Origin of the sequence: Candidatus Brachybacter algidus, from assembly GCF_016707225.1 — a bacterium.
GTDB lineage: Bacteria > Bacteroidota > Bacteroidia > Chitinophagales > Saprospiraceae > Parvibacillus > Parvibacillus algidus.
Genome location: NZ_JADJID010000002.1, coordinates 57,672 through 173,014 on the forward strand (window position 1 = coordinate 57,672; position 115,343 = coordinate 173,014).

The following is a 115,343-nucleotide window of genomic DNA, read 5'->3' on the forward strand; positions in this document are numbered from 1 at the left end:
CTTTAGAGAAGGCTTAACTGCCATCGTTTCTGTGAAAGTTCAGGAACCACAGTTCAAAGGTCAAACCAAAGGAGAACTAGGTAACTCTGAAGTGACAAGTATCGTCAGCCAGATCGTCGGAGAAAAATTAAAACATTTCCTCGAAGAAAACCCGAATGAAGCGCGTAAGATACTTGATAAGGTTGTCGTAGCAGCATCCGCAAGGGAAGCAGCTCGTAAAGCCCGTGAAATGGTGCAGCGTAAAAATATCCTTACAGGAGGTGGCCTTCCGGGTAAGTTGGCGGATTGCAGTAACAAACATCCTGCAGAAAGTGAGATCTTCCTTGTCGAAGGAGACTCGGCGGGTGGAACTGCAAAGCAAGGCCGCGACAGACATTTTCAGGCTATTCTGCCGCTCAGAGGTAAGATCCTGAATGTGGAAAAAGCCATGGAACACAAGATCTACGAGAACGAAGAGATCAAAAACATGTTCATCGCACTTGGTGTAAGCATCGAAGAAAAAGATGGCGAGAAGATCCTGAACATCGAAAAACTTAGATATCACAAGGTAGTCATCATGTGCGACGCGGACGTCGATGGTTCACATATCACTACATTGATCCTTACTTTCTTCTTCCGCTTCATGCGTCCGCTGATCGATAATGGATATATCTATATCGCAGCACCACCGCTTTATTTAGTAAAACGGGGTAAAGATTTCAAGTATGCATGGAACGAGGCAGACAGAAAAGAAGCTGTCTTGGCAATGTCTAAAAAGGAAAATGACGATGGCGTTAAGATCCAGCGATACAAGGGTCTTGGAGAGATGAATGCGGAGCAACTTTGGGATACCACAATGGATCCTACTACAAGAACATTGCGCCAGGTAACGATTGAAGATGCTGTGGAGTGTGACAGAGTATTCTCCATGTTGATGGGAGAGGAAGTGCCGCCAAGAAGACATTTCATCGAGACTCATGCCAAATATGCGAGAATAGACGCGTAGCAGAAGTCAGAAATTAGAATTTAGAAAGGCTTTTAAAGGACATATAATAAAGAAAAGAGAGTACCTTGTGGTATTCTCTTTTTTTTTAACCACAAATTTTTGAAGGATGAATATTGCAGCTCAAATCGTTGTCGGCCTTGTAGCATTTATACATTTGTATATTCTATGGCTCGAAATGTTTGCCTGGACTACGAGGGCACCTAAGGTTTTTAAAGGATATCCTGCAGAATACTTTCCAAAGACTGTAACACTGGCCGCCAACCAGGGCTTGTATAATGGTTTTCTTGCGGCAGGATTGATCTGGTCGTTTTTTATTTCAGATCCAATTTGGTCGGCGAATGTAGCCTATTTCTTTCTCGGTTGTGTGGCGGTAGCCGGATTGTATGGCGCTGCAACAGCACAGAAAAAGATACTTTTCGTGCAGACGATTCCTGCTATTGTGGGGATATTGTTTGTGTATTTTGGAAGGTGAGGAATGGGTAATGGGTAATGGGTAATAACGCAAAATATTCAATTTAATTCCAAATCCATATTTGCTATTTATAAAATCAGTGTAATCATTTAATCCGTGTAATCCGTGATTCAGACAAATAGGTAATCGGGACAATCTTTAATCTTCTAGCGTCTAGTTTCTAGAATCTGATATCTAGAATCTGTCTTATTTCGCGCCACCATAGATTCCTGAAGAAGGAACTCCTAACAACCAGTATTGGCCAACTCTTTCGTACCTTTCACCATATCCTTTGTAATAGACAATAATTTGATAATTATTCGATGTCTGGTAGTCATTACCTTCGATGTTAGTATGGTCAAATGAGCCGTTTTTTAACTTTTCTGCATAGAAATAATCGTAATAACCTTGTTTCATAAGGATCGTGGTAGTATAATATTTCTTTTCAGGAACATAGGTCATTGGTTCGGAAGAAACGTTATTGCCCCATTCATTGAACTGGCCCATGACATATACCGGGTTTGGTAATGGGGCTTCAGCTTTAAGATAAAAATGGACCTGACAATAATCACTTTCCATTAGATCATTAGTATTGTCCAGAGATTCAATTATAAATGAACCATTGAGATCGGGATATGCTATGTTTCCACTTCGAGAAGTGATATCATCATTTCGTAAAAAAACTTCTGTTCGATCGTCATATCGCTCCAGGTTTTCAACTTTAAAACTCGGCCTTCTCATGCTTCTAAGGTCTAAATACCGAAATTCTTTACCTGCGGGAAAGGAAGTTTCATTGATATAGTCATAAAGCAACTTATCGTTTCGAACAAATTTTGGGGCAATCAAAGGCTTATTTTCCCAAATACCGTTTTTTAAAATTGCAACCCTAACCTGTGTAAGTGGATCTATGATCTTAATCTTTGGAGAAATAGTAAGGTCAATTCTCTGATTTTCAGAAACGCTTCCTGCCCGCAGGTCACCAACTATTTCTGCACTGATGCCAAACATCTGATCACTTACTACAAATCTTCTTGTAATGACCGGACTATTATCTTCCTCTTTATATACATGAATCAGGTAGTTGCCCGACTTTGTAACTCCCACTAAATCATTAGGAAAACTAAAAACATATTGTGTGTAGACGACCCTGGTATTAACAGAGTAGGCGTAATCTCTAATCTCTTGATCATTGAATCCTTCAAGATATTCTAATTCGTTTAACGAGCTTGGATTCCAATTCGCATCACATTGAACGATCCGGTATTTATAGTAAGTGAAATCTCCATTAAGATCATCAAAAATCATCTCCAATGGTTGCCCACTATTCAAAAAAGTAATCGGAAAACCATTATTGAAGCCTAGTGGCCGCAAAATGACAGTTTTTATTTCATCACTATAATTGTAATCATAATTAACCAGTTCCTTCGGTTGGGCAAATAGAATGAAGGGCAATAAAAATGCGATGAATCCTGTAAAAAAACCTTTGATCATAGAGGTAAATCTTAGTATAATGGCCCAAAAGTAAGGTTATCCTTTGAATATCAGGAATATTCCTGTAAGTAAAACAATTGGAAAGTATTGAAACGCAATAAAGGACGGATTTATTAAAGGGTTGTGTGTTAAAATTAAAATGTCTGAATCGCGCTTGCCGGCCAAGATAGGAAAGGATTAGGGGGATTAAGGAATTTCATAGTTTGGTATTCTGATGATTTGTGTCTAAACCATTTAAAGACATCTTAGAAATATTACTACAAAAAATTCTCATTATAGCATTTCCTAAAAATATATCTTTACCAAAGTAAAAGAAAATCTAGCGAGTGTCTATATCACAAGGTAATATTCTGTCCTTTGCGAAACAATTGTTTTTGGCACTCATCGTCTATTGTTTTTTAATTCTCTGTTTAGGTTACGAGTTTGGAAGTGGAGATCAAACAGAATTCATTCCATTGCTCCGCGACAATATTGTAAATGGATATTTCAAGAAGGATTTTTTTGTACAAAACTACTTGCTTTCTGGTCATGATGTCAGACATGGAGTAATTGCCACTTGTGACATTGGGAATAGGTTTCTGGAGTTGAATTGGTGGTTATTCATCTTGCATTTTTTATCCGGCATGGTCATGATTCTTGGAGGAATGGCGGTTCTGGGACATTTTACTAAAAACAAAGCACTACTTGTTGCAGCCCTTTGTATTATTTGGGGCATCTTATATGGGATCAATTTAGGATCAAATGAGATCTATTACGCTCAATTGCTCCCTTCTCTTCTTGCAAAATCCTGCCTTATATGGGCTATATATTTTTACATAAAGAATAAAATTACTATCTGGCCTGCCTTCGTTATCCTTGGGAGTTACTGGCAGGACATGGCAGCAATTCAAGTCTTTTTGCTATTGACCGGTTCGAACTTTATCGTTTTTTTTCTGCCTTGGTTACGCCGTAAAGTTTCTTTTAAGAATTTATTTAAACAAATCAATCTTTTACCCAACTTCGTTTTTCTCGGATATGTAATCATATTTATTTTTCTGAAAGCAGGGTTATTAACATCCAATAATACAACTGACAGCAAGCCTTTGATTGATATTCTAATGTGGAGAGTGGGGCACCATTTTGATCCTGCCCTATATTCATTGCGCAATTATTTGACATTTGGATTCGTAGTCATCCCTTCTCTTTTCTTAATTTACAAGAGAAATATGAGGATTTTCGTATTCTGTATTTTAGCCTTGACGGGATGTCTTATCTATGCTTTATTATATCAAGTATTTCCCCAAATCATCATGACACAATGGTTTAAGACGACGATTTGGGTTAAACTATTATGTTTTGGTGCGCTCTTTATTTACACGATGGAGTTTATCTTTTTGATGTTTGGAAAACAAAGAAAACTTAATGTCCAGGCTGCTTTATTAACCGGACTTTTAGCACTTGGTATCTATAAAGGTCCATTGCATGACGTGCCATATCAACTTCCGTTTACCAAAGCACAGACAGACGATGAGGTAAGCATAGCTTTATTGGCCAGGCAAAAAACAGCCAAAGATGCACTCTTCCTGATACCTCCTGACAATAGTACTTTTAAGATCTGGTCAAAGCGCAGTTGTTTTGTAGATTACAAGTCGACCGTTTTCGATTCAAGGGTGCTCGAAGATTGGTTGTCAAGGATCACTCTTGTTTATGGTATTTCACTGTCGGATCAAGGCGGGCTTCTTGCTTATCCTAAAATGAGGGCACGATATAAAGATTTTCTTCAAAGTCCCACGAACCTTAACAAAATAGTGGTCACCCATTTTATTACAGAAGAAGTCCTGCCACAATATACATTGCTCGGTGAGGCAGGCAGATGGCGTCTATATAAGGTGAAATGATAGCACTGTTGGATTACACATTAAAAGGATTTAGGGATTGACCAACAGCTTACCTTTTACTCTCTGAAATTTGAATAGAAAACTTTGATAAATTGGTAAATGAAGTTGAGGAAAGTGTATTTTAACACTTAGTCATTTGTGAAAATAGACCACTTTTCGAAAGACTTCATTTGATATAATTGTCAGATATTTTGATTTACTTTGGTAAAAATTTAAAACATCATGGGTTCATTTATAAAAAGTCTGGGTTATTACGTCCCTAAGAATGTTGTCAAAAATGAAGATCTCATCAAACACATGGATACTACGGACGAATGGATCCAGGAGCGTACCGGTATTCAGGAACGCAGATATGCTACCCGTCATGAAGAATCGACAGTTTCCCTGGCAGCCAATGCAAGCCGTATGGCCATCGAGCGGGCTGGAATAGAGGCATCAGAAATAGATTTTATTATTTTTGCCACACTCAGTCCCGACTATTTTTTCCCGGGTTGTGGCGTTTTACTCCAAAGAGAGTTGGGTATCACCGGCACTGAATGTGGTGCGCTTGACGTGAGAAACCAATGCTCCGGATTTATATATGCATTGAGTGTCGCCCATCAATTTGCTTCAGGTGGCGTCTACAAAAATATTCTTGTGGTCGGTGCAGAGGTCCATTCGATGGGTCTCGACTACACGACTCGTGGCAGAAATGTTTCTGTAATCTTTGGCGATGGTGCCGGTGCCGCTATCGTTCAACCAACAGATCAAAAAGATACAGGTATTCTTGCCACATGTATGCACAGTGACGGTACACATGCCGAGGCCTTGGCATTTATCAATCCTGGTTGTCATGGAGGAAGATATGGAGATGTTGAGAAATACGGCTATGATGAATCTCTCGACTTTGGAGGTACTTTTCTGACTCAAAAAATGATCGACGACTCTTTAATCTATCCCGAGATGAATGGCCAGTTTGTATTCAAAAATGCAGTTCAGAAAATGCCGGAATCCATCATGGAAGTACTGAATAAAACCGGCTACAAACCATCAGATCTCAAAATGCTTATCCCCCATCAGGCCAATCTTCGTATCGCATCCTTTGTCCAACATAAACTTCAACTCCGCGATGATCAAGTCTATAACAACATCCAGAAATACGGCAATACGACCGCCGCGTCAATTCCTATCGCTTTGACAGAAGCTCATGATCTGGGGTTATTCTCTTCCGGTGATCTCGTTTGTCTGACTGCTTTTGGTAGTGGATTTACATGGGGAGCGGTGCTGATGCGTTGGGTTTAGGCAATTAATAATGATTAGTGAATAATGAATAATAAGAGTGGACGGTAGTATCTCTTGATCTGAATTGCAGGCGATCATTGGATTGACAAAACAGAGAATTGGGGATCGTAATCCCCAAAAAGAGGGTTATTTGGGGATTACGATCGCCAAAAGTGGATAAAATAGTTTGTTTTTTTATAAAATTGATGGCTTCTGGTCGTTGGAGGCACGAGTTAAAAACTCGCGCCAGCGTGCAATTAGGCAGTTTTTAAACTTGTCTGTTTGGCCCCTTTAGGGGTCTCCTATTTGTAATAACGTAGATATAGGTTGACTCTTGCCCCGCTAGGAGTTACCTTTTTCATAATACGTATAATAACAATTATCGACTTAACCTTCAATCAGAGCCACACTGCTTGCTCTAATTGTCAAATGCCCATTATCCATTGTTAATTACGCGTCTAGGGCCTGTAGTAAATCATTCAAGATATCCTCCCGATGTTCCAACCCAATTGATATCCTCACTAATCCATCAGAGATGCCGACAGTGGCCCTTTCTTCAGGTGTCAGTTTGCAATGTGTTGAGGAAGCCGGATGCGTAGCAATACTTCGGGCGTCACCCAGATTGGGAGATATCTTGATCATCTTTAGTCCATCCAGGAATTTTGAAGCTGCAGCTTGTCCTCCTTTTAGAGTAATTGTTATGATACCTCCGCCGGCTTTCATTTGTTTCCGTGCAATATCGACTTGCGGATGAGAATCCAAAAAAGGATAAGAGACATTTTCAAGCGCAGAATGCCCTTCCAGCTTTTGAGCTACAAAAAGTGCATTTTCACAATGTCGTTCCATCCTTAGCGCGAGCGTCTCCAGGCTTTTACTCAATACCCAGGAATTAAAAGGGCTCAAAGATGGACCTGTTAATCTGCCGAAAAGATAAATATCTTTGACAAGATCAGCTCTGCCGGCTACGATACCGCCCAACACTCTTCCCTGACCATCCATGTATTTCGTAGCGGAATGAATGACGAGATCCGCTCCGTATTTAATGGGTTGTTGAAGATATGGCGTCGCAAAACAATTATCCACGATCAAAAGCAGGTTGTGTTTTTTGGCGATGGCGTTAACGAGTGCCAGATCGATCAGTTCGATTGCAGGATTGGTTGGTGTCTCAAGGTATATAAATTTTGTCGTAGGACGAATGAGGCTTTCAATGGCATCGACATCATTCGTATGAAAATAACTGTAGGAAATATTCCACTTAGGAAAATATTTGTTGAAAATGGCATGCGTCGCCCCGAAGACGGACGAACAGGAGATGACATGGTCCCCTGAACTCAACTGAGACATAAAAGTGGTGAATATCGCCGCCATTCCGGATGCCGTCGCAAATCCTGCTTCCGCACCTTCCATCAGGCAGACCTTATTTATAAACTCGTTGTTATTCGGATTGATGTAGCGGGAATAAATAAAGGCATCCGACTCGTCGTTGAATGCTGCGCGCATATCTTCCGCTTCATCGAAGACAAAACTACTGGTAAGATATAGGGGCACGGAGTGTTCATTATTCTCCGATCTTTCAAATTGTGCCCTGATGGCGTTGGTTTCAAAATGTTTTTCTTCCATTTAAAATAAGTAATTGGTAATGAGTAATAGGTAATTTTGACATAGTGAAAAAATCAAAAGGCTTAGCTATTTTTTTTAATTTATTTCACAAAGTTTCTCAAAGACCAAAAGTAATATTAAAGGGTCATTCTGACTTCTGATTTCTAACTTCTAATTTTATTAAATCCACCCCCTAACCCCCTCCAAAGGGGGACATCTTTCCCTTCAAAGCCTTAGTTCACCGATACCGTATAGGTTATATTTGCGGTAGGATTCATGATCATAGAGACGGAGCAATACTTATCCATAGATAACTGAACAGCGTTCAATGCTTTTTTCTCATCAACCTTTCCGGCTATTTTGAAGTGCAGATTGATGTCTTTCCAGATCTTGTGTTCTTCTACTTTTTCGTTTTCTCCATCCACCTCAACTTCAAAAGAAGTGATGGTTTGCCTCTGTTTTTTGAGGATCATGATGACATCAATGGCGCTGCAACCACCAACGGCAGCAAGTAATAATTGCATTGGTCTCATGCCGAGATTGTGACCTCCGATCTCTGGCGAACCGTCCATTTCTAGACTATTTCCATTGTCATTGACGGCTTCCATGTGGTAGTCGTCGTTCAGTCGTTTGATATTGATTTTCATTTATATAGTTTTTGATTCGTTCTTTAAACAGTAAAAGTGGGGATAGTTTTGGAGAAATGTGTAAAAACGGCGGATATTAAAAATCAATAACCTTTATTTAGATGTTCATAGCTCAAAAAATTTATCGGATTTAAAAAGTAGGTGTTCATTTTGCTGCACATAGGCCAGCTGATTCGTAACAAGCTGCGTATTTCCAATTGTGAAATCCGGTGTGTTGTTGTGGTGATGGCCATATCCCCAATACGCGATGTTTGATGTTTCAATCATGTCAAACAGCTCAACTGCGAATGCTTCATTGAGTAGATCGCCTCTGTATTGCTCAGGATAGTTCAAAAATGTGGGACAATGGTGGGTGAATACTGCAACTTTTTCCTCATTCAATGTTTCCAATTCGTTCTGAATAAAAGCCAAACATTCTTCGTGCAATTGATTGTATATTTCTCCTGAAAATCGAAACCCTTTGTATTTTATTTGATAAAAATCGTTCATACTCCTTTCTATCTGCCATTGATGGCTGGGATTGATTTTACTCCATAACGTCGAGAAGATTAGTTTTGTATTTCCATGAAGTGCAGAAGTATTGTTTACCAAAAAAACATTGTCGCGTATTTGCTCATGTAGCACTCCACTTTTTTCTGATATATCAAAATGGTAATACTCATGATTGCCCGGCAGCCAATAGGTCATTTCAAAATGATCGCTCACATAATTGAAGAAATCCTTGTGTTTATCCATCTCAGAAAAGGGTATAATATCACCAGACAATACCAATACTTCACCGACAGGCTGCAATGGATGATTCATTAGGAATGCTCTATTTGCAGGAAATTCCAGGTGTAAGTCAGAGGCGTATTGAATTTTGAGTGGCATGATTTATTGTTTTAGTTTATATTTTGTACTTCGTCCATCGCTTGGTTCTTTTGACAAATACCTTTCTGTATTTTCAACAAAAAAGTTTGGGTTACAACACACATTTTTTTATCAAAGGAAGTTATAAATATAGATAATGTTGCGGAGATTATTAATTGTGATGAAAGGATTATATAAATGTTCCTCCCCCTACCCCCCTCGAAGAGGGGGAAATCCCCAGATCCAAACCCCACATTTTAATAGCTAGAAAAGCACTTTGGAGCTGGGAGTGAATTTCCCCCTTTGGAGGGGGGTAGGGGGAGGCTTTTCAAAAATTGATTCTTTTTTTTCAAAATTTTTCCTATTTTTATACCTCAAACACCCCACCAATGAATCACCATCACTACAACAAAGATTTACAATTCTTTGCCCGGGAAAATAGAAATAACGCTACCAGGTCTGAGGCTTGCCTCTGGAAATACGTCCTGAAGTCAAGTCAAATGATGGGCTATCCATTCAGGAGGCAACGACCAATTAGAAAATATATCGTTGATTTTGTTTGTTTACCTCTTGGTTTAATTATCGAAGTGGATGGATATTATCATGAGGATTTTGACGCGAAGGATATTATTAGAGATGAGAATTTAAAAGAATTTGGATTTACAACTTTACGATTTTCTTCATGGGAAGTGTTAAATAGAATTGATTCTGTCGCAGAGATTATTATGCGTTGGATCAAAGAAAATGGGAAGGTCCCACCCCCTGCCTCCCGCAAGCAGGGGAAATCGCATGATCCAAGCTCTCTATCAAATATTTAATAAATCACCTTAGATCAGGAAGTGACTTTCCCCCTCTCCGAGGGGGCCAGGGGGAGGCTTTCCAAAACTGACTTCTTTTTACTCCCCTTTCAACTAATCAACAACAATCTCCGCTCACCGCTTCTCTCCTTTGGTGCCCGATGAATACAAGGAAGTACTTTGCTTTCCGGATGATCGATGGCAAGCCGCCACATATGTCCGATGCCAAGGCTGACAGGTTGTGCGTCAGGAAGTAGCTGATAGTGCAGGTCAAAGAAGTTTTCAATTAAAAAGTCTTCAAAGCCCTCTTCCGGTCCGACATACAATTTTTTAAGTTCGGCGCGGATCTCCGGAATAAGTACTTTTTTTTTCTGCCTGATCATTTGGCAAAATATCGCTAGACTCTCCATAATACGTACATAAAAAAGTATCGAACGGCACCGGTGAACGATCTACATGAAACAAATACACATCAGTCGGAAAAAACGGATAATCTACATCCCGCTCATAAGTCGTGATCACATTCAAGATGGGTGAAGTGCCATGTTCTCTAACAACTTCAGATCATTCAACAAAACCTCGCGTGCAATTTGTCCTGCTTCGCTCAGCTGCATCGCACGTAACTCCTCTTCTTCAATTATCACGATATTTTCATCTGACTTCACCTGTTGGACGATCTCTTCAAAATCACCGGATAGTTTGCGATTCCAGCATATGGCGTTGATGGGGTTTTGGAAGGGGGTGGTGATGAGGGAGTGGAAGGAGGAGACGGGGAGGATTTGGGAAGTGTTGGAAGAAAGGTCATCCTTTCCGAATACTGTTTTCTTTGATATTTATATCTTTTAGAAATTTCCGTTTCTGAGGCCATCTCATAAAATAACTCTAGCGCTTCAATAAGATTGGTTTTTGCTTCCTCAGGAGTATCACCCTGGCTGGCAATATCCAATTCAGGACACAGTGAAATATACACATCGTCTTCCTTTTCGATTACAGCCGTTAATTCGATTTTTCTTTTCATTTAGCAAATTTAATGCATTTTTTGAAGTTTTCATTGGCGGGTTTGAGTGTTTCTTTTCTGATAAAAACCTAAACACTCAAGCCGATTTTATTAAAATTGTGCAATACAGAAATAATGGATGAACAAAATATCATTCTATAACTACTGCCGGAACATTTCTAGGTATTTCCTTCATAGTAGTGTATTCATAGGTCCCAATTTGCCTGGCACATTGTTTTGTTGGGATTTTAATTTTTTGATTGTCATAATAATGTTTCCCGTCGTAATTTATAATCAAAACTGTTACGTCATTGGGAAAGCTTCCTGATGATGCTAATGCCATATTTGAATGCTTAACTTGAAATACTTCAAACTGTTTGCCGGGAATACATTCGCCCTTTTCTGGAAAAAGGGTAAGTCCGATAAGACCATCTGTTGATTCATTGGAGGTTGCTAAAACCTTGCCTTCGCTATTCAAGAAGTAAAATGGACTTACTCTATTACGACAAAAGGAAAATAACTTACAATATTTTCCTCGTCGACAATCTGTGCATGATTTTGGAATTCAAAACCTAACGGTGCCAATATTTCGAAATTTTTTGAATTAACATCAAAATCCCCTTTAAATGCTACGTCACTAACTCCATTAATATCTAATAAATTATCGTAGCCTGAAAATAAAAAATAGTTGCCTGGTTTATTTAGAATATATTTTAATTCTACTTCAAATGGATATGATTTTGAAAATTCTCCATTCATTCCTTTTGTCTGAATTCTCAATTCTGGAAAGCTGAAGTCGAGTGAAATCGCCTTTATTAATTCTTTATCTATCAAATTTAAATTACAAGTTGAAGTGCTTTTTTTCAAAATATTTATTTTTTGTTTTGTTGTATCGCCTGTAAGTAAATTGATAACATCTAAACTATCTGGCAAGACGGCATAAACAATAAGTGTATCACCTACTTTCAAAGTATCATTCAAGGTAGACAATTTAAAAAGTGTACTAACCAAGTATGCTTTATCTTCGAAAGAATCTCTATTACAATCGGTTGACTGAAATACTATCCAACAAAGGAAATAAATAATAAAATATTTTACCTTTTTCAATACACAAGAGTTCACGCTTCAAATATAATCATTCTCTTGTACAAACAAAAAAGGGACGCCTCCCCTCCCGTCAGCATCCCTTTTCCCAAATTATCTTTTCCCCAACCTACAAGTTCGGCTGCGGCGTCATTCTCAAGTAAGGCTTGATTTCCGTATATCCCTTTGGAAACTTAGCCGGAATATCTTCTGTCTTGATAGCCGGAACGACGACTACATCCTCTCCTTGTTGCCAGTTGGCAGGGGTGGCGACGCTGTAGTCAGCGGTTAATTGCAGAGAGTCAATGACTCTTAATAACTCGTTGAAATTTCTTCCGGTAGATGCAGGATACGTGATCAGTAGTTTTACTTTTTTGTCAGGGCCGATGATGACGACTGAACGCACAGTGTGTTTTTCTGAGGCATTCGGGTGAACAAAATCGTACAGTTTCGAAACTACAAATTCAGGGTCAGCGATGATGGGGAAATTGACCGTCGTGTGCTGTGTCTCATTGATGTCCTTGATCCAGCTATGATGACTGTCCACATCGTCCACACTCAAAGCGATGACCTTAACTCCTCGTTTGTCAAATTCCGGCATGATCTTCGCCACAGTGCCCAATTCGGTAGTACACACAGGTGTATAATCCGCCGGATGACTGAATAGAATAGCCCACTTGTTGTCCAGCCACTCATAAAAATTAATGTTTCCTTCTGTCGACTTTGCATTAAAGTCTGGAACGACATCTCCTAATCTTATTGACATGTTTGATAAAATTTATAAGTTAAAAAAATTAAATATTTTTTTGGCGAGACACCCCGCCTTACTTCACTTCATATCTCTTTCTTCGATATTTCGTTGTGTTTCACTTCCTTGAAATGGTCTTTTGGAGACCATTTCTTCGTCGTTCACCCCTCAAGAGGGGAAGTTGCGACTTTATTTCGTCTTTTTGAAGGACACCTGTTAACAATATTGGATGATAACATCGGAGTTTCATTCTAATTTCTGACTTCTAATTTCTAATTTTTATTGAATAAGAATTTTCGACTTCTCCTCAACAACTCCCTTCTCCACAACAGGAGTCTTTACTATAAGCGTCAGCTTATTTGAAACAAGTGAAATGAAGAGCTTGTTGTCCAAAATGTATTTTCTCTTGGTACGTAATTCATTCAGATTGATCGTGCCGACGACATATGAGTATTTTTCCTCCGTATATTTTTGATTAATCTCCTTGAAATCAAACATTTCCAGGTCAGCTGGATTATTGTATCTTAGATAGATCTCGACCATAACCTCATTCGTAAATTCTACATGCTGCGACTGTGCATATTTCTTGAATTCATATCGATATCCATATGAGAGCGCTGAAACATCCGATAATACAGCTGCTCCAGTCGGCAAACTACCTGCGCCTCTGCCCTGCAAAAATTGCTCTCCTGAAAATTTTCCCTCCACGATGACGCCATTGAACTCACTATCTACATTGTATAATTGACTATTTTTTGAAACGAACCTCGGTGCTACAAATACACTGAACTTATCGTCGTCCAGTCGCTCGATGACGGGCATGAGCTTTATTTTGTAACCTTTCTCTGAAGCGTATTGAATGTCTTCATCCTGAAGCGTCGTGATACCCAGATTAAGTACTTTGTCTTCATCAATGATCTTGCCAAAGGCATGCAGTGCTAAGATTACCGCTTTGTATTTTGGGTCATATCCCTCTACATCATTCGTCGGATCACTCTCGGCAAATCCTTTTTCCTGAGATAACAACAAAGCATCCGGATACGAGATCCTTTCGTTTATTGTCTGGGTCAATATGAAATTGGTCGTGCCATTGAATATTCCGGTGACGCGCTTCAGGTCTTCATTGTCGAAATATTCTTCCAAAGTCCTGATGATAGGTATGCTTCCACATGCTGCAGCTTCGTACAACAAGGAAACCTTGAACTTATTCTGCAATGCATACAATTCGTTAAGATGCAAAGCCAACATCTTTTTATTCGCAGTGACCACATGTTTACCGCGGCGCATAGCTTCGCTGACTATTTCGAATGCTTCCTCTGCGTCATCAATGAGTTCGACGACAACACTGATATCTCCATTGTCCAGCACATCCCACTTGTTGTAGGAGATCAATTCTGAAGCAATTGGTCTTTTCTTAGTTTTATCTTTTACGACGATGCATTCCAGGCTGGCTTTGAATCCCGTACTGTTATTAAGCACATGATAAAGTCCCTGCCCCACGCAGCCGAAGCCAAATAAACCGATCTTTAATTTTTCTGCCACTATGCTTTGATTAAACTGATTAAATTTTTGTTAGATTGAGTTTTCGAATAGAATTCCCGGATAAGTTTACTTAGCTGCTCATATTCGATGAGAAATCCGTCATGCCCGTATAAGGAATCTATTGTGCCAAAATGCGCATGCTGAATAGAGTCTGCTATTCTTTTCTGTTCTGCAATCGGGAATAAAATATCTGATGTCACTCCGATGACCAGCGTATTGGCCTTGATCTTATGCAGCCCTGCTTCATGATTTTTGCATCTATTACGACACAGATCATGCGAATCCATTGCTTCAGAAAGTCGAACGTAGGAATATGCATTGAATCTCTTCACCAATTTTTCACCCTGATACTGTTGATAATCCGCAGCTGCTTTATACCCTGTTTTTTTACGTCTTTCTCTTTGGCTGACATCATAGGTCTTATAATTCCTGTAACTAAGGAGTGCGATACTTCTCGCCACCTGAAGACCAGCGGCTCCGCCATCCTCTGTATTTTCACCATAACTAGGATCCGCCTTAATGGCCATTCTCTGAGATTCATTGAAAGCAATGCCCCAGGAAGAATGCACACAATTCGTTGCGATAAGGATGAGGTTGTTAGTAATTCCCGGAAACATAATGGCCCATTCCTGAGCGATCTGCCCGCCTTGAGAACTTCCAATGACCGTATGAATCGTTTCTATGTTCAATTCCTTTTTTAACAACTCAAGAGTATTGGCCATATCCCTAATAGTAATGGTTGGAAAAGTGCCGTACCAAGGTTTGCCTGTCTCTGAATTAATACTCAACGGGCCTGTGGTGCCATAACAAGAACCAAGGTTATTGGCACAGATAATAAAATGGTCTTCCGGATTAAACAAGTCGTTATCTCCGAAGAGACCCGCCCACCAATCCAGCACATCGCTATTGGCAGTCAATGCATGGCAAACCCAAATGACATTGGATTTGTCAGCATTCAACCTGCCATAAGTATGATAAGCTATATCGATTTCCGGCAAGACCGCTCCATTTTCTAAGGTGAACGGTTGTTCGTATTTAAATGACTCTTTTCCCATGAATGGAAAGTTGGTTTGTGCTGATTATTTGTTAAGTTTCACATCTGAAACAGCCACGTCGTCATGTGTCAGTAATTGTTGAATCTCTTTATTGAACTTCAACTCGTCACTTTGTCTGATATTGTCTAACATGATCCTGGTCCTAATTCGCTGTTCATAGCTATTTACCATATTGATTGTAAGACCAGTCTGATGTTGGGCGACTCCAATGATCGATAATTCTGGACCTTTCGGTAAATTCTGTTCTTTGTTCATGTTGTTAAATTTTAAAAAGTGAGGGTTGCGGAAAGACGCAATTGATAAATAATTATTACCTTGATCTGGTAAAGGAAAGTTTAATCCGGCATGTATGAAAAGTGGAAAAAACTATTAGCCGAGAAGCCAACAGCAACAACAGCAGCACATCAGAAAAGCGATGTGTAATGCATGTAAAGATTCAGCATGATGTATGCTCAATGTGATAAGTCCAACCTTGTTTTTAAATAACTTTGTGTGTAACATTTTCTAAAAGTTTAATTTATTATCCTCCGTCTTACATCGGAGTAGGAATTGGCACCTGTTTTCCAACCCCGTATTTTCGGGACTTTTAGTTGGTTGCCAGTGGGTCGTAGAGCCTATTCTCTCGCCACTTCTTAATAAATTAATACACACGATGGTGGTAATAATTTGAATCAAAGGTAAATTAATTTTTGAAACCTGTATGACTAAGTATTGCCGCAACTCGTTTATTAAGAATAAATTAAGAGTTCGTACAATTCTTTAACTCTTATTAAGTTTGTGTCAAAAGCTTTATTTTATTGACATTTGCAATATCAAAAACCATTATAAACTGCGCCTATTTCCATTAAAAAAATTTTTAGAAAATTACTTTAACAAGATTATAAATCATTCAATACCATTAAAAAAGAAAAAATCATTGCTCAAAACTTTATGTTTGCATCCAATAACGGCATGATCGTAAACTCTATGTTTATTAAGGAAAATAGCACTTTTGATTTGAATCTCAGGAAAATCAACATTTCAGGAAGGTTGATTCATTCATGGCTGTTTTTTATACTGACACTCTGCTTTTCTACAGCACTTTTCTCCCAACCCGTCACTTCAGAAAAAGCCCGGGAAATCGCCGGTGATACACTTAACTTACCTGACACTGCAAAAAACGACCTTTACTGGACCTCTTCGACAATGACACGATAGAAGTTCAATTCGCATATTACAAAAATCTTCAGCTTATTCTTCCTTTTGATGACAGCCTTATTTCGCCCCAACTCCGCCAAATCGATGTAGCAAGACAATTTTCGCCAAACCTTTTTTCGCTTGGTAATACCGGTTCGCCGTCTATTTCCCCATTAATAAAACCTGAGCAGCGGGATGTGTTTGACATGGGCATTCATGCATTTGACGCATATAGTTTTACCTTTGATAATTTTAAGTTTTACAAACCCCAAACACCTTACACCCATGTGCGATACGGCACCTCAACAGGTATCCGGGATGACAATGTTTTCGCCGGAACGTTAAGCAGAACTTTTGCCAAAAATCTGACAGTCAATGTCGATTATAAACGTTTTAATCAGGTCGGAGAATTTAATCATGACCGCAGTAGAAACACAAACTTTGCAGTCGGTTTCGAAAAAAGCCATTGGAAAAACCGCTTTAAGACCCATCTTATCTATACATACAATCAATATCTTAGGGAAGAAAATGGCGGCATTCAATCCGACGCCAATTTATTACTGAATAATAATGTACAGTCAAGCCGTCTTTCTACGCCCATTTTTACAGAATTGGCAGGGTCAAAATTGAAGTCTTGGGGAGTCCTATTGAATAGCGATCTCGCCTTGTTCAAAGGTGGGGACAGCTTGTCCAGGCTTTCCTCTGACAAAGGGTTACACCTGGGTTATGAGATCAGCTATAAGAAAGATGACGGTCTATACTATGATACACAAATCAATTCCTCTATAGACAGTGCATATTACAGAAATCTGAATACTGATAGTCGTGGTATTCGCAATAGTTACTACCACAATAATTTTAAAAACACGGTATATCTTTCCGCCATAGGCAAAGAAAATAGTAGCAGTGGACAGGCAGACTACTTGAAAGCCGGCCTTTCTTATGAGCGGCACTTGCTGAAATATCAGCCTACGGACAGTTCGTTTTCTGTACTTAAGCTCATCGCAGATGGTCAGTGGGATCTTCCCGGAATCGCCGGCATCAGCGCTTCGGGATATTATGTACTTAATTCTCTGACTCCCATTTACAATATCGAAGGTCGGGCGAGTGGTAAAATAAATAAGATCCTCGATGCAGAAGTATGGTTAAATGTGCGGAACCTTCCTCCGGGATTCTTGTATCAGCACCTCAATCTCAATTCAGTCAAGGTCTATAACACCAATGGTGACAATATTTTTACCACTTATTTCGGCGGAAAAGTATTCATTCCTTTCATTAATCTTGGTGTTTCTTTGCATCAGAACATCATCACGAATTATACTTACTTTGACAATAATTATAAAATGCAACAGGTCGGCGGGGCTACTTCCATCACTGGTGTACAAGCAAAATATGACTTAAAACTTGGTGTTTTCCATCTCGACAATGATGTTTTGTGGCAGGCGACCACCACTACCCAAGTGCGCATTCCGACTTGGGCGACGACTCATGCCGTCTATCTCGAGGCGAAGTTTTTTAAGAAAAAGTTGCTCATAAATGCCGGTGTGGATGTACGATATCTTTCAGCATTTGATCGACAGGGATACAGTCCTGTGATATTAAATTTTTACAATGCAGATGGTGCCAATTCTTCTTCCATGTTCACTTACGACGCCTTCATTTCCTACAAAATCCGCTTGCTCAGGGGCTTCGTTCGAGTGGACAACATCAACAACATTTATGACAAAAAAGCGCAGTACCAGATCGATCGATATCCGATAGATAAGTTTGCGATTAAGTTTGGGTTTGATTGGATATTTAATAATTGAGGAGGGTAATGGGTAATGGGTAATGGGTAATGGGTAATGGGTAATGGGTAATTACAACAAAAATCATGACCAGATCATGACCATCTTATAAAATCTGCTTTCCATATACTCTTTAGCATAATGTCACCACCTTCGGGGTTTTTGTTATGACCTTTCAATCGATGCTATAATAATTTCACCCCTTCAGATTGTCGCTTACATCATATTTTACCAATACAGTTATAGCGTCCTCGGCGCTTCTTTGACTCTTTGCGTGAAATACTTTTTAGTTCTGAATGATCGGTGCAGCATTTGACATCTTGTCAAATCTCTCTGTGATCCTCAAAAAATGTATTATCAGAGTTTGATCTCAAAGTCAAGTCCTGAATTAGCTCAGTTATAAAATCAAAAACCTTTGTGAAACTCTGTGAAACAACCATTTTGGGTTCGCGCAAAGGTCGCAGAGGTAGATCCCGCAAAGGTCGCAAAGTTATAAAAATCATAACCCTATCTTGACATTCTTATTAAATCTGCGTTCAATTTCCTTTTAGCATAATGTCACCACCTTCGGGGTTTTGATTATTACTAATTAATCGATACTATAATAATTTCACCCTTTCAGGGTTTTCGTTTGCATCATATTTTTCCTATGGAAGGCTCGCTTTGAAAGCTGTGTAATTAGTTATTTCTTCAGAATTATTAATATTACCACCAGAACAACTTAGACTATTAGCCTCGTTTTTGATGGCCTCCACGCGGTTATCAGGATTGGGATGAGTACTTAAAAACTGTGGAGGATTACTACTACCCATTGCGATTATTTTTTCAAAAAAATCTGCTGCACCTGCTGCCCTAAACTTTGTAGGACATAGGTATATAGAACTATACTTGTCCGCCTCGGATTCATTGACCCTACTAAATTTAAGACTAATCAATGATGCTGAAATTTGTGCCAATAATCCTGGATTTTCGCCCAATAATACTGTTAATAATGTACTGATGCCATATTGTTTCGTCATGGCCTCTGTACTATGCCTTTTATCCGCATGAGCCATCTCATGACCCATCACACCTGCAAGAGAAGAGGCGTTGTCTAAATATTTGATCAAACCTGTGTAGATATAAATATACCCACCCGGAGTACAAAACGCATTCTGAGTAGTATCGTCTTTAATTATGTGAAGCTCCCAATTAAAATCATTCTTATGAGTAACCTGGCCGCTGGCTAGTATCTCATCCCTCATAGCATATAGATAATTATAGGCAGCAGCATTGGCGACTGGATCCAAAATCGGAAATTGTGCCGGATCAGCGGCTATCTGAGCTGCTGTCTGCATCCCCAAATCTTTATCGTCCTGTATCGAAAATATATTGATGCCCTCATCCTTATTGCAGCTAAAGAATAGCGTCGTAGATAGTATTGTGGCAAAAATGTAAAACGAAAATCTTTTCATATTAAAATTAATTGTGTGCATTTTGTAACATTGTTATTCAATTAAAAATGATGGGTAAAAATTACTATGGCTACCCCAATTTTCCAATTTGTTTTTAGATAAAACGAAATAAATATTGGCAAAAGTACACATTTTAGCTTATTTGGTTTTCGGCAGATGGATTGATCGGGAGATTGGGTGATCAGATGATAAAGTGATCGGGTGATAAGAGCAGGCTGAACTTCTAGTTTTAGATCAGAGGCGATTATTTTAACAAACAAATGCTACGGAGCGTCGTCTAATGGCTCCAAGACATCTGACGGTTTAGGATAGCTTCCAAAATAAAGCGCAAAACATCCATTACACAGCAAAAGATTGAATAATTTTTGAATTGTTGATAAGGTAGCCGCCTACGGGGCAAGTTTTCATAGCATGGCGTTTGATTACAAACAGGTAGGACCTATGGCCCAAAAATTCTCCTAGCATGGTAATTATTTTTTTGAAAATGGCACCTTTAATCCACAAATGATTGTGACGACAAAATCACACCGCTTCCACCACGCCTTTCTTATCCAAAAATGGATGCCTATTCTCCCACTCTTCTCCTTCCTGTCTCGGACTCATACTATTGAACCAACGTCTGATCCATGAGTTGCTGATACATAGAAAGGTAGAAAGATATTTTGGTTCACAACCGAGGCGAGCCTTCGCTTCCAGAGCAGTGCGGCCCATGATGAGCAACTTACATCTACTCTCAATAGCTGTCTCCACACCGAAGAATAACATATTAAAATACAGATTGTGCTGTTTATTACTCTCGTAATCAAATCCAATGTAATACATATCCAGTGTGCCATTATATTGCCAAGCTGAATAAAATGCAATTAACTCACCGTCTTTGAAGAAGCCCCAGATCCTAAATGCCTTTTCGAAAGATTTTTTAAGCATGGGCAGGTATGCCGCAGAAAGATAGCCAAGCCTTACTTGTTGATTATTGGCAACTTGATTGTATAATTTAAATATAGGGTCTTGGTGCTTTATCACCTCCTCCAGCGACATTTCACTTACAGACACCCCATTCATTTGGCTTCTGACTTTGCGATAGCGCTGGGCATATTTATGCTTTAATGCCTTTTCATAGTCTTTGATCGAAGTCCATTCCGGATCGACCTTCATTTCCATTGAAATATCGTTGGGCATACGGATGAAATCCGGCTTCAAGTTCTGAAAATGGGTTACTAAATTCTGGGGTAGATCCTTGATCAGAAGCGCCTTTGCACGGGTATATTGCACACAGGCATCCATCATAGCAGCATAGATGGTATATGATTCATAAGCCCCTTTGGTCCTGGAATGAAAGGTCGAGATCTCATGATGAAATAAATGCCCGGCGACAAGTAACCTTGGACATAATACTCCGCAAATAGTCCTCCAAGCAGTTTTAGTTATGAAAGGGAGATTTTCATCATTCAAGTGATATCTACAGACAGCTAACTGTTGAAAATAGGCAACAGCTATCAACTTTTCTCCATCAAAATATCCAACATAGAGATGAGTAATATCCGGCAGTGCAGCTTTTTCAGCGAGTAAAAGAGTATTAGTTCTTAGAAAATGCTTTAATGGCAATATCGTATTCCATGCTTCTGGAAGTTCGTCCACATTGCGATATATTCTGACAGCAGAAGATGTTGACTTTACTCCGCAATACGATTTTCGTACAGGGACTATCTGATGCTGTGAAGATTTGGCCATCTATAATTACTTTTTTTGCCTTAACAGCTTCTTGTCTACCATGTTCTGGTAGAAAGTATATTTGTCAAGGATGCCACCCGGAATTCCATCTCTGATCAAAAGACATAGATCAGTTTTTCCTTGTAGGAAAATATTATAACATTCCATCCATACAGCATTATGCGATATTGAAATAACAGCATTCAGCTCGAGGTTATCCAATGTCACATAAGGGTCAGGACTCGCCAGGATCTGCTCCCTGCTGATGCTTCCGAGGACATTTCCATCTTTATAAACCGGAAAAAATGGTTGCTGGGTATAATTCAATAATTCTCTGGCATTTGTGACTTTATCATCATGCTGAAAATATTGAAAGTCAGACAGCCCCAGCCCTTCAATCGTCGTGCTTTGGAGGATAGATTCCGCTTTCGTCTGACGATATTCCATGTAGGCTCCCTGAAATATAAAGATTCCAATCAGTGCTAAAATAAAGTTCCCGGAATATAATCCTAGTCCAATAAATGCCAAACTGCATACCTGGCCAATACGTGCTGCGATCAATGTGGCTGTAACTTTCTTCCATTTCATGGCAAGTAATGCCCTCAGCACCCTTCCTCCATCCATTGGAAAAACAGGAAGCAAATTAAATATGATCAATGTAACATTGACCACCATCAAAACACTGAAGAATTTTATTGGATTGCCATTGAAAAAATACAAGTTTTCATCAATATGAAATATAGGATTCACACCCATTCCAACATATAGCACAAGAAAGATGATAGTTGCAATGACGACATTTACTGCCGGTCCAGCCAGTGCTACCACAAGTTCCTGAATTGGTTTATCGGGCATTTTCATGAGTCGGGCTATTCCCCCAAGTGGTGTAAGTATAATATCCAGTGTTTTTACACCATATCTACGCGCCGCCAAAGCATGTCCGTATTCGTGCAAAACGACACACAAAAATAAACTGAGGATAAAAAGGCCGAACCACAAAGCTCCCGCCACACCCATATTATCTGTATAACCGGTGTAGATGACATAAAAGATAATATAACCGAACGACCAGTGGATTTTTACAGGGATATCAAAGTATCTACCGACGGATAAAGAACCTTTTTCAAATATGGCCAATGTGCTTGTTTTATTGTGAACTATACAACGTTGAGCGGTACATATAGTTCACCATTGATGATGCCGCGGGCGATGACAAGTTTCTGTATCTCACTAGTTCCTTCATAGATCTGTGTGATCTTGGCGTCGCGCATGAGTCTTTCCACATGATATTCTTTTACAAAACCATAGCCTCCATGAACCTGCACTGCTTCCACCGTATGTTTCATAGCAGCATCTGAGGCGAAGAGTTTCGCCATACTTGCAGAGATAGTATAATCCAGGCCATTGTCCTTCATCCATGCTGCGCGATGAACCATTAATCTGGCCGCTTCAATATCTGTAGCCATATCCGCCAATTTAAAGGCGATGACCTGATGCTGATATATTTCTTTACCGAATGATTTTCTTTCTTTGGAATATGCAGTAGCTAGTTCAAATGCTCCGGCAGCGATGCCCAATGCCTGTGATGCAATTCCTATCCTCCCTCCGGACAAGACTTTCATGGCAAATTTGAAACCAAACCCATCTTCTCCGATCCTATTTTCCTTAGGTACTTTGACATCGTTGTACATGATGGTGTGTGTATCTGATGACCTGATGCCGAGTTTGTCCTCTTTTGCACCGATCTCTACTCCTTCCCAATCCGTCTCAACGATGAATGCATTGATCCCTCTGTGTTTTTTTTCCACATCAGTCTGAGCGATGACTAAATGTATTTTTGATGAACCGCCACTTGTGATCCAGTTTTTGATACCATTCAACAGATAATGGTCACCCATATCAACAGCTGTAGTTCTCTGACTTGTCGCATCACTTCCGGCTTCGGGCTCACTGAGACAAAAAGACCCAATTATTTCTCCGGAGGCAAGTCTTGGTAAATATTTTCTTTTTTGCTCTTCTGTTCCATACTCTTCAAGACCCCAGCATACCAGGGAGTTATTGACAGACATGATGACACTGCAGCTGTTGTCAACTTTGGATATTTCTTCCATAGCGAGTACATAACTGATCGTATCCAGTCCGCTCCCGCCATATTCCGGAGAGACCATCATGCCCAGAAAGCCCATTTCGCCCATTTTCTGGACAAATTCTTTAGGAAATATCATTTTTGTGTCCCGCTCTATCACTCCGGGGAGGAGTTCTTTTTGAGCGAATTCTCTAGCAGCTTCTTTAACTGCCATATGTTCATCTGAAAGTGTAAAAATCATTGATTGTCGTATTGATAAATAAAAAAATTGGATGTCAAATATCTGACGTTATATGACAATAAGCTGCGCAAATGTATGATTTAAAAAGGATTGTTACAATAGTAAGGTCATTTTTCAATAATTTATAGAAATCTGTAAGAAGTAATGAATTATCCTAAAATCTATTAATTAATTCATAAAATCCTTTAAAAATAAAGCATTTCACTTGAATAATCATTTTCTTCCAAATTCCGAAGCCATCTTTTTCTATCTTTATGCGTTATAGTAGCAATATAAAATAAATTATTCGTGCGATGAGGTCTGGTATATTTTTTTTGATTTGCATTCTTCTTGCTTTCTTTTCGGAAAGTTCTTTAGCTCAGCGGGGCTATCATGGGCCTATACAATTAAGTGGTGTGGTCGTCACACAAGAGAATGGTCAACCAGTGAAAATGCCTTATGTTACCGTTGCGGTAGAAGGCACTAATAGGGGTACTTATTCCAACTGGGAAGGTTTCTTTTCACTAGTAGTAGAAAAAGGTGAAAAGGTTGTCTTTACTTATGTGGGTTACAAAACTGTAGAATATATCATCCCCGACACACTCACTACTAATAGATATTCTATCTTCCAAATCATGTCATTTGATAATATCTTATTGCCTGAGACAGTCATCTATCCTTGGCCTGACAGGGACAACTATCGTGCCGAATTCCTTGCCATGGATGTCAATAGTGATATTACCGATCGTATTCAGGAGAATCTTGATAAAAAAGTACTTGCTTCACTTTATGACAAAGTGCCTGTAGATGGCAAAGAGTCGACATCACAGTTTCTTCGTCAAAATGCAGCTTCCTATTATTATCAGGGACAAGTCAAGCCGATCAATCTATTGAATGTTTTCGCGTGGAAGCAATTCATGGACGCATGGAAGGCAGGTCAGTTTAAGAAGAAGAAGGAAAAATGATAAAGAGCAATGACTGTTGTAATTGATCAATCAAATTTAAAAGATACTTCAAAAATTCTTAGCAAAAAATTAAAGAAGACTCCCAAATCAGGTAACTTATCGAAGCATTTTGGTAAGCTTAAAAGAAATATCGATGGTTTAGATTATCAGATTTTGGTGAGAGAAAATGAAGATTGATTTTATTGCCAATACCAATTTCCTAATTTATCTTCACTAAGAAAATAAAATAATAGAGCCTTTTCTTGTTTATAATTTTGGTGTTTCGTTTGTTTCTGAAATAGAAATATTGGGATTTCATGGTATTACAAAATCTGATGAAACAAAGCTTAAATTGCTTTTGAACGATTGCTTTCAAATTGAGTGGAATACAAAAATCAAGGAGCAAACAATCCAATTGAAGAAAAAATATAGCATCAAACTTCCGGATGCAATTATTGCAGCAAGCTGTTTAGTTTATGACATTCCTCTGGTTACGGCAGATAAAGGTTTTTCTAAAATCAAAGAATTAGATTTGGTTCTGATTGAATTATAAAAACTGATCCTTTCATTCCTTATCCGCCGCCATTGTGGCAACAGGAATTGCTTTTCCTATCTCTATTAAGATCCGTTGGGTTTGAATTTCTTTCTATTTTCAAATCCGGTTTTTCTTTTATTATTAATGCGCAATCCACAAACTTGAGTTATAAATCTTTGCTTAGTGTAAATAAAACACTAATTTTGCACCTAAATTAATAATCTGTGAAAATCGTAGTTGACTGCGGAGGGACCAAAGGTGACTGGCGCTTCATAGCGCGCGATGGCTCCGTAACCAACTACGAAAGCAGAGGCTTTAGTCCGGTCACTCAAAGTATGTGGGACCTGGAGCAGATCATAAAGATCGATCTGCCGCTGATAGAAGACACTGTCGCAGAGGTGCATTATTATGGTACCGGAGTTCATAGCGATACGATCATTCATTCAATGACATCGACGCTCTCACATTTGCTGAAAGCCAATACTGTCAATGTCAACACAGATCTTTTTGCTGCATGTAGAGCTACGTGTCAAGACAATCATGGCATCGTAGCAATACTGGGAACAGGATCTGCTTCCTGTTTATATGACGGGAAAGAAATCGTGGATAAGATTCCATCTCTTGGGTTTATTGCCGGTGATGAAGGGGCTGGATCCATGATAGGAAAAAAGATCCTTCAATCTTATTTTTACAGAGAAATGCCTCAAAAGATACAGGCAGCTTTCGAAGAAAACTATACATTGACAAGGGAAGAAATGTTGGAAAATATTTACAAAAGACCGGGTGCCAATAGCTATCTTGCTTCTTTTGCCAATTTTGCATTAACTTTGAAAAAAGAACCATTTATTCACAATATCATCATTGAGGAATTCGATCGTTTTACGCTAAGACATCTTAGCAAGTATGAAAATGATGGAAGTGTAAAATGTCATTTTGTAGGGTCAATTGCATGGTTCTTGAAAGAAGAACTTGAAATTTCCCTAGCAAAATTTGGATTACAATTAGGAAACATCATCAGAAAGCCCATCGACCAATTAGTCGCGTATCACCATATCACCCACATTAATTAATTATTATTCTATTAAGCATATGATCAAAAGAGTAGGTATTTTAACTTCAGGCGGTGACGCACCAGGCATGAATGCCGCCATCAGAGCGGTGGTTAGAACTGCTATTTACCATGACTTGCATATCTATGGCATCATGAATGGTTATGAAGGACTAATCGAAGGAAAAATAAAGAGACTCGAGAAAGGCGATGTTGGTAACATCATCCAAAGAGGTGGTACCATTCTTAAAACATCCAGGAGCCAACGTTTTATGACCGTCGAAGGTCGTCAGCAAGCATATGAAACATTATTGGCAAATGACATTGACGCTCTTGTCGTCATTGGTGGAAATGGTACGCTGACAGGTGCAGCTATATTTTCAGAAGAATTCAACATTCCCATCATTGGTTTGCCTGGAACGATCGACAACGATCTTTCGGGTACGGATTATACCATTGGGTTTGATACTGCCATCAACACCGCCATAGAAGCTGTTGATAAGATTCGCGATACTGCAGATTCTCATAATAGATTATTTTTTGTCGAAGTTATGGGTCGTGATTCCGGTTACATCGCTATGTATACGGGTATCGGAAGCGGCGCCGGCAACGTGCTTGTTCCAGAGATCGACACTAATCTTGAAGATCTGGTAACAGCATTGAAACTTGCGGCCAAAAGGGATAAACTTTTCTCTATCATCATTGTGGCAGAAGGATGCAAAATGGGGGGAGCACAGGATATTGCCAAAAAAGTAATGGAACAATTCGCTGATGTAGAAGCTAAAGTTACTGTCATCGGACATTTGCAAAGAGGTGGCGCACCATCTTGTCAGGATAGGGTACTCAGCAGCCGATTGGGCTATGCTGCCATTTATGGTCTAATTAATGGTGAATCAGGTTGTATGGCCGGGGTTATCAATAATAAAGTCATCTTTACCCCAATCATGGATGCTATCGTTCAGCAAAAAGAATTGAATGATGACTTTATAAAATTGGCGAAGATATTGGCGATATAGATCATTATATTAACTCAAGTTTCGGCGTTAAATATAAGTCTTAAGAGTATTGCTACCGCTCAAAATAAGGTAGAAATTAGAAGTTAGAAGCTTGCCCGACTAAAGGAGTACCGGCGGGGAAACTTCGATGATTGAGTCCCGCAAATAAAATCATCTAAATAAATATAAGAAATTTATTAACCATACTAAATAATAGATTTACAGCAATTTAGTTATATATATTCACAAATTATTTTATATTTATATTATTGATAAACAATGCAATAAGCAACTTCTAAATTTTAGATATTAAAAAAATCAGCTGTAAATCCTTGGCCCAAACACTGCCGACCCGACCCTTACCATCGTCGCACCTTCTTCGATGGCTACTTCAAGGTCTCCACTCATTCCCATAGAGTATTCTTTGATATATTGTTCTCCTGGATATGTTGTATTGATCTCTTCTCCTATAGCCTTCAGTAATCTATATGACGGCCTAGCTTCTTCGGCAGTATCAGCAAATAGCCCTATTGTCATTAATCCAATGATGTTTAATGTTTTGACATTTATTATTTCCTCTACAAAAGCCAAAACGTCCTCCGGTGCAAGCCCAAACTTACTTTCCTCAAAGGAAGTATTGACCTGGATCATTATATCCAATTTCCTCCCCAATTCAGTAAGTCTTTTGTCAAGTTCTGATACCAAAGAAAGTGAATCAACTGTCTGAATCGCATGAGCATATTTTAATACTTCTTTGACTTTATTGGATTGTAGGTGACCAATGAAATGTCGTTCATAATCCAAATCTGAAAGTTCATCTGCCTTTGAGGCAAATTCCTGCACTTTGTTTTCACCGATGAGCTTATGACCACTCTCTATAGCGATTCGAATTCTTGAAGGGTCGACTGTTTTGGTTGCTAGTAAGAGTCTTACTGAACTAACTTCTCTACCTGCTTTTTCACACGCGTGTCTGATGCGCGATTGAATAACTTCAATGTTGTGGAGAATGTCTGATTGAATCTGGTTCAAGTTGATGGTTTTTCTTAGGGTAAAGTTATAGATTTGAGATCATTTTCCTATAAAAGGATTTTACTCTCGGTCAGGATGGACTTGAAAAACATGGAAAATGTGCTGGGAATCTCACCCCGCCTACTCCACATCATCTCTTCCCGAATCGGGTGCGGGACTTTCGATGCGCTTCAGCATTCTTCGAGATTTCGTTACGTTTCACTTCCTTTAAAAGGTCGCTAATGCACCTTTTATTCGTCGTTCACCCCTCCGACCGGAGGGGAAGTCACCTCATTGTTTTGTTTTTTATGTTATTACCACAACGCTTAATAATTAACGAAATGTAATGTCGCATCTTCCCCTCATGCTGAGGGGTGCCAAAGGCGGGGTGAGATATTTTGATGCCTGCGCTAATAGGCGGGGTGAGTTTTAATTCGATTTATTTTTTACCATTTTTTTACAGACCTTTGTCCACACATGAGCGAAACAAATAAAATAGCAGCCTTTTTTAAAGTACTTGAAGCCTCCATTGAAGAAAATGGTTTCATCTCTTTGACTCTAAGTAAGCCGAAGGACAAGCACAGTCTCGTCAAAAATATTTATCTGCGACCCATTTTGCTTCAAAGCGAAGAAATGATCCAGATGGTGATCAAATATCCCACAAGGGAAGAAACTAAAAATCTATCTGTTCCTGATTTTCTGGCCTTTTTAAGCCTGAGTTTGCAGAGCCACTTTGGATATGCACATGTTTTATTAAAAAACCAGGAAGGACACCTTTTAGTCTCAAATAGAGGTTTTGTAACTTTAAAATGGAAGAAAACTACGCTCGAAGCTTTTCAGCTGCCTATACACGACAAAGAAAAACAATACCTTGTATCAACAGAAGCACCATTTCTTCGGCCTCTCGGTATAGCTTCCGCCAGTGGCAACATCATCAAAGAACATTATAAAAAATACAAACAGATCTCCCGCTACATAGAACTTTTCGCTCCACTAACCGAATCTTTAGATAAAGCAAAAAAGACAACCATCGTCGACATGGGTTGCGGTAAAGGTTATTTGACTTTTGCTATGCATGACTGGATGCGCACTTCCGGTTTTACAGATGTAGAAACACTCGGCATTGATATTAAGTCTGATGTCATTGCATCTAATAACAAAATCGCTCAATCAATTGGTTACGATGGATTAGAATTTATCAATGGTACCATCGATACCACAGAAGATCTTCAACCGGATATTTTAGTTGCGCTTCATGCTTGCGACACTGCTACAGATGACGCTCTTTTTTATGCCATCCAACAGCAAACAAAGATTATCGTTGTCGCTCCTTGCTGCCACAAACAAGTCCGAAAATCTATCGGCACGAATGACCTCACCAATTCGTTATTGAAATATGGCATTATCAAAGAACGTTTTGCAACGGATCTTACAGACATGATCCGAGCCAATATTTTAAAATATCTTGGTTATCAGGTGAAAGTTATGGAGTTCGTCGGGCTGGAACATACACCAAAAAATATCATGATCACGGCAGTTTACAATGGTCAGAAAAATGAAATAGCTTTGGAAGAGATCCATTCCTGGATGACCCTTTTCAGCATAAGTAACCACTACCTTCTAGACCGGCTACAAATCAGTGTTGGGATATAAGCGCTGTTTTATGTAACATTGTAAAACGGTTTTATCAAATTCAATGTTAGTAAGACACAAGAGAAACATATACTTAAAAGATCGGAGGAAAAGCTGTTTTCTTACCAGGCTTTGCCTTATTTGTTTTTTTTGCTGCATCTTCCATTTTCAACAATCCTTAGCTTTTTCAGTCGACACTTCTGGTATTGATTCCATTAATCTCATTAATTCTTCAAAAAGTTTAGGTGGTATTATTGAAAGTGGAAGTAAAAAAGAAAGCCGTCAGGATTATTTTACCAGATTTGAAGGAAAGATCATTCGCGGAATCCGGGTTTCTACCCAACTTTCAAAATTTAGTGTTTCCAATAGCAAACCAGAATATGTTCAATGGAGTGCACGTGCAGGATTAAAAGCGGCTGAGGCACTTCATGCAGACACAAAAAGAAAAAGAATTTACGATTTTCTCTTAATCCATGAAGGAGAAGAAATAAAATCACAGAAAATGGTGGAGGCCGAACGTTTGCTGCGTTCGAATCGATTTATGGACGATGCTATCTTTATAATCCGTGAGGAGACAATGAGCAATGATTCTGTTGAAATACTTATTCTAACAAAGGATGTTTTTTCATTAAAGCCCGAATTAAATTATTTTTCTCCACAAAAATTTACTGTTGGTCTGGTGGAGGCTAATTTCCTTGGCCAAGCAAACACTTTTGGCATCAATATTCATAAGGATCCTGAGTCAATCAATAAAGTCAGGGCTTCTCTCAAATACACTTTTAATAGCCCTTTTGGCAATTACATCAATTTTTCTGGCGCATTTAGCGCCTTTGGAAGGAGCCTAACTTCATCACGAAGATCTGAAAACTCTTTTATTGTTTCTGCGGAACGTCCATATCTGACCAATTTATTTCGATGGCAGGGAGGTGTCGTCCTTGGGGTTTTTGCCAATTATGATTATTTCAATGACACGCTATTTTCTCAAAAAAACAAATATAAGTATACGCTGCTTGATTCCTGGATTGGGCTAAATAATTATAAACTAAATCTGTTCAACTTACTTAAGAAAGAGTGGTCTATTCTATATACAGCCCGGGTAACATCTAAATATTTTTCTCAAAAGCCAAAGTTTGTGGACCAGGATTATGTGTTCAATGTGGTGGATAATACGAGTTTCCTTTTACAGGCAAGTTTGTTTCGAAGGAGCTTTTATCGCTTTACACATCTTTTCGATCTGGGTCGACCGGAAGATATCGAAACTGGTCGACTTATTTCGTTGACTGGAGCGTATGCAGGCAGAAATCTCAACCCGGGGTTTTATACAAGTTCTGAATTCCAACTTACTGAGCACCTGGGTGAAGATAATTTTATAAATTTAAAATATTCTATTGGCGGATTCTACAATAACAACGCTTTTTATGATGGCACCGCTATATTATATGCCTTATTCATTCCCAGGAAAAAAGACCTCGGGGAATATTACTGGCGCAATTACTTTTCTTTGGCATACAGTCATCTTTTCAAGCAACGATATACTCCGCTAATACAGGGAGAAGGCCAATGGGGACTGATGGATTATGGCAATACAATTACCACAGGTAATAAGAGGTTGGCATTTAGATTCGAAAGTTTACTTTTCATAAAAGAAGAAGTGTGGGGCTTCAACGTCGCTCCACTTTTTACCAGCCAATGGTTATATATGCATCGGGATAAAGATGAAAGTGACGAAATATATTCAGCACTTGGTTTGGGGGCAAGGCTTAGAAACAGACGTTGGATCGCCAGTGCTGTGGAGGCCAAAATGTTCTTTTACCCGCGCCTTGTCGGAGAAGCCGGAACTATTGGTTTCTCTTTGCGTTCCACTTTTGACCTTACAAGCACATTGTCTTTACTGCACAGACCTGAATTTATTGTTCTTTAATTTCCTTTATGCATTTAATATGTTCCACGTGAAACATACTTTTTTAATATATGTTAATGTGAGATATAAATTATCTAATATTACATAAATTAAAAAATGTCTTTCATATACTTATTTTTACTCATATTTGAACTAATTTCAGCTAATTTCCTATGAAAGTTCTAAAGTTTGGAGGCTCTTCCCTTGCCACCGGCGAACGTATAAAAAACGTTGCTAAAATTATTATTGAGACAAAAAGTAGAAAACAAGGTCTTATAATTGTTGTTTCTGCTTTTGGTGGAATTACCGATAAATTAATTGAACTTGGAAATATCGCTTCATTGGGCGATGTTCAATATTTAGATATTATAGATGGTATAGTAAAACGCAATCAAGAAATATCAAATGTACTATTTCCAAAGAAAGTGGATCAAAACGCATTTATAAAGGAATTATCAGTTTTCCAGGAAGAATTGAAAGGACTAGTTAAGGGCATATTTTTGCTAAGGGAAATATCTCCAAGATCTTTAGATTATTTATTAAGTTTTGGTGAGAGAATTTCAGCATTCACCCTCTCCTATTACATTAATCTAAACGGGAAACCATCAGTATATACAGATGCCCGACAATTTATAAAAACTGACAAAAAATATAATAAAGCAACAGTTGATTTTCTTTCAACAAATCATCTTATCAAAGATTATTTCAAAACTGTCACAGCCATTCCAATTGTTACAGGATTCATAAGCACCGCATTTGACGGCACGACAACTGTATTAGGAAGGGGAGGATCAGATTATACTGCAGCAATAATCGGCGCAGCCCTTAATGCTTCTGTTATAGAAATTTGGACAGATGTCAATGGCGTACTTTCAGCAGACCCTCGCAAAGTTAATGATGCATACACAATACCTTATCTTAGTTATGATGAAGCTTCTGAAATAAGTCACTTTGGAGCAAAGGTAATTTATCCACCAACCATCATACCGGCTCGTAATCTAAATATTCCAATCATTATCAAAAACTCCTTTTTTCCGGATAATGCAGGAACAACTATTCAGCGCCAAAAAACCGTTTCAGAAAAAATACTTAAAGGGGTAACTTCGATCTCCAAGGTGAGCATGTTGACACTACAAGGTAGCGGTCTGGTTGGCGTCCCTGGAAGTGCTGCAAAACTATTCATGGCACTTTCTGAACAACAAATAAACATCATCCTCATCTCTCAAGGTTCTTCTGAAAACTCTATAAGTTATGTTATTTCAGCTGAACAGTCAGAAGTTGCGACATTAGCTCAGGAGAAAGCTTTTGAAAAAGAGATAGAAAATGGCCTTGTAGATAAGACAAAGGTGGAAAACGATCTTTCCATTGTTTCTATTGTAGGTGAAAATATGAGGAATACTCCCGGGATCGCAGGGAAAATGTTCAAAGCATTAGGATCAAATGGTATTAATGTCTTTGCTATAGCTCAAGGTTCTTCTGAGTTGAATATTTCAGCGGTCGTACATAAAGATAATGAAGTAAAAAGTTTGAAGGTACTTCATGAATTATTCTTTCTTTCCAATACCATTCAGGTAAATTTATTCTTGGCAGGCACAGGGTTAATTGGATCAACATTGTTATCACAGATAAATCAGCAGTATCGTTTTTTAAAAGAGAAAAACAATGTAGAGATTAAACTGATCGGTCTTACCAATTCAAGAAAAATGATTTTTGATCTCGATGGAATTAAGCTTAATTCGTGGGGAGAACAAATGGAGAAAACTACGGAAGAAGCTGATGCAGGATCTTTCGTTCAGAAATGTATAAATGCCAATCTTCCCTATTCAGTTTTTGTAGATTGTACAGCGACTGAACAGATTCCTTCACATTATAGCAAATTGTTGGAACACAGTATATCGATATCTACTCCTAATAAAGTTGCTATTTCCGGAAATTATAAGGAATATTCATCGCTAAAAGAAAAAGCAAATAAAAATAATGTATTTTTTCATCATGAAACTACAGTTGGAGCAGGTCTACCTGTATTAAGTACCTTAAAAAACCTCAAGGAAAGTGGAGATAAAATCCTCTCTATAGAAGGTGTTTTTTCGGGATCCGTTTCATACATTTTCAACACTTTTTCGGGAAAAGTTTCTTTTTCAGATACGGTGAAAAATGCAGCAAAAAAAGGATATACCGAGCCAGACCCACGCATTGATCTTAATGGTGTTGATGTAAAAAGAAAACTGGTCATATTGAGTAGGGAAGCTGGGTTTAATTTAAAAGAAGAAGATTTTAAAATAAAAATGTTCCTTCCAAAAGAAGTACAAAAAGCTAAAGATATTCCGGAATTTTGGGAAGCTATATCAGCTTCCGATTCATACTTTGATAAGTTAATACAGAAATCTAAAAAGGAGAAGGGCAAATTAAGATTTATCGGAAGAGTTACAGAGAAAGGAGCCACTTTAAGCCTCCAAACTGTAACTAAAGAAAACCCCTTTTATCATCTTGATGGTAGCGATAATATGATAGTGTTCACGACAGAAAGATACAAAGAAAGACCGCTGGTTATTCAGGGACCGGGAGCAGGAGCAGAAGTGACTGCTTCGGGTGTATTTGCTGAAATTCTTTCAATTATCTCAATGTTAAAAGATTAATATGGCGACAGGAATTAAAGTGTTCGCGCCGGCAAGTGTTGCAAATCTTGCCTGCGGATATGATATACTTGGATTGGCATTGGAGCGTCCGGGAGATGAAATAATAATCAGGAAAACTGATGGTAAGGGACTTAAAATAAATAAGATATTTGGTGCTGACCGAAAGTTACCAACAGATATTCACAAGAATACAGCCGGGTTAGCTGCTTATGCTTTACTTAAATCTGTTGATAGAATAGGTGAGGGAATTGAGATGGATATTTACAAAAAAATGCCCTCAGGCAGCGGACTAGGTTCCAGTGCAGCCAGCGCTGCTGCAGCGGTATGGGGTATTAATGCTTTGTTAGATCTTCGGCTTACTAAAAGAGAATTATTACATTTTGCAGTACTTGGTGAGCAGGCAGCAGATGGCAGTTATCATGCTGACAATGTTGCTCCATCATTGATGGGTGGCATTATATTCATTAGAGATAATGAAAGCCTGGATATTCATAAATTACCACCTATTCCTGGTTTATACCTGGCTATGGTACATCCTGCTATGACGATCATGACAAAGGATGCAAGGGATATCATTAAACCAAATGTTGCTTTAGAAGATCACATACATCAGTCAGGAAATGTTGGCGGATTAATCATCGGTTTTTATACTTCCGATATAGAACTTATCAAAAGATCACTAAATGACGTTATAATCGAACCTCAAAGAGCATCCTTAATAGATCATTTTTATGAAGTTAAAGAAGCAGCATTAAATGCCGGAGCATTAGGTTGTAGTATTAGTGGCGCAGGTCCATCTATGTTTGCTTTATGCTCAAACAGTATTATAGCTGAAGAAGTTAGCGAAGCGATGTCTGAAGTATTCAAGAGAAATAATATAAAATCTAATCCTTTCATATCTCGCATTAATCAGGAAGGAGCCATAATAATATAATAACACTATGAAATATATTAGTACCAGATCATCCGATGTCCAATATGATTTTGATGAGATTGTTCGAAAAGGAATACCAGATGATGGTGGATTATTTGTCCCTGAAAATATTATAAAATTTGATGAAGCATATTTCATAAACATTCAGGACAAGACTTTCCACGAAATTGCTTTTGATGTCTCCAGAACGTTTATCGGAACCGATATTATTCCTGATGAGGATTTAAAAATCATAATAGAAACTGCCTTTAATTTCGACTTACCACTAGTAAAAGTTCAAAAAGACTTATCTGTTTTAGAATTATTTCATGGGCCCACTTCTGCCTTTAAAGATTTTGGTGCAAGATTTATGGCAAATGTATTAGGATTCTTGCAAAAGAAAAATGATATAAAAACCACTATTGTCACAGCGACTTCAGGTGATACTGGGGGAGCTGTAGCATCTGCTTTTCATAATGTAAAAGATGTCAATGTATTTATCCTCTATCCTAAAGGAAGAGTAAGTGATTTTCAAGAAAAACAGATCGCAGGGCTTGGTGATAATATTAGGGCTATTGAGATAAATGGTTCATTTGATGACTGTCAGGCAATGGTAAAAGCTTGTTTTGAGGATAATAAGTTTAAAGAAGATTTTAATTTAACTTCTTCAAACAGTGTCAACTTTTCGAGGATTATACCGCAGATCATTTATTATTTTGAAGCATATAGGAACGCTATTGCTCAAGGTCATAAGAATGTATCATTTATAGTGCCAAGTGGAAATTTTGGAAATATCACAGGAGCAGTTTATGCTAAGAAAATGGGATTACCAATGGGTAAACTTATAGCAGCTACTAATGCAAATGATGCTTTTCCAAACTATCTACAAAGTGGAATTTATGAAACAAATAAAAGTAAGCGAACTATAAGTAATGCGATGGATGTGGGTAATCCTTCAAATCTCGAGAGAATTTTTTACATCTTTCGTTCCACGTGGAACAAAATTGTTCAAGAATTCAATAGCCATTCCATAGATGATCAAACAACCAAAACCATTATTGAAAATTATTATAATAAATACAATTATATAGTAGATCCACACACCGCTGTAGGAATAGCAAATTATTTATTAGAAACTATGTATCATTCAGACACCCATTATATAGTACTTGCTACTGCACATCCTTATAAATTCGAATCAGTGATGCATAGTGTACTACCTAAGTTGAACATACCAACCAATACTCATATTAATAATTATTTAAATATAACTATTGATAAAGTAAGTATGACTAAAGATCTGGAAGCTTTAAAATCTTATATAAATAAGGAAGTAAATAATTGAATTTTAAGTTGGCTTAGGCCCCTAATAAAAATCTTGACTTAATAGAATCGCTATCTTTTATAAACAATTACATAGTAAAAATAAAATTAGGCTTCACTAAGAAACTTCTTTAAAATAGCATTAAACTCTTCAGGTTTCTCCATCATAGGACTATGACCACATTCATCAAGGAAGAATAACTGAGAATTCTTAATTAATTCGTGAAACTTCTCAGCAACAAATGGAGGCGTAATTGAATCATTTTTACCCCAAATTAAACACGTTGGAGCCACAATTCCATGTAATACTCCCTCTAGATTATGTCTTACGGCTGACTTAGCAGTAGCCACAATTCTTATCCCTTTACTTCTGTCATTAACAATAGAGAAAACCTCATCGATCAATTCTTTTGTTGCTACTTCGGGACGAAAGAAAGTACTTTCTGTTTTCTTCTTTATAAAGTTGTAATCACCCCTACGAGGATAAGTAGAACCCATGGCACTCTCAAATAAACCGCTGCTGCCGGTCAAAGTTACAGAAGAAATTTTCTCAGGTCTTTTTAAAGCATAAAGGATAGCAATATGTCCACCTAGAGAATTTCCTAATACATGCACCTTGTCAATGCCCATATGATCAACAAAATCATCGATATAATCTACAAGACCCGATACAGAAACCTTTAGTAGTGGCAATTCATAAATAGGCAGCATCGGTATAATTACTCTATGACTATCCTTGAAGTATTCAAACAGATCAGTAAAATTACTCAACCCTCCAAACAGTCCATGAAGCAGCAATAGCACTTCACCATCCTCCTTTGATTGTATATACTTAAACTTATCTGATGTTAATATAGGATGCTCCATGTAACAAAGATTAAAAAATAAATTAACAACTTAAAATATTTTATTGAAAGGCTAAAATAATGCAATTTTAAATAATAATTATAATGTATTTACCCTGCTTTCTGAATATTGACAAACCTAAAATATAAATACAAAGTGGCACTTATTAAACATATTGCACCCATTTGATGCATCACACCAAGATCTACAGGTAAACTTCCTTTACAATTAATCACAGTCAAAATACCAAGGGTTACTTGAAGTAATAAACTAAAAATAAAAATATTCAAAGTGCTATTAAATAGCCTCAAGTGAACAAGTCTTTTTCTCAATTTTATAAACAATAATACACCCAAAATAAATAATACATAAGCAACATTCCTATGTAAAAATTGAAATAAAGCAGGAGCAAAGAGATGAGCATCATACTCCTTTATATTCGTCATTGTCCAATTATTGACATCCATTAAATCACCAGGAATATAGACACCATTCATCATAGGCCATGTAGGAAACCAAAGGCCTGCCTTCATACCTGACATGATACCACCAAGAATAAGTTGAATGATCAGTATGCCACCTATCCAATTGATGTATTTCTTTTCACGTGGAACATTTACTACTTTTCGATCGGGAAATGTAACCTTAATAGTTGTCCAAAATAAATAAGCGTAGACAATAAATGCAAGATTCAAATGTAGAGTAAGTTTATAAGCATTTACCCAAGGACGATTGATTAAACCACTTGCTACCATGATCCACCCAAATACACCTACCAATCCTCCCAGTATAACAATTATGATCAGATCCCGAAGTAACTTCTTCTTTATCATCTTTCGGTACAGAAACCAACCGAAAGGTATAATAAATACAAAACCCAGTGTTCTGGCCCACAGCCTATGAAAGTATTCCCAAAAATAAATAAATTTAAACTCGGACACTGACATACCTTTATTGATCTTGTGATACTGGGGTGTTTCCTTGTAAAGCTCAAAAGCTTCATTCCAAGCCACATCCCCCATAGGTGGAAAAGTACCAACCGCTATCTCCCACTTCGTGATGGATAGGCCTGAACCGGTAAGTCTGGTGATACCACCGATCATTACTTGAATTGCAATCATTAACACACCTAGCCACAACCAGTATTTGACGATATTTGAATGTGAATAGAGGGCTTTTTCTTGAAGTTCGACAACGTTTAATTCCACCTGACCAATTTGATTTTGATATTACAAAAGTAGAACATTCCCGCAGTTCAAACTCACAAAATTCCTCACATCCCTATTAATAATTAAAAAGAATATAAATTTATAAAAAGAAAACTATTGTTATTAGTAGTGTTGGTATGTTTGTAAGTAAATATTGAAAACTTGGTATTAACGAAATTAACATCTAAAGATAGTTACCAACAAATTATTAATATAATAACTAATTGATTATTATACTTAAACATAATTAATAAACATATAAGTGAATTATTTAAATATGATAAATGTGAATAATTTTATGCTCATTTAGATGTTTACTTGAAGCTGAAAAAATGAATTTTTCAGCTGTTTAATAACTTCATATTTTATAAAAATATATATGTTTTTGACGATTTCTATTTTCCAACATAAATAAAAAAGTTATAGACATTTTGATAAATAATATATATTATAAAATACATTTGTAATTGATACATTTGTAAGGTGTAACACAACACGTTTTATAAATATGTTAGTAACTCAAAAAAAGGGAAATTGAGAGCCGTCATCCAGAGAGTAAATTCAGCATCTGTGGTTGTAGACTTACAAACCATTGGCAGTATTCAACATGGCTTACTAATTCTTCTGGGGGTATCTGAAAGTGATGAAAAACAAGATGTAGAATATCTTGTACAGAAAATTTCTCAGCTGCGCATTTTTTCTGATTCTGAAGGGAAGATGAATTTATCAATAATTGATATAAAGGGCGCTGCATTGGTCATTAGTCAATTTACATTATTTGCCCAAACAAAAAAAGGGAATCGTCCCTCATACATTAAAGCTGCAAGGCCGGAGATAGCCATTCCATTATATGAATATTTTTGTGATAGCTTGAGATTGGCTATTGATAATCCTGTAGAAAAAGGTGTATTTGGAGCGGATATGAAGGTTTCGTTGCTGAATGACGGACCCGTAACTATCATCATAGACTCACAAAACAAAGACTTATGACACTGAAAGAATACCAGAATGAGGTGGATATATGGATCAAAGAACATGGAGTAAGGTATTTTGACGAAAAAACAAACACCTTATTATTAATGGAGGAAGTTGGAGAGTTCAGCCGATTGATCGCAAGAGTGTATGGAGAACAGTCTTTTAAAAGTTCGGAGCGAGAATCAGATCATGCAACCCAACTTGCAGATGAATGGTCTGATATATTTTTTGTGATGACCTGCTTGGCAAATCAACTCGGAATAGACACGGAAGCGGCACTTCAAAAAAACATGGAGAAAAAAACCAATCGAGACAAAGACAGACATAAGAGAAATGAAAAACTGAAATAGGTGCAAAAGTCAATAATAGAATTTATCAATATATTTGATCTATAAATAATAAAAACATGTTTGAATTTATCAGAGAATCACTCAAAAGAAGAAAGGCAAAAAAGATCACCAGTAAATACCCTACAACAATAGACATTTTTAATATTCCAGGATCAGGAGAAATAAAATTTGCCAATTGGGAAAATCCGCTGGTAGAAAGAAAAGAGATTTCCTTTAAGAATATTGATTTCTTTAAGAAATTCGTCAATGTCGGTGATTTTGCAATAGATATCGGGGGTAATATTGGCCATATGACCATTCCCTTATCATTAGCTGCAGGCAAGGAGGGAACAGTATTTTCCTTTGACCCAAATCCTTATGTCTATGAAATATTAGACCAAAATGCAAAGCTTAATCCATCAGTTACGAATATAAAGACCTTCAACTTTGCAATTTCTGAACAAGAAGAGGAATTTTACTATAACTCTTCTGAGGCCTCCTTTTGCAATGGTGGTATTTCAAAAGAGAAACAAAGTCGCCATGGAAAATTTGCATTAAGTGCAAAAATTCAAGGAATACATCTTGAAACATTTTTGGAAAAAAATTATCCTGAATTAATTTCGAAGATTAAATTAATTAAAATAGACACAGAGGGATATGACAAGGAAATAATCCGATCAATTGGTAATTTATTAATTAAATATAAGCCGGTCGTTATCACTGAATGTTTTAAGAAGACTACACCAGAGCAACGATACGAGCAGTTTAATTTACTTAAGAATAAAGGTTATTCATTGTATTATTTTTCTGACTTTGACGTAAATGCAACAGTAATTCCAATCAATAAAAAGGAGGAAATGAATAATTGGAAGCATTTCGATCTATATGCAATTCAGGAATAATTTTTCTTCCTTGATATCTTTAAGTTAAATGCAGGAATTCCGAATAGAGAGAAAACTCATGGGATCCCACTTTTCCCTGGGCATCGTGCATGAAAATGAAATAGTTGCAAATCAATTGTTGTCAGAAGGAATTGAGGAAATACACAGAATAGAAATGCTGCTTTCGGAGTTTCTAGCGGATTCTGATACATCTCGGATAAATAGTTATGCCTTTGAAAGCTCTGTGAAAATTAGCACGGAATGTTTCGACTTGATTTCCAGAAGTCTCGATATTTCTTCTTTAACTTGGGGAGCATTTGATATTACCGTTGGTCCATTGAAGCGCATTTATTCATTCAAAAATGAAGCATTCACTATGCCCGAAGCAGCTTTGATCAGAGAAACTAAAGAGAGGGTCGGATTTAAAAAAGTCAAGTTAAATATACCAGCACAAACAGTTTCGTTCATAAAGGAAGGTATGCGCATAAGTTTTGCGGCTATAGGTAAAGGTTATGCCTCAGACATGGTAAAGAAAATGTGGCTTAAAAAGGGTGTACATTCCGGATTTATCAATGCCAGTGGCGACCTCAATGCCTTTGGACGAAAAGCTGATGGCAGCTCTTGGTTGATAGGTATTTCAGATCCCGATGACACATCGAAAATCCTGTTGAAGATCCCACTCACCAACACTTCTGTTGCAACATCAGGAGATTACGAACAACATTTTACATATAATGGGGTTAGATATTCGCACAATATTGATCCATATAGCGGATATCCCATCACTGGAATAAAGAGTGTTTCAGTTTTTTCTCCTTCGGCAGAACTTTCTGACGCTTTGGCAACGGCAGTTTATGTAAAAGGGGTAAAGGGCGGAATTGACTTCATAGATCAATTACCTCAAACGCATGCAATAATAATTGATGACAGAAATAAGATCTATTTTTCGAAAGATTTACAATATGAGCAGGAGTAAGGTTTCAATCTTGCTATTTTTTGGCTTTTTACTTCAATCTTGTTCGTCCATGAACTCCGCAGAAATAAACTACACAAAGGATCCCGAAATGGAGATTGGAAATGATGCCGGTCGGAATTTTCAGAATTATGTTTATAGTATAAGGGAGGGAAGCACTCCGGCAGGGGCTTCTAAGGCAAGTGGAGGATGTGGGTGTAATTAAAGGAAGATTAGGATTAATTAAAATACTTTATAATTAAAGCTATTAATCAATTTAAGGTTGAAATTAGAAGTCAGAAGTCAGAAGTCAGAAGTCAGTTCACCGATAATGCTTTGCTTCCAAAATCAAAAATATAACTTGAGAAAAAGGGAACGAAGATGACGCAGATTATTATGATAAAAAATGATGCAAATTGTCGAATAGTAGATTTTCCCCCTCGTCTGATGGGGCCAAGGGGGAGTCAATGATAAATACACTTTCTTTTATTTATAATCAATCAATTAATAAGATATTGCTTTTAACTAAAACACTTAAATCCCAAAACGCTACTTTTCTAATATGATCAAAAGACATTTAATACTTGCAGCTTTAGTCCTCTCACAATTGTGTGTGAAGGCGCAGGTATTAATAGATTCTGTTGGAACGAAGGTCAGGAAAACAGAGATAGAACTCGTATATAACCATTATCTGCAAGATGGAAATAACTCAGCAGTGACAGGTGGTATTGGCACAGAAAAACTAACAGTATTCGGTCCATCAGTAAGTATCGTCAAAACGAATGGATCAAATGCATTCAAGATAAATCTCGGTGCAGACATCATTTCTTCGGCTTCAACGGACAAGATCGACTATGTCGTTTCCTCAGCATCCAGTAGAGATTCCAGATATTATACGGATATGAGTTATGAACGAAAAACACAAAGTGGCCTTGGGATAAATGGCGGCTTATCTTACTCGATCGAAAGTGATTATTTTTCACAAGGATATAAGTTGGGCATCAATAAAAGCAATAAGGAAAAGGAGCGATATTGGTTTGTAAATTTTCAATATTTTAATGACGATCTGAGATGGGGCCGCATTAATCCGGAACATTTTAAACCGGTCAAACTTATTTATCCCTCTGAACTCCGCGACAGAGAATGGTTTGACTCACCAAAGCGACATTCATTTAATTTAAAAACAGGATTTACACAGACAATTAACAAGCGTAATATATTGGGAATTTTTCCTGAATTAGCTTATCAGCAGGGGCTTTTGTCGACACCATTTCATAGGGTTTATTTCACAGATAATGGAGTGACAGTGGAACAATTACCATCGGTAAGACATAAAGCAGCACTAGCCATAAAATTGAATACGGCTATTAATTCCAAATACATTTTAAAAAATGGAATTCAAGTATACACAGATGATTTTGGCATAAGGGCGCTCTCATTTGAACATGAATCAATGATTAAAATTAACCCATTTTTCTCTATACTTCCAAACTTCAGGATCAATACTCAAAAGGCGTCGAAATATTTTGCACCATTTCAACAACATGCTAAAACAGAGGTATACTACACATCGGATTATGACTTGTCAGGATTTCAGAGTTATTTAATTGGAATGGGTTTCAAATATAATCCTTACATTTTTGCTACACGTAAAATACTCTTCAATACGCTAATTCTGCGCTATAGTTATATGTATAGGAGCAATGGCTTGCAAGCACATATCCTCTCACTTGTATTGCAAACAGCCGTGTTAAGAAAAAATAACAAATAATTGTGAGGGAAAATATCTCTTAACACTTCTAAAACATGGAAAGATTGAAGTAATGCTTTCCTTTGCATCAAATTAAAAAAAATTCCTTTGAGAAATATTCTTTTAATAACCGGTTTGCTGGTTTTATCTATAGTACTAAGAGCACAAAATATTCAACTGTCAGGTGTCGTAAAGGATAGATCAGATAGCAGTGCATTGATAGGCGCCAACGTGGCGATAAAATCATTACCGGATTCTATTACTATCGCAGTGGTAAGTACCAATGCGGATGGAGCATATAAAATAGGTGATATCAAGCCTGGTTCTTACCTAATTCAATCAACATTTGTCGGTTATAAAACATACAAACGGGTCGTCGAGCTGGGTATTAATCCTCAGACAAATATTACAATCCTCATGGCGGGTGATGGAATTACGCTGGAAGGTGTTGAAATAATTGGAAGAACACCTCCGGTGACACAAAAAGGCGACACCTCAGAAATCAGGGCTAATTCCTTCAAAGTTAACCCTGATGCCAATGCGGAAGATCTGGTGACGAAGATGCCGGGTATTACAAAGGTTGATGGCAAGTTGCAAGCGCAAGGAGAGGACGTAAAAAGAGTTTTGGTCGACGGCGCTGTGTTTTTTGGGAGTGATCCATCGGCAACGTTAAAAAACTTACCGGCAAATATGATTGATAAGATTCAGGTCTTTGACAAAGCAAGTGATCAAGCACAATTTACCGGAATATCAGATGGAAATGAAGAGAAAACAATTAACATCATCACCAAACCAGACTTTAGACAAGGAAAGTTCGGCAGGGTCTTTGGGGGCTATGCACCGGATGACAAATACAAAGCCGGTGGTGTTTATAACAGTTTCAATAAGTCACAAAGATTGACGATTATCGGTCAAACTAACAATATAAATGAACAGAATTTTGCGAATGATGATGTCGCAGCTATGCAAACTACCGGTGGTGGAGGAAGGGGTGGAAGCGGCGGAGGTCCAAGAGGCGGCAATAGTGGCAATCCGTTTCAAACCAGTAGTTCAGGAGGAATCGTTACAACACATGCATTAGGCATAAATTATTCTGATAAATGGGCGAATAAGGTCACATTTCAGGGAAGTGCTTTTGGCAGCATGAACGAAACAGATCTTGTACAATCCACTTTTAGACAATATACATTTGATCAGAAATACAATGAAGTATATAATGCTAACAAGAATGGTACCTCTTTAAAGTTAAATGCAAAGATTACCTATGACATAGATTCATTTCAATCCATCATTTATACACCTACTTATAATTATGGGTATAGTAAATCAAACTATTTGACCAATGGCCAGATATTCATATCGGAAGCATTGAAGAGTAGCAATGATACGAGGATCAATAGTGATGGGATGAATACAACATTCAATAATGAGTTGATGTATCGATTGCGATTGAATAGAAATGGCAGGTCATTTTCTGCAAGAATAAATCAGGCTTATTCAAGCAGTTTGCCGACTACTAATCAAATATTGATGACCACAACAATAGATTCTGCAACATTGATAATGTTGGATCAACAATTAGTAGAGAGCAATAATTATAATCGATCATATGTAGGTGAAGTGAACTTTATAGAGCCGCTTGACAAAGAAAACTCACTTGTGGTCAGTTACAATTACACCATCAAAAATAATGACATTGAAAAGAAGACATATGATGTAAGTAATGATCAAAGCCCAAATGAAGGCAATATTGAACAGAATTTGTCGAATGTTACAGACAATGATTACACAAGTCATAGACCGAAGTTGGACTACAGATTTAAAAGAAAAGAGTTTAACTTTTCTGCCAGCCTTGGATATCAATACAGCCTTCTTAAAAGTGATAGAACCTATCCTACAGAAGCAGCAGTGAGTAAGCATTTTGAAAATTTGCTTCCAGAGGCTTCAATTAGATGGAATATATCAAAATCAAAAAGCATGAGACTGTTCTACCGATCCGGAACACAAGAACCTTCTGTAAATCAACTTCAAAGTGTCGTAGATAACACGAATACTTTAAGTCTTACTTCCGGAAATCCAAATTTGGATCAAAGCACAAGCCATCGATTATTTATGAGATATTCTTTGATTGATAGTAAGACTGGTTCCAATTTCTTCATAGGTGGCGGTGGATCTGCCACTCAAAATTATATTGGAAACCAAGTCATTTATTCGAGAGTGGATACCACAATCTCAGGTTACGGTGTGCTTCCGGCGGGTGCACAATACTCTTATCCTATAAATTTAGATGGATATTATAATGGAAGAGGGTTTTTAAGTTACGGTCTACCTGTGTATGTGATCAAATCTAATGTCAACTTTAACCTAAATGCCTCTTATACAAGTGCGCCAAGTCGAATCAACCAGCAAATTAATAATTCTAAGACGGCCAACTATGGCGGTGGAGTTACTATCTCGAGTAATTTTAGTCAGAATCTTGACTTTACACTTTCTACACAGTTGAGTTATAGTGATGTGAAGAATGATATCAACTTCAATTCAGATAATTCTTATTTCAATCAAAACACTTCTGCCAAGATCAACTGGATCTTCTTCGAGCATTTTGTCTTGAATACGGACGCCACATATTACTACAACCGGGGATTATCGAGCGATGTCAATACCAGTTATGCGCTATGGAATGCTGGAATCGGCTATAAATTTTTGAAGAGAAATGCTGCTGAGGTAAGGCTTCAGGCGTTTGATCTTTTGAATAATAATACGGCCATCGTACGTAATTTTTCAGAGACATATTATGAGGATGTGAGTTCGAATGTGCTGAATCGGTATTTTATGTTGATGTTTAGTTATAAGTTTTAAAATTAGAAATTAGAAGTCAGAAATTAGAATGATTTGGTGGAAGGATGGGTGTTTTGTGTCAACAACTATACAGAGTAGTTATATCATGAATTGTTATACGAAACGCAAATATAAATAAGACTAATTATATAATTCCTTTTAGTATAAGCTATGCAATAAATTAAGATCAAGCCTTGATGACATAAAACTTTTATTTGGCAGATTCCTCCTTCCAGTCGGAATGACAAAACCTTTGTTTGGAGGGGGTAAAAAATGGGGCGGCGCAGCCGCCCATTTTTTACCCATATCCCATAAACTTTAGTGTCTTTCCGAGCGAAGCGAGGAATCTTTATTCATTAAGTCTTTTCTTTTTTCCTTGGTGCAATTTGTTATACAGCTTTAATAAACGACTTTCATACCGAATAGTATTTCCTAATTGTCCTACTATCGCATCCCAAAACGAAACCCAGCTCGGTATTGTAAAGCTCGGTATTATATGGCAAATTATTGGCCAATTATATAATTCCAATTCCTGTAAGATATTCCAAAACTAAATTGAGTCCGGTTTTTTCATGAAATAATTCCTTTTCACATATCAAACTTCCACATAAAAAAAGTGTCCGACCGCAAAATCGAACACTTGTATGATACTTATAAATTTAGTCTAATAAAATTGGAAAGAATTACTCTTTCGCAGCAGCACTTCTAAGCGCACGAGGGATCTCGATGCTAACTACAGGAATACTTGCATTTTGTTGGATATCAATGCCATCTACTGCGATGATATCTTTTATTCTAAGTGACTGACCTAGTTCAAGTCCGCTGATGTCTACGAATAGTTCATCAACCATCTTCTCAGGAGTTGTTTTAACCTTCACTTTACGAACAGATTGGATTAATTTACCACCTAATTTAACACCCGGGCTGCTGCCTCGTGGTTTAAGTGGAATCTCCAATTTAACTGCTTGTCCAGCTACCAATTCAAGGAAATCAACATGAACGATATTGTCCTTTACCGGATGGAATTGGATCGCTTTAAGAATTGATCTAACTTTTTTGCCTTCGATATCCAATTCAGCAACTTTAAAATCGCCAGTAAATACCAAATGACGCAATTCACTTTCTGTTGTTTGAAAGTGGATGACCTCTTTAGAACCGTAAAGTACGCATGGAATACCAGCAGAAGCGCGGACGGCTTTAGTTGCTTTTTTTCCAACGTCAGTTCGTGGAGTGCCTTTTATTGTCATTGAGTTCATGAGCTGTATGTTTTTATACCCTTTTTAATAATGGAGTGCAAAGGTACTTATTTTTCTGAAATCTCAAAATAAAAGAATAAATAATTATTAATTAAGTGTTGATTGTGAATATTTTACCACCATAAAAATACAATAGGGCTATAAAGAGAAAAAATAATATGTGTAATTGATTGAATCTGGTTGATAACAGAGATATACAAAGAGGAATAGCCGCTGGTCAATTATTTTATTGAAATAAGCATATTGCATATAATATATATGGTTAAAGGCAAACCATGGCTTTTCAGAACTTAACAACTTGGTATCATTTTGTTTCACGGACAAAGGCAAGCCATGTCCCTGCAATTCTATCTACTGTTATACTTTAAAACTTTCTTATCTTTCGACCTTCAATACAAGATTTCCTTTTCATGGTAGATTATAATAATCCAAATCTATTGGTTACCCCCAATAAGGTCCGTTCCGGCAAGATCGAATGGCGCAGCCCATCCAATATAGCCCTGATCAAATATTGGGGTAAGTATGGCCAGCAATTGCCTTGTAACCCTTCCATAAGCTTTACGCTGGATGCGGCTTATACGGAGACTACGCTGGAATACGGTCCTAAGATGACAGATAAACCTGGTGTTTCAGTTGATTTTTTATTTCACAATCAACATAATAAGCCATTTTCAGATAAAATAGAGCGATATCTGACCTCACTGCTACCTATCTATCCATTTCTTTCACAGATCGAATTGACGATATTTTCTTCCAATAGTTTTCCACATTCTGCAGGAATAGCTTCATCTGCAGCAGCGATGAGTGCACTGGCATTATGCCTTTGTTCATTAGAAGATGAATTGTTTGGTACGCTTTCTGATGATAAACAATTTGACCAAAAGGCATCATATCTCGCCAGACTTGGTTCTGGAAGTGCCTGCCGGTCCATTTATTCGAAAGCTGCCATCTGGGGTGAAACGCAGGAAGCACAGGAATCATCAGACCTTTATGCGGTTGGATGGGGACATCATTTACACCCGATTTTTGCGACATTTCATGATGACATCCTTATCATAAGCAAAGAAGAAAAAGGGGTCTCTTCCACTGCCGGACATAAACTCATGGACGACAATCCTTATAGTGAGACGCGTTATATGACAGTGCAAGGGAGAATGAAGCAAATGCTGGCAGCTTTAAAAGCCGGTGATATAGAACTCTTCGGAGACATACTTGAGAAAGAAGCATACAGTCTCCATGGTCTCATGATGCTTTCCAATCCACCCTATTTATTGCTCAGACCCGGGACCGTCTCCGTTATAGAAAAGGTGCATGAATTTAGGCGAACAAATAAAATACCGCTTTATTTTACACTGGATGCAGGACCTAATGTACATTTGTTATACCCGGATTTGCACAAAGAAGTAGTTCAGGCCTTCATAAAAAATGAATTGCTGCGTTATTGTTCAGAAGGTTCTTACATTCCGGACAAAGTAGGTAACGGACCAAAACAACTATAAAAGCACAGAAAGTGATCATAGATATCCTTTTAATTATTTTATTGACGCTTGGCTTTTATGCGGGCTATAGCAATGGTGTCTTTGGTGTAGCGCTTAAGATCCTATTGTTTTTAGGCTCGATATTACTTGCATTGAAACTCTTTCCCATCGTTTTTCTATTTATGGAAAACACCTTTACTGATATTACGCTTGTTTATTTTGTGTTTGGATTCATCCTTGTCCTCGGCATCGTATTTTTTTTATATCGCTTTCTTTCCCGTAAAATAGAATCCTGGGTTTCATCACACTCCATGAAACTGGCCACCAAGATCTCCGGCGGATTGATACTTTCTTTATTTGTATTGTTGTTGTGTAGTTTTGTTAGCGGCCGACTTGTAGGGTTAAAGGTTTTGAAAAGGGACAATTTGGATCAATCTTTAATATATCCACTTGTAGAGTCTATCGATAAAGGCGCAGGCACCCTGATGCGCAATACTAAAGCGACCATCGACAAGACTTTTGAGCAAAATGTAAAAACCATTAATCAGATCGATTCGAGACAGAAGGTGGATTCGGCGATGAAGAAGTCAGACGATAGACGATAGATACTAGAGGTCAGAGGTCAGAAATCAGAGACTAGATGTTAGAAAGTAATTCACCTGTAATGGATTTCTGCCAAAATCACAACGTTAACCTAGTGAGTATAATTTACAATGTAAAAAGTAAAATGTAGTTGCGGAGATTTACCTCTTTTGAGGGGACAGGGGTAGGGCCATTCGCTTCTTTTTTATCGTTATGTGTATAATGTTAAATATCAATGTTTTAAAAAGAAGATGAAAAAAGTCGCAACTTCCCCTCTGGCAGATGCTTGCCCGCGTGAATAGGCGGGGGTGGCGGCAGCCGGGGTGTTGATTGGCGTCATAATACCATGTTTATGAAAATAATTTAAGCAACACATATTTAATTTATCAACGAGTTACATATTAAAATTTTAGAGAACTGAATGACCTCCCTTTTGGGGGCAGGGGGGTCTTTGATTTATTCGTATTGCAATTGTTTGATTAACAAGCAATTGTATAGTTTATAGAAGAAATTAGATGTTAAAATTATTTTGTGATCAACTTCAACATCCCAACATGTTCCAAATACAACCTTGATATGGGTTGAACAATAATAGCTCGGGGTGAAACCCGGGGTTACGAATCAAATCTCTCCCAACCCCGGTAGGGGTTGAATAAAGAATGGTTGTTTTCAAAGATTAGATTAATTACTTGTATAAAAAAAGTTGAACTGCAAGGACAGGTCACGACCTATCCCTACAGTTCAACTTTTTTTATCAGCATATTCCTAGCTTTTAATTACCCACCCCACAAAGGTTTAGGACAGGAATAATTTCTATGGCACCACCCAACAAAAGATTTATGTCGTTTATTCAAAGTAGATTTACCTTCATTATTAAGAATACGCTGCATGAAAACGACAATCATTTTATTACTGTTTCTATTGGGCTATATCAATGCATTTGGCCAAAAAAACATCGCTTACTCGAAGAAAATCGAAGTTGGCTACGATCTTTTTATGTTTAGAACTTTAATAATCGATCCGGGACCGAATTGGATGGGATACAATTTGGATGAAGACCAGAATGGGTTCGAAGTAAACTTTATAAACGGCGTCACAGCCTACGACCATTTCTTCGCAGGAGCCGGCGCAGGATATTTAAACTTTGAAGGAATTCATGGAGTCTCTGTCTTTGGCAATCTGGAATACTGGCCTTTGAAGAAAAGGATCAGTCCAATAATGGTGCTAAAAATTGGTTATGACCATATTTGGAATCAGTATGCCGGCGGACATGGCAATGCCAGAGTCGAATTTGGCTTAGGGGTTAATTATAAAATAAATAATAAATTAAATATTTATATTCAAAGTGGTTTATTGGTGGCACTTCAATCAAATCTGTTTCCATTCAAACTTGGATTCAGATTTTAACATCACAAATTCACATGCTCAGCCTTTACCTTACTGCCAAAAAAGACTTCACCATGCGTTTCAAAATCATCCGCAACTCCTGTGGTGTAGAATCTTGTATTACCTGATTTGGTGATCTTTTCATCAAGCCAATGTTGTCTCGAAAGGTATTCAACAAGGCTGGCGGCAACAATTTCGCCTTGAGTAATTAGACGTATATTCTGTGGAAGATATTGACGGATCTTATCCTGAATCAGCGGATAATGTGTGCAGGCAAGCAGAATTGTATCAATGTCAGTTGATTGAGCAAATAAAGAATCAAGATCGTCCCTGATGAATTCATCCATTTCATGACCGTGATATTTGCCGTTTTCTATGAATGGGACCCACATCGGACATGCCTGCTGCACCACATTGATATCAGGAAAGAAATGACCGATCTCGATTGGATAAGACATAGATGTGGTAGTACCTTTGGTACCCAGGATGCCAATAGTTTTCGTATTAGTAAGATCGCCAATGATCTCCGCCGTAGGTCTAATGACACCAAGTACTCTTTTATCATGATATCTGGCCACCAGATCTCGCTGTTGAATAGACCTCAAAGCCTTTGCAGAGGCCGTATTGCAGGCGAGAATAACTAATGGGCATCCTTGGGCAAAGAACCACTCTACACATTGTAGCGTGTACTCATAGACGGTTTCAAATGAGCGATTGCCATAAGGCGCACGCGCATTATCTCCCAAGTAAATAAAATCGTAATTCGGAAGTAATTTCTTGATCTCTTTGAATACGGTCAATCCACCATATCCAGAGTCAAAAATTCCTATAGATTGACTATTTTTTGTCACCTGCCGGTGCTGGCTTCGTCGGAGTAGATGTAGACGGAGCTGTTGGCGTAGTAGCAAGTTTCGTTTTCACGTCAGCAGTGATGTCGTATTGTTCTTCAGCAAATAGTAAAACACCTGTGCTTGAATCAAAAACGAAGTCGTAACCTTTTGCTTTTGCTACTTCATTGATCAGTGTATTGATTCTGTCAAGAATAGGTTGATATAGAGCTTGTCTCTTATCAGAGATTTGTTTATTCATGTCCTGCTCAAACTGGCCAATCTTAGCTTCCTCTTCTTTTAATTTAGCAGATTCTTCTTCTAATTGTTTTGGAGCGATCTCGCCGGCTTGTTGTTTTTTCGCAACTTCCTGATATTTAGTCTGAAGGGCAGTAACCATTTGTTCGCCTTTTTTCTGCAATTGCGTTTGAAAAGCATTCAGGTTAGAATCAGCTACCTTTATTTCAGGTAAGTCCTGCATTAGCAAAGCAGAATTGATAAAGGCTACTTTTTGAGCCTGAGTATTAGTTGATGCAAGGCCTATGATTACAAGGCAAATAAAAAATATACGATTCATTTTTGATTATTAGTTTGGTAAATTTTGTGCAAAAGTAAGCAATCCCTTTTATATAGACAAATGGGTAAAATATTCTAGATTCTAGATGCTAGACAATAAAGACTAGATGCTAGAGGTCAGACATCAGAAGTCATAAGTAAGAGGTCGAAAAAAGAATTATTATTTGATAAAAGTAACAGCTATCTTTTTGATTATCAATGACATACAAATTAAAGATAAATCGAATAATATTTATACCATTGAATTGTCTAAAATTATTGTAATATTTTCATTTACAGGACATTACAATCGAAGTTTCATTCTAATTTCTAACTTCTAACTTCTAATTTTATATAGAATAGTAACCTTTCTTTTAAGCTCACTTCTAAGCCCGAAACTTTAGTTACTTGATCTTCTTGAAGACATCGTCAGTCTTGTCGATGGCATCACCTACGAAGAGAATGCCGGCAGCACTGCTTTTGTCTAAGACGAGGTCATAACCACGCTCTTTAGCATAATCATCGATAGCCTTATACACTTTATCCTGAATAGGTTTGACTAGTTCTTCTCTTTTTACAAACAAAGTACCTTCTGTTCCAAATCTTTCTTTTTGAAGATCCCGGACTTGTTTTTCTTTAGAAGTGATCTCCTCTTCTCGCTTTTTCTTCATCTCCTCATTCAAAAGTGGTAGTTCTGCCTGGTACTTATTATACATACCTTTGATCTTATCCATTTCAGAATTTACTTCTTGTCTCCAGGTGGCACTCAACTCATCTAGTTGCTTCTGTGCTGTTTTATATTCCGGCATGTTTTCCAATATCCTTGCTATATCTACGACAGCTACTCTTTGAGCCTGAACAGAAAATGTTGAGATCAAGGCAAATGCCAATGTAAACAACAGACTTTTAATCATCATTTCAATTTTGGTTTAATAAAAAATTTTTCAAAAATAAGTTTCATTGAGATATTAAACGATGTTTTTTAACATTTATACACGTATTTATTCAATGAATTATCAAATTTAACTTTTTTTGAAATAGTTTAGTTTCCTCAGATCCAATTATACATGAGTTTAACGGCTTTTTAACCAAATCGTTAAGTTTAATAAAAGAAGATTTATATTTGCGACAGTCCAAGTAGCGACTTAATCATTGAAGTATTAAAAATGAAAATATCCATAGATGCCTCCATTTCCGACTTAGAGGACCATCAAATTATAGACATACTCGATGGAAATTGTAACATATCCATCTCAGACAATAGCTGGGCTGCCATAGACAGCAGCTTCCAATACCTTCAACACAAAATTTCTTCCACAGATACCATTATGTATGGCATAAACACAGGCTTTGGAAGTCTCCGAAATGTCGGAATAAATGACGAAGATATTGAAGATCTTCAAGTCAATTTGATTCGATCTCATGCCTGTGGCGCCGGGGCCAAAGTACCTATATCTATTGCCAGACTTATATTATTCCTTAAAGTTAGAAGTCTGTCGTACGGTTATTCAGGTGTCAGCAAAGAACTGGTCCAACGACTGATCAATATGTTTAATGACGATGTGATACCGGTTATGTATGAACAAGGTTCACTCGGTGCTAGTGGAGATTTGGCTCCCCTGGCCCACCTTTCACTTCCGCTCATCGGAGAAGGTGCTGTATATTCAAATGATTCTATAATGGATTCAGCGGAATATTTAAGGCATAAAAACCTATCTCCATATGTACTTAAAGCGAAAGAAGGCCTTGCGCTGATCAATGGCACACAATTTTCTCTCGCATATCTTCAGGCATCTTATGTCAGGACAAGACAGCTTTTGCGTGCAGCAAATGTGACAGCAGCTATGTCTATAGAAGGATTTAATTGCAGATTGGAACCATTCCATGAGGCGATACATAGCGTCCGTCCCGGCAATGGTCAACCGGAGATCGCCACATTTATCAGAGAATTATTGCACGACAGTGCACACATGTCAGAACCAAAAGTAGATGTGCAGGATCCATATTCATTCCGATGTATTCCACAAGTGCACGGAGCCACGATGAATGCATTGAACCATATAGGCCAAGTGATCGCAAATGAGCGGAATAGCGTAACAGACAATCCCAATATTTTTGTAGAAGAGGATATGGTCATATCCGGCGGTAATTTTCATGCTCAACCTCTTGCTTTTGCAAGTGACTATCTCTGTCTTGCTGCTGCAGAATTGGGTAGCATTTCTGAAAGAAGATTGTATTTGTTGATATCAGGATTAAGAGGACTGGAACCTTTCTTGACAACAAAACCAGGTCTTCAATCAGGTTTTATGATCGCACAATACACTGCTGCTTCGATCGTCAGTATGAATAAACAATTGGCATCACCATCCAGTGTGGATAGCATCATATCCAGCAATGGTCAGGAAGATCACGTAAGTATGGCTGCCAATGCCGGAGTAAAAGTTTGGCAAATTGTAAATAATGTAGCAACAGTGTTGGCCATTGAGTGGCAAGCAGCAGCGCAAGCGGTGGAAATGAAAGATTACCCCATCAGTTCTAAGTTGAGAGCATATCTCAAGGCATATAGAAAACATGTTTCTTTTCTGGATCAGGATAGACCATTGCAACCTGATTTTGAGAAAACAAAGGCTTTTTTTAATGAAATAAACTGGTTTGCATAATTGACTCAAATTTCGTTAGTTAATTTCTTTTCTATGATTGAATAATTTGAATTTTAATAAAATTTTGATGGTGAAGGAAGATTTTAGTCCCATACGTGTGGGATCCATCAACCAAACGAAAATTTTGCCATTTAAACCAATAAAAGAAAAAATATGAATCAATTAACTAAGTACCATCTACCATCTACCATCAGCAATCTACCTTTGTTTCCTTACTACCTTAACCTAAGTAATTGATACTAATCGAGCAACATATTGAAGTCATTATTTTTACATCAGCAACACCGGTGAAGGTTGATTTTATAGCTGAGATGATCAGTCAGTTGCATGGGGAGAAAATAGATGAAGATACAATCCGGCATAGGGTCGCTATCCTCAACAAGCGGTACATGGAAGGAGGGTCAGTATTTACCATTCAGGAGATAGCCGGTGGATATCAAATGCTGACAAAAAAAGAGTTTGATCCCATCATCAGTCACATTCAGAGCAACCTCAGCAAGAAAAAATTGTCCACAGCTTCGTTAGAAACATTATCAGTTGTCGTGTATAAGCAACCGGTCACCAAGGCCGTCATAGAAAGTATCCGTGGTGTAAACAGTGATTATGCGCTGCAAAAGCTATTGGAAAAATCCCTCGTGAAGATCGTAGGAAGGAGCGAAGACGTAGGTCGTCCGTTACTTTATGCAGCAGGAGATACGTTCTTGGAGCACTTCGGACTCAATGATCTGAAAGACCTTCCTAAGCTTAAAGAGTTTGAAGCGCCAGCCGAAACCATTGGTCAGAGCGAAGAGGAGTAAACCAGAACTACTATTGAGTGTTATAACTTGAGTAAAAACTAAGTATGGAATCAGAATTAATCAATAAAATAGCAAATAGTCCACTCATCACTCTTGACATGGAACAATATGCCCCTGTGATGAATTTTGCAGCATTCGACCTTAAAGATTATTTATTTCATGGGCTTATTCTTAAAGAGAAAGATTTTCGGGAAGCGCTTAAAGCCTTTGACTGGTCTCAATTTGAAGGAAAGGATCTCATCGTTTATTGCTCTACAGACGCCATCATTCCGATGTGGGCATATATGCTTGTAGCGACCTATGCAACACCCATTGCGTTGAATGTACTCAACATGGATGAGCAGGAATATATCCGATATAAATGGAGTGAAGCCATCAACAATTTGGATATTTCTTCTTATAAAGACAAAAAGATGATCATAAAGGGCTGTAGTGACCACCCAATACCACCTGCAGCATATTCACTTATTACTTCTCGATTGGTCAATTTTGCGAATTCTATCATGTTTGGGGAACCATGTAGCACGGTTCCTGTTTATAAGCAAAAGGCTATCAAAGCTTAATTCATTTATTTGAAGTTTAGATCGCTTCAAATAATTACGGAAAAAACGATAAGATTGAGAGTAATAACTAGCAAAAAAGAATTAGCCGAATACATTCAATCACTTAGAGCAGAAGGCGCCACCATCGGTTTTGTGCCCACAATGGGTGCACTTCATCAAGGTCACATAGCCTTGATAAGCCATAGCCAACAAGAAAATGACTACACTGTTTGCAGCATTTTCGTCAATCCAACCCAATTCAATGATGTAGAAGATTTTAAAAAATATCCGCGCAATGTCGCTGTGGACACAGAGATGTTAGAGGAGTGTAAATGCGATATTTTATTTCTACCTGATGTAGAGGAAATGTATGGGGAGACGGAAGAAATCAATCCTGATCTGGAAGGTCTTGATGAAAAGCTTGAAGGCGAGTTTCGTCCCGGACATTTCAAAGGGGTGATGCAGATAGTTTATTTACTTTTGAAGGCAGTTAGTCCCGATAGAATTTATATGGGGCTAAAAGATTATCAACAACAATTGTTGGTAGGTAAAATGATTACTTCTCTCGGATTGCCAGTCACCTTAAGAGCTGTTCAAATCGATAGGGAAGATTCCGGCCTGGCCAGAAGTAGCAGGAACGTTAGGCTTACGACTTATCAGAGGAATGATGCCGCTGTTATTTATAAGACGTTATTTTTGGCGAAAGAAGCATTAAAAAATGGCATTGAAATATCTACTATCATATCTGATTCCTTAGAAGAACTTGAAAAATACGATACAAAACTAGAATACTTTAAAATCTGTGATGCTGAAACTTTAGAGGATCTGGATGAATATTCTGAACATATTCCTACCGTTATTCTTATAGCTATTTGGTGGGGTGGTGTTCGATTGATCGACAACATTATGCTTTGATCAACAAAAAACAAAAATAAATTTCTTATTAATAAGGTAAAGATCTAGTAAGGACTTTTATTTTATAAACTTTTAAAAACAAATGAAATGAAAAATTTAGTGATTTTATTTTTTATGGCAATGTCAACGATGGCTTTTGCTCAAGAAGAAAGCAGACATTCCCTTGGTCCAACAGTGGGTTATAATCATTCTTGGCTTTCCGGTGATGCCGAGGGTTTAAGTGCCAAACCCGGCTTTAATGTTGGACTAATTTACAATTATAGCCTTATGGAGCATTGGGGTTTGGGACTTGGACTACTATATTCTGTGGAAGGATACAAGATAGACGGTACAGATGCTGATGCTAATGTTGCTTACGTAAGAGTGCCTTTAAAGCTGCAGTATTTCTTTGGTGAATGGGGTCAAGCATTTAGACCTAAATTATTTGCAGGTCCATCTTTGGCTTTTTTAGCAGGTGCAAAAACAAAACAAGGCAGCAATACCATAGATTTTAAAGATCAGGTGGAAGGTTTTGACGTAGGTTTGCTTGTAGGTTTAGGATTTAATTATCGTCTTAAAGATAGGATGTGGTTGAATTTTGATCTAGGCTATACAAATGGCTTTTTGGATACCTATAAATCAGAAGCATTTGATAACAAAAACAGATTAATCAATGCTAATTTGGGCGTGGCATTTGGTTTCTAAAAATCAACAATAATCACAATTAACTGCCCTAGACTATTAAATTATTTAATAGTCTAGGGCAGTTTTATTTAATACAATTTATATGAAGATTCGACTTATATTATTTCTTACACCGCTGATCATACTTTCATGTAAAAATTCTTCACAAAATAAAGAACCAAAAGACCCAATGGCGGTCTCACTTCCTGGAACCGATCTCAGTGGAAAGGAAAGTTCACTTGCACAAGGTAGATATTGCTATCAGTATTCAAGTGGCAATGATACTTTTGACATCAATTTTATCGTGACTGGATCTAAGCAAGTTTCGGGGTCAATGGTTATTAAAAATAGCGGTAAAGAGCCAAATCTAGGAACCGTCAATGGAAATATTGAAGGAGATATCGTCACGTTGATTTACAGATTCCATACAGGAGATCAGTTTAGTATCAGAAATATGAACCTGAAGGTAAGGGGGAATTTGCTCATCACCGGCACCGGTAATGAAGAAGCAGTGGGTGATTCAGCTTTTATCAGTGACAAATCAAGTATTCAATATGATGGTTTGGTGTATCACAGCGTGGATTGTAAATAAATTATAATTGCTTCACGATTTGATTTTTGAATGAAAAATCTATTAATATTTCTATCCTATTTCCTGCCAATTTTATTGTTCTTAATAATTCTATTTTATGTGATAATTAAGGATAAAAAATGGAAGAAAAAACTCCTAATATCTATCTTCGGCATTTTGGCCATCTATATTTTAATGTGTGGGTTTTGTTACTATGCTCTTTTTTTTACGTACGATAAACCAATTAAATTTAATGCTGAATTGTGGAAATCTAAGCCAAATGAACGGTGGCTTATGAAGGATGATTTAAGAGAAAAGAAATTATTGGAAGGAAAAGACACGAATTACCTTAAATTAATTCTTGGACCACCAGATACTAAATTAGATTCTTTCGCAAAGTGGAACTATCATCTAGGAGAAGGAGGAAGTATTGGTTTCTTATTCCATGAATTAATAATCGAAATAAATGATGGCGAAATTGTAAAAGTTGATTTTACGACCTGGCACTAATTTCCCTCTTTTGAGCTAGGCTTAATACATAAATAATTTCTATAGACAAACTATTTGATTGTAAATAATATACCTAATAGGTTATTTGCTAATTATGTGCAAAATTAATTTTGCGGACATCAGAACGTAAATTAACCTACGCTCAGCGTTCATAGCAAATGAAGTATAATAATTTAAAGTTAAAACTATGATTGTGAAGGTTCGGCGTAGGTTAACCTACGTCGGGGTGTCATCAAAGTTTACTTTGAATTATACAAAAAAGATGTGTATAAACCTTAGCTTTTGAGGGAATAAAGGTGAGTGAATTATATTACTGTCGCAAACTCTTCAATCGTCTTCCTTGTTCTGATAGTTTTTTCTCTGCTTCGGAAAGGCTCTTCCAGTTTGTCTGCATCATCGAGATAACCAATTGCTATGGCGCAGATGGGCTTGATATCTTCTCCCAACCCTAGTTCAAGAATTGTTTTTTCCTTATCAAATCCTGCCATGGGATGTGCATAGATTCCCAATGCAGTAGCCTGCAAGAATAGTTGCATATTGGCTAGACCTAGGTCATGTTCTGCCCAGTTATTATTATCCCCTTTGACTTCATTGGTTTTTCTTATCGCTGCAATAAATAAAACGGAAGCATTTTTGGCCCACAGTTGATTTCCTCCTGCTAGCAACGATAGTATTTTGTCAAAACCGGGAGTTCCTTTAACTCCATAATAATATTTCCATGGTTGTTCATTGGCACAACTAGGCGCCCATCTGGCTGCTTCCAGCATTGAATCTATCTGTGCCTGATTGACCTGTTTGGCACTGAAAGATCGTGGACTCCAACGTTGCTTCATCAGGTCTGCGATAGGATGTTGAGTATTTGCGATTTTATTTAAGTCCATGTATGTTTAGTTTAATTGATTATTAATTCGTTAAATGCAAAATTAATTTTGCAGACACCAGAACCTAGGTTAACCTACGTCGTTGTGTCACCAAAGTTCACTTTGAATTATAAAAATGCCGGCCATCTCTCTATCACATATTTTATATGTACAGTATGAATGACCGGCAAAGATCGGGAATGCTACATGATGTCTTTTGACAAGCAGCTTACCCTTATATTATTAAGCTTGCTTTACAAGTTGAATTTCTCCAAGAATTCTCACATCTTCACTAACCATCACGCCACCTGTTTCCAAAGCGGCATTCCAGGTAAGACCGAAGTCGGATCTATGGATCTTACCACTGATAGCAAATCCGGCTTTGGTATTTCCATAAGGATCTTTAGTCACACCAGCGAATTCGATATTCAGTTTGATGCTCTTTGTTACATCTTTTATCGTTAGATCACCAACCAGATCATAGTTACCGTCTCTCTCAAGATTGACAGCATTCGTTGCTTCAAAAGAGATTTTTGGATAGCTTGCCACATCGAAGAAGTCAGCACTTTTCAAGTGCCCGTCTCTTTGCTCATTATTGGTAGAGATGCTGTCCACATCCGCGGAGAAGCTGATCTTAGCTTCTGTAAAATTATCGTCAATAGTCTCAGCTTCCACATTAAAGCTATTGAAACTTCCGGTCACATTTGTGATCATTAAGTGCTTAACCTTAAATTGGATCTCGCTATGTGTCGGGTCTAAAACCCATTTACTTTTACTCATAATTTTTTTGATTTTAATTTTTTTAAACTTTTAATTAATTGCTTTATAATTCAGATAGCCTCCCCCTACCCCCCTCCAAAGGGGGAAAAGATATCATCATAGCTTTTACACCGCCATCGGCACCTCCATCATCAGGAATTCTGCATCGCTTTCTGCTGTAATTGTGATCGAATCAGTGTCCCAGATGCCAAGACCGTCCCGGGTATTGATCAATTGTTCATTAACAATCAAATCCCCCTTTAAGTTAAAGATGTATAATCCGTTGCCTGATTTTTTAAACTGATAAGTCGTGCTTGTGCCTTTGTCAAAATCAGCCAAATGGAACCATGCATCCTGATGGATCCACACTCCTGCATCATCTACATTCGGAGAAAGTATTTGTTGTAATTTGTTCTTACGATCTTCCAGATTCAATGTGATCTGATCATAACGTGGCGTCACATTCTGTTTATTTGGAAAAACCCATATCTGTAGGAATTTCACTTCTGCTTCCTGATTTTTATTGTATTCGCTGTGCTTGATACCGGTGCCGGCACTCAAGACCTGGATGTCGCCATTGCGGATCACAGCTACATTGCCCATGCTGTCTTTGTGTTCAAGATCTCCTGATAGTGGAATGCTAATGATTTCCATATTGTCATGTGGATGTGTGCCGAAACCCATGCCACCGGATACCGTGTCATCATTGAGTACTCGAAGCACTCCAAAGTGCATTCTTTCAGGATTGTAGTAATTGGCAAAGCTGAAGGTATGTTTACTGTTCAACCAGCCGTGGTCAGCGACACCTCTGGTGTCTGCTTTGTGCAAAACTGTATTTGCCATAATTTTAGAATTAGTGTTTGGTAAATGATTAAAACCTAAATGATCTAAAAGCATTGGTTTAAGACCGGAGATGTCATCGATGTTGTTGGCCAAAGCACTGATGCCGGTAGCCGAGGTGGCGAAGATGCCAGTTCCGAATAATCCCAGTTTCAAAAAATCCTTTCTTTCCATTTTGATTATTTTTGTTGATACAAAGATACGATGGCCAAAGAGTCATCTCCAATATGGTACATTAAGAAAAGTAGATAAGGTAGGTTATGTTTATTAATGAAAAATGAAAAGTGAAGAATGAATAATAGACGAGATGAAAGTGCTGCCAGATCAAAGTTTTGAGCTATTTCCAGTCAGTTGAGACATGGTTAAAAGTTAAGTTTGACCTAAATTATAAAAAGTCTACTGTAGGGACAGGTCGCGACCTGTCCCTACAGTAGACTTTTTATAATTCTGCACACATTGCAGCGTGGACCTCTGACTTCTAGAATCTAGCGTCTAGGATCTATTATCTATTACCTATCTTCTAAGAAACTCACTCCGCATCTTACTAAGAAATTCAGGTGTGACACCAATGTATGCGGCGATTTGTTTCTGTGGAATGGAATTGATGATGGTCGGATAGGTATTGCAGAAAATGGCATATCGTTGAGATGCGCTAAGGCTCAAGTTTTCAATGATGCGCTGACGATTGGCCACAAGGGACTTTTCAGTGATGATGCGGAAGAATCTTTCGAACTTAGGGACTTCTATGTAAAGCCTTTCAAGGTTTTCTTTACTCAGTATGACCAGTTCACTGTCTTCCAATGCATCAATGTTGAGATAACCCGGCTTTTGAGTGATGAAGCTATACATATCTGCGATCCACCAATCACGCGGAGCAAATTGTAGAATATGTTCAAATCCATTGTTGTCGATGGTATAGGCGCGCATACAACCTGAGTTTACAAAGGCTGTTGCCGAAGATATATGACCTTCGTGGATCCAAAAGTGTTTCTTTTTAATCTTTCTTGACTCTAGACAAGATAGAAAAATATCCTTTTCAGAATCATTGAGATCGATATGTCTGTTTATATTTGCTAAGATCAGTTCAAATGGCATAGTGTAAAAATCGTAAAATTTATTAAAATTCAAGTTTAAAAATTCCCAATAATCTCTAATTCGTCTGCTTTTTGATTCATTTTGGCTAAATCTTAATGATAGTTTAATTAAAAGAATTCAATTTTGAACCAATAATTAAATGTTTAAAAAAAATGAGTCCAAAAGAACTGATCAAAAATTGGGTAGAAATATTCAATACAGCTGATGCAAAAAAGATGGCAGAATTCTATCATGACAAAGCTATCAATCATCAGATCAATTCAGATGCGGTGGTAGGAAAAGAAGCTATTTTTGAGATGTTCCAAGCCGAATTCAAACTCGCGGAAATGGTATGTATCATTGAAAATATTTTTGAAGATAAAGACTGGGCCATTCTTGAATGGAGGGATCCACTTGGTTTGCGTGGGTGTGGCTTTTTTCAGATCAAAGAGGATAAGATTATATTTCAAAGAGGGTATTGGGACAAATTGAGTTTTCTAAGGCAGCATGGCTTGCCTTTACCCACAGAATAATATGAATACATTTTATTTGAAATTACAAGTGCGCATGCTCGATAGGCAACTGCTTGCATTAGGAGTACATCCTATTCTGGGGTACTTGCTGGTAGGCTTAGTATTTGTTATATTTTCAATTATGTTATTTGAAAAGACAAACTACGCTGCTGTAATTTATATATTTTTTGCAATTAATTTAATTTCTAAATTCAGCAATATTTCAAGAAATAACTTTTTAGAAAGTTGCTTTGAAAGAAATAATTACTTAAAACTTCGAATCCTTGAAAACCTTATAATAACTGCACCTTTCGCAATATTTTTATTATTAAAATCAAGCTATCTTGCCACAATTGTTCTAATATTTTTATCAGGTATTTCTGCCAAAATTAAATTTAGAAATAATTTAAACATACGAATTCCCACACCATTTTATAAGAAGCCATTTGAATTTATTGTTGGATTCAGGTCCACTATACTTGTTTTTCCATTGATTCTTTTTTTGTTGTTTCAAGCACTTCAGGTACACAATTTTAATCTTGGTGTTTTCGCGTTAGGGCTAACGTTTATGGTTGTATTCAGTTATTACTTCAATGTCGAAGAGCGGTATTTTGTCTGGATTTTTAAAGAATCGCCGGCCCGGTTTTTAAGAAAGAAAATATTTATTGCATTATTCCAAGCGTCTATTCTGACCATACCAGTTTGTATTATTTGTGCAATAATTAATGTAAATTATTTACCAATAATTTTGGCTATTCAACTCATTGGATATATCTATCTAATCGTAATTATTTTGGCAAAGTATGCCTCCTTTCCCGATGCTGTCTCCTTACCACAGACTATTTTATTGGTAATTAGTCTTTTCATCCCGCTATTATTGTTATATACATTCCCCATATTTTACAAAAGATCCATCACTTGCCTTAATCAAATACTATTATGATGCACATTCAAAATCTTTCAAAATCTTTTGGATCCAAAACGGTTTTAAATGATATCAATATTTTATTTGAGGAAGGAAAAGTATATGGTATCGTTGGAGAGAATGGTGCAGGGAAGACGACACTTTTTAATTGTATCGCCGGATTAGAGGGTTATGATGGCAGGATTACCTCTGATCATGAAAAATTAAAAGAACATTTGGGTTATTTACAAACGAATCCTTATTTTTTCTCAAAGATCACCGGTCGGGAATACCTTCAGTTGTGCTGCATCGCCAGAGGAAAAGAAGATATTAATTTTGACTCAAAGAATATTTTTGAACTTCCGTTGGATGATTACGCATCCATTTATTCTACAGGAATGCAGAAAAAACTAGCATTTACCGCGATTCTCTTACAGGAGAATAGCATATTGATATTGGATGAACCATTTAACGGAGTTGACATACAATCCAACATGATCATTACCGGCATTATTCAGCAATTGAGATCATTAGGCAAGACCATATTAATTTCCTCCCACATCTTTTCTACACTTAGTGATACGTGCGATGAGATCCATTTGCTACGTTCAGGAGTATTTATTAAAAAGGCATTGAAATCGGAATTCAATCAATTGGATGCAGAAATGAAGTCCTTTATAATTGGAAACAAGTTGGAACTATTAGGGCTGAAATAAGCATTTAATTATATATTCTTTAATATTTCCGCTTTATTAGAAAAACATATTTAAATAAATAGACCCCTCTTTTTAAAAAGGATTAAAGAGCTAAACTACTTGACTACACTGAATAAACCAAGGAAAATGACTAAAAGATCGAAAATGAGAGGCTTCAACATCTTCGGAGGTTATAATAAAAGCAGGTCAACAAAGTCTCGAATTCATCCTTTAAAAAGGCGTCGTATCATAAACACTTTGTTAATAATCGTTTCTCTATTGGTCATCATTAGACTGATCCTACCCTATGTCGTATTGAAATATGTAAATAATAAACTCGCAGGGCTGGAATCTTATTACGGACATGTAGAAGATATCGACCTTTCATTATACCGTGGTGCATATGTCATAAAAGATCTGAAAATATTAAAAACCGAAAAAGTTGGGAAGAAGATAGATTCTATTCCGTTTTTTAAAACTCCGGTGATAGATCTCTCTGTTCAATGGAAGGCTCTTTTGAAGGGTAGAGTAGTGGGAGAGATATATGTAGAGTCGCCTGATTTGAACTTTGTCAATGGAAAACACAAAGGAGAAGACATCAAACAGGATACTGCAGATTTCAGACAATTGGTCAAAGACCTTATGCCACTTACTGTCAACCATTTTGAAATTAAAGATGGTAGGGTTCATTTCATAGATAAATATTCTACACCTAAAGTCGACGCCTCAATTAAGAATATCGACATGTTGGCCACGAACCTAAGTAACGTCAACAAAAGCGCTAAAGTATTACCTGCTCAATTGGTTAGCACAGCGGATGCATATGAAGGTAAACTGTATCTGACTGTGGATTTCGATGGGCTTAGCAAGGTGCCGACTTTCGATCTCAGTGCTAAATTTACAGATGTAAATCTGGCTCTGCTCAATGATGTGCTGCAAGCATATGGAAATTTCGATGTGAAAAAGGGGACTTTTAGTCTTTATACAGAATTTGCAGCTAAGAATGGTTCTTTTGGTGGTTATGTCAAACCTACTATTAAAGATCTTGATGTCGTGCAGTGGAACAAAGAGGAGGGAAATCTGGGGCAAATCATTTGGGAGACTCTGATAGGAAGTGGCCTTGAGATCGTGCAAAATCAAAAAACAGAGACTCTGGCGACGAAACTGCCTATAAATGGAAAATTTTCTGATCCAAATGTAAATACCTGGAGAGCGATAAGTTTTGTGCTGCGCAACGCATTTTTCAATGCTTTAAGACCTACCATTGATAATACGATCAACCTAAGTACGTTGAAAGAAGATGGTAAGAAAACCTTTTTGGAGAGGATCTTTGGGAGTAAGGAGAAGAAGGAGAAGCGAGAGGAGAAGTAAGGACAATAGATAACCTGAGTGTTAATATTTGAGGGTGACAGCATAGTTTAATAAATGCATAATTTCTATTTGTGTCAACACTTTATTATTCCCAGGAATAATGAAAAATTCAATTTAGGAAATTTCCAAATTATATTTTAGTTCTTCACATAATAACATATTGAATACAAACATATTAGTTAGACTTTTTGATTTGTTGGCTTAATAAGATAGCAGAAAACTACTATTCTTCATAACTTAACAATAAATTTTTGAGAAGTAAACAATTAGCTGTACTTTTGCGTGCTTTTACAACAAGTATTAGAAGCACAAAGCTTTCGGCGAATGAAGTTATTTAAATTTTTTACACAGGAATTGGCTATTGACTTAGGTACAGCCAATACCCTCATTATACAAAACGATCAAATCGTAGTAGACGAACCGTCTATTGTAGCCATCAACCGCAAGACGGGTGAGACAATAGCAGTGGGGACTAAGGCGATGCAGATGCATGAAAAGACACACGAAAATATAAAAACGATTCGTCCCTTAAAGGATGGTGTGATCGCTGATTTTCAAGCTGCTGAAAGTATGATCGAGGGGATGATCAGCATGATTGAAAACAGAAGAACCTTTTTTGGTCACCTGAAGATGGTCATCTGCATTCCTTCCGGAATTACCGAAGTGGAGAAAAGAGCAGTATTTGACTCTGCCGACCATGTCGATTCTAAAGAAACATACCTTATTCACGAACCAATGGCAGCAGCCTTGGGTATAGGTCTTGATGTACAGGAACCTGTCGGTAATATGATCATTGATATTGGGGGAGGTACTACAGAGATCGCCGTGATCGCACTTTCTGGCATTGTTTGTGATCAATCAATCCGTATCGCAGGAGACGAATTTACTTCGGACATCATGCAGTATATGAAGCGTCAACACAATATACTTATCGGTGAAAGAACAGCAGAACAAATCAAAATACACGTTGGATCTGCACTTCAGGTCCTGGATACACCACCGGATGATTATTTTGTAAACGGTAGAGATCTAATGACAGGTATTCCTAAACAGATCTCAGTTTCTTACCAGGAGATCGCACATGCTTTGGACAAATCTATTTCGAAAATAGAGGAAGCTGTAATAAAAGCATTGGAAACAACTCCTCCGGAACTGGCTTCAGATATTTTCCGAAGAGGGTTGTACTTGACAGGTGGAGGAGCCTTGTTGAGAGGTCTGGACAAACGTATTGCTCAAAAGACGAAGTTGAATGTACATGTAGCAGAAGATCCCTTAAGGGCTGTAGTAAAAGGAACCGGTATTGCATTGAAAAATACTGACAAGTTCTCCTTCCTTATAGATAGAAAAAGTATATAAATACCCGCCAAGTCGAAACACTGATGTATGCAGAATTTATTTCAGTTTTTTGCAAGGTTTGGAACTACCATACTCTTCGTATTCCTGGAAATGGTCTCTTTTTTTCTGATTATCAGGTATAATACTGGTCAGAAGGATATATTTATTAATTCGAGTGGATTTTATTCTGGAATTCTCCTTGAAAATTACAATAAACTTGGCCGCTATTACAGACTTTCGTCGGTAGCTGACAGTATAGCTAAAGACAATGCCAGACTGCGTGCCGAACTGCGTTTTGCTACTATTGACGCCTCTTTTAAAAGAGACTCCCTGGTGGATACAGTATATCAGCAGAGATATTCTTACATTTCAGCATTGGTCGTGGCCAATTCCATCAATCAGATAGACAATTACGTCACTATAAATAAAGGCTCTGCCCTGGGAGTACTACCCGGTATGGGTGTCATCAATGAAACAGGCATAGTGGGTGTGGTAAGACAGACTTCAAGAGACTATGCCAGTGTAGCATCAATACTAAGTTCTCAGACTAAAATAAGTGCTTCTATCAGAAGGAATGGCTATTTTGGATCGCTCGTTTGGGATAACGTCTCTACAGAGTACATGCACCTTAAAGACATACCGAAACACGCCGATATAATCAAAGGAGATAGCGTAATTACCAGCGGATTCAGTTCGATTTTTCCTAAAGGTATTTTTATTGGAACGGTAGAAAAAGTTGGATATGAATCCGGAAGTAGCTTTTATGATTTGAAAGTTAAGCTAGTTACAAACTTTAACAGGCTGGGGTATGTATATGTCATTCTTGATAAATCAAGACCTCAACTGGATTCGCTCACGAAAGCAATAGTGAATTGATATGGGCAGTTTGATCGTTAAGAATATAATACGTTTTCTGGTAGTATTCCTGCTCCAGGCTTTTGTCTTGGCCAGCTTTACTATAAACTATCCCATTCTGGACAATACGAATGTGATCATATACCCTATTATTATTCTTTTATTACCACTCAGGACGCCCAATGCGCTTATTCTTCTTTTTGGATTCACACTTGGGATATTACTTGATGTTTTTTACAATTCACCGGGAGTCCACGCTTCGGCGACAGTTTTGATCGCATTTCTGCGGCCTTATGTTTTGTCTTTGGTAGAGCCCAGAGGTGGCTATAGTGTGGAAGCATCACCTACTATGAGAGAGTATGGCAGCACGTGGTTCATCATGTATTCTTCAATATTGATGCTAGTCCACCTATTCTTTCTTTTTTCTGTCCAGGCATTCACATTTGTATTCATTGTAGAGATACTTCTTAAAACATTCCTCAGTTTTGTTGTTTCTATGGTATTCATACTTATCTATATGTACTTATTCAATCCAAAGGAATAAACGATGATCATTAAAGTAGATAGCAGAATTTTGACGATTCAGCTGGTTTTTGCTTTATCGGCCTTTGTCTTGCTGCTCAAAGCTGCTCAAATCCAACTGTTCGATCCATCCTTCAGGATTAGGGCAGATGCTACAGCTATTGAAAAACATGTAGTTTATCCTGCCCGCGGTCTCATTTATGATAGAAATGGCAAATTATTGGTGAATAATGATCCTATGTATGATCTTATGGTGACCTATAATTCCATTGACCCCAAGATGGATACGGCCAAGTTTTGCAATATTTTAGGCATTGATACTTCAACTTTTATCGCCAATCTTAAAAAAGATTGGGCGAGTAAAAGATTCTCAAGGTCAGTCCCTTTTCCTTTTATTAAAAAACTTTCTCCAGTTACCTATGCTCAGTTGCAGGAATCACTTTGGGAATTTCCCGGGTTCTTTCCTCAGTTGCGTATAGCTCGTGGTTATCCACATCATAGCGGAGCCAATGTGTTAGGTTACATCAGAGAGGTTGACCAAAAACAGATCGATAATTCGAAGGGACTTTATGGTCTTGGAGATTATGTAGGCATATCAGGACTAGAGGGCCAATATGAACGATTCCTAATGGGAAAAAAGGGCATACAATATGTCCTTAAAGACAATCTCGGTCGGCCGGTGGGTCCTTACAGAGATGGAACTCTTGACTCTATATCTATATCGGGTTTTGACATGATTTCTTCCATTGACTTAGACTTACAGGCTTATGCAGAAGATATCATGAAAGGAAAACGAGGCTCTGTAGTAGCCATCGAACCAAAGACAGGTGAGATTTTAGCTGCGGTCAGTTCACCATCATATGATCCTAATCTCCTTACTATTAATCAAAGCCGAGGCACAGCATTTGCTGCCATGCTCAAAGATTATGATAAACCACTTTATAACCGCATAGCTCAGGCTAAGTATCCTCCGGGTTCTATCTTTAAAACTGTCATAGGCCTGGCTGCAATGCAGATGGGCGTGCTGACTCCCAACAGATCCATCGCATGCGGAGGTGCATATTATTACCGAGGAGGCAGGATCAAGTGTCACCATCACCCTGCACCTATTAATGTCTCACATGCACTACAGTATTCCTGCAATACTTATTTTATCAATGTCCTCAGAGACGCAGTGGACAAATATGGATTTACAAAGCCTTCAATAGGGTTGAGAGAATTAGACGAACATCTTTTCGATTTTGGGTTAGGTCACAAGCTGGGTACCGACATGTTACATGAGACCCGAGGCAATATTCCTACAGCAGAATATTATGAAAAAATCTACGGAAAAGGATGGCGGTCTACTTATATGATGTTTATAGGCATCGGCCAGGGAGAGATTCAGATGTCCACATTGCAGATCGCTAACCTTGCCGCTATTATAGCCAATAAGGGATACTATTATATACCACATTTGATCAAAGGGTTTAAAAACAAGGAATATCTAATTCCTGAAACTTTCAGGGTCAAGCATCAGTCAGGTGTAGATGCTAAATATTTCACTCCAGTCATAGATGGAATGGAGATGGCGGTAGCCAGTAAATGGTGTGGATGGAGTACGCCGATTCCGGGAATCGTTTTGTGTGGAAAGACGGGTACATCACAGAATCCACCCTATGAAGACCATGCGGTATTCATGGCATTTGCTCCTAAGGAGAATCCTAAAATTGCTATTGCCATACTTATTGAAAACGCCGGCTTTGGTGCACAATCTTCTGCACCGATTGCCTCATTGATAGTAGAGAAATATCTCACCGGTAAAATCGAAGCACCTTTCCGGCTAGCACGTGAAAAAGAAATGAAAGCCAAGAATCTTCTTGGTCCACCTAAAATGGCAAAAAAATGATCATATCTTCTATAGTTGCAGTAGCTGAGAATGGCGTGATTGGCTTGGATGGAGATATTCCTTGGTATCTCTCATCTGACTTCAAATATTTTAAGAAAACCACGATGAACGCTCCCATCATCATGGGTAGAAATTGCTTTGAATCTATAGGTAGACCATTACCTAAGAGACTTAATATTATTATTTCAAGAGATCCATTTTATGTGGTGAGTGGCGCATTTGTAGTACATAGTATTAATGAAGCTTTGGAACTTGCTTCAGAAAATTCGCCTGAAGAATGTTTCATTATAGGTGGAGGAGAGATCTACAAGCAAACCATTCATCTTTGGGATAAGCTATACTATACTGAGGTCCATATGACACCTGAAGGAGATACTTTCTTTCCTGAGGTCAATTGGGAAGAGTGGTCGCTTATCTCCAGAACCTATCACGAAAAGGAGGAAAAAGATGATTGTGACTGCACATTCAAGGTTTTTATTAAACGAGAACTTCAAGATAGTAATATTCCATCAGGACATTAGATTGAATTGACATCACAATTGAATAAAGGCATGTCAGCAAAGCTTTATACGGCACAATGCTGGTCAATTAATTGATTTTTTTTAGTTAACTGGAATAAAAAAGGGGATTTACTGTAAGCAAATCCCCTTTTTACTTCAAACTAATATTTAATTACCAGAAGAGAATTTAACTAATCTGATTGTTTCATTAATCTGCTCTCCTTTTATTTTTACAATATAGACGCCATCTGTTAGATCACTTCCTCCTTCAAGAGCAATGTCATTTTTTCCTTTCACAGAAAAGACATCCTTATTAATTAATTTATTTCCCTGTAGGTCATATACCGCGATGTTTACATCTACAAAAGCAGAAGCTATAAATTGCACATTGACATTTTGATTAAAAGGATTTGGATATGCCTTAATTTCTTTAACACTATTAGTTGATTCGCTAATAAGACCATTAGGGTTGACAATAGTTATACCATAATCTTCTACTTCACCGAATTCAAATTCCTCACAAGAAGTAGCATAGCCGTTGCGTTTCATCTGAATTCTCATCCACGTCTTGCCATTCAATGCCGTATTAGGTACATAGAATTTAAGTTTAATTGGTTCAGTATCTATGGTTGTAAAATTCAGTATCTTTTCACTGGCTTCCTGAAAATAACCATCTTGATTGTAATCGATCCATACCGTCCAAAACTCTTTGTACGGGACAATCATTCCAGCTTGTACTATTAAGGTATAAAGTTCATTTGCATTAAGAGTAGTGCGCTTCTTGAGAAAGTCGCCATATCCACCATTTGAGCCACTTTCATTACTTATGGTATTCAAATTTACATAGTTGATCCATTCATTACTTGCATCATCTCCGCTTGAAGCACAGTATGGGTCATCACCACCGGAATTGCCTAAGGTTACAAATGTCACTGTTGAAGTAAAGTTGCTGGATATAGATCCACAGTTAGCCCTTACAGATACATCATAAGAAGTACTTTCCTGCAACCCTGAAAAATCAACAGAAGTCGCATTGATAGTAAAAGTATTCCAATTCGGATTAGAAGTTAATTTGTAACGCAAGCTATAAGAAGTAGCACCACTGACAGCCGTCCATTTTACGCGAGCTGAATTGGTAGTAATATTCTCCGCCAGCAAACCCTGTGGTATGTCACAAGCATTACCTGTAGTAAAGCTGATTATTGTACCATAATCAGAATTTTCATTAGTGCATATAGTTTTAACATGCACCTGATAGGTCGTCCCGGACACAAGGTTCGTTAATAGCTTTGATGTGGTTGGCTGAGGAGGCAGCGTGATCCACGTTCCTCCGGAAGGTTTATATTCCATTTGATAAGCAGTAGCAGTCAAGGCATTATTCCAGCTGATCAAAGCAGAATTATTAGTGATGTTACTCGCTGTTAGGTTTTGTGGAGCTTCACATGGGGTGCCACCACCGGTAGAACAAGTACCAAGGCAGGCAGCAGCGCTAACCTTGCTTCTTATAAGATTGCCCGGTAATGTACCGAACCCGTTGTTAAAATTAATTCCATAACTGGTCAAGTGACAATAGCTCATGATCGTTCCTCCTCCCGTCGGTGCAGGTCCTGCACTGCAACTACCTTCTACAGGATAGCAATTATCTATAGCCCCTCCAGGCCACGTGCAGCTATGGGTATGTGGCGAACCTAGATTATGGCCTATTTCATGTGTCATTACTTCTACTGTCCATGAATACGTAGGCACATTCTGATAGGTTGCCTGGATATTGCTATAAGCATACTTAAAAGAAGAGCAAAGTGAGTTTACCCAGGCGATACCTCCGATATTGTTACCACCCAAAGCAGCTAAATGCGCAAGATCACCAACAAATGTTGGTCTGTCGGTTCTGAATTTATTTAAGGCACTGTAACTACTGGTTGTGCTATATGGATCCTGTGATGTCCAAACAAACGTGCTGGATATCTGCGTTAGGATATTTTCATTGGAATACAAGGCAGCCACATTATTGTAGACTGCAGAGATATAATTATTTACATTCGCCACAGAACCTTTGTTAACAAAGAGTGCATAGTCACATTCTATATATAGCTTAACACACTTGTCATCTCTTTCTACGATATCGTTCAGATATTTTTCTACTTCCTCTTGATAGTTTTCTGGTTCTTCTGTATTACATATATTTGGATTATGAACCAAAAGGTCTTTATCAGAATAGATAAGATAGCGATCTGACTTTTCTTCTCTGTTTAAAGTAATATTACCCAAGGATTCAGATGATGCCATACCTATCACTTCGTCATTAAAAAAGCTCAATGCCACTAAAGAGTTATTGTCGCCATCTATGATACCCCTGTAGAAAACACCGGGACTGTAATTAACAGGTTGGTCACCAGACTCACTGGAATATGTAACAAACCCTTCTGCGAGAACATCAACCTTTAATAACAGAAGTTTAACCATTGTATTATTAAATGGTAAAGTCAACTCCAGAGCTTGATTCTTTTCGGAAACGATTTGTTTTAAAACATCCTTTTTTAAGGACACATTTGTATAATTGGAAATAACCGCCGGGTCAAGATTGCCCTTTGACTCTAGTTTTGAAAACAAACTAAAAGTCGAAAACACTGCACTTTCACCTTGTTTGTTCAAAACGGCTCTGGTGACAGGCTTTAAGGTCTTAATGTTAAATTCCTGACCATATGAGGAGGAATATAAAAGAGCGCATAATAAAAAAAGCGCCAAGGTTTTGAAAGTTTTTCCATTATGGAGAACAGACTTCATATACATACAATTTAAAAAATTAATAAGGTTGTTTTTGGATAATGAGTCTCCTCTGATATCCGATCTATTAAGAGATGAAATTGTAAGTGTGGAAAAATGACAGAATTATGAAAGTTAACAAAGCAATCAATTTTAAAGGTCGATTGAAATTTGTTAAATTCTAATCCTATTTAGTTAAGTGTTGCAAATTAAAGATATTTTTCTCCCTTTACAATAATTAAATTGTAATTATTTTAAAAAACATTTCTTTTTCTTTATTACACGTTTTAAAAAAATAAAATATGTCGCCTTTTTGTGCACACTTTGGCTGTACATATGATATTTTATTGAATATTAAGGCATGATTAAGTTTTTTGCCTTCCTCTTCAAATATAAAACCTGCAATCAAAAAATCAATAATAATTTACTACTCTTATCTAAATAACACATTGAATGGATTCTTCTATTGTAAAAAAGGTACAATAGATTTGCTCTATTCGCTTGTGTGATTGATGTGTTTCTATAGATTCAATAAGTGACCGCAATGAGGAAAAATCAAAAATGATATTAATAGTGTAAAAAGTGCATAGTGCGAATTGGTTATTGTAAGCAGCTAACTATCAACATGTTATATCCTTGTTTATAATTATTATATATATTAAAAATACTAAATGTTTTTTTATTCGTATTGAAATGGAATCTTATTTCTTTGAATAATATTACTTCAGAGGTGTTTAAATTATAGATTTGCTTGGCTTATTTCTATAATAATCAATCTTATATTGAAACATTTCAGCCATTTTTTCTGCCCGCCATTTAGCCTCAATAACTTTTTCTCCAGTAAAATGAACGTCAATATTTTCATAAAAAAGGGCCAGCCACCGCTCAAAATGCTCCTTTTCTAACGGGAGATCTGCATGAGGTGCAAAAGGCGACCCTTGGTATGTATGTTCATTGAGTAGGACTGTTTGCCAAAAACGCACCATCTTTTCCAAGTGCTCCGGCCATCGACCTTCTATCCGTGAATTAAATATTGGACCTATCAACTCATCCGATTGTACCTTTTCGTAAAATGTATGAACAAGTGTCCTAACGTCCTCTACTGATATTATTTCCATGACTTTATAGTGATTTAAATATTGGATTTGTTATAAAAGTATGATCTGATAATGAAACTAGGAAGGCCTTAAGTTCATTTTTTTCTTGTGTTGAAAGACCCAATGGGCGGATCAATTCGCTTTTGTGGAGATGATCTTTTCCTCCACTGTTATAGTGATTCAGGACATCCTCTAGTGTATTCAGTGACCCGTCATGCATATACGGTCCAGTATATGCTATATTGCGTAATGTGGGAACTTTGAATAAGGCAATGTCATCGTCATTTCCTGTCAATTTGTAACGACCTACATTCTCATATTCCTGATATAGGCCATTATTCTCAAAGGTATAATTTGTAAAATTAAAACCGCCATGACAATCAGAGCAATTAGTCCGATTGCTGAAAAACAAATCCATCCCCTTCTTTGCTTCCTTACTTAAAGCATTCGGATCTGACTGAAAGTAATATTTGTCATAATCGCTATTGCCGCTGATAAGACTTCTTTCAAAACACGCCAAAGCTCTAGTAATGACAAATGGGTCCGGAATTCTACCGTATGCTTTTTGAGCCATTGACACATAGGTAGCATCAGATCTCATTCTATCAGCAATAAGTAAAATATTAAAATCAAATTCTACATGTTCTTGAATTGGCACCAGGACATGCATCTCTAGAGTGGCCACCCCCCCTGCGCTCGTATAATATGGTTGATATGCTACATTGGTAAGTGTCGGCGCGTTCATGGTAGTAAAATTACCTGATGTACCGGCACTAAAATTAAGATCGTCACTAAATGCCATCGCTGAATTATGACAAGATGCGCAGCTTAACGTGCTATCCTTTGACATTACTTTATCATAAAATAGTCTTTTGCCCAATAACCACCTATCTTGATTGTATTCATTATCCTTTGGTTGGATGATATTGGGAAAACCTTGCGGGATCTCCATCAATACGGGATAAACAATATCTTTAGCTACATCTTCTTTTTGGCATGAAACGATTGCGATGACAAGGACAAGCAAATAAAGAAGGCTCTTCATAAATGCCTTAATTGAGCATGATTTTTTTAGTGCCGGACAGCTTTCCATCTTTATATATACTAATGAAATAAGGCCCTGCCGGTCTGCCATTGAGATTGATATCTGCAGAAAAAATATTCAAATCTTGCTCCAAAACATTTTGCCCCTTTTGATCAATGATCATTAATTTCAAACTTTCAGTTGGCAAAAAATGAGTTCGAAGATGTACAATTCCGTCTAATGATGGATTAGGATATATAACCATCGGAACTTCTTTTCCTGCGCCAAGATTAGAAGCAGGAACTGTGGCAGAGGAAAATACCATATCCTTAAAATTGCTTATTAAATCTTTTGCAAATTTTGCAGTGCCGTGGTATATCATACCAGTACTGGCATCCAGGTCTTCCAATGCACGGGTATAATCTGCATTGATGTCTACTGAGATCTGCCCATTTATTGCGGAGGTTTCTGTATTCAAGACGATTTCATGATAGTTTTCATTGCCCAAGGCATGGATCTGAAAAATCTTATCCTGATCCTGTCCTCCTAAACCCTCCAGGGCAATAAAGTTATATCCTGAGGCCCAACCCCAATGCATAGCAGGGTCTTTTGGAGCTAGAGGATGATCATCTTTATAACTGGCTGGATCAGCATTGTTATGTCCGGGATCGACCCCAATATGGAATTTAATTTTTTCAAGGTTTGCGATATTAAAAGCACCAAGGTCTATATTGGTAGCATCTGAAGCATTTACAAGAATGTACAGATCGCTGACTAGAGTTTCTTGCCCACCATCATGAATCAAAGATATTTCTGAGATATAGTATTCCAATCTTGTCAACTGAAATGGTGTATTTATATTATTGTCGGCAATCTTTTCTAATTCAAACTGCTCAGAGGCAAGCTTGTGGTGAATATTAAAAAGCACCTGGCTTTGGCCGAATACTGAACTTGTAAGTAGCACACAGCATACCAATAAAATGTATTTAATAGTCATGAATTTCGGCTTATTTTATCAATTATTACTCTTGCTTTTTATACAATCTGCTCAAAGATAGGGTTTTAATACATAAATGCAATATTGGACCAACTAATTAAATTCATAAAATGAACCATTTATCTGCATTTGAAGGAGATGGAGAAAACCAGTCATTTATAACTTTTGACTAACAGCTTTTATCTTCTCTAACTTTTTCCTACTTTTGTATTTCTAAAAATGATATACGATAATAATAAATATTGTATGTCAACAGCATGGTAAATACCTGATTACCCAACAATTACATTAATAAATATCGAATAATTATGTCTTCTATACAAGAGTTTAACGACTACCGCCAACGCATGAATGACCGAATCCTAGCTCAGGACAACAAGGTTATTAAAAGATTTTGGAGCCTCGACAATCAAACCTATCAGGCAGATGCACTCGATGTCTCTACCAAAGAAATGCTCGGACTTGTGGCATCTATGGTGCTACGATGTGATGACTGTATTAAATATCACGTTCAACGATGCTTTGAAGAAAAGCTGACGGTAGAACAATTTTTTGAGATCCTTTCTGTCGCAATTGTTGTGGGAGGGTCGATATGTATTCCACACACACGAAGAGCGGTAGAGTATTGGGACGAATTGGTGGCAGAAAATACTGCTCAATGAGTCAAATTTCTTTCCTGACAGAACTGAATGAAGTTCAGCACCAGGCAGTAACTACTTATCAGGGACCGGTAATGGTCATCGCCGGGCCAGGTTCTGGTAAGACTCGTGTACTCACCTATCGCATCGCCTATATGATCGAACAAGGTATCGCCCCTTACAATATTCTGACACTCACTTTTACCAATAAGGCCGCCAGAGAGATGAAGGAACGATTAGAAAAAGTCGTTGGGCCTAAAGGCAATCGTGTTTGGGCAGGAACTTTTCACTCTGTTTTTGCCAAAATACTAAGGATAGAAGCGGACAAAATTGGCTTTCCATCATCATTCACCATCTATGATACAGACGACAGCAAGTCGCTCATAAGCCATATCGTATCTGAGATGAATCTGGATGGAAAATTGTACAGCTCCAACATGATCCGCAACCGGATATCATCGGCCAAAAGTCTGCTCATCAGCCCGGCAGGGTATCAAAAAGACGCAGAACTGACTAGTCAGGATAAAATAAACAACGTGCCGCACATTGGCAAGATATACGAACGATATGCACAACGCTGTAAGGCTGCAGGAGCTATGGATTTCGATGATTTATTGTACAATATTTTCGTACTATTTCACCGCAATCCTGATAATGTCCTGGAGAAATATCAGCAGAAATTTCAGTATTTACTAGTGGATGAGTTTCAGGATACCAATTTCCTCCAATACGCCATTCTTAAAAAACTGGTAAAATATCCGGGTAGTGGAGAGAACATTTGTATTGTGGGCGATGATGCACAATCGATCTATGCCTTCCGGGGAGCTACTATTGACAACATTCTCGACTTCGGAAAAGACTTTGCAAACTTGCAGACTTTCAAGTTGGAGCAAAATTATCGATCTGGTAAATTCATCGTCAACGCCGCCAATAATGTCATCACCAACAACTTAAAGCAAATAAAGAAGGAGATCTGGACTTCACAACCGGACTCTTCAAAGATAGGGATGGTTCGCGCACTCTCAGATGCGGAAGAAAGTCGTAAGGTCGTTGATGCCATATTCGAACATAAAAACCGCAATCACATACCCAATGCGGAGATCGCCATTTTGTACAGAACGAATGCGCAAAGTCGAGGTTTTGAAGAGCAATTGCGCCGTGCCAATATTCCTTACAAGATCTATGGTGGAATGTCTTTCTATCAAAGAAAAGAGATCAAAGATCTGATAGCCTACTTCCGTCTCGTGGTCAATCCAAAGGATGAAGAAGGATTCCGAAGGATCGTCAACTTTCCTAAACGAGGCGTTGGTGATACTTCTATCGACCGTTTATTTGCTTATGCATCTGAAAATGAAAAAACATTCTGGGATGCAATAGATGATAATATATTGCCGGCAAAAGCTCAGAGCACCATCTCAGAATTTAAGAAGATGATCGTCGCCTTGAATCATTATTCGGAACAACATCCCGCAGATCAAACAGCCAATATGATCTTCCAGAAGTCAGGTCTTGCTATTGCCTTAAAGGCAGATAACACAATCGAAGGAATGGGCAGATTGGAAAATGTCAATTCTCTCCTGGATGGTATAAAAGAATTCGTTGAGAATGATGAAGAGTTGCTGGATGAAGACGGTGAAGTGATCCTGGAAAGAGGCACATCCATGGTGGATTATCTTCAAAGCATTTCATTAATAACGGATTTCGATCAGAAGGAAGACAGCAATGACCACGTCAATCTAATGTCTGTGCACTCTGCAAAAGGATTAGAATTCGACAGTGTATTTGTCGTTGGCCTGGAAGAACAATTGTTTCCATCTTTTCTATCTCTGAAGTCTGAAGCGGAGATCGATGAGGAGCGTCGTTTATTCTATGTAGCTATCACACGTGCCCGTAAGATGTTGACCCTTACTTATGCAACCAGTCGCTACCAATATGGCAAGGTCGTATATAATAGTCCGAGCCGCTTCCTGGATGAAGTTGGTGAGGAGAATCTCAGCAGTCCACTGCACAAAGCTAAAAACCTGATGAATGAAAGTGCTCCGCGTGCATCTGTACTCGGCTCATTTGTCAAAAAGGCGGCACCACCTCCGGCAGCGGCATCATTTGATGTGATAGCAAGTCCGGTAGCAGCCTTCGTCATCGGCGCCAAGGTTCTGCATCCGAGATTCGGCAAAGGAGTCATAAAAAACATCGACGGCTCCACAGAGAATAAGGTAGCGACAGTTCATTTCTCATCATTCGATGATGCGGATCGGAGGATCATGCTGAAGTTTGCGAAGATGCAGGTGTTAGAATAGTTAACCAGTTTACCAGTAGATAGTTAACCAGTTTGCACAGAGTATGATTAATTACGTGACTTGCTAAAGACTAAAGTGAAGCGAACTCAAATTAAAACTAATCGATAGGTAACCCCTAAAGGGGCAAGTGTAACCCTTTATATTATAGTTACAAACAGATAACCCCTAAAGGGGCAAAGAATCTTCACTAGAGAATTTAAATAAAAAAATAAAGATGCTGCTTAATCACAGCGCTATGGGCCATAGGTTCTACCTGTTTGTAAAAACCCAACGATGAGGAGAACATGCCCCATTGGGGGCTACCTAAAAAGTTATAGAAGATCTATGTTTGAAATGAATGATCACTCAAATTAAAACCTAGTCGATAGGTAACCCCTAAAGGGGCATGTGTAAGTCTTTGTATTATAGTTACAAACAGATAACCCCTAAAGGGGCAAAAAGTGGCAAAGGATCATCATCGGAGATTATATAAATGAAACCAAAGGTGTTTCTTAATCACATCGCTATGGGCCATAGGTCCTACCTGTTTGTAAAAACCCAACGATGAGGAGAACATGCCCCATTGGGGGCTACCTGTCTGCATTTCACTCTAGCTCTTTAAATATATACCACTTATCATAATCAATATTATATTTATCCAGTAACTCCATATATTCTTCCAAAAAAGTCTTTTTAGCATGATGCTTCTCCTGATTTGCGATATACTTTATAACCCCATCTATTTGCGATTTACTATTTGAAAAAGCACCATATCCTCCTTGCCATTGAAAATAAAATGCGGTAAATTTCTTTTTGTTTATAAACTCGGAGCTATCACCTTTTACTAATTCCATCAATTTAGATAAAGATTGCTCTGTGTGCAAACCAACCAACATATGAAGATGATCAGCGACACTATTTATCGCCAACATTTTATGTTTATTGTTTTGAACAATTCCGGTTATATATCGGTGCATTTCTTCTTTCCATTCTTTGGAAATAACTGATTTACGATACTTTACTGCAAATACGAAATGAACGTATACTTGTGTATAGGTGTTGGGCATAGGGATTTGATTTAATTGATAAAGATAAATAAAAGTATTTTCATTTATCTATAAATCTTTAGATAGCCCCTAAAGGGGCATGTAGAGACTTTTGCACTATAGTTACAAACAGGTAACCCCTAAAGGGGCAAAGTATCTTCACTAGAGAATTTAAATAAAAAAATAAAGATGCTGCTTAATCACAGCGCCATGGGCCATAGGTCCAAACTGTTTGTAAAAACCCAACGGTGATGAAAACATGCCCCATTCGGGGCTACCTAAAAAGATATAAAAGATTTATTTTTAAAATGTATGCGAACTCAAAATAAAAACCAATCGATAGGTAACCCCTAAAGGGGCAAGTGTAACCCTTTATATTATAGTTACAAACAGATAACCCCTAAAGGGGCAAAAAGTGGCAAAGGATCATCATCGGAGATTATATAAATGAAACCAAAGGTGTTACTTAATCACATCGCTATGGGCCATAGGTCCTACCTGTTTGTAAAAACCCAACGATGAGGAGAACATGCCCCATTGGGGGCTACCTGTCTACATTTCACTCTAGCTCTTTAAAATGGAATAGTATGTTAGTTAACCAGTTTGCACAGAGGATGATTTATTACGTAACTTGCTAAAGACAAAAGCGCAGCGACCCAAAGACCAAAGACAAGAGAAGTGCACCAGTTAACCAGTATAGAGTGCACCAGTTTGCACAGAGGATGATTTATTACGTAACTTGCTAAAGACAAAAGCGCAGCGACCCAAAGACTAAAGACAAGAGAAGTGCACCATTTTGCACCAAATATTATATTATTCGTAATCAGCTAATGCGCTAAAGCGCCAACAACCCAAAGCGCTTCCTATATCGTCTTCAACTCTGCCACCAATTCCTGCAGCACTTTCTTCGCATCGCCAAATAACATAGACGTTTTAGGTTGGAAGAATAACGCATTTTCTATACCGGCATATCCGGGCTTCATGCTCCGTTTGTTGACGATGACACTTTTGGCCTTTTCCACTTCGAGGATAGGCATTCCATAAATAGGTGAAGTCGGGTCTGTTTTTGCTGCCGGATTGACTACGTCATTGGCACCAAGAATGAGGACGACATCCGTCTTGGGGAAATCATCATTGGCCTTTTCCATTTCTTCGAGTTTGTCGTAAGAGACATCGGCCTCAGCAAGCAATACGTTCATGTGACCCGGCATACGACCAGCCACCGGATGAATGGCATAGGTCACTTCCACGCCACGTTCCTCCAGGATGCCCTCCAGTTCATGACATACGTGTTGCGCCTGAGCTACAGCGAGGCCATAACCCGGAACTATGATGACGCGATTCGCGTAGGCCATTTGTACAGCCGCATCAGAAAGCGAAACTTCCTTATAACTTCCCATTTCACTTGTACCACCACTGCTTGAGGCATTACCTCCGAAATTACCAATCAATACATTGAGCAGTGACCTATTCATCGCCTTGCACATCAATATGGTCAATAGTGTACCGGCTGCACCCACCAGAATACCTCCCGTCAACATTACTTTATTGTCATACAGAAAACCACCGAAAGCTGCTGCGACGCCCGTAAAGGAGTTGAGCAACGAAATTACTACAGGCATATCTGCTCCTCCGATCGGAAACACAAAAAATGCGCCATATAAAAGTGATAAAACAAATATGACATAGAATAACATTGGCTGCCCGGGATCCATCACCAGGCTCACTGCCAGGCCAATGATGATTAACAATAGGATAATGCTCAGGATATTTTGCCCTTTAAATGAAAAGTCTCCGATCTTACCGTTGAGTTTACCATAAGCGATCATACTTCCGGCAAAAGAGACCGAACCTATGATCAATCCGAGTACAATGATCAAGATCATACCCTTTTGACCGGATATCGAGGTGATGTCGAGGTGTGATAAATGTTGATATTCTATTAGGGAGATCAAAGCCGCACAGGCACCTCCCATACCGTTAAACAAACTGACCATCTCGGGCATAGCCGTCATCTGGACACGCTTTGCAGCCAAAGTACCGACGATGCTTCCCAGGATCAATCCTGAAAATATCCAGCCATAATTGTTTAATCCCTGACCAGTTTCGGGGTCTATGTACATGAAGATGGTAGCAAATATAGCCAGCGCCATCCCTGCTGCGGCAGCCAGGTTTCCGTTTCTTGCGGTTGCCGGATGTGAGAGCATTTTTAAACCAAGGATAAAGGAGACGGAAGAGACAATATAAATAGGAACTAACAGCATATCTTACTAGTACAGAGGTTGATCAATTTCAATTACTTAGATTTTTTATTCTTGAACATTTCAAGCATCCGGTCGGTGACCACAAATCCACCGACGACATTGAGTGTCCCCAAGACCACCGCCAGGAAACCAAGCCCCAATGCAAAATAATTGTCAGGTGCAGCCTTACCGATGACGATGATAGATCCGATGACGACCACACCATGGATGGCATTGGCGCCGCTCATCAAGGGCGTATGGAGCACACTTGGCACCCTGCCGATGATGACTATTCCGACAAAAATCATCAGAATGACGATGTAGATGATCTGCTGATGGTGATTAATAAATTCTAAAAATGTCATTTGATTATTTTAATCTATCGTTTATTATTAGATTGTCATGGGCAACACATGAGCCTTTTACCAGGTCATCTTCGAAATTAAGATGCAGCTGTCCGTCGGCAGTGGTGATCAGTTTGAGGAAATTCAGGATATTCTTACCATACAGCTTACTGGCATCTGAAGGCATAATGTTTTGTAACGAGGAATCTCCGATGATGGTGACATGATTGTATATAACGGTCTGATTATTCTCTGTTTTATCCGTATTTCCACCGGTCAATGCTGCCAGATCGATGATGACTGAACCAGGTTTCATCTCATCCAACATATCTGTCGTGATCAGTTTAGGTGCAGGTTTTCCGGGGATCTGTGCTGTGGTAATGATGACGTCGGCCTTGATGGCACTTTCTTTGATCCTTGCTTTTTGGCCTTGAAGAAACTCTTCTGTCTGCGTGACGGCATATCCGCCGGCTTGAGATGCGTCAGCCGCACCTTCCACCACGATGAATTTTGCCCCCAAGCTTTGCACCTCTTCCTTCACGGCAGGTCTGGTGTCAAATACTTCGACGACTGCTCCTAATCTCCTGGCTGTAGCAATCGCCTGTAATCCTGCTACTCCGGCACCAAGTATCAATACTTTGGCAGGAGCAATAGTCCCTGCAGCCGTCATAAACATGGGAAAATACTTAGGAAGTCGTGCCGCTGCCAGCAAAACCGCTTTATATCCGGCGATATTCGCTTGAGAGCTAAGGATATCCATGCTCTGAGCACGTGTAGTCCTTGGCAACATCTCCATGCTAAAGACAGTAGCTCCTTTTTGGGCCAGTGTAAACATATGTTCCCGATTGGTCAAGGCAGCATACATTCCGATCAGCACTTTACCTTTAATGCCGGGATATTCTATAAAACTTTGGTCGTGGATGGAAAGTAGGATATCTGCCTTGACTAAGATATCTGCTTTGGACGCTATTTTGGCGCCCTCCTTTTCATATGCTGCATTGTTGGCAAATGCCCGAATGCCGGCATCAGATTCTACAAGTACTTCGATTGATGATTTAACAATACTTGCAATGTGTTCAGGTAAGAGCGAAACCCGCGATTCCGGTTCGTCTTCCTTTAAAACTCCTATGATCATAAAAAATATTATTGGCTAAATATATGAAAATTCTAGTTGCCCATGTTTTTGAGTCCTAAAAATTAACTATCACCTGAACCCCGCATTTATCTCATCCAGCACTTTCTGCCCCGGACAAAGCTCCTTCTCCGTCAGATCATTCATCGGCCTTTCACTCATATTCAACATGCCGACAAGGTCATTGTATTCATTTGAAACATAGATCAGTCCTGTCAGGATCTCGCCATCAGCTTTTGCTCTATTCATTCTGGCAGAAGCGGATTGTTTGTCTGTAGGATCCCACTCCCTATGTAACTTATGAACGGCGATCTCATCATCATCATGAAGGGTAATGGACTGAGTAGTGCCTGTCGGCTGATCATGTACGATCTCTGACTTCATAGGTACGAGGTCGATCGAACCGGTCGCTTCTATGTGCTCTCGGGTATAATCATAAGATTTGGTAGATCCGGCATTGTTATTGAAGGTCACACATGGAGAGATGACATCTATCAACGCAAATCCTTTGTGAGCAAGTCCTGCCTTGATAAGCGGGATCAACTGTGCCTTGTCACCACTGAAACTGCGCGCTACATAAGTGGCTCCCAGTTCCATGCCCAAGGATGCTATGTCTATAGCCTGAAACGGATTGCTATTTCCTCCCTTACTAATAGATCCGGCATCAGCGGTGGCACTGTCCTGACCTTTGGTCAATCCATAACAACCATTGTTCATGACAATGTACAGCATGTTAAGATTCCTGCGGATGGCATGGGCAAACTGTCCCATACCGATAGAAACCGTGTCTCCGTCACCACTTACACCTAGATAAATAAGATCCTTGTTCGCCAATTGTGCTCCGGTAGCCACACTCGGCATACGTCCATGCACGGTATTAAAGCCATGAGATTTGCTCATGAAATATGTCGGAGACTTTGATGAACAACCGATGCCGGACAACTTCGCTATTCGATGAGGCTCGATGGCCAATTCAAAACAAGCCTGTACGATGGCTCCGTTTATACTATCATGACCACACCCTGCACACAAAGTAGACAGTGCCCCTTCATAATCTTTTTTATAATATCCGATGGCATTGGGCTGAGCTGATGGATGCCTGAAAGCAGGTTTTATATATGTCATTTTTCGATCGGTTTAAAACATTTCAGGGGTTGAATGATCCATAAAAATAGTTGCTTCTTTAATGGACATAGATATTTGTTCGGCTGTGATAGCCATGCCATCATAATTCAGCACTTTTTTCAATTTTGAGGGTGCTACTTCCAGTTCATTGATCAATAAACTTCTCATCTGAGCGTCTCTGTTTTGTTCTATGACAAAAATCTCCTCATGTCGATTAATGAAGTCAATCACTTCCGGTCCGAATGGAAAACTTTTGATTCGGATCCAATTATAATGAAGATCGTGTTCTTTTAAAATATCAAGAGCTTCTTCTGCTGAATAAATTGTTGTGCCAAAGTAAAGTATGGCTTTATTGAAATCCGGGTCTAAAGAAATGTCTGATGTGGGAACATTTGACTTTATGGTATCCCATTTTTTCTCCAGTCTTTTCATGTTTCTAACATAAGCCTGGCCGTCTTCCGTATATCTTGCGAATTCATCCTTAGAACTTCCTCTGGTGAAAAATGCTCCTTTGTCAGGATGGGTACCGGGAAGTGTCCTGTATGTGACGCCGTCTCCATCCACATCCAGATATCTTCCGAATTCATTTAGTTGGTCCAGAGCTTCCGCTGTCAATACTTTACCCCGATCAAATCTCCTACTGTCATCCCATTTGAAAGGATAACATAGATGATCATTCATGCCAAGATCGAGGTCAGTCATGATGATGACCGGCGTTTGAAAACGCTCAGCCAAGTCGAATGACATCGCCGTCATGTCAAAACATTCAGTTGGAGTCGAAGGAAATAAAAGTATGTGTTTCGTATCACCGTGTGAGGCATAAGCTGCCGCAAATAGATCCGATTGTTGGCTTCTGGTCGGCATTCCGGTAGAAGGTCCACTTCGTTGAACATCTATCAGCACTACAGGTATTTCGGCAAAATAAGCCAGCCCAAGAAATTCTGTCATAAGTGAAACGCCGGGACCACTGGTCGCCGTAAATGCACGTGCCCCATTCCAATTAGCACCCACTACCATTCCGATGGCTGCGAGTTCATCCTCTGCCTGTACGATGGCAAAGTTATTTCTACCCGTCTCCGGATCGACGCGAAGTTTTTTACACCACTTTTCAAAAGAACTCATGACACTTGTAGAAGGCGTGATCGGATACCACGAACCTACAGTAGCTCCGGCATATACTGCGCCGAGCCCACAGGCATCATTTCCTTCAGCGAGGATTCTGTCCCCGATCAGATCACGATGTTCGATGGTAAAATCTATCGGGCAGCTATAATTTGCTTTTGCATAATCGTACCCTAGACTCAAGGCTTGAATATTGCCCGGAATCAGTTTTTCCTTCTTTTTAAATTGCTCTTTTACAAGTTCTTCGAATACTGACAAATCAATGTTCAACATAGCAGCTATTGCACCGATGTAAATCACATTTTTCATCAAAAGGTGAATTCTCGGATTGTTAAAGCTGGCTACACTAAGATTGATCATCGGTATTCCTACATAGTTGATATCCTGTCGAAAATCATCCGTATTAATATACCCGGAATTGTCATAGACGAAATAGCCACCCGCACTCACTGAGTTCAGGTCGTTCATGAAACTCTGAGCATTGATAGCTACCATGATATCAATCCCTGCACGTCGGCCCAAGTAGTTTTTTTCACTGACACGCACTTCGTACCAGGTCGGCAACCCTTGAATGTTGGACGGGAAGATGTTTTTCGGAGTGACGGGCACACCCATTTTATATACGGCTTTTGCAAACAGGCCATTGGCGCTCGCAGATCCAGTACCATTTACATTGGCAAACCGGATCACCAGATCATTAACTTTGATTTGTGACATTAAAAATTACAAGCTTTAGCAGTGTTATACAAATACTTTTGCATATCCCATGCATCGGTAGGACAGCGTTCGGCACACAGTCCACAGTGAAGACACACATCTTCATCTTTGACCATAACCCTCATAGTGGGTAATACTCCGGACACATAAAGATCCTGACTTAGGTCATTGGAAGGGGCGTTCAATCTTTGTCTAAGATCCATTTCTTCTCCATTAGTAGTAAATGTGATACAGGAAGTAGGGCAAATATCTACGCAAGCATCACATTCGATGCATTTGGAGTCGGTAAAAACCGTTTGCACATCGCAATTGAGACATCGATGGGCTTCTTTGTAGGCAGATTCAGGCGTAAAACCAAGTTCTACTTCCATCAATCTGTCTGCTAATGCCTTCGTTTTATCAGCATGTGGCACCTTGTATCTTAGGTCGTTGACTGTTTGATTACTATACGCCCATTCGTGGATACCCATTTTCTGACGCATGGTCTCTACGATAGGTGCAGGTCGCTTACTAACATCCAAACTCGAACAATATAGGTCTATAGAAAGTGCGGCATCGTGTCCCTGAGCCACCGCCGTAATGACATTTTTTGGTCCGAATGAAGCATCACCGCCAAAAAACACATGTGGCAGAGTCGATTGATATGTTTCTTTATTCAACACAGGCATACCCCATTCATCAAAATCGATACCAAGGTCGCGTTCTATCCATGTAAAGCTGTTCTCCTGGCCAATAGCCAATAGGATATCATCTGCTTCCATAAAGACGACTTCGCCTGTAGAATTTAATTTACGTTTTCCATCAATGTATTCAGCGCTAACCACATCGAACTCCATGCCTTTCAGCTGACCATTTTCAGTGATGATTGACTTTGGCGAATGCAAATTGTAAAAGGGAATATCTTCATGCTGTGCATCTTCAATCTCCCAAGGGGATGCTTTCATTTCCTCAAACGGACTTCGCACCACGACTCTAACGTCTTCTCCGCCAAGTCTTCTGGCAGTTCTGCAGCAGTCCATCGCAGTATTTCCACCACCGATGACGAGTACTTTTTTTCCAATTTTATTATTGTGTTCGAAGGCGACACTAGCCAGCCAGTTGATACCAATGTGTACATGTTCGCCGGCATCCTTACGACCCGGTAAGCTCTCAAGTTCTTTACCTTTCGGAGCGCCGGTTCCGACGAATACAGCATCATAACCATGCGCCAATACTTCGGTTTTCATACTACCGACAAAAGTCTGAAAATGCGTGTGAATACCCAGATCGAGTATGTAACCAACTTCTTCGTTCAGTACAGTTTCGGGTAGACGGAAAGAAGGTATTTGGCTGCGCATCATGCCGCCGCCCATCTTTTGGTCATCAAATAAATGTATCTCATAACCAAGCGGTGCAAGGTCTCTGGCTACAGTTAGTGACGCCGGACCTCCTCCTATGAGGGCTATTTTTTTGCCATTGGATGGAGCTATCTCAAGGTTGGTATATTGGCGGACATCGTCTTTATTGTCTGCTGCGACGCGTTTTAATCGACAGATCGCCACAGGCTCTTCTTCAATACGGCCGCGACGGCACGCTGGTTCACATGGTCGATCGCAGGTCCTTCCAAGGATACCCGGGAAGACATTTGATACCCAATTGACCATATAAGCCTCAGTATATTTTCCTTCAGCGATCAACCGTATGTACTCTGGCACGGGCGTATGGGCCGGACAAGCGTATTGGCAGTCGACTACTTTATGAAAATATTCGGGATCCGAAATATCTGTTGGTTTCACTGGCTTTAATTTTAAAACAAACAAATTTATATACTACAATCATCATAATACAAAAATAATATACTTATTTTATTATGTAGAAGTTGTCTAAATAGTGGTTAATACAAGAAAGGGCAATATATTGTTTTTTCAATTATTCAACAATCATCAATAAGATCAACTTTGATAGAAAATGTTATAAATTACTTATCTTCGAACTACATCCTTCTATTTGAACTATCATCTTCAATTATTTTCAATATTGAATAAATTAAAAGTATACCATCTTTTCTGGATTTTATCTGTATGTTTCCTAATTGCATTTTACTTTTTAACAGAAACCGGCTCCAAATATATTGATCTGCGGATGGGACCCAATTACTACGTGATTTCAATATTTCAACTAGAACTTTTCACCTTGATAGCGTTTTTAATTCAGGGATTCGGTTATTGGTTTGTACTTAAAATATTAAATAAATCATTGATTAAATTTCTAACATTGATGCATTCAATTATATTTATTGGAGGTATGATTTGTTTATGGTGCGTAACATATGTTCCAAAGAATTTATATTTAAAGGAAACTTATGTCGCATACCCTGGAAGCATAGGAAGGGTAGATGAATTAATATTCACAGCAAATATACAGATTGGCGCTATATTATTAATCATTGGATTGGGTATACCAATTTATTTTATAAACATAATGGTGAGTGGCTTCAGGAAAACCAAAAGTTAAAGAAACTCTTAGTTTAAAGATTTTAATTGATTTCAACAAACTTTATTTGTTTTGAAAGTCTAGGTCTCCATTCATCCTGCCTTGCCATTGTATCACATATTTTTTCATTAAAATAAATCTGATACCAGACTTCTTTCTGAAATTTGCACACACTCATGTATGTTCCTTCAGAGTGTACCATTAATTTTAAAATAAATAGCTCTGAAGGTTCGCGGTGAGTATTAATTACCTGACTTAAACTTACAGCAGTTACATCAATGTCTTTTGCAAATGAGCTACGTTTATCATAAATAGTATCAACATATGTTGCCAGGAATTTAGAAAAATACCGCTGATTATCGAATACTAGATTGCTGATATATGCATCCATTTTCAACTTCAATTGCACAAGTTTTGCTTTAACAATTTGCTCTTTTGGCAAATTCTTCATTCGATTCAAACGTGCTTCCATTAGATTAGCCGCTTCCTCATTTCTTTCCTTTACAGAGATGTATCTTGAATCGACTCCATATTCAGCTTCATCCTCATTTATTTTATTAGTCATTATCATATTCATTTATAAGATTTAAAATTTCCTCCACCTCCATGCTTAAGGTCATTCCTGTGATATTCATACAGTATCGCTCTACATAATGCCGGGCAATGCTACTCTTTGGCCTAAGTGATATGCATGCTAATTCGCCAAATTCTAAAACTGCAATTTTCGCAACATGGGTTAATAAATTTCCTACAATTCTTTCATATTTCTTATGCTTTCCCATATTTTCTATTGAAACAGTTAATAGCCTGATATGAATTCTCCATTCTTCCGGGATGCGTTCAATCGAAATCAATCCTAAAAATTCATTGGTTTCGATTATTCGCAACTTAAACACTTCTTTCCCCTTTTCAGATTTCCAATTAAAAAAGTATCGTCCCTTAGTTATTGCTTTGTAATCTGTAATTTCCAATGGAATGACTTCTATCAAATATTGTTCTCCTGTGGACGTTGCGATAATTTTCATCATCCAAAGCTAAACATTGTTTACGTAAAACGGAAATATTTGCCATTTAGTTTACAAAAAACGGAAATTTAATCTGTGCGCTTATTTCAACTTTCTATTATCTTACTAACTTATTAAATACAACTTTCAAGTCCATATTTTAAAAACCACATTTTTCCTCCTCCTCACCATATTTACTTTACCTTTAAAAAATACAATGTCGTCTTGATTTTAATTTACTTCATCTAAACGATTTTCTAATAATGTCGAATAAGTATTGTTTTACCTTATCATGAATACCTCTTTTGTAAATAATATCGCAAGAATTCTAAAAAGCAGAATAACACGTAATGTTATTTTCTGGTTATTCACGCTTTGGGTTGTTCTTAACAGCAACAATCAGAAGGATTTTGCGCCTATTTATTTCCTGTTTCTTAGCATTACGACATCCCTCATGTTGGCGCTTACGTATATCAACAATTTATTGATCGTGCCAAAATTGCTGCAAAAAAGAAAATACATAATATACACAGGGGCATTTCTACTGCATGTTTCGCTCATCTCTTTGTCCTATGTTTTGGTACTCAAATGGGGCCTAAACTACATTCCTGTGGAACACATTCAGGACGTGAGTTTTATCTCCGGAAATATTTCTGACAAATGGACTTTCGATGTGATTATCTCTGAAATGTCCACCTATTTTTTTGGATTCATCATGTGGCTGGTGATCTTTACGATGGCTTGGTACACGCGGGATTATGAAAATAAGGAAAAAGAAATTGAAATCGTAAAACAAAAACAGACAGAATTGGAATTGAATTTCCTGAAAAGCCAACTAAATCCTCATTTTCTCTTCAATACACTTAACAATCTTTATGCACTCGCGCTAAAACAATCTGAACATACTCCGGAATCTATTCTGAAACTGTCGTCACTACTGCGTTATCTACTTTACGATACCAAAACTGCATATAATGATTTCGAAAAAGAAAAGGAACTGATGTTGGCCTATATCGACCTGGAACTGTTGCGCATAGAAGATCCGAGTGACTTACATTTTAATATTGAGACAGACAAACCTTGCAGTATTCCGCCATTACTTTGGCTGCCTGTCATTGAGAATGCATTCAAATATGGAACTCGTTATATAGCTGATCGCTATTTTATTAGTTTTGAGTTTACTATTTCACAAAATATACTTACCATCATTTCGAAGAATAAATACAATCCGACGACTGCTGTTTCATCAGAAAATGTTTCAGGTGGAATCGGTCTAATGAATCTTCAGAAACGGCTGACTTTGTTGTTTCTTGAAAAACATGTTGTGAAAATTAATAATGAAGCCGAATATTTCACCATTGATATAAAAATTCAACTTAATTAAATGACCTACCGCGTACTGATCGTCGATGATGAACCGCTGGCACAAGATGTCGTGGAAACTTATATCACAAAAATACCCGAACTTGAAGTAGCCGGCAAATGCAAAAACGTCATCGAAGCATTTAATTTCCTGCAAAAAGAAAAACCGGATCTGATCTTATTGGATATTAATATGCCCGAAATATCAGGCATAGATTTTTTGAAAAATTTAAGTGATAAACCCAGGGTTGTTTTCACTACCGCATATGCCGAATACGCATTAGAAGGATTTGATTTAAATGTCGTAGATTATTTGCTGAAGCCGTTTTCCTTTCCCCGCTTTTTACAAGCTATTCAAAAATTCATTTCACAACTTCCGACCAATATTCCAATTTCCAATCAATCACCATCGACGGTTGAAAAGACCGTATTTCTTAAATCCAATGGAAAATACATAAAAATCCACTTGGATGAATTGTGTTTTGTGCAGGGATTAAAAGATTATGTCATGGTCTGGACTACAACAATGAAGATCATTGTTTATACCAAAATGAAAAACCTGGAAGCTCAACTCGCGCCACATTCTGAATTCAAACGTATTAATAAATCCTATATTGTTAATTCAAATTTTATCGAGGAAGTCGAAGGAAATTTTGTAAAAATAATTGGTCAGGAAATTACGATCGGTAATACTTTTCGAAGTGAAGTTTCGGAATGGATTCAGAAAAATCGGCTCGGATAAATAATTCTAGTTTCACCTTGTATTGTGACCCGAAATATATAATTTAAAACGTAGATAATGTTGCTATGATTTCCCCCTTTGGAGGGGGGTAGGGGGAGGCTTTTATAAACTGAACTCCATGTTTTACTATAGATTAATAAGAAATAAATTAAAGAGATAATTATAAACATATCTCTTTAATATTAGAGATCAACTATCATTGATAATCATTAAGAAATTATGCCGCTCCTTCAAACCTTTAAATTTGGAAAACTTCATAGTTAAGAATTGTCTGTAAGGTAAAAATTACATCGCCCTGTATATCTCGCCTGGTTAATTATGCGAATCACAATCCATTATTTCCAATTTCGTCGAGAATCCACCCTATTTCACATAAAATCTTTTTCCCCTAAATCTTCCCTCCTTATATTTAAATATCAAAAACAAATTAATTAAATTAATATGATGACTTATTTAAACAACAAACCAGCAAAGACATTATTCCTGCTAATACTACTTTTGGCAATTAATGGGACTCTAATTATTGCACAACCCACAGATGCATCTTTAATCACCAAGATGAAGAATGGTAAAATGCCGGGCGCATCGTTCGCGGCAGTAAAAGATGGAAAATTGATTTATCATAAAAATCTTGGCTTAGCAAATATCACCACCGATAAACCTATAGATGATCAGACCATCTTCATGCAGGCATCTGTTTCCAAAACGATGATCGCCACAGCAATCATGCAGCTTTGGGAAAAGCAAAAAATAGATCTCGATATAGACGTCAACCATTATTTACCATTCAGCGTGAGAACGCCGTCCTTTAAAAATGACAGCATTACGGCGAGAATGCTCCTCACCCACACTTCCGCTATTCAGGACGAATGGAATACCTTGGGCTCATTGTATGTACTTGGCGATTCACCCATTTCATTGTCCAGTTTTATGCAAAAATATTTTACTCATGGGGCTACCTATTATAAGGCGGGCAACTTTTATACATACCGACCGGGCACTCAATATAACTACAGTAATATTGGCTCAACATTGGCAGCTTACCTTGTCGAAACTATTACCGGTGATGATTTTAGCCATTATTGTGATACCGCTATATTTCAAAAGTTGTGTATGACAAGCACCTCTTTTTTGCTATCAGGAATCAGTGATACGACAAGGATCGCAAGACCTTACGGCTGGGATGGGTCAGCGTATTGGTATGCAGGCTTGTATGGATACCCGGATTATCCGGATGGACAGTTGAGAACGACAAGTACGGATCTGTCCCGATTTATGACCATGTATCTGCAGCATGGCACTTATGAGGGGTCGAGGGTATTAGACAGTACGACGGTGGATTACATGCTTAGACAGCAAACTCTTGTGGAACCAGCACAAGGAATTATATTCTATTCTGCCAAGGCGAGCAATGGAGATGTACTTTGGGGACACAATGGAGGAGATGCCGGGGTCAATACTGCGATGTATTTTAATATGACGAAAAAAACAGGTGCGATAGCCATGACAAATGGGGATGGAACAAGCAGTTCGAATGCCGATTTATTAGTCAATACACTCTATATTTATGGCATCACGGTGACTCCTGATTCCAATGATGTTTTCCCGCCTTGTGAAGGGACAGCTGCCTCCTTTGAGCCGACCTTCTCGGGAAATATGACCATCTATCCAAATCCATCTGATGGCAGGATATATGTGGTGTTATCAGAAATTGGAGATGCAAGTATCTCGGATATCCACGGAAAAGTGGTGCTGCGGACAAAATTAGAAAATGGACAAAACGAGGTGATATTACCTGAAAATTGTGCCGCTGGAATTTACATATTGAGTGTGATAAGTAAAAATGGAAAAGAGCGTATGGTGAGGAAAATCTCGGTGGTGAAATAATTGCAGTTTACCACAGAAAAAACAATTAAAATTTTTATATCAATTCCAGAATTTTATACCCTAGCAAAAGACTTTTTGCCACGAATTGCACGAATGATGCTTCGCATCTAACACGAATTTATTTTTGAGAATTCGTGCCATTATTTTCGATGCTGATTACGCGGTTGTGACTAATTAGAATCAGTTTTTTGGAGAAAAACTAAATGGGTTATCATGAATTAACAGGAAATTTCAAATCATTGCGATTTAGTTAAGTCTATTTGTTTATTTAATAGATCTAGGCACGCTGAACCTTGGAGCAACCTTCAAATGAAAACTATAGATAAATTTGATAGGCATACAAAGTGCTGACAACCGATATTTCATGAATTAGATGCTGTATTTCAATTGTTAATTAAACGAAGTAGAATTATAAATCACCATAATTAAACAAAAAAAGCCACTCCTTTAGAGAGTGGCTTTTCCAGGATTAACTAATCAGAACTATCTGATCTCAATGCTCTGCCCGGGCTTGTGTGCCTCAGGATCTTTGGGCAATGTGACTTCAAGTACACCATCGGTGTATGCTGCTCCAATCTGATCTTTGAGCACCTTGTCATTAAGCTTGAAAGCGCGTTCAAATGCTGTGGGTCGGTACTCTTCGTATATGAATTTGTCCTCGGTAGCCGCTTCCGGCTGGTAACTGATGTTCAATACATCTTCTTCGATCGAGATGGTAAACAGGTCTTTTCTGAGACCTGCAGCATAAAGTTTGAGGATATATGCGTCAGCTGTTTCGATGATATTCACAGATTTTCTGTTACTAAATCTTTTTCCCATTCCGCTCTGAAAACGGCGGTTCATTTTTTCTGACATATTGTCTCCAAAATGTTTTCTGAAAGATGTCCATGCTTCGTGATTGCCCTGAGACATATTATCACAATGAAATTTTGCTTGTCTATTATACATGTTTAATGTTTTTAGATTGTTATTAAATGGTTTGGGTGATTTAGGTATTTAAATAATTATTTCGTGGAAACGAGCCTCCCCCTAACGCAGAAGCATTTTGTTCGTACCTCTCAAATGTTCTGACTTCACTTTGTCTCTTCCCGAATCTGGTGTGGGACTTCCGCTTTGCTCCAGCATTCGTCGAGACTTCGTTACGTTTCACTTCCTCGAAAAGGTCGCTTAGGCACCTTTTCTTCGTTGTTCACCCCTCCAAAGGGGGAAATACTGCTCAATTCATAATATTTCTATTTAATTAAGCCTGAGGAAAGAACGGGAGATACCCTCAGCTCTAATTATTCATTATTCACTATTCATTATTCATTTTCTAATCGGAATTATGGCAAGTTCTTTTCTGTAGGGAGCAAATGATCTTTGACGATCGTAATTGTTGTAGTCCAATTGGCCACCGAATTCATCATCATAGTTTCCGATCCTTTCTTGTGCCTGATGGAATAGCATCTTAGCAGATTTGACTGCAACTACAACAACTGATACCACCAATGCGACCATTAATACTTTGAAAAGTAGAAAAAGAACCATTGCGCCAACTCCAGCCAGCAAAGTCATACCGGCTATCTTAGGAAGCATAAAATTTATATTGTTTTTCATTTTTAATTTGTTTAAATTATTTAATTAATAAAATAAAGGCCTTTAAATAGAGGACGGAGAAGATGGAGTTTTACTTTAAAAAAGGGCAAATATTTTTTTAAAAATATTTGAAGCTTGATCAAAAGTTATAGTGTTTAATTAATTTCAGGAAGTTGTAATTAATATAAGTTAATATTTCTCTTTTCGAATTAACCTCCCCCTACCCCCCTCCAAAAGGGGGAAATTCGGGGTACTCATATTTATTGAGCATAGCGAACGTTTCGGGTAAATTTGTAAAAGTCTTTTGAAATATTATGGGCGTGCAATTAAATAACTTAATACATCATAATGCCTTTATTAATTGACACAAAGGGCAACTTAAATACTACTTTTCATACCAAGTTTGGGGTTTGGAGTTTGGGGTTTGACAAAGAGTTATGTTTTATTTTTTAATTAAATAGCTTAATACACCTTAATTCCTTAATGGTTTAATAATTGTAAATACTAGTATCAACTTCAATACTGCATTTCATACAATGATTGTTGTTTGGGGTTTGAGGTTTGTCAAGGAGTTTCGTTAATTAATTTTTCAATAACATCTTAATCTCTCTTAGTTTCTTAATGGTTTAATACCCCTCAAAAACTTAGTTCTATAATTTCAAATATTCCAAAAGCTTAATTATCTTTTCGGCCATGCCAGCCTCCGCACCTATTCCTCCACTCCTCCTTTAAAGCTTCTCTTTCTTCCGGAGTGGTATTTGCAAATTTCTCCCTAAATTTATGCATCATAAAATGGTTTCTCCCCCCATGATGCTTGTGACCACCAAAACGACCACATAGCAATTTAAATAAAACAAGCAATCCTAATGATTGCCAATAGTTGATCGCCTTCCAACCGGTGATATCCGGAATAATTGCATTCCATAAAAACATCACTACCGCACTGATAATAAATATCATCGCCAGCATTAATAAAAAGAAAACAAACTTTCTTTTACCTTTATTATACAACATTTCTCGATTCATGATTTTTTAAATTATATCTTGATATAAAGGATCCAATTTCTTACGCAAATATTTTACTGCGTAACCCTTTCTACTTACGATCGTCTTGATCGGTACGCCCTCTTCCTCGGCAATTTCTCTGAGTGTTTTATCTTCCAATTCATTTTGAATGAAAACCCTTCGTTGGTTTTCAGGTAATTCTTCTAGGGCAATTTGTAATGTATTCCAGAATTCTTCTTGAAACATAAATATTTCAACGTCATCCGTATCGTTTGAAAGTAAAACATCTTTTAATGACAGCTCACCTTCCTCTCCTTCGTAAACCAAATCATCCAACAATAAATTCTTTTGTTTTCGCGACCTGTCGATAATTCTGTTTTTAGCCACACGGTATAACCAACCACTAACACTTAGGATCTCTTCAGGATTTGCAAGGTTGCTATATTGATACCACACATCCTGGAGGATATCTTCAGCATCTTCCACGAGTCCAACTTTACTTTTGATAAACCCAAACAGTTGACTACCATACCTTTTGATCGTATCGGTGAGGTTAAATGGCTTTGTATCAGCCATTGGAGATACGGTTACAATATTCATTTTCCTTCATATATTGTATTGCAGACGAAAGAGTACGCAAATTACTCTATTCAAACTTGAATTAAATTAAAAAGAAGACTAAAATGTAGAATAATACCACGACCGCGCAAGCAGCATCGGAGATAATGCACGAATAATCACATACCATTTAAATACATCCTAAAAATTTTGGCTAATCTTTTGTAATATTCGCTTAAAAATTAAAGCATCAGCTTTCCACAAAAACCATTCGTGTATCCGGCGCAATAAAATTCTTGATTCGCAGAATCAGGATAATAAATTTATGCCTCGAGCAGGAAATATAAATAAAACATAGTGTAAGAATTGACCCTTTATTCCAATTCTATTCATCTATTTTCGTTGAATTTTGGGTGGCCTTTACAGAAAGTACATATTTCATGACAGCATCCTTTTCTATATCATTTAACTCTGCAAGCATCGCCATATCATCTACTATAATATGCCAGCTTTCTTCGGTTCTTGCATAAATACTTTTTTGTTCATGACAGCCTGTGCAGGTTACATTGAATAATTCATGACCGAGACGAAGAGTTTCAATTGTGATGCCCTGATACTTTTCCTGCATGGCCATCAATTGTTTTTCACCCGGCGCAGAAACAACCTCATAAGGAATGACGAAAGTAGGTAAGCCTTGATTGGCAGCCGGGCTTAGGATGCTCATTCCCGAAAGGATGGTGGGTGCCGGCTCGGTTGGCTTTTCCTCAGGTTTTGATAATTGCTTCACAGCAGTGGTTTCTTTTTTTTCATCGGGTTCGGGTACCGAACTAGCAACCATAGTCTTTCGGGAAGTATTGCACGCGAGGAATATATTCAAACAAAATATGAGTGTAATTATGTATTTAAATTGCATTGATATTATTTTATTCGATAATTAAAATGATTATTTATTTCGAAAAAAACCAGTGAAATCTACTTTTAGAAATCGCTGGTCTAAAAAACTTGATAATTTCTGTATATTTTTCCGCATATTCATTTTCTCACCTTGTCGCCTTTTCTCTCTAACATCCATTCAGGTTGAGCAACCTTCGCTAAGATTTTGAATATGAAAGGTAAGCGATTTCGGAGCTCGTAACTTTCAGTTAGCTAACAAAGTTTGATGAGTTCCCAAACTCTTGATTTTACTAATATTCCGCCCATTTATTATATATTGTTGTGCGTTCGTTTTCTTTTAAAACTTTTTATCAAATGATTTTCCGTTGAATATATATACTCCACCGCTTGCCATCCCAAAGAGTAAATTATTTCTATTGTCTTTATATATTGACCAAATCATTGGTTTCGAAAGTCTGCTGTCGATTGTATAGTTAGTCATATTTTTGCCGTCATATTTCCAAGCGCCTGTATCTCTATCACCAAACCAAATATTCCCTTCTGAATCTTCTTCAATTACAAAAACATGTTCAAGTGTTCCGGCAGGAGAAAGATTTCCATTTTTACTACTAAAAATGTTAATAAGCCCATTCTTATCAGAAAAATTTATTGCTTTCTCGTTCTCCATTAGTAAAACACCAATTCCATTATTACCTATCCAAATCCGCCCTTTTGAATCTGCCAAAACACTTCTTATATGCAAGTTTTCATTCTCTTTTAATTCCAGTTTTTCATGGTCAAAACTTTTCGTATTTTTTCCATCATACATAAATAATGCATTGTAAGTGGCTATCCACACCTTACCGTCGGTTCCTTCCGATATATCAGTTACACCATATGAATTATTGGGGTCGTTTGTTTTGGGTTTTGGAAAAATTAAATAGTTCATTTTTTCTCCATCAAAGCGATTTATTCCGTCTTTTTCACCTGCATTAAACCATAAATCTCCACTGGTTTCATTCCATTCCAATTTTGGGACGTCAGTTTTATATGAATAATTAGAAAAATCTACTCCATTATATCTACTTATTCCGTGTGCAGTTCCAAACCAGATATTTCCATTTTTATCTTCTTCTATTGAACGGATTTGATTATCACTTAGCCCCTCCTTAGTTGTAAAGTATTGAAATGTTTTTCCATCATAATAGCTTATGCCTTCATTATGACTTCCAAACCAATAATTGCCTTTGCTGTCTTGAAAGATAGCACGTATTCCAGAAGTAAATTTTAAAATGTCGGCTTTGGGAGTTCTTGAAAAATGAGCTTTAGTTACTTCCTTTTCGGAAGATTTCTTTTCAACGCATGAAAAGGTTAGTGCCATTAAGAATATTAAGTATACCAAGTTATTGTTTTTTTTATTCATGAATTTATTTTAAGAATTTGTCAAACGAACTACCATTAAATTTATAAACTCCTGCATTATGTGTCCCAAACCAAAGAACTCCTTGTTTGTCATTGGAAATTGTGAAAAGATATACATTAGTTTCGCCATCTTTAATAGGGTAATGAATAAGTTCTTTTCCATTATATTTCCAAACACCATTCTCATATGTAGCCAACCAGAAGTTACCTTCATTATCTTGTGTTATAGATAGAAAAAACGGAAATTCCCTTTCATTTTTTTCGTTAATATACCTAATTCCATTTTCCTTCTTAAAGGATATGCTATTGCCATTATTGGTTACTTTGTCGTATCGAAATCGTGTATTGTTAATCCAAATAAAGCCATCTTTGTCTTCATAAATAGCACGTGTTCCAAAATCCCCAACATTAGGGGTTGTCTGTGAGCAACGGAATACTATGGATCAATTCTAAAATAACATACCGACTAGCACTTTCTTTCTGGTATTACTACATCAATTATTTAGTAGCGACTACCTGAACAGCATCGCTATTTTGAACAATTTTTCCAGCGCATTTAATTTCATCTTTCTTGCCAGAACAAGACTTTTGTGCCAATTTTGATGAGCAAGACATTGGGTTTTTGCCGGGTATTTCCAAAGATATTGCAGAGTTGCAAGTTTCAGATACTGAACATTTAGCGACAGTTGCACAAGAAGCTTTAGAAACAGCAACACATTGATTTTTATTTAGTAAGTTGGAAATACTAAACGCAGTTGAATTAGCTTGACAACCGTCTTTTGAAGCTACTTTTAGGTTGCTTTCATCGACTTTTTTAATATTTGTGTTGTCACCATTGTTTTTGAAAGAGATAAACATTAGAAATAAAAAGAAACAAATTTGCGCGTACATAGACATTTGTTTTAGTTTGTGAAAAAATTATTTGGATCAAATTTGGTACAGAATATGAATTAATATTCAGAGCTTCTTTTGATTTGACAAAGATATGTGAGCCCGGCAGGCTATGCTGTTACCCAGCAGTTATTATCCTGTTAGTCACTTGTTAAAAAAAAGTCCGCTCATATATAATTGCGTAATTTTGATTCCTTAATGAAAATAGATCGTACATATATCTTCGTCACCCTGTCGTCAATAGCGTTGCTGCTTGTGCTTGCTATTCAAGTCAATTATCTGCTAAATACAGCTCAAATCAAGGAACAATTATTTAATGAAAAGGCCAATATGGTGCTCGATAGAACAGCACTAGCGCTAAGTAATGATACCGCCACGATTAAGAATTTTTCTCTGATGGGAAGTGAAAATGAAACAAAAAAAATTGATTCATTATTTAATCATTTCTTAAAAATATATAATTTCCATATTGATTATTATTTTGAATTAAAAACGTTATCCGCTGCAAATAGTCTTCAAATTCCCAATGTTAGTAGTAAAAGTGAAAAACCTGTAGAAGATTTAAAAATTGGAACGATCAAAAACACCAATGAAGAGGAAGCAGGGTGCTATCAAACTTGTCTTCCTGCAGAAGGTGGAGGGGACAAAATGGAACTGAAACTCGTCCTTCCTGACAAAGCTCAATTTATCCGCGCCGAAATGGGTGTGCCTTTTATTACTTCTGTCTTATTAATTTTATTGGTATTGGTGATGTCCTGGCGCACCATTATGTCCTTGCTTAAAGAGAAAAAAATTTCGGAGCATACCACGGATTTTTTGAACAATATGACCCATGAATTCAAAACACCCCTGACCAATATCGCCCTCGCTGGAAGAATGATGTTGCGGGAGAATAATGTCGCACGAGAGGAAAAAATTAAACATTATTCCGGAATAATCCTGGAAGAAAATGATAAACTTAGGCTTCAAGTGGAACAGGTATTAAGCATGACTGCTCTGGAACGTGGTGAGATTCCACTTCAAAAGAAAGAACTCGATCTTCATGAGTTGATCAGCCATTCATTAAAATGTATGGGTCTTCAGATCGAGCACAATGATGGCAATGTAAATATTCAGCTTGATGCTGAACATTTTGAGATCATGGGAGATAAAAATCATTTGACTAATTCACTGTGTAATCTCGTGGACAATGCTATTAAATACTCAGGGAATAAACTTGAATTGTCGGTTCGTACCTACAATGCGGGGACAAACTTAGTGGTAATTGTTTCTGATAAGGGCATTGGTATCGATAAAGAATATCAGAAAAAGGTATTTGAAAAGTTTTTCCGCGTTCCGACCGGTGATATTCATGATGTAAAAGGTTTCGGCCTTGGCCTTGCTTATGTGCAAAAGATCATCCAAATGCATGATGGCAATATTGAGTTACAAAGTAAAAAAGGAGAAGGCACGACTTTCACAATTACCTTGCCCTATGTCTAAGGAAAGGTTCAAAATATTACTCGCCGAGGACGATTTAAATCTTGGTTTTCTCTTGGTCGATTACCTCGATGCAGAAGGATTTGATGTCAAACTATGCAAGGATGGCGAAATGGCATTAAAGGCTTTTCATGGAAGTCCATTTGATCTTTGTCTGCTGGATGTGATGATGCCTAAGATGGATGGTTATTCCCTTGCTAATATGATCCGACTTGTTGACAAGAAAATTCCGATCATCTTTATCACTGCCCGTTCACAGAAGGAGGACAAACTAAAAGGATATGATCTTGGAGCAGATGATTACATTACAAAGCCTTTCGACGAAGAAGAGTTACTTTGGAAGATCCGTGCGGTCATGCGTCGGATACCGGAATTTAACAATGAGGACAGGAATGGACCGAACACTATCGGTATATATGAATTTGATTTTTATAATCAATCCTTGAGTTTGAATGGTGTCATGCGTCGGATTACCGTTAAGGAAAGTGAGATCCTTCGCTATCTTTCTGTCAATAGAAACAAGGTAATTAAGCGGGAAGATATGCTCATCGCGCTCTGGGGCAAGAATGATTATTTCTATGGTCGTAGCCTTGATGTCTTCATCACTAAGATCAGGAAGTATTTGAAGGAAGATCCGGAATTAAGCGTGGAGAATATTTTTAGCGTGGGGTTTATTTTTAACGTGCCGGATTGATCGAGGCTTGAGGCGCAATGCATGAAAGTAAAAGAGGATCTACAAAGTTTTATAAAGTCCAATACCCATTCCAATTTGATCTATTTTGTGTTGATAGGTATTCCTTTTGAAAGTGTTAGTCAAGGCATAGCCATAGTTTGCAAAAAGAGCGAGAGAAATACTACGGGTTAACTCTTGTTGGTAACCTAACCCTGCAAGTAAGCGCATATTGAATTTATTTACCTGGTTTGGTTGATAGCTAATAGAGATAGATTTATCATGTACAAAAGAGTGATGACTAAGAGTAGATATATCCGCAATTTCATTTTTTAGGATAAACTCATTGAGAATACCTGTTTGAAAATATAGTCCATTGCCCGCTTCCTTAACAAAAAATTGTGCAGTTAATGGAATGGATATCACCTTCATGATATTCTCGAGGGATAGATCAAGATTTACATTTTCATTATTTTGGACTGAGCTGTTTTTGCTTCTTGCCAATATTAATTCCGTACTTATATTTCCAAGGGAGGTTGGCAAACTATGCTGAAAATGATTTTCAAAATCATCACCGGCACTTATCTCATCGACCGTAGAGTAGGGAAGATTGATGTCATATGTTGAGTTGCGCTTTCTTGAATAATAATTAACTGATGCATTTAACACGATTTTTGGGCTGATTTGTTTGCCAAAAGTCAATCCAAAACTTAATGAATTTGATGTTTTTTCATTAATTAATAATTCTGTCAATGGGTCAATATATTCTCCACTAATTCGATCATTCCATACATTATAACCCACCACTGGACCTATCCAAACCTTATTTCTTGTGCTTGCTTCTTTTTTGAAAATATCTTTACTTTCTTGTTGACCCACAATCAAGACATTTTCCGGAGTAATTAAATTATTAGCCGGATCAATACTAGAAATTACATATGAATTTAAACTAGGTAAAACTGGCAATTGATTTGCTCTTTCGCCAGGGTTTATATTGATGTTTTCCGAATTTAGAGGAGTTCTTTCAGATGAAGAAGGATCTCTAGAGGATGCCGTATTTACAACATCTTTGGGTAAGGGATTTATGCTGTTTTGGGTGTTTGACTTGGTATTAATTGCAGCATTTTGCTGAATCTTGTCAGACGAATTCACAACTGCGAACTCGTTTTCTATCCGTTCCTGCCTTTCTGTTGACACCATTATACCGGATGCAGATCTTTCAGAAAAACGGTTAGATTCTAATTTATTATTAGGATTATTATTAAAATTTACTTTAGAATTTAATTTACTATTATTTGGCTTTTCATTTTGAGGTGAAACGTTATTTTCAATTAAAACTTGATTCTGTTGTTCTTTTCTATTATCTAAATTTTGTTCTTTTGGCGAAGGCGTTAAACTTCCAATAGATTTGTCTACTTCATTGTCATTGTTTCCACACCTTTCTAATTCACGTTGTAATTCATTAATTCTATTATTTTTATTGTAATTATCCAAACCCAAAGCAACAGCGGACAAAATTGCTAAACCTGCTAGTATAAATGGCAAAAATGCCCAAATTCTCCTACGTTCTTTTTTAGGTATATTTGCGTCTATGTGTTGCCACACATCGTCATCCGGTATATTCCAATCATCAGGTTTTATATCCTGATTGAATTTGTCACGGAAATATTTTTCTAAATTATCATTATCTTCCATCAAATTCATTTAAAGGCTGCCTCTATTTTATTGCGCAACATATTCTTTGCTTTCATCAATTGTGTTTTTGAGGTATTTTCACTGATTTTTAATTGTTCTGATATTTCATTGTGAGTATATCCTTCCACCACATATAAATTAAATACCGTTCTGTAGCCTATTGGCAATAATTGTATCAATTTAGTAAGATCTTTGATCATTAAGTCTGACAAAATACTTGATTCATATCCAACCATATTCTTTATGTCATCAATCGGCTGGAAATTAACTTTATTTTTTCTTAATTTCTCCAAACAGGTATTTACCATTACTCTTCTGATCCAACTTCCTAAGGCTCCTTTTGAAGCATCGAATTGATAAAGATCTCTGAAAACTTTTATAAAACCATCCTGAAGTGCATCTTTTGCCTCTTCCTGCTCAGAGAAATACCTCATACACAAGACAAACATATTTGTCTTGTACAAATCATATAACTCTTTTTGAGCTACACGGTCATTGTGTATACATTGCTTTATTTTATAACTATCCATTTCACCCTCCACTTACATAGTGCAGCTTATTGTAAAAAGGTTGCCTGGTACTCTCAATATTTTTTAATGAAAAATTAATTACATTTTTTTGGGGTCCCCAGGCAACCCTTTAAAGTTTAATCTCACTTTTACAATTATACGAACTAAAGTATTGCAAATAATTAATTAATCACAAAAAAATTAATCATGAGATTGAAATTACTATTTATCATGTTATTTATGAGTTCCCTAAGTTTACTACAATCACAAACCGTAGTAGACATTATCGTGAACTCGCCTGATCATAATACACTCGAGGCTGCGGTGATCGCGGCAGGCCTGGCAGATGCTTTATCAGGAGATGGACCGTTTACAGTTTTTGCGCCAACAGATGCAGCATTTGATGCACTTCCTGCGGGAACAGTAGCAGCTTTGCTGAATGATATACCAACATTGACAGCTATATTGACATATCATGTAGTGGGTGCGAAGGCACTATCAACAGATTTGTCTGATGGTCAGGTCATCACAACGCTAAATGGAAAAGACGTTACTGTTACAATTAATGGAAATGGTGTATTTATAAACAATGCCAAGGTTACCGTAGCTGATATTGAAGCGGACAATGGTGTGGTGCACGTCATCGATGCTGTATTGCTACCGCCCTCCAACACAGTGGTAGACATCATCGTGAATTCACCGGACCATAATACGCTAGAGGCTGCGGTGATCGCGGCAGGATTGGCTGGTCCTTTATCAGGAGATGGACCGTTTACAGTTTTTGCGCCAACAGATGCAGCATTTGATGCACTTCCTCCTGGAACAATAGCAGCTTTACTGAATGATATTCCAACATTGACGGCTATATTGACATATCATGTAGTTGGTGCGAAGGCACTATCAACAGATTTGTCTGATGGTCAGGTCATCACAACGCTTAATGGAAAAGATGTAAAAGTTACTATCAATGGCGATGGTGTATTTATAAATAATGCCAAGGTTACCGTAGCTGATATCGAAGCGGACAATGGTGTGGTGCATGTAATCGATGCTGTATTACTACCGCCCTCCAACACAGTAGTGGACATCATCGTGAATTCACCTGACCATAATACGCTTGAGGCTGCGGTGATCGCGGCAGGTTTGGCTGATGCTTTATCGGGAGATGGACCATTTACCGTATTTGCTCCAACAGATGCAGCATTTGATGCGCTTCCTCCGGGAACAGTAGCTGCTTTGCTGAATGATATTCCAACATTGACGGCTATATTGACATATCATGTAGTGGGTGCTAAGGCGTTATCAACAGATTTGTCTGACGGTCAGGTTATCACAACGCTTAATGGAAAAGATGTAAAAGTTACTATCAATGGCGATGGTGTATTTATAAATAATGCCAAGGTTACCGTAGCTGATATAGAAGCGGACAATGGTGTGGTGCATGTAATTGATGCTGTATTGCTACCGCCCTCCAACACAGTAGTGGACATCATCGTGAATTCACCTGACCATAATACGCTAGAGGCTGCGGTGATCGCGGCAGGTTTGGCAGGTCCTTTATCGGGAGATGGACCATTTACAGTATTTGCTCCTACTGACGCTGCATTTGATGCACTTCCTCCGGGAACAGTAGCAGCCTTGCTGAATGATATTCCAACATTGACAGCTATTTTGACATATCATGTGGTTGGTGCGAAGGCGTTATCAACAGATTTGTCTGATGGCCAGGTGATCACAACGCTAAATGGAAAAGACGTTACTGTTACAATTAATGGAAATGGTGTATTTATAAATAATGCCAAGGTTACCGTAGCTGATATTGAAGCGGACAATGGTGTGGTGCACGTCATCGATGCTGTATTACTACCGCCCTCCAACACAGTGGTAGATATCATCGTGAATTCACCGGACCATAATACGCTAGAGGCTGCGGTGATCGCGGCAGGCCTGGCAGATGCTTTATCAGGAGATGGACCATTTACAGTATTTGCTCCAACAGATGCAGCATTCGATGCGCTTCCTCCGGGAACTGTCGCTGCCTTGCTGAATGATATTCCAACATTGACGGCTATATTGACATATCATGTAGTTGGTGCGAAGGCGCTATCAACAGATTTGTCTGATGGCCAGGTGATCACAACGCTAAATGGAAAAGACGTTACAGTTACAATTAATGGAAATGGTGTATTTATAAATAATGCCAAGGTTACCGTAGCTGATATTGAAGCGGACAATGGTGTGGTGCACGTCATCGATGCTGTATTGCTACCGCCCTCCAACACAGTGGTAGACATCATCGTGAATTCACCGGACCATAACACGCTTGAGGCTGCGGTGATCGCGGCAGGATTGGCTGGTCCTTTATCAGGAGATGGACCGTTTACAGTTTTTGCTCCAACAGATGCAGCTTTTGATGCACTTCCTCCGGGAACTGTGGCTGCCTTGCTGAATGATATTCCAACATTGACGGCTATTTTGACTTACCATGTAGTAGGTGCGAAGGCACTATCAACAGATTTGTCTGATGGTCAGGTCATCACAACGCTTAATGGAAAAGACGTTACTGTTACAATTAATGGAAATGGTGTATTTATAAACAATGCCAAGGTTACCGTAGCTGATATCGAAGCAGACAATGGTGTGGTGCACGTCATCGATGCTGTATTGCTACCTACCTTAAGTGCAAAAGAATTGAATGTACATCCATTTGAAGTTTACCCCAATCCGGTAATAAGCTCTATGAAAATACAAATGTCCAATAGAGCCACAAATATTGATCAAATTGAGATCACGAATATGAATGGAATTGTAGTTTGGACAGGATCATCTGAATCACTTGAGAAAGAGATCAATTTATCTAAGTTAAGCAGCGGCTCCTACGTAGTTAAAATTAAAAATAAAGATGGTGTAGGAATTAAGAAGTTTATAAAGATATAGTCATTATTTTTTTGGTAATACTGTGGCCACTTCTGATAAAAAAGGAGTGGCCTTTTTTTGAATTATAAGTAATTGGTCTGAAATATTTTATAAAAAGGTATGATATGGTAAAAGAGGGGTGAAGTTATTTTCTATTGATTAATACGGGTATTTAAAATGATGCAAATTTTACTGTAGTCATCCTGCAAACTTAATATTTTAAGCGATACTTAATGTTTATTCAAAATGCATTTAGTGTGTTGTATGGCCACTTTTAAATAAGACAATTCAAACTACATTTACGCCAATTCAATACAAAAAAGTATTTTTTCAATTAAGCTTAAACCATATTTAATATGCTTTTTTAACTGGAAAAATTATTTTATGCGTTGATCAGATAAGTTAAAGAGACTAAAAAATTAACAAAAACCGATCATTTATGAACATTTTATTCTATTTTTGCATTCTATTTGTTTGCATTGGATTAATACTTAATTCTTTACATATTAACCAATAGAGCCATTTTATATTAGCCGGCATCACTCTTTGCATTTATTTACTTTATAAACTAACTCCTCATGCAAAGTAATTCTCTACTTATAGCGACCCTCTTTTTTTTAAATTTAACGGCCTTTCAGGCCCAAAACTCACTGGTTTTTAGTCCTACTAATCCCTCAGTGCGGCAAGGTATTACAGAAAAATTTCGCGCATCGAACACGACAGTTGCCGATATTTCTTCTATTTATGGAGCACTAATTCAAGATGACCCAATGCTTAAGATCAGCGTAGAGGGGCGTCAAATGGAATTTATGTTATATGAAAATTCCTTGATTTCAAAAGACTATTTCGTGACTGTCGCCTCAAATGATAAAACGAAGATTTTAAAAGACCTTTCGGTAAGAACATATGATGGTGTGCTGAAAGGCAGTAGTGGCCATATTACTATTACTATAGATCATGATTATTTTGTCGCCATGATAAAATTAGGAGGAGAAGAATATTTTATTGAACAGGCGACTGCATTTGACAGAAATGCTACATCAGAAGATCTTATATTTTACAATTCCAAGGATGTTATTCACGATGCAACTAAGACATGTGCTTCAGATGACCTAATCAATGCAGCACCGGAAGTTGATGGAATAGAAGAACGTTTTGTAAATCTATGTAGTGTGGTCGAAATCGCTATAGCCAGCGATGCCAGTATGTTCGATAAATATAGTAGCTCAATCACCGCTGTGCAGAATCACAATATTGCCGTGATGAATAATGTAGCATTCAATTACCTACATGAGTTTTCAGATAATATCACTTTTCAAATCGTAACACAATATGTCAGTACTACTTTTAATAATGACCCACTATCACCGAATACTATATCAACAGCTATCAACACGGTGTATGATGCTTTTGCCACTTGGAGTTTAGCCGGTGGTTTTGGTGTAGTGCATGATTTGGGTACATTCTGGACAAATAGAGATTTTGATGGAAGCACCATTGGTTTGGCAGGAGTTGCAGCTATGTGTACGGGCAATAGGTTTAGCGTCTTACAAGACTTTACACCTGATGCGGCGGGCTTACGATCTTTGATGGCGCATGAAGTTGGGCATAATTTTGGTGCAGGTCATGATACGATAGGAGCCCCATTCATTATGGCTCCCTCTGTGAATGGATCAAATAAGTGGTCAGCACTTTCAGTGACAAACATCAACGCACACCTGCTCACCAGAGCATGTCTTGCTAATTGCACTGGACCAATCAGCGCTTCCTTTATAGCCAATCCTACAGCGCTGTGCAATAATGGTACTGTCCAGTTCGAAGACAAGTCAACTAATAGCAATGCACGGACATGGACTTTTACGAGCGGGTCACCATCCACGAGTACTGCGCAGAAACCTAATGTCACCTACAGTTCGACAGGTACATTTTCCGCAACAATTGTCGCCAATGGCACCAGCACTTATTCTGTACCAAATGCTATAATTGTCTCCGCACCTCCGCCACTTGCCACAGGATCTTGTCCTTTGCCTACAGGAACGCCAGGAAGTGTCGGTATACAAGGGGTTTCACTTGCTGATATGTACAGTGCTTCGGGAACTGCAGCTCAGGATGGCAGCAGATATGTAGACAGATCTTGTACCAATATTGTTTCATTACAGACAAATACTTCTTATGACATAGGTATAGGTTTGGGAAATTGCTCTGCCGGGCCAATTTTTGAAAGCGTCAGAATGTATATTGATTACAATAATAATGGGGTGTTTGATGTTCTCACAGAAACAGCCCTGAGTCCGGGTGGAGGGTATTGCGGATTTTACACATTTACATTTACAACACCCCCTAGTCCTGTAAATAATAAGCTGCTCAGGATGAGAATTATCTCTAACATCTCCGGGATTAGTGGACCTTGCTATAATCCAAGTGATGGCCAGGTAGAGGACTTCTCAGTGATTTTCAAGGCAGCAGTTCCTCTTCCTTTAGAGTTGATTAGTTTTAACGGAGAGCAGCATAAGAGTTTCAATATTCTGAAATGGACAAGTAAAAAAGAGTCTAATATGAAGCACTTTAGATTAGAACGAAGTCGTGACGGTAAAGACTTTACTCCAATAGGCTATGTTACTCCTCTTAATAATTCTTTGGGAGGTAATTATACATTTAAAGATGATGATTTGAACGGATCAAATGAATGGTATTATAGATTGAGAATGGAAGACGTATCAGCTGCATTTGCATATAGTCAAGTCATTTTCTTAAACAACAAAGGTGTAAATCTAAGTATGGAGAATTTAGTAACAGTTAATACTTCGGATCGTCCTATTTCCTTTAGGCTAACATCTTCATCAAATCAGATGGTCACTATTGAATTGTTTGACATGATGGGCAAGTTGCAATCTAATTACACGACCCAAATTAATGAAGGCCAGAATAACATGGAATTTAATACCATTAATATACCGAAAGGGATGTATATCTTACTTGTAAAAAACAACTCTGGTGAAGAGCTTGTCAACAAGATCTTTATTGAATAAATAATACTTTTTCGTAGGGCACACGAATGGTTTGGATATAAAAAGCAGTGCGAAAGTGCTGCTTTTTTTATACCCAATTTTATATGCAGTTTTTTTCTATTTTCTTCGAAGTTCCAGCTCCATAAAACCTTCCTCGGAAATAATATTTATTAAAAGATTATCATGAACAAATTTATATTTCCAACTATCATCGTTACCATTTTCGTCAACAAAATTTATTGTATTTTTAGTTTTATCAATAACATAATCGGATTTTATTTCGCCACTCATGGTAGTCTTCATTATGAAAATTCCCTGATCATTAAACTCATATAAAACCGAAAAGATCAAGATCTCCGCTATACTTTTAAATGAAGCCATTTGCTCTTCTGAAGTTGGATTTTTAAAATTAATTGAATCTTTTGTTTTATTATAATAAACAAGGTCATCCTCATATCCAATTACTTCCCATTTCCCGACTATTTCTTGTGCAGGAAGATTTAAACTTATTATTAGAAATAAAAATAAAAATTTCATGTAGTTAATTTTATAAATTATATGAGCGTTCTAAAAGATCTAAAGTAATTACAATGAAAACAGTTTTGCTATAATTTGAAGTTTAAGAGAGTTTCAAAGATAGAGATCTTTATAAATTATGGCGCTAATTCTAACCGCCTAATTCAGACTGAGTGATATATATACTCAAAGGAAATCGGTTTGACCATTTCGAAAAAGCTTAGTTTTGAAAATAAATTATAGTAACTTTTTGACAAACACCAAACATTAAACATTGGGATGAAAATAATCTCCAAGTAGACATTTCTACTTCCAATTAGTATAGAAACATTAAATATCGGAAATAATGGGTGAAATTAACTATTCTCTTTCCAATCCTTATAAGGATTTATTGTCAAATTAGCATTGTAATACCTTTGATCATTCGTAACTTCCATACCCTGCCAATCAGGAATATCATACATTTCTTCTTCGCTCTTCAATTCGATTTCTGCTAAAATTAGTCCGGAATTTTGCCCTAAAAACTCGTCAACTTCCCAAATTTTATTGTCAAAATTAATTATGTATCTAATTTTTGAGAGTTCAGAAATTGAAAAATTATCTAACAATTCTCTCGCGTCATCTAATGGAATTTCGTATTCGTATTCTTGACGGGTTGCACCTGCAGAAATTCCCTTTATGGTCAAATATCCCTTATCCGGTGTTTGTCGCACCCGGATTGTTTTATTTGATTCTATTGCCAGATATCCTTGACGATAGACTTGTCCTGGCGGCTTGTCTGTTTTGTCCCAATTGGTATGATTTACAAGGTATTTTCTTTCTATTTCTTTTCCCAAAACATAAATTGTGAATGCTTAATAATTAACTGCCAATACTGGAATCAAACAATCGTATTAGCGAATAATATATTACTCCTAAATAATATAAAAACCTCAGTAGTTAAAATCTCTAACTATCTATTGCTAAAATGTTTTTATTACTTCTACGAATAATTTTGAAAGCTTAAGATCAGCCTTTCCGGCGGTCTCAATTATTTCTGCAATGTTCACCGCTTTTAGATTTTCAGGATCACATTCATCTGTAATTACAGAAATAGCAATGCATGGCAGCGACATATGATTAGCTGCAATCACCTCGGGCACGGTAGACATTCCCACCATGTCAGCGCCGATGATTTTGAGATGACGATATTCGGCTTTTGTTTCGAGGTTCGGACCATGAACTGCGGCATAAATACCTTTCTTTAATGCGATTCCAATCTCCACTGCTTTTTCCAGAAATAATTTTTTCAGCGCTACATCATAGGGTTCACTCATATCAGGAAATCGAGGGCCTAGCTCATCAAAATTTCTTCCTGTCAAAGGATTACCATAAAGCAAATTTATATGATCATCAATTAGAATCAAATCTCCTTTTTTAAAATTGAGATTAATGCCGCCTACAGCATTTGATAAGAAAAGCTTTTGAATGCCTAAGAGCTTCATTACTCTTATCGGAAAAACAATTTCCTGCAAGGAATATCCTTCATAGGCATGCATCCTTCCATGCATAATGAGGACGTTTTTATCACCGATAGTGCCAAAGACGAGGTTGCCCTTGTGAAATTCCACTGTTGAAATCGGAAAACCTGGGATATCAGCATAAGGTATTGTTAACTTTACATCCACATGTTTCATCAAATTATTCAATCCTGATCCCAGGACTATTCCCACAACCGGGCTCTCTACACCCTTCTCAATTAAATATTCTCTTGCTTTATTAAATTCTTCCATGTTTATTTTTAGAGTATCTTATCAAAATAGAAATAAGTACATTTCATAAATATAATAATTTTTTGTGGTTTATACTTCATGCATTCGTACTTTAGGCTATATTAATATACGATTCGAATATTTAGTCTTTTTTATTGATGAGAAAAGCACGACCGTGCTTTTGCCTGCTGCCGCCAGCTCCGTCATTTTCAATTTCCACGATCATGAGCAAATATTAGGACAATTTCATGAATACGGTAACCACGATGTTCCCCAAATTGGATAAAAGGAACGATCAATTTTTCCAAAACATATCAGCCTGAGGGATATTCTTCCCCCTCCCCACCTCAAATGGATTAAAACCCTTCATCGCAAATAAATACCAAGCACCACCAGATATGGCAATTTTTGTATCTGCTCCTGACCAAAGTATATCAGCACCATAGGATGTGCCGGGATTGCTGGCGTAAGGGAAACCTGATGCATTCGAATAATTAGTACTCTGAATAAGGACCTTCTCTATTTCCGTTAAATAATAAGCCTTTTCAGAGAACATACCTGCAATCCCAAAAGCGACTGCCATCTGACCTGTACCCTCCGGCCAAACGGTGTCAATGTCTTCATCAAAACAATAACCTGTTATTTGCGCACCATTAGTGGCAGTTTTTGCGGTAAGAAATCGTTGTGCGGTAATCAAGGCAGAAACAGGGTAACCTTCAAACATGCAATAAGACCAAGCATGTACATCAAGGGCATATAGATATTTAGGGTTTTCGGGCCAGGAGACGAGGTTTTTGTCGATAGCGTCCCAACGATTTAGTTTGAGGTAGTTCAACAGGTTACGATGAAAGTCGGTGTATCCGGTGATGGCATTGAAGGCATCAATGTTGCCCTCCGTCACTTTGTAATTCAATAAATTGTTGCTCGCATCATATCCTGAAAAGAGCCCACCATCTGTATCTTGGAGAGCTTGCAACCAAGTGCCTAGTGCAGATGCAAGTTCATCGTATTTGGTATTTGTAGTTTTCTGTTTGTAATTATTCAGCGCTATGAGTAACCATGCATTATCACCCATCCAGCGGTGTCCATTCGGAACACCC

General features: G+C 37.8%; 105 protein-coding genes, 2 pseudogenes and 1 riboswitch (2 of these 108 cut by a window edge). Of the genes and pseudogenes, 53 read left to right on the forward strand and 54 right to left on the reverse strand.

Features of this window, described 5'->3' with window-relative positions; all coding sequences use genetic code 11:
* Nucleotides 1-985 carry the 3' portion of a DNA topoisomerase (ATP-hydrolyzing) subunit B gene (gene gyrB, locus IPI15_RS06080; protein WP_287419585.1) on the forward strand. 977 nt of this gene lie to the left of the window's left edge, so 985 of the gene's 1,962 nt are visible here — the last part of the coding sequence; its start codon lies off the left edge, out of view; it ends in the stop codon at nucleotides 983-985.
* A gap of 106 nt (nucleotides 986-1,091) precedes the next feature.
* Entirely contained in the window at nucleotides 1,092-1,457 is a 366-nt protein-coding gene (locus IPI15_RS06085; RefSeq protein WP_287419586.1) for a DUF1304 domain-containing protein, read from the forward strand.
* Between the two features lie 186 nt (nucleotides 1,458-1,643).
* Here IPI15_RS06085 and IPI15_RS06090 read toward each other — a convergent pair whose 3' ends face one another.
* Entirely contained in the window at nucleotides 1,644-2,927 is a 1,284-nt protein-coding gene (locus tag IPI15_RS06090) for a type IX secretion system plug protein (protein ID WP_287404680.1), read from the reverse strand.
* Between the two features lie 326 nt (nucleotides 2,928-3,253).
* Here IPI15_RS06090 and IPI15_RS06095 point away from each other — a divergent pair, with 326 nt between their 5' ends.
* Together IPI15_RS06095 and IPI15_RS06100 are read left to right on the forward strand one after the other, a co-directional pair.
* Complete coding sequence (locus IPI15_RS06095; RefSeq protein ID WP_287419588.1) at nucleotides 3,254-4,804, forward strand: DUF6798 domain-containing protein; 1,551 nt, start codon at nucleotides 3,254-3,256, stop codon at nucleotides 4,802-4,804.
* 219 nt (nucleotides 4,805-5,023) lie between these two features.
* Complete coding sequence (locus IPI15_RS06100; RefSeq protein ID WP_502711644.1) at nucleotides 5,024-6,085, forward strand: 3-oxoacyl-ACP synthase III family protein; 1,062 nt, start codon at nucleotides 5,024-5,026, stop codon at nucleotides 6,083-6,085.
* Between the two features lie 429 nt (nucleotides 6,086-6,514).
* On the opposite strand, the gene IPI15_RS06105 is transcribed toward IPI15_RS06100, so the two are convergent.
* From IPI15_RS06105 to IPI15_RS06115, 3 genes are all read right to left on the reverse strand, one after another.
* Nucleotides 6,515-7,684, reverse strand: coding sequence for a trans-sulfuration enzyme family protein (locus IPI15_RS06105; RefSeq protein ID WP_287404673.1), 1,170 nt, complete (start codon nucleotides 7,682-7,684; stop codon nucleotides 6,515-6,517).
* A 212-nt stretch (nucleotides 7,685-7,896) separates the two neighbouring features.
* The gene (locus IPI15_RS06110) at nucleotides 7,897-8,310 is read right to left on the reverse strand and encodes an OsmC family protein (protein ID WP_287404672.1); all 414 of its coding nucleotides are present in this window, start codon (nucleotides 8,308-8,310) and stop codon (nucleotides 7,897-7,899) included.
* Nucleotides 8,311-8,415: 105 nt separating this feature from the next.
* Nucleotides 8,416-9,180: a metallophosphoesterase gene (locus tag IPI15_RS06115; protein WP_287404670.1), complete on the reverse strand. Its 765-nt coding sequence runs from the start codon at nucleotides 9,178-9,180 to the stop codon at nucleotides 8,416-8,418.
* A 368-nt stretch (nucleotides 9,181-9,548) separates the two neighbouring features.
* Here IPI15_RS06115 and IPI15_RS06120 point away from each other — a divergent pair, with 368 nt between their 5' ends.
* The gene (locus IPI15_RS06120) at nucleotides 9,549-9,977 is read left to right on the forward strand and encodes an endonuclease domain-containing protein (RefSeq protein WP_287404668.1); all 429 of its coding nucleotides are present in this window, start codon (nucleotides 9,549-9,551) and stop codon (nucleotides 9,975-9,977) included.
* An 89-nt stretch (nucleotides 9,978-10,066) separates the two neighbouring features.
* Here IPI15_RS06120 and IPI15_RS19795 read toward each other — a convergent pair.
* The 8 genes and pseudogenes from IPI15_RS19795 to IPI15_RS06160 form a co-directional block, all read right to left on the reverse strand.
* Nucleotides 10,067-10,789: pseudogene (locus tag IPI15_RS19795) on the reverse strand (hypothetical protein).
* A gap of 5 nt (nucleotides 10,790-10,794) precedes the next feature.
* Nucleotides 10,795-10,974 (reverse strand): annotated as a pseudogene (locus tag IPI15_RS19800) (type II toxin-antitoxin system HicB family antitoxin); the annotation flags it as partial.
* 130 nt (nucleotides 10,975-11,104) lie between these two features.
* Entirely contained in the window at nucleotides 11,105-11,431 is a 327-nt protein-coding gene (locus IPI15_RS06135) for a hypothetical protein (protein WP_287404665.1), read from the reverse strand.
* A gap of 14 nt (nucleotides 11,432-11,445) precedes the next feature.
* Nucleotides 11,446-12,060 (reverse strand): hypothetical protein, encoded by a 615-nt coding sequence (locus tag IPI15_RS06140; protein WP_287404664.1) that lies wholly within the window; start codon nucleotides 12,058-12,060, stop codon nucleotides 11,446-11,448.
* Between the two features lie 106 nt (nucleotides 12,061-12,166).
* Nucleotides 12,167-12,802 carry a peroxiredoxin gene (locus IPI15_RS06145; RefSeq protein ID WP_287419589.1) on the reverse strand — a complete coding sequence of 212 codons (636 nt, stop codon included), beginning with the start codon at nucleotides 12,800-12,802 and terminating at the stop codon, nucleotides 12,167-12,169.
* Between the two features lie 261 nt (nucleotides 12,803-13,063).
* Nucleotides 13,064-14,326 (reverse strand): homoserine dehydrogenase, encoded by a 1,263-nt coding sequence (locus tag IPI15_RS06150; protein ID WP_287419591.1) that lies wholly within the window; start codon nucleotides 14,324-14,326, stop codon nucleotides 13,064-13,066.
* Nucleotides 14,326-15,381: a homoserine O-acetyltransferase family protein gene (locus IPI15_RS06155; protein WP_287419592.1), complete on the reverse strand. Its 1,056-nt coding sequence runs from the start codon at nucleotides 15,379-15,381 to the stop codon at nucleotides 14,326-14,328. Before IPI15_RS06155 ends, IPI15_RS06150 begins: the two co-directional genes overlap by 1 nt.
* 24 nt (nucleotides 15,382-15,405) lie before the next feature.
* The gene (locus IPI15_RS06160; RefSeq protein WP_287404660.1) at nucleotides 15,406-15,636 is read right to left on the reverse strand and encodes a hypothetical protein; all 231 of its coding nucleotides are present in this window, start codon (nucleotides 15,634-15,636) and stop codon (nucleotides 15,406-15,408) included.
* A 259-nt stretch (nucleotides 15,637-15,895) separates the two neighbouring features.
* A riboswitch (SAM riboswitch) is annotated at nucleotides 15,896-16,023 on the reverse strand.
* A 288-nt stretch (nucleotides 16,024-16,311) separates the two neighbouring features.
* On the opposite strand from IPI15_RS06160, the gene IPI15_RS06165 reads away from it, so the two are divergent.
* Both IPI15_RS06165 and IPI15_RS06170 read left to right on the forward strand, forming a co-directional pair.
* A complete protein-coding gene (locus IPI15_RS06165; protein WP_287419594.1) occupies nucleotides 16,312-16,578 on the forward strand; it encodes a hypothetical protein in 267 nt (88 codons plus the stop codon).
* Between the two features lie 35 nt (nucleotides 16,579-16,613).
* A complete protein-coding gene (locus IPI15_RS06170; RefSeq protein WP_502711645.1) occupies nucleotides 16,614-18,365 on the forward strand; it encodes a putative porin in 1,752 nt (583 codons plus the stop codon).
* Nucleotides 18,366-18,991: 626 nt separating this feature from the next.
* Here IPI15_RS06170 and IPI15_RS06175 read toward each other — a convergent pair.
* The 4 genes from IPI15_RS06175 to IPI15_RS06190 form a co-directional block, all read right to left on the reverse strand.
* Nucleotides 18,992-19,798, reverse strand: a complete 807-nt coding sequence (locus tag IPI15_RS06175) for a M48 family metalloprotease (protein WP_287404658.1) — start codon at nucleotides 19,796-19,798, stop codon at nucleotides 18,992-18,994.
* A gap of 522 nt (nucleotides 19,799-20,320) precedes the next feature.
* A complete protein-coding gene (locus IPI15_RS06180; RefSeq protein WP_287419595.1) occupies nucleotides 20,321-21,529 on the reverse strand; it encodes a GNAT family N-acetyltransferase in 1,209 nt (402 codons plus the stop codon).
* Between the two features lie 6 nt (nucleotides 21,530-21,535).
* Nucleotides 21,536-22,645, reverse strand: coding sequence for a site-2 protease family protein (locus IPI15_RS06185; RefSeq protein ID WP_287404655.1), 1,110 nt, complete (start codon nucleotides 22,643-22,645; stop codon nucleotides 21,536-21,538).
* Between the two features lie 20 nt (nucleotides 22,646-22,665).
* Nucleotides 22,666-23,835, reverse strand: coding sequence for an acyl-CoA dehydrogenase (locus IPI15_RS06190; protein WP_287419596.1), 1,170 nt, complete (start codon nucleotides 23,833-23,835; stop codon nucleotides 22,666-22,668).
* A gap of 293 nt (nucleotides 23,836-24,128) precedes the next feature.
* Between IPI15_RS06190 and IPI15_RS06195 the strand changes: the two genes are divergently transcribed.
* The 5 genes from IPI15_RS06195 (at nucleotide 24,129) to pfkA (ending at nucleotide 27,357) form a co-directional block, all read left to right on the forward strand.
* Nucleotides 24,129-24,779, forward strand: a complete 651-nt coding sequence (locus tag IPI15_RS06195) for a carboxypeptidase-like regulatory domain-containing protein (RefSeq protein ID WP_287404653.1) — start codon at nucleotides 24,129-24,131, stop codon at nucleotides 24,777-24,779.
* 9 nt (nucleotides 24,780-24,788) lie between these two features.
* Nucleotides 24,789-24,956 (forward strand): hypothetical protein, encoded by a 168-nt coding sequence (locus IPI15_RS06200; RefSeq protein ID WP_287419597.1) that lies wholly within the window; start codon nucleotides 24,789-24,791, stop codon nucleotides 24,954-24,956.
* A 109-nt stretch (nucleotides 24,957-25,065) separates the two neighbouring features.
* A complete protein-coding gene (locus tag IPI15_RS06205) occupies nucleotides 25,066-25,311 on the forward strand; it encodes a PIN domain-containing protein (RefSeq protein ID WP_287419599.1) in 246 nt (81 codons plus the stop codon).
* Between the two features lie 206 nt (nucleotides 25,312-25,517).
* Complete coding sequence (locus IPI15_RS06210) at nucleotides 25,518-26,363, forward strand: hypothetical protein (RefSeq protein ID WP_287404651.1); 846 nt, start codon at nucleotides 25,518-25,520, stop codon at nucleotides 26,361-26,363.
* Between the two features lie 19 nt (nucleotides 26,364-26,382).
* A complete protein-coding gene (gene pfkA / locus IPI15_RS06215) occupies nucleotides 26,383-27,357 on the forward strand; it encodes a 6-phosphofructokinase (RefSeq protein WP_287404650.1) in 975 nt (324 codons plus the stop codon).
* Nucleotides 27,358-27,654: 297 nt separating this feature from the next.
* Here the strand turns inward: pfkA and IPI15_RS06220 are convergent, their stop codons facing one another.
* Nucleotides 27,655-28,365 carry a YggS family pyridoxal phosphate-dependent enzyme gene (locus IPI15_RS06220; RefSeq protein ID WP_287404648.1) on the reverse strand — a complete coding sequence of 237 codons (711 nt, stop codon included), beginning with the start codon at nucleotides 28,363-28,365 and terminating at the stop codon, nucleotides 27,655-27,657.
* Nucleotides 28,366-28,821: 456 nt separating this feature from the next.
* Between IPI15_RS06220 and IPI15_RS06225 the strand changes: the two genes are divergently transcribed.
* The 5 genes from IPI15_RS06225 to thrC all read left to right on the forward strand — a co-directional run bounded on the left by IPI15_RS06225 (nucleotide 28,822) and on the right by thrC (nucleotide 36,770).
* The gene (locus IPI15_RS06225; RefSeq protein ID WP_287404647.1) at nucleotides 28,822-29,997 is read left to right on the forward strand and encodes a class I SAM-dependent methyltransferase; all 1,176 of its coding nucleotides are present in this window, start codon (nucleotides 28,822-28,824) and stop codon (nucleotides 29,995-29,997) included.
* 43 nt (nucleotides 29,998-30,040) lie between these two features.
* Nucleotides 30,041-31,897, forward strand: a complete 1,857-nt coding sequence (locus IPI15_RS06230) for a hypothetical protein (RefSeq protein WP_287404645.1) — start codon at nucleotides 30,041-30,043, stop codon at nucleotides 31,895-31,897.
* 152 nt (nucleotides 31,898-32,049) lie between these two features.
* Nucleotides 32,050-34,512, forward strand: a complete 2,463-nt coding sequence (gene thrA / locus IPI15_RS06235; protein WP_287404643.1) for a bifunctional aspartate kinase/homoserine dehydrogenase I — start codon at nucleotides 32,050-32,052, stop codon at nucleotides 34,510-34,512.
* A gap of 1 nt (nucleotide 34,513) precedes the next feature.
* On the forward strand, nucleotides 34,514-35,446 hold the full coding sequence (locus IPI15_RS06240) for a homoserine kinase (RefSeq protein ID WP_287404641.1): 933 nt from the start codon (nucleotides 34,514-34,516) through the stop codon (nucleotides 35,444-35,446).
* A gap of 7 nt (nucleotides 35,447-35,453) precedes the next feature.
* Nucleotides 35,454-36,770 (forward strand): threonine synthase, encoded by a 1,317-nt coding sequence (gene thrC, locus IPI15_RS06245; RefSeq protein WP_287404639.1) that lies wholly within the window; start codon nucleotides 35,454-35,456, stop codon nucleotides 36,768-36,770.
* 86 nt (nucleotides 36,771-36,856) lie between these two features.
* Here the strand turns inward: thrC and IPI15_RS06250 are convergent, their stop codons facing one another.
* Together IPI15_RS06250 and IPI15_RS06255 are read right to left on the reverse strand one after the other, a co-directional pair.
* Nucleotides 36,857-37,615, reverse strand: a complete 759-nt coding sequence (locus tag IPI15_RS06250) for an alpha/beta fold hydrolase (protein WP_287404637.1) — start codon at nucleotides 37,613-37,615, stop codon at nucleotides 36,857-36,859.
* Between the two features lie 89 nt (nucleotides 37,616-37,704).
* Nucleotides 37,705-38,802: a COX15/CtaA family protein gene (locus tag IPI15_RS06255; protein WP_287404635.1), complete on the reverse strand. Its 1,098-nt coding sequence runs from the start codon at nucleotides 38,800-38,802 to the stop codon at nucleotides 37,705-37,707.
* A 534-nt stretch (nucleotides 38,803-39,336) separates the two neighbouring features.
* On the opposite strand from IPI15_RS06255, the gene dtd reads away from it, so the two are divergent.
* From dtd to IPI15_RS06290, 7 genes are all read left to right on the forward strand, one after another.
* On the forward strand, nucleotides 39,337-39,792 hold the full coding sequence (gene dtd / locus IPI15_RS06260; protein ID WP_287404634.1) for a D-aminoacyl-tRNA deacylase: 456 nt from the start codon (nucleotides 39,337-39,339) through the stop codon (nucleotides 39,790-39,792).
* A complete protein-coding gene (locus tag IPI15_RS06265) occupies nucleotides 39,789-40,127 on the forward strand; it encodes a nucleotide pyrophosphohydrolase (RefSeq protein WP_287404632.1) in 339 nt (112 codons plus the stop codon). The genes dtd and IPI15_RS06265 overlap by 4 nt, the downstream gene beginning before the upstream one ends.
* A gap of 56 nt (nucleotides 40,128-40,183) precedes the next feature.
* Entirely contained in the window at nucleotides 40,184-41,008 is an 825-nt protein-coding gene (locus tag IPI15_RS06270) for an FkbM family methyltransferase (protein ID WP_287404630.1), read from the forward strand.
* Nucleotides 41,009-41,066: 58 nt separating this feature from the next.
* Nucleotides 41,067-41,963: an FAD:protein FMN transferase gene (locus tag IPI15_RS06275; RefSeq protein ID WP_287404628.1), complete on the forward strand. Its 897-nt coding sequence runs from the start codon at nucleotides 41,067-41,069 to the stop codon at nucleotides 41,961-41,963.
* A gap of 49 nt (nucleotides 41,964-42,012) precedes the next feature.
* On the forward strand, nucleotides 42,013-42,165 hold the full coding sequence (locus IPI15_RS06280; RefSeq protein ID WP_287404625.1) for a DUF4266 domain-containing protein: 153 nt from the start codon (nucleotides 42,013-42,015) through the stop codon (nucleotides 42,163-42,165).
* A 336-nt stretch (nucleotides 42,166-42,501) separates the two neighbouring features.
* Complete coding sequence (locus IPI15_RS06285; RefSeq protein ID WP_287404623.1) at nucleotides 42,502-43,710, forward strand: DUF3570 domain-containing protein; 1,209 nt, start codon at nucleotides 42,502-42,504, stop codon at nucleotides 43,708-43,710.
* Nucleotides 43,711-43,797: 87 nt separating this feature from the next.
* Nucleotides 43,798-46,548 carry a TonB-dependent receptor gene (locus IPI15_RS06290; RefSeq protein ID WP_287404621.1) on the forward strand — a complete coding sequence of 917 codons (2,751 nt, stop codon included), beginning with the start codon at nucleotides 43,798-43,800 and terminating at the stop codon, nucleotides 46,546-46,548.
* A 662-nt stretch (nucleotides 46,549-47,210) separates the two neighbouring features.
* Here the strand turns inward: IPI15_RS06290 and IPI15_RS06295 are convergent.
* Nucleotides 47,211-47,783 carry a 50S ribosomal protein L25 gene (locus tag IPI15_RS06295; RefSeq protein WP_287404619.1) on the reverse strand — a complete coding sequence of 191 codons (573 nt, stop codon included), beginning with the start codon at nucleotides 47,781-47,783 and terminating at the stop codon, nucleotides 47,211-47,213.
* A 410-nt stretch (nucleotides 47,784-48,193) separates the two neighbouring features.
* Here IPI15_RS06295 and IPI15_RS06300 point away from each other — a divergent pair, with 410 nt between their 5' ends.
* From IPI15_RS06300 to IPI15_RS06310, 3 genes are all read left to right on the forward strand, one after another.
* Nucleotides 48,194-49,282 (forward strand): diphosphomevalonate decarboxylase, encoded by a 1,089-nt coding sequence (locus IPI15_RS06300; RefSeq protein ID WP_287419601.1) that lies wholly within the window; start codon nucleotides 48,194-48,196, stop codon nucleotides 49,280-49,282.
* A gap of 11 nt (nucleotides 49,283-49,293) precedes the next feature.
* Nucleotides 49,294-49,866 carry a CvpA family protein gene (locus tag IPI15_RS06305; RefSeq protein WP_287404614.1) on the forward strand — a complete coding sequence of 191 codons (573 nt, stop codon included), beginning with the start codon at nucleotides 49,294-49,296 and terminating at the stop codon, nucleotides 49,864-49,866.
* Nucleotides 49,867-50,731: 865 nt separating this feature from the next.
* Entirely contained in the window at nucleotides 50,732-51,250 is a 519-nt protein-coding gene (locus IPI15_RS06310; protein ID WP_287404611.1) for a hypothetical protein, read from the forward strand.
* Between the two features lie 2 nt (nucleotides 51,251-51,252).
* Here the strand turns inward: IPI15_RS06310 and murI are convergent, their stop codons facing one another.
* From murI to IPI15_RS06325, 3 genes are all read right to left on the reverse strand, one after another.
* A complete protein-coding gene (gene murI, locus IPI15_RS06315; RefSeq protein WP_287419602.1) occupies nucleotides 51,253-52,080 on the reverse strand; it encodes a glutamate racemase in 828 nt (275 codons plus the stop codon).
* Nucleotides 52,067-52,633 (reverse strand): OmpH/Skp family outer membrane protein, encoded by a 567-nt coding sequence (locus tag IPI15_RS06320; protein ID WP_287419603.1) that lies wholly within the window; start codon nucleotides 52,631-52,633, stop codon nucleotides 52,067-52,069. Before IPI15_RS06320 ends, murI begins: the two co-directional genes overlap by 14 nt.
* A gap of 382 nt (nucleotides 52,634-53,015) precedes the next feature.
* Nucleotides 53,016-53,528 carry an OmpH/Skp family outer membrane protein gene (locus IPI15_RS06325; protein ID WP_287419605.1) on the reverse strand — a complete coding sequence of 171 codons (513 nt, stop codon included), beginning with the start codon at nucleotides 53,526-53,528 and terminating at the stop codon, nucleotides 53,016-53,018.
* 249 nt (nucleotides 53,529-53,777) lie between these two features.
* Between IPI15_RS06325 and hutH the strand changes: the two genes are divergently transcribed.
* The 7 genes from hutH (at nucleotide 53,778) to IPI15_RS06360 (ending at nucleotide 59,269) form a co-directional block, all read left to right on the forward strand.
* Nucleotides 53,778-55,271, forward strand: a complete 1,494-nt coding sequence (gene hutH / locus IPI15_RS06330) for a histidine ammonia-lyase (protein WP_287404602.1) — start codon at nucleotides 53,778-53,780, stop codon at nucleotides 55,269-55,271.
* A gap of 233 nt (nucleotides 55,272-55,504) precedes the next feature.
* Nucleotides 55,505-56,068 carry an SMC-Scp complex subunit ScpB gene (gene scpB, locus IPI15_RS06335; protein WP_287404598.1) on the forward strand — a complete coding sequence of 188 codons (564 nt, stop codon included), beginning with the start codon at nucleotides 55,505-55,507 and terminating at the stop codon, nucleotides 56,066-56,068.
* 44 nt (nucleotides 56,069-56,112) lie between these two features.
* The gene (locus tag IPI15_RS06340) at nucleotides 56,113-56,631 is read left to right on the forward strand and encodes a DUF2480 family protein (protein WP_287404596.1); all 519 of its coding nucleotides are present in this window, start codon (nucleotides 56,113-56,115) and stop codon (nucleotides 56,629-56,631) included.
* 54 nt (nucleotides 56,632-56,685) lie between these two features.
* Nucleotides 56,686-57,525, forward strand: a complete 840-nt coding sequence (gene panC, locus IPI15_RS06345) for a pantoate--beta-alanine ligase (RefSeq protein ID WP_287404594.1) — start codon at nucleotides 56,686-56,688, stop codon at nucleotides 57,523-57,525.
* Nucleotides 57,526-57,612: 87 nt separating this feature from the next.
* The gene (locus IPI15_RS06350) at nucleotides 57,613-58,209 is read left to right on the forward strand and encodes a porin family protein (RefSeq protein ID WP_287404592.1); all 597 of its coding nucleotides are present in this window, start codon (nucleotides 57,613-57,615) and stop codon (nucleotides 58,207-58,209) included.
* An 82-nt stretch (nucleotides 58,210-58,291) separates the two neighbouring features.
* On the forward strand, nucleotides 58,292-58,780 hold the full coding sequence (locus IPI15_RS06355; RefSeq protein ID WP_287404590.1) for a hypothetical protein: 489 nt from the start codon (nucleotides 58,292-58,294) through the stop codon (nucleotides 58,778-58,780).
* Nucleotides 58,781-59,053: 273 nt separating this feature from the next.
* On the forward strand, nucleotides 59,054-59,269 hold the full coding sequence (locus tag IPI15_RS06360) for a hypothetical protein (RefSeq protein ID WP_287404588.1): 216 nt from the start codon (nucleotides 59,054-59,056) through the stop codon (nucleotides 59,267-59,269).
* 305 nt (nucleotides 59,270-59,574) lie between these two features.
* On the opposite strand, the gene IPI15_RS06365 is transcribed toward IPI15_RS06360, so the two are convergent.
* The 4 genes from IPI15_RS06365 to IPI15_RS06380 all read right to left on the reverse strand — a co-directional run bounded on the left by IPI15_RS06365 (nucleotide 59,575) and on the right by IPI15_RS06380 (nucleotide 62,856).
* Nucleotides 59,575-60,150, reverse strand: a complete 576-nt coding sequence (locus IPI15_RS06365) for a nitroreductase family protein (protein ID WP_287404586.1) — start codon at nucleotides 60,148-60,150, stop codon at nucleotides 59,575-59,577.
* 222 nt (nucleotides 60,151-60,372) lie between these two features.
* Nucleotides 60,373-60,909: a YceI family protein gene (locus IPI15_RS06370; protein ID WP_287404584.1), complete on the reverse strand. Its 537-nt coding sequence runs from the start codon at nucleotides 60,907-60,909 to the stop codon at nucleotides 60,373-60,375.
* Between the two features lie 105 nt (nucleotides 60,910-61,014).
* Nucleotides 61,015-61,731: a pirin family protein gene (locus IPI15_RS06375; protein ID WP_502711646.1), complete on the reverse strand. Its 717-nt coding sequence runs from the start codon at nucleotides 61,729-61,731 to the stop codon at nucleotides 61,015-61,017.
* Between the two features lie 510 nt (nucleotides 61,732-62,241).
* Nucleotides 62,242-62,856, reverse strand: a complete 615-nt coding sequence (locus IPI15_RS06380) for a Crp/Fnr family transcriptional regulator (RefSeq protein ID WP_287404580.1) — start codon at nucleotides 62,854-62,856, stop codon at nucleotides 62,242-62,244.
* Between the two features lie 119 nt (nucleotides 62,857-62,975).
* Between IPI15_RS06380 and IPI15_RS06385 the strand changes: the two genes are divergently transcribed.
* From IPI15_RS06385 to IPI15_RS06425, 9 genes are all read left to right on the forward strand, one after another.
* On the forward strand, nucleotides 62,976-63,335 hold the full coding sequence (locus IPI15_RS06385) for a nuclear transport factor 2 family protein (protein WP_287404578.1): 360 nt from the start codon (nucleotides 62,976-62,978) through the stop codon (nucleotides 63,333-63,335).
* A gap of 34 nt (nucleotides 63,336-63,369) precedes the next feature.
* Entirely contained in the window at nucleotides 63,370-64,257 is an 888-nt protein-coding gene (locus IPI15_RS06390) for a hypothetical protein (protein ID WP_287404577.1), read from the forward strand.
* The gene (locus IPI15_RS06395) at nucleotides 64,254-64,934 is read left to right on the forward strand and encodes an ABC transporter ATP-binding protein (RefSeq protein ID WP_287404575.1); all 681 of its coding nucleotides are present in this window, start codon (nucleotides 64,254-64,256) and stop codon (nucleotides 64,932-64,934) included. The genes IPI15_RS06390 and IPI15_RS06395 overlap by 4 nt, the downstream gene beginning before the upstream one ends.
* Before the next feature lie 126 nt (nucleotides 64,935-65,060).
* Complete coding sequence (locus IPI15_RS06400; protein WP_287404573.1) at nucleotides 65,061-66,284, forward strand: AsmA family protein; 1,224 nt, start codon at nucleotides 65,061-65,063, stop codon at nucleotides 66,282-66,284.
* A 324-nt stretch (nucleotides 66,285-66,608) separates the two neighbouring features.
* Entirely contained in the window at nucleotides 66,609-67,640 is a 1,032-nt protein-coding gene (locus IPI15_RS06405; RefSeq protein ID WP_287404571.1) for a rod shape-determining protein, read from the forward strand.
* A 27-nt stretch (nucleotides 67,641-67,667) separates the two neighbouring features.
* Nucleotides 67,668-68,495, forward strand: coding sequence for a rod shape-determining protein MreC (gene mreC, locus IPI15_RS06410; protein WP_287404570.1), 828 nt, complete (start codon nucleotides 67,668-67,670; stop codon nucleotides 68,493-68,495).
* Nucleotide 68,496: 1 nt separating this feature from the next.
* Nucleotides 68,497-69,018 (forward strand): rod shape-determining protein MreD, encoded by a 522-nt coding sequence (mreD, locus tag IPI15_RS06415; protein ID WP_287404568.1) that lies wholly within the window; start codon nucleotides 68,497-68,499, stop codon nucleotides 69,016-69,018.
* 3 nt (nucleotides 69,019-69,021) lie between these two features.
* The gene (locus IPI15_RS06420; RefSeq protein ID WP_287419606.1) at nucleotides 69,022-70,884 is read left to right on the forward strand and encodes a peptidoglycan D,D-transpeptidase FtsI family protein; all 1,863 of its coding nucleotides are present in this window, start codon (nucleotides 69,022-69,024) and stop codon (nucleotides 70,882-70,884) included.
* The gene (locus IPI15_RS06425; protein WP_287404566.1) at nucleotides 70,881-71,405 is read left to right on the forward strand and encodes a dihydrofolate reductase; all 525 of its coding nucleotides are present in this window, start codon (nucleotides 70,881-70,883) and stop codon (nucleotides 71,403-71,405) included. The genes IPI15_RS06420 and IPI15_RS06425 overlap by 4 nt, the downstream gene beginning before the upstream one ends.
* 147 nt (nucleotides 71,406-71,552) lie before the next feature.
* Here the strand turns inward: IPI15_RS06425 and IPI15_RS06430 are convergent, their stop codons facing one another.
* The 4 genes from IPI15_RS06430 to IPI15_RS06445 all read right to left on the reverse strand — a co-directional run bounded on the left by IPI15_RS06430 (nucleotide 71,553) and on the right by IPI15_RS06445 (nucleotide 77,265).
* A complete protein-coding gene (locus IPI15_RS06430) occupies nucleotides 71,553-74,168 on the reverse strand; it encodes a M12 family metallo-peptidase (RefSeq protein WP_287404565.1) in 2,616 nt (871 codons plus the stop codon).
* A gap of 713 nt (nucleotides 74,169-74,881) precedes the next feature.
* Nucleotides 74,882-75,265 (reverse strand): group III truncated hemoglobin, encoded by a 384-nt coding sequence (locus tag IPI15_RS06435; RefSeq protein WP_287404563.1) that lies wholly within the window; start codon nucleotides 75,263-75,265, stop codon nucleotides 74,882-74,884.
* Between the two features lie 4 nt (nucleotides 75,266-75,269).
* Nucleotides 75,270-76,289: a cytochrome-c peroxidase gene (locus tag IPI15_RS06440; protein WP_287419607.1), complete on the reverse strand. Its 1,020-nt coding sequence runs from the start codon at nucleotides 76,287-76,289 to the stop codon at nucleotides 75,270-75,272.
* A 7-nt stretch (nucleotides 76,290-76,296) separates the two neighbouring features.
* A complete protein-coding gene (locus IPI15_RS06445) occupies nucleotides 76,297-77,265 on the reverse strand; it encodes an MbnP family protein (protein ID WP_287419608.1) in 969 nt (322 codons plus the stop codon).
* A 308-nt stretch (nucleotides 77,266-77,573) separates the two neighbouring features.
* Here IPI15_RS06445 and IPI15_RS06450 point away from each other — a divergent pair, with 308 nt between their 5' ends.
* The gene (locus IPI15_RS06450; RefSeq protein WP_287404558.1) at nucleotides 77,574-77,927 is read left to right on the forward strand and encodes a carboxymuconolactone decarboxylase family protein; all 354 of its coding nucleotides are present in this window, start codon (nucleotides 77,574-77,576) and stop codon (nucleotides 77,925-77,927) included.
* Nucleotides 77,924-80,200, forward strand: a complete 2,277-nt coding sequence (locus tag IPI15_RS06455) for an ATP-dependent helicase (protein ID WP_287404557.1) — start codon at nucleotides 77,924-77,926, stop codon at nucleotides 80,198-80,200. The genes IPI15_RS06450 and IPI15_RS06455 overlap by 4 nt, the downstream gene beginning before the upstream one ends.
* A 584-nt stretch (nucleotides 80,201-80,784) precedes the next feature.
* Here IPI15_RS06455 and tnpA read toward each other — a convergent pair.
* The 7 genes from tnpA to IPI15_RS06490 form a co-directional block, all read right to left on the reverse strand.
* Entirely contained in the window at nucleotides 80,785-81,246 is a 462-nt protein-coding gene (gene tnpA, locus IPI15_RS06460; protein WP_287404556.1) for an IS200/IS605 family transposase, read from the reverse strand.
* An 842-nt stretch (nucleotides 81,247-82,088) separates the two neighbouring features.
* Nucleotides 82,089-83,489: an NAD(P)(+) transhydrogenase (Re/Si-specific) subunit beta gene (locus IPI15_RS06465; protein ID WP_287404554.1), complete on the reverse strand. Its 1,401-nt coding sequence runs from the start codon at nucleotides 83,487-83,489 to the stop codon at nucleotides 82,089-82,091.
* 32 nt (nucleotides 83,490-83,521) lie between these two features.
* On the reverse strand, nucleotides 83,522-83,833 hold the full coding sequence (locus IPI15_RS06470) for an NAD(P) transhydrogenase subunit alpha part 2 (RefSeq protein WP_287404552.1): 312 nt from the start codon (nucleotides 83,831-83,833) through the stop codon (nucleotides 83,522-83,524).
* 4 nt (nucleotides 83,834-83,837) lie between these two features.
* Nucleotides 83,838-84,947: an NAD(P) transhydrogenase subunit alpha gene (locus tag IPI15_RS06475; RefSeq protein WP_287404550.1), complete on the reverse strand. Its 1,110-nt coding sequence runs from the start codon at nucleotides 84,945-84,947 to the stop codon at nucleotides 83,838-83,840.
* 69 nt (nucleotides 84,948-85,016) lie between these two features.
* Nucleotides 85,017-86,069 carry a 2-oxoacid:ferredoxin oxidoreductase subunit beta gene (locus IPI15_RS06480; protein WP_287419609.1) on the reverse strand — a complete coding sequence of 351 codons (1,053 nt, stop codon included), beginning with the start codon at nucleotides 86,067-86,069 and terminating at the stop codon, nucleotides 85,017-85,019.
* A 12-nt stretch (nucleotides 86,070-86,081) separates the two neighbouring features.
* Nucleotides 86,082-87,908 (reverse strand): 2-oxoacid:acceptor oxidoreductase subunit alpha, encoded by a 1,827-nt coding sequence (locus IPI15_RS06485; RefSeq protein ID WP_287419611.1) that lies wholly within the window; start codon nucleotides 87,906-87,908, stop codon nucleotides 86,082-86,084.
* Nucleotides 87,908-89,683 carry an FAD-dependent oxidoreductase gene (locus tag IPI15_RS06490; RefSeq protein ID WP_287404544.1) on the reverse strand — a complete coding sequence of 592 codons (1,776 nt, stop codon included), beginning with the start codon at nucleotides 89,681-89,683 and terminating at the stop codon, nucleotides 87,908-87,910. The genes IPI15_RS06485 and IPI15_RS06490 overlap by 1 nt, the downstream gene beginning before the upstream one ends.
* A gap of 481 nt (nucleotides 89,684-90,164) precedes the next feature.
* Between IPI15_RS06490 and IPI15_RS06495 the strand changes: the two genes are divergently transcribed.
* Nucleotides 90,165-90,401 carry a hypothetical protein gene (locus IPI15_RS06495; RefSeq protein WP_287404542.1) on the forward strand — a complete coding sequence of 79 codons (237 nt, stop codon included), beginning with the start codon at nucleotides 90,165-90,167 and terminating at the stop codon, nucleotides 90,399-90,401.
* Nucleotides 90,402-90,423: 22 nt separating this feature from the next.
* Here IPI15_RS06495 and IPI15_RS06500 read toward each other — a convergent pair whose 3' ends face one another.
* Both IPI15_RS06500 and IPI15_RS06505 read right to left on the reverse strand, forming a co-directional pair.
* Complete coding sequence (locus IPI15_RS06500) at nucleotides 90,424-90,945, reverse strand: hypothetical protein (RefSeq protein WP_287404540.1); 522 nt, start codon at nucleotides 90,943-90,945, stop codon at nucleotides 90,424-90,426.
* Entirely contained in the window at nucleotides 90,938-91,408 is a 471-nt protein-coding gene (locus tag IPI15_RS06505; protein ID WP_287404539.1) for a hypothetical protein, read from the reverse strand. Before IPI15_RS06505 ends, IPI15_RS06500 begins: the two co-directional genes overlap by 8 nt.
* Before the next feature lie 268 nt (nucleotides 91,409-91,676).
* Between IPI15_RS06505 and IPI15_RS06510 the strand changes: the two genes are divergently transcribed.
* The 3 genes from IPI15_RS06510 (at nucleotide 91,677) to IPI15_RS06520 (ending at nucleotide 95,375) form a co-directional block, all read left to right on the forward strand.
* Nucleotides 91,677-92,768, forward strand: coding sequence for a sensor histidine kinase (locus tag IPI15_RS06510; RefSeq protein WP_287419613.1), 1,092 nt, complete (start codon nucleotides 91,677-91,679; stop codon nucleotides 92,766-92,768).
* Complete coding sequence (locus IPI15_RS06515) at nucleotides 92,769-93,488, forward strand: LytR/AlgR family response regulator transcription factor (RefSeq protein ID WP_287404533.1); 720 nt, start codon at nucleotides 92,769-92,771, stop codon at nucleotides 93,486-93,488.
* 441 nt (nucleotides 93,489-93,929) lie between these two features.
* Nucleotides 93,930-95,375 (forward strand): serine hydrolase, encoded by a 1,446-nt coding sequence (locus IPI15_RS06520; protein ID WP_287419615.1) that lies wholly within the window; start codon nucleotides 93,930-93,932, stop codon nucleotides 95,373-95,375.
* A gap of 483 nt (nucleotides 95,376-95,858) precedes the next feature.
* Here IPI15_RS06520 and IPI15_RS06525 read toward each other — a convergent pair whose 3' ends face one another.
* From IPI15_RS06525 to IPI15_RS06560, 8 genes are all read right to left on the reverse strand, one after another.
* The gene (locus IPI15_RS06525; RefSeq protein WP_287404527.1) at nucleotides 95,859-96,323 is read right to left on the reverse strand and encodes an Hsp20/alpha crystallin family protein; all 465 of its coding nucleotides are present in this window, start codon (nucleotides 96,321-96,323) and stop codon (nucleotides 95,859-95,861) included.
* Nucleotides 96,324-96,680: 357 nt separating this feature from the next.
* Nucleotides 96,681-96,971 carry a hypothetical protein gene (locus IPI15_RS06530; RefSeq protein WP_287404525.1) on the reverse strand — a complete coding sequence of 97 codons (291 nt, stop codon included), beginning with the start codon at nucleotides 96,969-96,971 and terminating at the stop codon, nucleotides 96,681-96,683.
* A gap of 654 nt (nucleotides 96,972-97,625) precedes the next feature.
* The gene (locus IPI15_RS06535; RefSeq protein ID WP_287419617.1) at nucleotides 97,626-97,964 is read right to left on the reverse strand and encodes a hypothetical protein; all 339 of its coding nucleotides are present in this window, start codon (nucleotides 97,962-97,964) and stop codon (nucleotides 97,626-97,628) included.
* An 18-nt stretch (nucleotides 97,965-97,982) separates the two neighbouring features.
* The gene (locus IPI15_RS06540; RefSeq protein WP_287419619.1) at nucleotides 97,983-98,555 is read right to left on the reverse strand and encodes an RNA polymerase sigma factor; all 573 of its coding nucleotides are present in this window, start codon (nucleotides 98,553-98,555) and stop codon (nucleotides 97,983-97,985) included.
* Nucleotides 98,556-98,898: 343 nt separating this feature from the next.
* The gene (locus IPI15_RS06545) at nucleotides 98,899-99,426 is read right to left on the reverse strand and encodes a hypothetical protein (protein WP_287404518.1); all 528 of its coding nucleotides are present in this window, start codon (nucleotides 99,424-99,426) and stop codon (nucleotides 98,899-98,901) included.
* Nucleotides 99,427-99,744: 318 nt separating this feature from the next.
* The gene (locus tag IPI15_RS06550; protein ID WP_287419621.1) at nucleotides 99,745-100,809 is read right to left on the reverse strand and encodes a ligand-binding sensor domain-containing protein; all 1,065 of its coding nucleotides are present in this window, start codon (nucleotides 100,807-100,809) and stop codon (nucleotides 99,745-99,747) included.
* Between the two features lie 4 nt (nucleotides 100,810-100,813).
* Nucleotides 100,814-101,248, reverse strand: a complete 435-nt coding sequence (locus IPI15_RS19805; RefSeq protein WP_353845295.1) for a two-component regulator propeller domain-containing protein — start codon at nucleotides 101,246-101,248, stop codon at nucleotides 100,814-100,816.
* 58 nt (nucleotides 101,249-101,306) lie between these two features.
* A complete protein-coding gene (locus IPI15_RS06560; RefSeq protein ID WP_287404515.1) occupies nucleotides 101,307-101,699 on the reverse strand; it encodes a hypothetical protein in 393 nt (130 codons plus the stop codon).
* Nucleotides 101,700-101,897: 198 nt separating this feature from the next.
* On the opposite strand from IPI15_RS06560, the gene IPI15_RS06565 reads away from it, so the two are divergent.
* Both IPI15_RS06565 and IPI15_RS06570 read left to right on the forward strand, forming a co-directional pair.
* Entirely contained in the window at nucleotides 101,898-103,181 is a 1,284-nt protein-coding gene (locus tag IPI15_RS06565; protein WP_287404513.1) for a sensor histidine kinase, read from the forward strand.
* Entirely contained in the window at nucleotides 103,174-103,872 is a 699-nt protein-coding gene (locus IPI15_RS06570; protein ID WP_287404511.1) for a response regulator transcription factor, read from the forward strand. Before IPI15_RS06565 ends, IPI15_RS06570 begins: the two co-directional genes overlap by 8 nt.
* Nucleotides 103,873-103,911: 39 nt before the next feature.
* Here IPI15_RS06570 and IPI15_RS06575 read toward each other — a convergent pair whose 3' ends face one another.
* The gene (locus tag IPI15_RS06575; protein ID WP_287404509.1) at nucleotides 103,912-105,543 is read right to left on the reverse strand and encodes a porin family protein; all 1,632 of its coding nucleotides are present in this window, start codon (nucleotides 105,541-105,543) and stop codon (nucleotides 103,912-103,914) included.
* Between the two features lie 5 nt (nucleotides 105,544-105,548).
* Nucleotides 105,549-106,073 carry an RNA polymerase sigma factor gene (locus IPI15_RS06580; RefSeq protein ID WP_287404508.1) on the reverse strand — a complete coding sequence of 175 codons (525 nt, stop codon included), beginning with the start codon at nucleotides 106,071-106,073 and terminating at the stop codon, nucleotides 105,549-105,551.
* Nucleotides 106,074-106,259: 186 nt separating this feature from the next.
* Between IPI15_RS06580 and IPI15_RS06585 the strand changes: the two genes are divergently transcribed.
* Nucleotides 106,260-108,989 carry a fasciclin domain-containing protein gene (locus tag IPI15_RS06585; protein WP_287404506.1) on the forward strand — a complete coding sequence of 910 codons (2,730 nt, stop codon included), beginning with the start codon at nucleotides 106,260-106,262 and terminating at the stop codon, nucleotides 108,987-108,989.
* Nucleotides 108,990-109,645: 656 nt separating this feature from the next.
* Nucleotides 109,646-111,997, forward strand: a complete 2,352-nt coding sequence (locus IPI15_RS06590) for a M12 family metallo-peptidase (RefSeq protein WP_287404504.1) — start codon at nucleotides 109,646-109,648, stop codon at nucleotides 111,995-111,997.
* Between the two features lie 96 nt (nucleotides 111,998-112,093).
* Here the strand turns inward: IPI15_RS06590 and IPI15_RS06595 are convergent, their stop codons facing one another.
* The 4 genes from IPI15_RS06595 to IPI15_RS06610 form a co-directional block, all read right to left on the reverse strand.
* Nucleotides 112,094-112,513 carry a hypothetical protein gene (locus IPI15_RS06595; protein WP_287404503.1) on the reverse strand — a complete coding sequence of 140 codons (420 nt, stop codon included), beginning with the start codon at nucleotides 112,511-112,513 and terminating at the stop codon, nucleotides 112,094-112,096.
* A gap of 335 nt (nucleotides 112,514-112,848) precedes the next feature.
* Complete coding sequence (locus IPI15_RS06600) at nucleotides 112,849-113,328, reverse strand: CYTH domain-containing protein (protein WP_287419623.1); 480 nt, start codon at nucleotides 113,326-113,328, stop codon at nucleotides 112,849-112,851.
* 126 nt (nucleotides 113,329-113,454) lie between these two features.
* On the reverse strand, nucleotides 113,455-114,264 hold the full coding sequence (locus tag IPI15_RS06605) for a purine-nucleoside phosphorylase (RefSeq protein WP_287404498.1): 810 nt from the start codon (nucleotides 114,262-114,264) through the stop codon (nucleotides 113,455-113,457).
* 274 nt (nucleotides 114,265-114,538) lie between these two features.
* Nucleotides 114,539-115,343: the 3' portion of a carboxypeptidase-like regulatory domain-containing protein gene (locus IPI15_RS06610; protein WP_287404496.1), read on the reverse strand. 548 nt of this gene lie beyond the right edge of the window; 805 of the gene's 1,353 nt are visible here — the last part of the coding sequence; the start codon falls outside the window, past its right edge — the gene reads right to left on this strand; the stop codon is at nucleotides 114,539-114,541.

Coding starts and splice junctions, on each gene's coding strand:
- IPI15_RS06085 (WP_287419586.1), top strand. CDS start 1,092: ATGAATATTGCAGCTCAAATCGTTGTCGGCCTTGTAGCATTTATACAT.
- IPI15_RS06090 (WP_287404680.1), bottom strand. CDS start 2,927: ATGATCAAAGGTTTTTTTACAGGATTCATCGCATTTTTATTGCCCTTC.
- IPI15_RS06105 (WP_287404673.1), bottom strand. CDS start 7,684: ATGGAAGAAAAACATTTTGAAACCAACGCCATCAGGGCACAATTTGAA.
- IPI15_RS06110 (WP_287404672.1), bottom strand. CDS start 8,310: ATGAAAATCAATATCAAACGACTGAACGACGACTACCACATGGAAGCC.
- IPI15_RS06115 (WP_287404670.1), bottom strand. CDS start 9,180: ATGCCACTCAAAATTCAATACGCCTCTGACTTACACCTGGAATTTCCT.
- IPI15_RS06120 (WP_287404668.1), top strand. CDS start 9,549: ATGAATCACCATCACTACAACAAAGATTTACAATTCTTTGCCCGGGAA.
- IPI15_RS06145 (WP_287419589.1), bottom strand. CDS start 12,802: ATGTCAATAAGATTAGGAGATGTCGTTCCAGACTTTAATGCAAAGTCG.
- IPI15_RS06155 (WP_287419592.1), bottom strand. CDS start 15,381: ATGGGAAAAGAGTCATTTAAATACGAACAACCGTTCACCTTAGAAAAT.
- IPI15_RS06160 (WP_287404660.1), bottom strand. CDS start 15,636: ATGAACAAAGAACAGAATTTACCGAAAGGTCCAGAATTATCGATCATT.
- IPI15_RS06165 (WP_287419594.1), top strand. CDS start 16,312: ATGTTTGCATCCAATAACGGCATGATCGTAAACTCTATGTTTATTAAG.
- IPI15_RS06175 (WP_287404658.1), bottom strand. CDS start 19,798: ATGAAAAGATTTTCGTTTTACATTTTTGCCACAATACTATCTACGACG.
- IPI15_RS06180 (WP_287419595.1), bottom strand. CDS start 21,529: ATGGCCAAATCTTCACAGCATCAGATAGTCCCTGTACGAAAATCGTAT.
- IPI15_RS06190 (WP_287419596.1), bottom strand. CDS start 23,835: ATGATTTTTACACTTTCAGATGAACATATGGCAGTTAAAGAAGCTGCT.
- IPI15_RS06195 (WP_287404653.1), top strand. CDS start 24,129: ATGAGGTCTGGTATATTTTTTTTGATTTGCATTCTTCTTGCTTTCTTT.
- IPI15_RS06200 (WP_287419597.1), top strand. CDS start 24,789: ATGACTGTTGTAATTGATCAATCAAATTTAAAAGATACTTCAAAAATT.
- pfkA (WP_287404650.1), top strand. CDS start 26,383: ATGATCAAAAGAGTAGGTATTTTAACTTCAGGCGGTGACGCACCAGGC.
- IPI15_RS06225 (WP_287404647.1), top strand. CDS start 28,822: ATGAGCGAAACAAATAAAATAGCAGCCTTTTTTAAAGTACTTGAAGCC.
- IPI15_RS06230 (WP_287404645.1), top strand. CDS start 30,041: ATGTTAGTAAGACACAAGAGAAACATATACTTAAAAGATCGGAGGAAA.
- thrA (WP_287404643.1), top strand. CDS start 32,050: ATGAAAGTTCTAAAGTTTGGAGGCTCTTCCCTTGCCACCGGCGAACGT.
- IPI15_RS06240 (WP_287404641.1), top strand. CDS start 34,514: ATGGCGACAGGAATTAAAGTGTTCGCGCCGGCAAGTGTTGCAAATCTT.
- thrC (WP_287404639.1), top strand. CDS start 35,454: ATGAAATATATTAGTACCAGATCATCCGATGTCCAATATGATTTTGAT.
- IPI15_RS06250 (WP_287404637.1), bottom strand. CDS start 37,615: ATGGAGCATCCTATATTAACATCAGATAAGTTTAAGTATATACAATCA.
- IPI15_RS06265 (WP_287404632.1), top strand. CDS start 39,789: ATGACACTGAAAGAATACCAGAATGAGGTGGATATATGGATCAAAGAA.
- IPI15_RS06270 (WP_287404630.1), top strand. CDS start 40,184: ATGTTTGAATTTATCAGAGAATCACTCAAAAGAAGAAAGGCAAAAAAG.
- IPI15_RS06275 (WP_287404628.1), top strand. CDS start 41,067: ATGGGATCCCACTTTTCCCTGGGCATCGTGCATGAAAATGAAATAGTT.
- IPI15_RS06280 (WP_287404625.1), top strand. CDS start 42,013: ATGAACTCCGCAGAAATAAACTACACAAAGGATCCCGAAATGGAGATT.
- IPI15_RS06285 (WP_287404623.1), top strand. CDS start 42,502: ATGATCAAAAGACATTTAATACTTGCAGCTTTAGTCCTCTCACAATTG.
- IPI15_RS06295 (WP_287404619.1), bottom strand. CDS start 47,783: ATGAACTCAATGACAATAAAAGGCACTCCACGAACTGACGTTGGAAAA.
- IPI15_RS06300 (WP_287419601.1), top strand. CDS start 48,194: ATGGTAGATTATAATAATCCAAATCTATTGGTTACCCCCAATAAGGTC.
- IPI15_RS06310 (WP_287404611.1), top strand. CDS start 50,732: ATGAAAACGACAATCATTTTATTACTGTTTCTATTGGGCTATATCAAT.
- IPI15_RS06320 (WP_287419603.1), bottom strand. CDS start 52,633: ATGAATCGTATATTTTTTATTTGCCTTGTAATCATAGGCCTTGCATCA.
- IPI15_RS06325 (WP_287419605.1), bottom strand. CDS start 53,528: ATGATGATTAAAAGTCTGTTGTTTACATTGGCATTTGCCTTGATCTCA.
- hutH (WP_287404602.1), top strand. CDS start 53,778: ATGAAAATATCCATAGATGCCTCCATTTCCGACTTAGAGGACCATCAA.
- IPI15_RS06340 (WP_287404596.1), top strand. CDS start 56,113: ATGGAATCAGAATTAATCAATAAAATAGCAAATAGTCCACTCATCACT.
- IPI15_RS06350 (WP_287404592.1), top strand. CDS start 57,613: ATGAAAAATTTAGTGATTTTATTTTTTATGGCAATGTCAACGATGGCT.
- IPI15_RS06355 (WP_287404590.1), top strand. CDS start 58,292: ATGAAGATTCGACTTATATTATTTCTTACACCGCTGATCATACTTTCA.
- IPI15_RS06360 (WP_287404588.1), top strand. CDS start 59,054: ATGAAGGATGATTTAAGAGAAAAGAAATTATTGGAAGGAAAAGACACG.
- IPI15_RS06365 (WP_287404586.1), bottom strand. CDS start 60,150: ATGGACTTAAATAAAATCGCAAATACTCAACATCCTATCGCAGACCTG.
- IPI15_RS06370 (WP_287404584.1), bottom strand. CDS start 60,909: ATGAGTAAAAGTAAATGGGTTTTAGACCCGACACATAGCGAGATCCAA.
- IPI15_RS06375 (WP_502711646.1), bottom strand. CDS start 61,731: ATGGCAAATACAGTTTTGCACAAAGCAGACACCAGAGGTGTCGCTGAC.
- IPI15_RS06385 (WP_287404578.1), top strand. CDS start 62,976: ATGAGTCCAAAAGAACTGATCAAAAATTGGGTAGAAATATTCAATACA.
- IPI15_RS06390 (WP_287404577.1), top strand. CDS start 63,370: ATGCTCGATAGGCAACTGCTTGCATTAGGAGTACATCCTATTCTGGGG.
- IPI15_RS06395 (WP_287404575.1), top strand. CDS start 64,254: ATGATGCACATTCAAAATCTTTCAAAATCTTTTGGATCCAAAACGGTT.
- IPI15_RS06400 (WP_287404573.1), top strand. CDS start 65,061: ATGACTAAAAGATCGAAAATGAGAGGCTTCAACATCTTCGGAGGTTAT.
- IPI15_RS06405 (WP_287404571.1), top strand. CDS start 66,609: ATGAAGTTATTTAAATTTTTTACACAGGAATTGGCTATTGACTTAGGT.
- mreC (WP_287404570.1), top strand. CDS start 67,668: ATGCAGAATTTATTTCAGTTTTTTGCAAGGTTTGGAACTACCATACTC.
- mreD (WP_287404568.1), top strand. CDS start 68,497: ATGGGCAGTTTGATCGTTAAGAATATAATACGTTTTCTGGTAGTATTC.
- IPI15_RS06420 (WP_287419606.1), top strand. CDS start 69,022: ATGATCATTAAAGTAGATAGCAGAATTTTGACGATTCAGCTGGTTTTT.
- IPI15_RS06425 (WP_287404566.1), top strand. CDS start 70,881: ATGATCATATCTTCTATAGTTGCAGTAGCTGAGAATGGCGTGATTGGC.
- IPI15_RS06430 (WP_287404565.1), bottom strand. CDS start 74,168: ATGAAGTCTGTTCTCCATAATGGAAAAACTTTCAAAACCTTGGCGCTT.
- IPI15_RS06435 (WP_287404563.1), bottom strand. CDS start 75,265: ATGGAAATAATATCAGTAGAGGACGTTAGGACACTTGTTCATACATTT.
- IPI15_RS06440 (WP_287419607.1), bottom strand. CDS start 76,289: ATGAAGAGCCTTCTTTATTTGCTTGTCCTTGTCATCGCAATCGTTTCA.
- IPI15_RS06445 (WP_287419608.1), bottom strand. CDS start 77,265: ATGACTATTAAATACATTTTATTGGTATGCTGTGTGCTACTTACAAGT.
- IPI15_RS06450 (WP_287404558.1), top strand. CDS start 77,574: ATGTCTTCTATACAAGAGTTTAACGACTACCGCCAACGCATGAATGAC.
- IPI15_RS06455 (WP_287404557.1), top strand. CDS start 77,924: ATGAGTCAAATTTCTTTCCTGACAGAACTGAATGAAGTTCAGCACCAG.
- tnpA (WP_287404556.1), bottom strand. CDS start 81,246: ATGCCCAACACCTATACACAAGTATACGTTCATTTCGTATTTGCAGTA.
- IPI15_RS06465 (WP_287404554.1), bottom strand. CDS start 83,489: ATGCTGTTAGTTCCTATTTATATTGTCTCTTCCGTCTCCTTTATCCTT.
- IPI15_RS06470 (WP_287404552.1), bottom strand. CDS start 83,833: ATGACATTTTTAGAATTTATTAATCACCATCAGCAGATCATCTACATC.
- IPI15_RS06475 (WP_287404550.1), bottom strand. CDS start 84,947: ATGATCATAGGAGTTTTAAAGGAAGACGAACCGGAATCGCGGGTTTCG.
- IPI15_RS06480 (WP_287419609.1), bottom strand. CDS start 86,069: ATGACATATATAAAACCTGCTTTCAGGCATCCATCAGCTCAGCCCAAT.
- IPI15_RS06485 (WP_287419611.1), bottom strand. CDS start 87,908: ATGTCACAAATCAAAGTTAATGATCTGGTGATCCGGTTTGCCAATGTA.
- IPI15_RS06495 (WP_287404542.1), top strand. CDS start 90,165: ATGCATTCAATTATATTTATTGGAGGTATGATTTGTTTATGGTGCGTA.
- IPI15_RS06500 (WP_287404540.1), bottom strand. CDS start 90,945: ATGACTAATAAAATAAATGAGGATGAAGCTGAATATGGAGTCGATTCA.
- IPI15_RS06505 (WP_287404539.1), bottom strand. CDS start 91,408: ATGATGAAAATTATCGCAACGTCCACAGGAGAACAATATTTGATAGAA.
- IPI15_RS06510 (WP_287419613.1), top strand. CDS start 91,677: ATGAATACCTCTTTTGTAAATAATATCGCAAGAATTCTAAAAAGCAGA.
- IPI15_RS06515 (WP_287404533.1), top strand. CDS start 92,769: ATGACCTACCGCGTACTGATCGTCGATGATGAACCGCTGGCACAAGAT.
- IPI15_RS06520 (WP_287419615.1), top strand. CDS start 93,930: ATGATGACTTATTTAAACAACAAACCAGCAAAGACATTATTCCTGCTA.
- IPI15_RS06525 (WP_287404527.1), bottom strand. CDS start 96,323: ATGTATAATAGACAAGCAAAATTTCATTGTGATAATATGTCTCAGGGC.
- IPI15_RS06530 (WP_287404525.1), bottom strand. CDS start 96,971: ATGAAAAACAATATAAATTTTATGCTTCCTAAGATAGCCGGTATGACT.
- IPI15_RS06535 (WP_287419617.1), bottom strand. CDS start 97,964: ATGTTGTATAATAAAGGTAAAAGAAAGTTTGTTTTCTTTTTATTAATG.
- IPI15_RS06540 (WP_287419619.1), bottom strand. CDS start 98,555: ATGAATATTGTAACCGTATCTCCAATGGCTGATACAAAGCCATTTAAC.
- IPI15_RS06545 (WP_287404518.1), bottom strand. CDS start 99,426: ATGCAATTTAAATACATAATTACACTCATATTTTGTTTGAATATATTC.
- IPI15_RS06550 (WP_287419621.1), bottom strand. CDS start 100,809: ATGAATAAAAAAAACAATAACTTGGTATACTTAATATTCTTAATGGCA.
- IPI15_RS06560 (WP_287404515.1), bottom strand. CDS start 101,699: ATGTACGCGCAAATTTGTTTCTTTTTATTTCTAATGTTTATCTCTTTC.
- IPI15_RS06565 (WP_287404513.1), top strand. CDS start 101,898: ATGAAAATAGATCGTACATATATCTTCGTCACCCTGTCGTCAATAGCG.
- IPI15_RS06570 (WP_287404511.1), top strand. CDS start 103,174: ATGTCTAAGGAAAGGTTCAAAATATTACTCGCCGAGGACGATTTAAAT.
- IPI15_RS06575 (WP_287404509.1), bottom strand. CDS start 105,543: ATGGAAGATAATGATAATTTAGAAAAATATTTCCGTGACAAATTCAAT.
- IPI15_RS06580 (WP_287404508.1), bottom strand. CDS start 106,073: ATGGATAGTTATAAAATAAAGCAATGTATACACAATGACCGTGTAGCT.
- IPI15_RS06585 (WP_287404506.1), top strand. CDS start 106,260: ATGAGATTGAAATTACTATTTATCATGTTATTTATGAGTTCCCTAAGT.
- IPI15_RS06595 (WP_287404503.1), bottom strand. CDS start 112,513: ATGAAATTTTTATTTTTATTTCTAATAATAAGTTTAAATCTTCCTGCA.
- IPI15_RS06605 (WP_287404498.1), bottom strand. CDS start 114,264: ATGGAAGAATTTAATAAAGCAAGAGAATATTTAATTGAGAAGGGTGTA.